The sequence below is a fragment of the Sphingomonas faeni genome (assembly GCF_003053745.1).
In the GTDB taxonomy this organism is placed as follows: Bacteria; Pseudomonadota; Alphaproteobacteria; order Sphingomonadales; family Sphingomonadaceae; genus Sphingomonas; species Sphingomonas faeni.
The window spans coordinates 168,902-283,738 of sequence record NZ_QAYE01000003.1 but is presented as its reverse complement, the minus strand read 5'-3'; the positions used below and the strand labels follow the sequence as shown (position 1 = coordinate 283,738).

The window sequence follows — 114,837 nt, the reverse complement described above, 5'->3', positions numbered from 1 at the left end:
TATTTCCCGTCATGCTCAATGCCCTCGGGTTGCTGAAGCAACGTCGCTTCCTGCCCCTGTTCACCACGCAGTTTCTCGGCGCGTTCAACGATAACCTGTTCAAGACCTCGATGGTCCTGTTCGCGACCTATGCCGTCTTCAACGATCCGAAGATGGAGGCCAATTTCAACGCGCTGGCGACGGGACTCGGCATCCTGCCGTTCTTCCTGCTGTCCGCGCTCGCCGGGCAATTGGCGGACAGCCACGACAAGGCGCGGATCATCCGGATCGTGAAGACGGTCGAGATCGGCATCATGCTGCTCGGCGCGACCGGCCTGATGGTCGCGCGTGCCGGGCATCCGTCGCTGGGGATCGGGCTTATGCTCGGCGCCGTGCTGTGCCTCGGCGTGCACTCGACGTTTTTCGGGCCGATCAAATACGCGATCCTGCCGCAGCATTTGAAACCGTGCGACGTGCTCGGTGGCACTGGGCTGGTCGAGGCCGGGACGTATCTCGCGATCCTGCTCGGCACGGTGACGGCAGGCTGGATCCCGATCGAGGGCGCCGCCGCCAGCGTGCTGGTAGTTGCGGTGATCGGCTGGTTCTCCGGCCGCCAAGTGCCGCCGGCACCGCGAGAAGGCCCGCCGTTGAAGCTCGACTACAATCCGTTCACCGCCTCGTGGCGGTTGATCAGCGCGACGCTGCATATCCCCCGCCTGTTCCTCGCGATCGTCGCTATCAGCTTCTTCTGGACGATCGGCGCGGTGCTGATCATCGTCTTCCCTCCGCTGGTCAAGAACGTGCTGACCGCCGACGAGCGAGTCGCGAGCTTCGTGATCGCAGTGTTCTCGGTCGGGGTCGCGATCGGCTCCGTGGTGATCAACTCGATGCTGCGTGGGCGGATTTCCGCGAAGTTCTCGCCCGCGTCGGTGATCGCGATGGGCGGGTTCGTCGTGCTGTTCTCGTTCCTGGCACGTAACTGGACGCCCGCGGCTCCGGGACATTATTACGATTGGGCCGGATTTATCCATCAGCCAGGTGCGATCCCCGTGCTGGCGACGCTACTGGCGATCGCGATCACCGGCGGGATGTTCGTCGTGCCGCTCTATGCGTTCCTGACGACGACCGTCGAGAAGGACCAGACCGCGCGCACCGTGGCGGCAAACAACGTCGTCAATTCGGGCGCGATGACGATCGGCTCGATCCTCGTCATCGGCATCACCGCGATGGGCGTGACGCCCGAGGACATGCTGTTCCTCGTCGCGGCGATGTGCCTCGTCTCGGCATGGCTCGCGCAGAAGCTGCACCGGGCCTGCGACGACGACGCGATCGGGTGTTTGCCGACGCTTCGAGGTTGAGTATCCTTCCCCGCCAAGGGGAGGATTACGCCCGGCTCTCTCAGAAAATGAAGCTGTAGAAGCACGTGAAGAACGCGGCGAAGCTCAACAGGAACAGCTTCACGTCCTGATCGTCGTTTCTTGCGCTCGCGATCACCGGCGGCGGCAGCGAACGGCGCAGCGGGTGGCGGGCGGCTTCGTTGGTGAGGACTAGGCGTCTGGTCATGATGCAAACGTTAACGTCGCGTTTACCAATTCGACCAGTGACAAAGGTGGTTAAGGTAGCGGCGTCCGGCAATGGGACAGAAATGGACCCGCGGCGACGGTCCGAAAACTCTCCGCTGTGCCGCTATCCTTGCGTAAAAACCGGGTATAAGCTCCCGACTTTCCCCGCGATTCTGCGGGTGCGAGGACCCGAACCATCGAGCAGATCGGCGCACTTCCCTATGTGATCGACGAAGCCGGCCACGCTCGCGTGATGCTGATCACCTCGCGCGACACCGGGCGCTGGGTGATCCCCAAGGGCAATCCGATCGTGGGCCTCGCCAGCCACGAGGCCGCCGCGCAGGAGGCGTACGAAGAAGCCGGCATCCGCGGTATCCCCTGCCCGTCTCCGGTCGGTCAGTTCGCGTACCGCAAACGCCGCCGCACCGGCCGTTACCGCGACATGATCGTCACCGTGTTTCCGCTCGCATTCGTCGAGCAGGTGGAGGACTGGCCCGAGCGTCATCAACGCGACACACGCTGGTTTACGCTTGATCGCGCGGCGGAGGCTGTCAATGAGCCCGGCCTGAAGGCGCTGATCGCTGCTTTCCGTGAGCCGCCGATCCCGGCGTCGCTCGCGCAACGTATCTTACCCGTCGTACGCACGAGTGCGAAAAGGAGAATTCCGATGCTGGGCTGGTTCCAGTCGCTGATGCCGAAGCAGGGGCGGTTCTTCGAACTGTTCGACGCGCATGCCGCGACCCTGGTCGCCGGTGCCGATGCACTCGCACGGCTGCTCCACGGCGAAGGCTCGATCGAGGGTCAGATCGCCGAGATCGTCAAGCGCGAACACGAGGCAGACGATATCACGCGCGAGGTTCTCCAGGACGTCCGCCGCGTGTTCGTGACGCCGTTCGACCGCAGCGCGATCACGGATTTGATCGGCGTGATGGACGACGCGATCGACCAGATGAACGGTACCGCCAACGCGATCGCGCTGTACGAGGTCACCGAATTCTCGCCGCAGATGCGCGACATGGCCGGCATCATCGTCGAGGCCGCACGGATTACAGCCGAAGCGATCCCGCTGCTCCGCTCGCTCGGCACCAACGCGGGGCGGCTGCACGACCTTACCGCCCGGCTGATCCAGATCGAGGGGCATGCCGACGACATCCACGACACGGGTCTGCGCGCGCTGTTCCAGGCGTCGAAGATCAGTGCGGACCCGATGACGTTCATCATCAACCGCGAGATCTACAGCAGCCTGGAAAAGATCGTCGACCGCTTCGAGGACGTCGCGAACGAGATCCAGGGGCTGGTCATCGACCATGCTTGATGTGTTTCGCGGGCGTGTAGCGGATCGCGCACGCCCTTCCTGTTCCCTCGCGAACGCGGGGGCCCAGGAATCCCACCCACGACGCCTATTGGTATCCTGGGCTCCCGCCTTCGCGGGAGAACAGGCTGGGTCGGGTCTGTGTTCGGGTGAAGGCGGCCGCGCATGATCCTCTCCCTCCCCCTCCTCATCGGCCTGATCGGCATCGCGCTGCTGTTCGACTTCCTGAACGGCCTCCACGACGCGGCGAACTCGATCGCCACCGTCGTCTCCACGCGCGTGCTGAAACCCCAATACGCCGTGCTCTGGGCCGCGTTCTTCAACTTCATCGCCTTCGCGGTGTTCGGCCTCCACGTCGCGCAGACCGTCGGCACGGGTATCGTCCAAGCGCACGTCATCGACGCACAGGTGATCTTCGCCGCGTTGATGGGCGCGATCGCGTGGAACGTCATCACCTGGGTGCTCGGCATCCCGTCGAGCAGCAGCCACGCGCTGATCGGCGGGCTGCTGGGCGCCGGCATCGCCAAGATCGGCTTCGGCGCGATCGTCTGGAGCGGCGTCATCAAGACCGTCCTCGCGATCTTCGCCTCGCCCGCGATCGGCCTGATGCTCGCGCTCGTGCTCGTCCTGATCGTCGCGTGGACCAGCCTCAAGCTAACCCCGCTCGGCGTCGACAAGCGCTTCCGCAAGCTCCAGCTGATCTCGGCCGCGCTCTACTCGCTCGGCCACGGCGGCAACGATGCGCAGAAGACGATGGGGATCATCGCTGTGCTGCTCTATTCGCAGGGCCTGCTCGGCGGCGAATTCCACGTGCCGCTCTGGGTCGTGCTGTCCTGCCAGGCGGCGATGGCGCTCGGCACGCTGTCGGGTGGCTGGCGGATCGTCCACACGATGGGCTCGAAGATCACCCGTCTTACCCCGGCACAAGGGTTCTGTGCGGAGACCGGCGGCGCGATCACGCTGTTCGCAGCGACCTTTTGGGGCATCCCGGTGTCGTCGACACACACCATCACCGGCTCGATCGTCGGCGTCGGCGCAGCCCGGCGCCTTTCCGCGGTCCGCTGGAACGTCGCCAGCAACATCGTCGTCGCGTGGACGCTCACCCTGCCAGCGGCTGGGCTGATCGGCGCAGGGACGTATCTGCTCGTCGGACTGTTCGTCTAAGCCTCGAAATCATCAAGGCTGGCCGCCGCCGTCTCCGTCATATCGACGGAGCGGCGGCGTTCTTGCTCGTCCGTACGCCGCTCCACCCCGGTTGCACCACCCCGCTTACTTCGGCCCGTCGCCACGAAATGGCGCCACCGCATCCTTGCCGAACTTCATGATCAGCTCGCCGATCTCGCGCGCCTGGCTCATGCTGCGCTGGCTCTGCTCACGCAGGTAATCGCCCTGGATCTTCATCACCTGGGTCAGGTCGCTGGCGCTCGCCGCCTCGCGCATCGCCGCGAATGCCTCGCGGGCGTTCTGCTCGGCCTGGTCGATCATCGCCTTGCCGATCGTCGCGCCGCCCTCGGCGATCTTGCCGCCTGACTCCTTCATCGCCTCGCCTGCGCGCCGCGCCGGATCGACCACCTTCTCGGAGAACGCATCGCGCGCCTTCCCGGCATTCTCGCGCATCGTGTCGGCCGCGCCCTTCGCCGCATCCGCCGCGCGGTCGGTTGCCGCCTTGCTCGCGTCCGCGCCATCATCGACTGCCTGCTTGAAGTCGTCAGCCATCGTTTCTCTCCTGTTTTGCGCTGCCATTTGGTCGAGGTTTCAACCGGTATGCTCCGCTTTGGTTGCGCCCGCCAGCTTGCACCCGCGCGCATTACTCACGATAGGTCGCGCGGCTTTTACGAGGAACGTCCATGCGCATCACGATGATCGGTTCTGGCTATGTCGGCCTGGTGTCCGGCGCCTGCTTTTCGGATTTCGGCCATGACGTGATCTGCGTCGACAAGGACCAGTCGAAGATCGACGCGTTGCTCGCCGGTCGCATGCCGATCTTCGAACCCGGCCTCGACCAACTCGTCGCGTCGAACGTCGCCGCGGGCCGGCTGACCTTCACCACCGATCTCGCCAGCGCGGTCACAGGCGCCGATGCGATCTTCATCGCGGTCGGCACGCCGTCGCGGCGCGGCGATGGCCATGCCGACCTCAGCTACGTGTTCGCCGCGACCGAGGAGATCGCCGCAGCGGTCACCGGCCCGACCGTGGTCGTGACCAAGTCAACCGTCCCCGTCGGCACCGGCGACCGAGTCGAGGCGATCTTCCGCGAGAAGCGGGCGGACGTCGACGTGGCGGTCGTCTCCAACCCCGAATTCCTCCGCGAAGGTGCCGCGATCGGCGACTTCAAGCGCCCCGACCGCATCGTCATCGGCACCGAGGACGAGCGCGCCAAGCACGTCATGCGCGACGTCTATCGTCCGCTCTACCTCAACGAATCACCGATCCTGTTCGTCGGTCGCCGCACGTCCGAGCTGATCAAATACGCGGCGAACGCGTTCCTCGCGACCAAGATCACCTTCATCAACGAGATCGCCGACCTGTGCGAAGCGGTCGGCGCGGACGTGCAGGACGTGTCGCGCGGGATCGGGCTCGACAATCGGATCGGCAAGAAATTCCTCCACGCCGGGCCGGGCTATGGCGGCTCGTGCTTCCCCAAGGACACGCTGGCGCTGCTCAAGACCGCCGAGGATTACGACACGCCGGTCCACATCGTCGAAGCCGTCGTGAAGGTGAATGACAGCCGCAAGCGCGCGATGGGCCGCAAAGTCCTGCACGCACTCGGTGACAACCCCCGCGGCAAGACCGTCGCGCTGCTCGGTCTCACGTTCAAGCCCAACACCGACGACATGCGCGACGCCCCGAGTCTCGCGATCGCGACCGCACTCGCCGACGCCGGCGTAACGGTCCGCACGCACGACCCCGAGGGCATGGCGCCCGCCAAGGCGATGATGCCCGACCTCGTCTACTGCACCGACGCCTATGACGCGGCCGAGGGTGCCGACGCGGTCGTGATCGTGACCGAATGGGATGCCTATCGCGCGCTCGATCTTGCGCGGTTGAAGCGCGTGATGGCCGGGCCGGTGATGGTCGACCTGCGCAACGTCTATCAGCGCGCCGACGTCGAACAGGCCGGGTTCGCCTACACCGCGGTCGGTCGATGAGCGTCCCCGGCAACATATTCCAGTCACTGGACCTTTTGCGCGCTCTCACTATATACCGAACGGTATGAATAGGCTTTGCACGCTCACCGCCCCCAAGGGCCGCCCCCGCGAGTTCGATCTCGACGATGCGTTGGCGGGTGCGCTGCGCGTGTTCTGGCGCAACGGGTACGAGGGTGCATCGATGGCGGAACTGACCGCCGAGATGAAGATCACCAAGCCCAGCCTGTACGCCGCGTTCGGCAACAAGGAGGCGCTGTTCCACAAGGCGCTCGACCTCTACGAGCGCGAGAAGCTGGCGTATATGACGTATGCGCTGGATGCGCCGACCGCGCGTGCCGTAGCGGAAAACCTGTTGCGCGGCGCACTCCAGATGCAATCCAGCACGTGCGATCCCAAGGGCTGCCTGAGCGTCATCAGCAGCGTTGCCTGCAGCCCGGAAGCCGAGCCGATCAAGGCCGAGGTGGCGAAGCGTCGTGCGTCGTCCCAGGCCGCCTTGATCCGCAGGTTCGACGAAGCCAAGGCCGCGGGCGAATTCCCCGAGGGTCTCGAGTCGGACGCGCTGATGCGGTATCTGTTCGCGATCATGCAGGGTCTGACGATCCAGAGCGGATCGGGTGCGACCTGCGCCGAGCTGAACCAGCTCGTCGAGACCGCCATGTCGGTGTGGCCGACCAAATAGGCGAGACGCGACCGGCAAAATTGTCACGCATCACGATGCGATGAAATTTAAAATACCGGCCGGTACAAAAGTCTGTTGACTAGATGAACGCTAGGTTTATATACCGACTGGTATCGAAGCTCTCTCCTACTTCGGATGGGGCAGCCGGGGACACCAACCCATGACCACGGTTCAAACCTAAGACGGCTTCGGCCCGATTTTCGAAAATTCCAAGCGGGCAAGCGTGGCACGGTGATGTGCCGGCAACGACCGCGCACGCCCTGCGACCAGCTGACGTCGGTGGACCGTCCACCGACGAAGGCCAGCGCTTGCCCAAGATCAAAAGGGGGACAATCCCATGGCTTATCTCGACCTCGACAACATGTTCGCTTCGCCCGTCACCAGCCGCACGCAGACGGTCGCCGCCCCTGCCCCGACCGGCTTTTCGGCATTGGAATGGAGCGTCATCGCGCTCGCCAAGCGCGACACGTTGCGCAGCCTGTCCGGCCCGAGCCGCATGTCGCGCGCGATGGGCAGCCTGTTCGGCCTGAGCACCGCGTCGCGGCTCGCCGACCCCCGGCTCGAAGCGTTGCGCCGGATGGCCGTGTACGCCTGGCGCCGCGGCTTCGCACTGCCGATGGCCGAGATCCAGGGCTTCCTCGCCGCCGGCTTTGCCGAGGCACAGATCGAAACGCTCGTCGAGAGCGTGACCGGCATGCGCGTCGGCATCCAGCAGAAGCGGAGCATCGCAGCGTGAACCAATTGACCACGATCACGGCCGCGAACGACGCCGACGTCGTCGCGTCGCCGCCCGCGGACCGTCACCGACGACCCGCATGGCAGCGCGGCGCGATGGTGCTCGTGCCGATCGCGCTGCTCGGTGCGGTCGGCGTGAAGCTGTTCGACCATCCCGACGCAGCGATGGCGGCCCCACCGCCCGCCTCCGTCACGGTCGCGTCGCCGCTGGTGCGGCAGGTCAGCGAGTGGGACGATTATGTCGGTCGCTTTGCACCTAGCCGCACGGTCGAGATTCGTCCGCGCGTCGCGGGCGAAGTCACCGGGATCCACTTCCGCGACGGCGAGATCGTCAGCAAAGGGCAGCTGCTCTTCACGATCGATTCCCGCCCGTTCGCCGCCGCGCTGGCCGAGGCGCACGCCAACGTTGCTAGCGCACGAAGCGCCTTGTCGCTGGCACGTACCGACTTGGGTCGCGCGCAACGACTGGTCGCTGACGAAGCTGTTTCGGCGGGCGAAGTCGACGCCCTGCGCGGTCGGCTCGAAGCAGCGCAGGCGGCACTCGCTGCGGCGCAGGCTCGCGAACGCGCTCGCGCGCTCGACGTCGGTTTCACGCAGGTTCGCGCACCGATCGGCGGTCGCATCTCCGATCGCCGCGTCGATGCAGGCAACCAGGTCGCAGGCGGCGAGGGCACCGGCGGCACGGTGCTGACGACGATCAACGCGCTCGACCCGATCTACTTCACGTTCGACGGCTCCGAGGCCTTGTACCTCAAGACGCAGCGCGCACGGCGGCCCGGCGCGACGCCGGCGGCGGTCGAGATCCAGTTGCAGGACGAGACCGAGCATCGCTGGAAGGGCAAGCTCGACTTCACCGACAACGGCCTCGACCAGCGCTCGGGCACGATCCGCGGTCGTGCGGTGCTCGCCAACCCGGGGTATTTCCTAACGCCGGGGATGTTCGGCAACATGCGCCTCGCGAGTGCGGGAACGCGGCAGGCTCTGCTGGTGCCCGACGATGCGGTGCAGACCGATCAGGCGCGCAAGGTTCTGCTGACGATCGATGCGAAGAACGTCGTGAGCCAGAAGCCGGTCGAGCTTGGGCCGGTGATCGATGGTCTTCGGATCGTGCGCTCGGGGATCGGGCCGAACGACCGGATCATCATCCAGGGCACGCAGATGGCGATGCCGGGTGCCACGGTTGCGCCGAAGGTCGGCCGGATCGTGGTCGCCTCGGGTACGAGTGCGCCGGCGTCGGTCCAGCCGATCTCGGGCGAGGCCACGCTCGCCAAGTAAGCGTCCACCCCGGCGAAGGCCGGGGCCCAATTGGGTTAGCGTTTCGACTAAATCACTGCGGTTCGCCCAATTGGGCCCCGGCCTCCGCCGGGGTGGTGTTGGGGCGTGTCCGTCGCTCTTCTTTCGAGGACACAAACCATGCGCTTCTCGCGCTTCTTCATCACCCGGCCGATCTTCGCGGGCGTGATCGCGGTGATCATCACGATCGTCGGTGCGATCGCCTACATGACGCTGCCGGTGTCGCAATATCCCGACATCGTCCCCCCCACCGTCACGGTCAGCGCGACCTATCCCGGCGCCTCTGCCGAGACAGTCGCGGAAACCGTCGCCGCGCCGATCGAGCAGGAGATCAACGGCGTCGACAACATGCTGTACCAGTCGTCGCAATCGACCGGCGACGGCAAGGTGACGATCACCGTCACCTTCAAGATCGGCACCAACCTCGACGCAGCCCAGGTGCTCGTCCAGAACCGCGTCGCAGTCGCCGTCCCGCGCCTGCCCGAAGACGTCCAGCGTCTCGGCGTGGTGACGCGCAAGACGTCGCCCGACTTCCTGATGGTGGTGAACCTTGTCTCGCCCGACAACTCGCTCGATCGCGGCTACATCTCCAACTACGCGCTGACGCAGGTCCGCGATCGCCTCAGCCGCATCGACGGCGTCGGCGACGTGCAGCTGTTCGGCGCGCGCGATTACTCGATGCGCATCTGGATCGACCCCGGCCGCGCCGCCGCGCTCGACCTCACCGCCGGCGAAATCGTCGCCGCTCTGCGCGCGCAGAACGTCCAGGTCGCCGCGGGCACGCTCGGCCAGCCGCCGTACGACAAGGGCAACAGCGCGTTCCAGCTCAACGTCGAGACGCAGGGCCGCCTGACCGATCCCAAGCAGTTCGCCGACGTCGTCATCCGCACCGACGCGCAAGGCCGCCAGGTCCGCGTCTCGGACGTCGCGCGGGTCGAGCTCGGCGCACAGGATTACGGCGCGAATACCTATCTAAGCGGCAAGCCGACGGTCATCGCCGCGGTCTTCCAGCGCCCCGGCTCGAACGCGCTCGGCGCGGCGCAGGCCGTCACCGCCGAGATGGAAAGCATGTCGAAGCGCTTCCCCAAGGGCCTCGAATACAAGGTCATCTACAACCCGACCGAGTTCATCGCGCAGTCGATCGACGCGGTGAAGCACACGCTCTTCGAGGCGATGGTCCTCGTGGTGCTCGTCATCCTCGTCTTCCTGCAGAAGTGGCGCGCGGCGATCATCCCGATCGTTGCCATCCCTGTCTCGCTTATCGGCACGTTCGCGGTGCTCGCCGCCGCCGGGTACAGCCTCAACAACCTCTCGCTGTTCGGCCTCGTCCTCGCGATCGGCATCGTCGTCGATGATGCGATCGTCGTGGTCGAGAATGTCGAGCGCAACCTCGAACACGGGCTCTCCCCGTTGGAGGCGGCGCGTACGTCGATGGACGAAGTGTCGGGCGCGCTCGTCGCGATCGTACTCGTGCTGTGCGCGGTGTTCATCCCGACCGTGTTCCTCACCGGGCTGTCCGGCGCGTTCTACCGCCAGTTCGCGGTGACGATCTCGACCGCGACGATCATCTCGCTGCTGATCTCGCTGACGCTGTCGCCGGCACTCGCCGCGATGCTTCTCAAGCCGACTGCCCCCGCCGATTCCGGCAACCGCCTGACCCGTACGGTCCGCCGCGCAGGCGATGCCTTCAACCGCGGGTTCGAGCGGATGAGCGACAGCTATGCCCGCCTCACCGCGCGTCTAGTCACCGCGCCGCGCCGGATGATGATCGCCTATGCCGCACTGATCGCGGTTACCGTTGGGGTGTTCACGATTACGCCGTCGGGCTTCGTCCCCGCGCAGGACCAGGGCTACTTCCTGACCGTCATCCAGCTTCCGCCCGGCTCATCGGTCGAGCGTACCGATGCCGTCATGCAGAAGGTCGCGAAACGCATCCTCCCGCTCGCCGGCGTCAAGGGCGCGGTGATGCTCGCGGGCTTCGACGGCCCGTCGCAGACGCTCGCCCCCAACTCGGCCGCCGCCTACATCCCGCTCAAGAGCTTCGAGGAACGCAAGAAGCTCGGCGTGACGCTCGCGAGCATCATGGCGGAGTCGCAGAAGGCGACCGGCGACATCACCGAAGCGCGTCTGCTGATCGTCCCGCCACCGCTGATCCAGGGTATCGGCTCGGCCGGCGGCTATCGCCTGATGGTGCAGGACCAGGGCGGCCACGGTTACGCCGACCTCGGCAAGACGAGCTACGCGCTGATCGGCCAGGCGAACCAGACCAAGGGTCTCGCCCAGATCTACACGTTCTTCGACACCGCCACGCCGCGCATCTTCGCCGACGTCGATCGCGCCAAGGCCAACCTCCTCGGCGTTCCCCCCGAGCGCGTGTTCGAGGCGTTGCAGGTCTATCTCGGCTCGGCGTTCGTCAACGACTTCAACCTGCTGGGCCGCACCTACCGCGTCACCGCGCAGGCCGACGCACCGTTCCGCAACACCACCGCGGACATCGCCAATCTGAAGACGCGCTCCAACTCGGGCCAGATGGTCCCGGTCGGCTCGGTCTCGACGTTCAAGGACAAGACCGGACCGTACCGCGTGGTCCGCTACAACCTCTTCCCCGCGGTCGAGGTCGATGGCGACACCGCCAAGGGCTATTCGTCGGGCCAGTCGCTGGTCGCAATGGAGAAGCTCGCCGATGCGTCGCTCCCGGCGGGCTACGCGCATGAATGGACCGGCATCGCTTATCAGCAGAAGGCCGCCGGCAGCACCGCCGCGCTCGTCTTCGGCATGGCGGTAGTGTTCGTCTTCCTCGTCCTCGCCGCACAATATGAGAGCCTGACGCTACCGCTCGCGATCATCCTGATCGTGCCGATGTGCCTGTTGGCCGCGATGACCGGCGTGAACCTGCGGGGCATGGACAACAACGTCCTCACGCAGATCGGCCTGGTCGTGCTGATTGCGCTCGCCGCGAAGAACGCGATCCTCGTGGTCGAGTTCGCCAAACAGGCCGAGGAACAGGACGGCCTCACCCCGGTCGAGGCCGCAGTGCGCGCGGCGAAGGACCGGTTGCGGCCGATCCTGATGACGAGCTTCGCGTTCATCCTCGGCGCGGTGCCGCTGGTGATCGCGACCGGTGCCGGTGCGGAACTCCGCCAGGCACTCGGGACCGCGGTGTTCTTCGGGATGATCGGCGTGACCGGGTTCGGGCTGCTCTTCACCCCCACCTTCTACGTCGTAGCACGGGCGCTGGCGCTGCGGTTCGAACGCCGCCGTCCCGCCCCCGCCGCGACCCTTCAGCCAGCCGAATAGGACCAGCATCATGAAGTCCGCCCTCCTCGCGAGCCTCTCGGCGCTGACGCTCGCCGCCTGCGCCGCCGGCCCCGACTATGTCGCCCCGATCACCCCACCCAAGGCGGCGGCGTCGTTCGTCACCGCCAACGCAGCCACCGTCACGACTGCGCCCGACAACGACTGGTGGCGGATGTACCGCGACCCGGTCCTCGACGGCCTCGTCGCAGACGCACTCGCCGCAAACACCGACCTGCGCGTGGCAGTCGCCCGGCTAGATAGCGCCCGCGCGTCGTTGCGCGGCGCGAAAACCGACCGCGAGCCACAGGTAAACGCGGGCGCGAGCGGCAACTACGCGCGTACCTCGCAACTCCAGAACCTGCCCGGTCTCGATCGCGAGCGCGCTACCTACGACGTAGGCCTGGACGTCAGCTACGAGGTCGATCTCGCCGGCCGAGTCCGCCGCAACGTCGAAGCCGCCCGGGGTGACGTCGGCGCGGCGCAGGCCGATGCCGACGCCGTCCGCGTCTCGATCGTCGCGGCAACCACCCGCGCCTATGTCGACGCAGCGTCGTCCGCCGAACGCCTCGCGGTCGCGCGGCGGATCGTCGACCTGCTCGACAAATCGAACACGCTGACCGGCAAGCGCGTCGACGCCGGTCGTGCAGCCCGCCTCGACCAGGTCCGGATCGCAGCCCTGCGTGACCAGCGCGCCGCCAACATCCCGCAGATCGAGGCCGAGCGCCAAGCCGCGCTCTTCCGCCTCGCCACGCTCACCGGCCGCACCCCGCAGGACCTGCCCGCAACCGCCGGCGCCCGCACCACCACGCCCCGCCTCGACCAGCCTATCCCGATCGGCGACGGCGCGACCTTGCTCGCGCGCCGCCCAGACGTCCACGCCGCCGAACGCCGGCTCGCGGCCGCCACTGCCCGCATCGGCGTCCAGACCTCGCAACTCTATCCGCAGATTTCGCTCGGCGGCTCGATCGGCTCGACCGCGCTTAGCGTTGGCGACATCTTCACCGGTGGCCCGATCCGCTGGCTGCTCGGGCCGCTGCTGAACTGGTCGCTCAACCAGTCCGCCGCGCGCGCGCGCATCGCCGGCGCCGAAGCAGACTCGCGCGGCGCGCTTGCCAACTTCGACGGCAGCGTCCTCACCGCACTAGAGGAAACCGAGACCGCGCTGTCGAACTACGCCCGCGAACTCGATCGCCGCACGCAACTCCAGTCAGCACACGACAACGCCGCGACGGCCGCGCGCATCACCCGCGCCCGCCAGCGCGAAGGCCAAATCGATTTCCTCGACGTCCTCGACGCGGAACGCACGCTGGCGGACACGGATACGGACCTCGCCGCCGCCGACTCGCGGATCGCAGGGGCGCAAGTCGACCTGTTCCGTGCGTTGGGTGGTGGCTGGCAGGCGCCAAGTCGCCCCGCCGCATGAGGTAGATACATCCAGAACCGATGCGTTAACCAACATAATACTGTAAGGAGCAACTAAAGTAGATCAAGTCTGACGACGAACGGACCGCAGTATGACCGACGACATCGAACAGACGGAGACGAACGCCGCAGCGTGGCGTGATCGTGTCGCGTATCACGAAGACCGGGCCGCGCAGGAACGGGTACTTGCAGCTTCAGCGCGCTCGGACGCGGCCTATACCGCGCATCGGGTACTCAGCGAGCGACATCTTCAACTCGCGGCGACCGCCGAACTGGTCGCAAAAATGCCCGATGCCGAACCACCGCAAAGCGTGTCGCTGGAGCAGACCGGCGACCTGATCCGCAGGAGTTACGGTGATGTCGGATAGCGGCCCATCCGACCGGGGAATGTCAGGCGATGTCGGCCTTGCCGAGGTTGATCTTGTCGTAGAGCGCAAGCAACGCGGTTACTTCCTCGACGACGGTCTCCTGCTCGGCACGCCACCGCTCGGTCGCATCGTGCGACGGCACGCCGTCCTGGCCATCATGCAGGGTAAACCCTTGGTCTATCAGCCAGATCGCGTCACTCGCCCGCGAACGCTGTCGTCGCAGGTGATAGACCCATTGCTCGATTATCCCCGAAGGTACCAGTCTATCCAGATCGCCCATCACGCCGCGGTAGGGCAACGCCGACGCCAATACCAGCCTGCCGCGAATTTGCCGAGATACCCGCATGTTGCCGCAGTTGTCGGCGTTAACCGCGTCGCGAAATCCAGCGGCAACATTGCTGGCTCAACACGGTGGTGACGGACCTCATCCCCCACCCTTCCGTGATCGAACGCCGGATGGACGACCAGTCCGTGCTGGCGATGCGCGCGCCAACCCCGATGATCGCGCGGATGCATGAGGAACTGGCGCTGCTGTACCGCGAACAACTGATCGCGCTGCTCGAACGCTGATCCGAATTGGGATGCGACGACCGGCCGACCGCGGCTAGGAGCGGTGACATGACGTTTCCCGACCCCCGCCCCGATTTCGACACCGCGCGATCGCTCTGGATCGGCACCTATGCCGGCGGTGGCGGCGCGGGCGTCTATCCACTTAGCAGAACCGGCTCTGTCGGCGCTCCGTATCCGGATGCACGCAACGCATCGTTCGGCACCTATTCGTCGCGGTTCGATCTCCACTATCTGGTCGACGAGCAGGACGACGGCGCGCTCGGCGTACACCGTCGCACCGCCTCGGGCTGGGTCCGGCTAGCGCGTGTCCCAGTCGACGGGGCAGCACCGTGTCACATCGCGCTGAATCGCACGCAATCGTGCGTCGCGGTCGCGAACTATGCGAGCGGGAACGTCTCAGTGTTCCAGCTGGATCCGGCGAGCGGGCTGCCGATCGGCCAGCCGACGGTGCACGCCAATGACGGTAGCGGCCCCGATCCCGAACGCCAGCAATCGTCACACGCGCACTGGGTCGGCTTCGGCTTCGACAACCAATTCCTGTATGTCGCCGATCTGGGGACCGACGAAGTGCTGGCCTTTGCATTCGACGCGGAACGGGCAACGCTAGGAGAGCCATACACTGCGCTCAAGGCCGTGCCCGGATCGGGGCCACGACACCTGCTGTTCCATGAGCAGCACCCGCAATCGGCGTATCTAGCCTGCGAACTCGACAGCACGCTCGTCGCGCTGACCGTCGAGGGCCGCGATCTGAAGCCCCGCGCGTCTCTATCCACCCTCCCCGCAGGCTGGCACGGCGCGAACATCGTCGCACACATCGGTGCCAATACCGCGGGCGACCGGCTGTACGTCTCCAACCGCGGCCATGACAGCATCGCGGTCTTCGCGTTGAACGAACGCGGCGATCCCACACTCCTCCAGCATATCGCCAGCGGAGGCGCATCGCCGCGCTTCTTCATGGTGTTGGAAGAGGAAAACCGAATGATCGTCGTCCACGAACGCGATCAGCGCGTGACGATGCTCGATATCCTGCCGGACGGGACGCTCGCCCCGACCGACTTCGCGGTGCACGTCCCCGGCGCCGCGTATGCCTTCGTCGCTTAGCTGACGCTGGCGATCAGCAGCGTCAGCTCGGTACGGACCGGATTGTCGTCGATGCGGATCGGCTTCACCGCGCGGCGCTTGACGGGATAGGACGCGCGCACCGCATCGCACAGATCCTTGACCGAGACGCGCACGCACGCACCTTCGTCGCAGACCAGGCGCGGCGTGCTGATCGACTGGATGCAGGTCGTCGGCGTACCGGCCCAGGCTGGCGCCGCGCTCGACAAAAGGCATGCGGCTGCGATCCGCAAAACGGTGTTCTTGGTCATCATGGTAGCTGGCCCCCCACAGGCAGTTCGTATCTGGTAAAGCGACCGTTAGGGGCCAAGTGGTTGCGATAACGTTTCAATCGGCGGGCAATCGTACGACGGCCCGCCGGTGGTAAGAAAACGACAACCGGAGCGATCAATCCGCGGCGATCGGTCCTTGTGGGGGGCTCGCACGGCGCGTGAACCAGACGATGATCACCATCGCGAGGCACAGCCAGGCCGAGATACGGAACAGGTCGGTCGACGCGAGCAGATACGCCTGCGCCACCATCTGCCGTGTGATCGCGCCGGCCGCCTGCACGTCGGTCAGCCCCATCCGCGTCAGCGCACCCTGCGCCATCTGGTAGGGCGAACCGGTGCCGATCGCTTCCGACAACCGGCTCTGGTGCAGCGTCTCGCGACGATCCCAGGCGGTCGTGATGATCGACGCGGCGAAGCTGCCCGAGGTGATGCGCGCAAAGTTCGAGATGCCCGTCGCCGACGGCAGCCGCTCGGCCGGGATACGGTCGAGCGAAATCGTCAGCATCGCGAGGAAGAACGTGCTCATCGCGATCCCCTGCACCATCAGCGGCAGCATGAGGTCGTAGAAGCTCGCGCCCGTCGTGTAGCCCGAACGGAGATAATAGGAGTAGCCGAACGACGCGAACGCCACCGTGGCGAGGATACGCGCGTCGATCTTGCCGCTGAGTCGGGCCACGAACGGCGTCAGAATCACCGCCACCGCGCCCGAGGGTGCGGCGACCAGTCCCGCCCAGGTCGCGGTGTAGCCGAGCTGCGTCTGCAACCAGAGTGGCAGCAACAGCGTGTTGGCGAAGAACACCGCATAGCCGAGACAGAACGCGATCGTCCCGATCGTGAAATTGCGGCTCTTGAACAGCGACAGGTTCACCGCCGGGTTGGCGTCGGTCAGCTCCCAGATGATCCAGCCGACAAAGCCGATCGCGGCGACGACCGCGGCGATGACGATCCGGTCGGCGGCGAACCAGTCGTCGTTCTTGCCGAGATCGAGCACGATCTGCAGCGCACCGACCCAGATCACCAGCAGGATCAGCCCGACTTGGTCGATCGGCAGCTTCCGCGTCGGCGTGTCGCGCTTGCCGAGCTTGTTCCAGCACACGAACGCGCAGAACATCCCGAACGGCACGTTGATCAGGAAAATCCAGCTCCAGTGATAATTGTCGGAGATGTAGCCGCCCAGGATCGGCCCCATGATCGGCGCGACGAGCGTGGTCATCGACCAGATGCCGAGCGCGGTCGAGCGCTTGTGGACGGGGAAGATCGCGATCAGCAGCGCCTGGCTGCCGGGGATCATCGGCCCGGATACGGCACCCTGGAGAATGCGGAAGCCGATCAGCGAGGGCAGGTCCCACGCGATCCCGCACAGGAACGACGCGATCGTGAACAGGAACACGGACACGCAGAACGTTCGCACCACGCCGAACCGCCCCATCAACCACCCGGTCAGTGGCACCGCGACGCCGTTGGCGACGGCGAACGCGGTGACGATCCAGGTGGAGTTGTCGCTGGAAACGCCGAGATTGCCCGCGATGGTGGGGAGAGAAACGTTCGCGATCGTCGTGTCGAGCACCTGCATGAAGGTGCCGAGCGCGAGCGCGAATGCGGTGAGGGCTAGCGAGCCGCCGACGAGAGGGGCGGGACCGGCGCCGGAGGGGGCTGCCATCAGGTGGCACTCCGTTCGGGAAGGTGAACCTCGACCACGCCACCACCCCGGCGAAGGCCGGGGCCCAGTTGGGAAACGAGGCTAACAGAAGGCAGCGCGCCGTTACGACCACCTTTCCAACTGGGCCCCGGCCTCCGCCGGGGTGGTGCACCCTGAAACGCGGTGGACTGCCCCACGCTTGTTTCCCCGCGAAGGCGGGGACCCAGACTGGACTCCCGCCTTCGCGGGAGAACAAAGAGGAAGGGACCGGACCCTACTAGCGGCCACCGCAAAACCATCACCGGTTAGCCGCGATGATCTGGCGGATCTTCGCATCGACCGCGGCATCCCCCTGCCCGGTCGCCAACCCCTTATACGCCGCCACCGCCGGCCGCCCGACCATGGTGCCCGACTTGTCCGCGGTATCGACGATCGCGTTCACCGACAGCCCGACCCGCAACGGATTGCGCCGCAGTTCACCCTTGTCGAGCGCGATCCGCACCGGCACGCGCTGGGTGATCTTGATCCAGTTCCCGCTCGCATTCTGCGGCGGCAGCAGCGCGAACGCATTGCCGCTACCCGCGCCGAGCCCGACCACATGGCCGTGATAGACCAGGTCGTCCCCGTACATGTCGGCCGTCACCGTCGCCGCCTGCCCGATCCGCAGATCGCGCAACTGCGTCTCGCGGAAGTTCGCATCGACCCAGACCCGGTCGAGCGGCACCACGGCCATCAGCGGCATCCCCGCCGAAACCTGCTGCCCAAGCTGCACCGTACGCTGCGCGACGACGCCGTCGATCGGCGCCACCACATGCATATGGCTGCGTGTGATCGCCGCGCGACGATAGGCCGCGATCGCCGCCAGCACTGCCGGATTGTTCGATACGGTGGTGCCGACGACGCCGTTCTTCGACTGCGCCTGCTGGCTGCGCGCGAGTTGCAGCGTCGCGCTCGCCACCTTCACCTGGTCCGCCGCGTGGCTCAGCTCCTCGCCGGAGATCGCGCCTTCCGCGGCCGCCCCACGCCGGCGCGCGAGATCGTTCCGCGCGCGCGCCAGTTCGGCCTCCGCCTGCACGACCGCGGCCCCGGTCTCGTTCACCTTCGAGAAGTCCGACCGCGTCGCGCGAACCGCCCGCGCAAGCTCCGCCTCCGCCGACGCAACACCGACATCCGCGGTCGCGGCGTCGAGGTCGATCAAAGGCTGCCCCGCCTTCACGACCTGCGTGTTATCTGCATGGATCGCGGTCACCTGCCCCGGATCACGTGCGGTGATCGCTACCACGTCGCCCGCAACATAGGCATCGTCGGTCTCCTGCTCAGGCGCGGCGAGCAGGAAGTGGAACACCGCCCACACGATCGCGCCCGTCACGACGACGACGCCGAGGATCGTCAGCGCGCGCTTGCGTGCGCGCGGATTGCCGGTCGGAGCCGCGGCGGGCGCCGGCGTTTGCGTATCGGTCATCGCGTCATCCCCTGAAAATCATAACCACCACCCAGCGCCAGCACGAGCTGCACGCGCTGTTGCGCGGCATCGGCGGCGAGGTCGGCATCGGCCTGTTCGGCGGCCAGCGTGCGGACATCGTTGTCGACGAGGTCGAGCCGGCTATCGAGGCCGCTGGAAACGCGGATCGCGTTCAGCCGCCCGGTCTCGGCATAGCCGCGCACCACCTCGCGCTGTCGCTGACGGTCGGCGTCGAGCGCACCGATCCGCGCAACCGCATCGCCTGCCTCGCGCACCGCACCGATCACCCGGTCGTTGTAATCCGCGGTCGCCAGATCGAGTGCCGCGGTCGCGCCCGCAAGGTCCGCCTTCAACCGGCCATTGTCGAAGATCGGCAGATGGATCGCCGGCCCGACGCCGACCGTGCCCGCATCGAGCGAGAGCAGATTGCCGAGCCCGACCGCCTGGAACCCCGCCAGCGCCGCCAGATTGACGTTCGGATAGAACGCTTTTCGCGCAACCTGACGCCCGGCAGCCGCAGCCTCGATCCGCGCTTGCGCCGCCGCGATATCGGCACGCCGCGCCAGCAGGTCGGCCGGCACGGTCTTGGGCAACGGCAGCGCCGCATCGAGCCGCAACGCCGTCGCGCCGATCGTCGCCGGGTAATCCGCGCCACGCCCGGCCAGCGCCGCCAGTGCGTTCTTCGCGAGCACCTGCGCCGCCTGCGCACGCAGCAACGCCTGCCGCGCCTGCGCCAGCAGAGTCGTCGCAGCCTGCGCGTCGAGCTTGCTCGCCAGATTGTTGCGGTTCCGCACGTTCACCAGCCGCAGCGAATTCTGCCGCGTCGCGATCGTCCGCTGCGCGATCCCCGCCTGCGCCTCGGCGCGTTCGAGATCGATATACGTCTGCACGACCGCCCCCGACAGCGCCATCCGCGCCGCCGCCACGTCGAGCGAAGCCGCACGCACCGACGCCCGCGCCCCCTCGATCGCAGCCTTCTGACGCCCGAACAGATCGAGGTTCCAGCTGAGGTTCGCCGCGGTCGACCCGACGAACCGCGTCGACCCGGCATAGGGCGGCGGGATCGTGTAGCGCCCGCTCAGGCGCGCCAATTGCTCCTGCGCATCGAGCGTCACGTCGGGGCCATTGTCGGCCCGCCGCGTCGACAGCACCGCCTGCGCCTGCGCGACCCGTGCCAGCGCCGCATCGAGCGACGGGCTGCCTGCGACCGCATCGCGTACCAGCCGATCGAGCTGCGGATCGCCGAACGACCGCCACCAGTCGGCCGCGATCACCGGCGCGGCGTCCGGAGCCAGCCCCAGCGCGGTGGCCGATACCGGCTCCACGACAGTCTTCGACGCCGGGATCGCGCATCCCGCGAGCAGCCCCGCCACCGTGAGCGGGGCCAGGGCAGTGCCAATCTTCATGCGCGGCGTCCTTCGGTCAGAGCGTCGTCCAGCGTCGTGCGGAGTTTCTGCATCAGTTCGATCAGCTTCTCGATTTCGGCCCGGTCCCAGCCCATCAGCAGACTATTCCAGTATTCTATGATCTTATCGCGACACCGGATCGCAACCGCCTCGCCGTCGGCCGTCAGTTCGAGATTGAGTACCCGCCGGTCGTCGCTCGCCCGCGACCGCGTGACCCACCCGTTCTGCTCCATCGCGTCGACCAGCCGCGTCGTCGCACCCTTGTCGTGCGAAAGATCCCGCGCGAGGTCGGCACACGTCGCCGCCCGGCCTGCGAGGATGGACATGAGCGCCGACCACTGCGTCCCGGACAGACCCTCCGCCGCAAACACCGGCTCGATCAGGCTCTGCCCGATCTGATGGATCCGTCGCGCGAGGTAGCCGAGCGAACAATCCGGCCCGAATTCCGATTTGGTGTAGAACGCCATATCGTTGCCATGGCAACCATTGCTCAGGCAGTCAATTGCGCGTTTTGCATGTTGAGGCGATGACGGCGGACGTTCGTGGTGTGGCGGCCCAAGGTACGATAAGTCGTCCATGCGCGCTCTCCCACCCTCCGTCATCCTGACGAAAGTCAGGATCTAGGGTGACGGAGGACCGCCCTTTACGGCTCTGGATCCTGACTTTCGTCAGGATGACGGAGGGGTGAAGGGGAGGCGGCCTGGAAGCGCTCGCCCCCACCCCACCGGATCTCAACCAAGCTCGGCCGCGAATAAGAAAAAGGCCACCCGCACGAGCGGATGACCCTTTCGCTATTCCAACGATCTGGAACCGCCGCGATCAGAAGCGGATCTTGATCGAGCCCTTGTACGACTGGTTCGACACGTCCTTGCGCTCGACGGTGGTGTCCGCGCCGACCGAGATGTCGACGCTGTCGCCGACCAGCGTCAGCCCGGCGCTGATCTCGCCCCAGTTCTTGTCCTGCCCGGCCAGCGCGAACAGGGCATTCGGACCGATCCCGCCTACGAAGTTCGCACCGAACACGCCCGGCGTCGACTGGAAGTCATGGACGTAGTTCGCGGCGGCATAGGGCCGGAATGAACCACTGCCGTTGAGCACTAGCCCCGCGCGGCCCTGCAGGCTGTCGAAGCTGTCGCGATCGACGAACAGAGCTGGTCCGCCGCCATTCTCGATCGACTTGCCGAAGCCGATATGGCTTGCGCGCATCGACACGCGCGGACCGACCTTGAGCATCGACAGGTCGAACGCCTTGCCGAGCCCGACTTCGCTGACGACCGTCAACGCATTGTCGGTACCGCGCAGGCGGTAGCTGGTGCCGACGAAACCGACGGTGCGATCGGTCTTGGCGACAAACGCGCCCGCGCTGAACTGCGTATCGAGGACGATCCCCGATGCGGTCTCCAGCTTGCCGTAAAGCGTGCCCTGGAACAGCTCGCCCTTGGCGCGCTGCGCGATCCCGCCGGTCGTTCCGTCGGTGTTGGTGTACGAGAACGAGAAGCCGATCACGCCACCCTCGCCTGCCTGCTTTTCAAGACCAACAGCCGCGAAGTAACCGTCGAACTTGTCGTGCCCGCCGAACGGATTGGTCCCCGGCATCGACCGGCTCTTGCCGTCGATATAGCCGCCCGCGATGAAGCCGCTCATGTCGTCGGGCAGACGACCCTGCTGCAACACGGTGCCGCTCGAGTCGCTCATCGTGTCCTGCCCGCCCGGCAGGTCGCTCGCCATCAATGAGGCGACCTGGACCGGCTTGCCGATCAGCGCCAGCGTACCGCCGAGCCCGCCACGTGTATCGATCTGCGCGATGTGATCACGATAGAAGCGCGACATCGTGTCGATCGACGCGACGCCGAGGCTCGACTTGAGCGTCTCGGCCCGCGGTGCCAGCCCTTCCAGCGTCGAGCGGATCGTCGCCGCGTTCTGCAGGTCGAGCGAACCATAGACGTTGCTCAGCGCCGCATAGTTGGAGCGATTCTGGTCGAGCAGCCCAGCATAGGCCGACTGGACCGGCGTCGCATCGACGACGTTGCGATACTGACCCGCGAGGATCCGCACCTGCACCGCATTGGCACTGTAGACGTAGCTCGGCGTCAGGATCGCGCTGAGCGGGGTAGCCGCACCGAACGCGCCGGTGATGCCGCCCTGTGCGGTCAGGATCGTGTAGAGGTCGTTATACCGGACGGTATAGCCGGCGACCGGCGCGAACCCGACGCGACCGCTGAGGCTGACGATGCCGTTGGTCGCGGCCCCTGCCGCATTGAACGTCGTCGCAGCGAAGGCGAGCTTGTCCGACGTGCCGTTCGGGCCGAGATCGACCAGCAGGTTGGTGCTCGAGGCGAGCACGCCGTTGCCGCCGATCGTCAGCGTGCCGATCGTCCCCGTCGTGCCGGGTGCGATCATCCCGGCGACGCTGGTGAAGAACGGCGTGTTGATCCGCCCAGACCCGGTGAGCATGCCCGACAGCATGAAATAATCGCCGGGCGTCGAGATCACGCCGTCGTTCTGGACGACGCCGGTCACCTGGTTAATCGCCATCAGGCTGGTGAGCGACCCGGCCGACGTCACCGCCAGCTTCGCCGTGCTGCCCGCGACGGTGAACTTGTCGACCGTCACCGCGGAGTTCAGCGTGGTCGTGCCCGCCGCCGACAACGTGACGTCGTAATAGCGTGCGCTACGCTGTGTCGTGCGATCGGGATCGATGTTGTTCGGCACGAAATTGCTCGCGCCCGGCAAGCCGTTGGCGAGCGTCGGCGACAGGACCGCCAGTGCCACTGCATCGCCGCCAGCGCCGATGGTACCCACCTGCGCGATGCTCTCGGCGCTACCGCCAAGCGTCGCGATATCCACGCTGGTCTTCTGCGCGATCGCCTCGACGATCTTGCCTTCGCCGACCGAACCCGGTGCGCCCTTGGTGGCAACCGCGCCGCCCGCCGTCGCAGCCGTCGTCGTGGTCGCGGCATTGGTCGGAACCGACTTGCCGTCGACATAGGTGACGTTGGTCTTGATATCGAAGCAGACGTCGATGCCTTCGCCTGGCTCCTGGTCGCAGACCTGACCGAACTTGTTCGCGTCGCCGGCGATCCCTGCGCCGGTGGTGGTCGGCATGCCGTTGACCAGCTTGCCGTCGACGATGATCTGGTAGTTCGGATCGAGCGCGGTCACCCAGTGCGACGCGTCGGTCCACAGGCCGTCGCCCGTCTTGGTCTGCGCATACCGATACGGGTTGTTCGCGGCGATATAGTCCGAGAACAGATAGAGCGGCTGATAGAAGCTGGTCGTGCCATAGGCGCCGAACGGCTGCGCGTTGAAGAAGCGGTTGCCGCCCGACAGCACGCCGATGACCACTTGCTTGGCGAAGGTGCGATCGAGGATCAGCGGCCCGCCCGAATCGCCGCCGGCCGTTGTGCCTTCGTTCGGCAGCGGGGCATCCTTGAAGATGTTGAAGTCGTAAGGGCTGGCCGCCGCGGTGCCACGACGGGGATCGTCGAAGTCGAGCTGGTACAGATTCTGTGGGCGGCCGCTGGTCGAGCCGAACAGGAAGGCATCGCGGTCGTCGAACGAGCCGAGGATACCGATCGTGTTCTCGGCGATGCGGCGGCGGTAATCGATGCCGTTGGTATCGCCGACGAGCGTGCCGCCCTGGCCGCTCCGACCATAGCCGGTGATCGTGACGTGATAGCCGGTACCGCTGGTGTCGCCGATCGACGCGGGCGCGGGCAGTGCCGATAGCAGCAGCGCCCAGGTCGGCACGTTGGCGGCCGGCGTATCCAGCGTCGCGATCGCGACGTCGCCCTGCAGGAAGTTCTGCGCAAGACCCAGCTTCAGCGAGTCGGCGTTATAGACGACCTGGTTGACGTTATAGAGAAAGTTGGCGGTGTTGGTCTTGTACTGCTGCGTGTTGACCGCGCCGGTCGCGGTGGTCGGCAGGAACCAGTCGAGCAGGGCCGGACGGTTGTTCTGCTGGAAACCGAACGCGATCGGGATGCCTCCACCCTGCGCACCATAGCCCCAGGGGTTCTGCGCGCCGGTGCCGGCAGCGTTCTCGTTCACGCAGTGCGCGGCGAAGATCACGGTGCGCGGATTGATCAGCGTCCCCGTGCACAGGCCGACGCCGCCGCCGCCCGTCGAGATCGTCATCTGGCCGACGCCGTTCACGCCGCCGGCGACATCCTGCGCCGTGGTCGGCGTGCCCGGCGCCGAGATCACGATGTTCGGTTCGGAGGCGAAGTCGGCCGGGTTCAGAGCGCTTGAATAGGCGATCGATTCAGGGCGCGGCAGGCGATCCTGTGCAAACGCGATCGACGGCAGCGCCGCCGCGGCGAGCAACGCCGTCGAGGTCAGCAAGGCCGCGCGTGCAGGACGCGATCCGGTGCGAGCGCCGCGCATGCGCGAGGTAGCGATTGTCGTCACGTTCATCCCCTTGTTCGCGCCGCCCGCTGTGGGACGTGCGCCAATTCGCTGAGGGTATGCAGACCATTTTGGGAACGCAATCAATGACTACGCATCGTTCACGTTGCTGTAATATTCCGTCGCGAAACGTTGTAAAATTGTCACCGCAAGTCCGACTTGGGCCATTCGAACTTTCGCCGCGACGTCCCCTTCACTGCGCGCGCGGCAAGCACGGAGGTTGAGACTATCAGGCGCTTGCCGAGGGATTATCCGCCAGTTCGTCGAGGCAATGCGCAAGCAACGCTGCCGTCAGGTGTCGCTGCTGAGCGTCGGCGATCGCCAGAGCGTGTTCGATGGCGTCGCGAAGAGCTTGGGTGTCGTCGGTCTCGTGTCCCATACCGTCTGTTCGTGGCTGATGCGACGCCGCGCAATGTGAAAGGTTATCATGGCCGTTACCAACCTGAGTTAGTCTCGATGATGACAAGATTTTTGTTAGCGCGACGCAAGCGCGATCTGTCATGTTGGCGCATGGCAATCGACACCGACTCGGCTCGCACGGCAGCAAACCTCCTCACGGTGCGCGACATGCGCGGCGAGATATTCCCCAGCGAGATCTTCGACGAACACGCATGGAACATGCTGCTGCGGCTGTTCGTCGCCGAAGCCAGCGATGAGGCCATTACCGCACCCGACTTGATGGCGCTCACGAAGACGCCGCCGGCGGTGGGCCAGCGCTGGCTCGCCCATCTCGTCGCGGATGCGCAGATCGAGCCCTATGCGGACGGCAGTACGATAACGCTCACCCGTTCCGCGGTCGATCGCATGAACATGTTCCTGCGACGCGCGGCCGGCGTCCACGAAAGCGACGGTCCCGCCTGACGCGCCGGCGTACGCGTCCACCCGGCAACGCGAAGGCGGAATAACCGGCCCACGGCACTCCCGCGCCCTTCCCCGATGCGCTCCCCCTTGCTAAGGCCCCTCCGGTAACAGCATTTTTCGCTCGGTCCCCGACGCGCCCGCGTGGCCTATACGGCTGCTTTCCCCTCGGCGCCCGGCGGCCCGACGCCCACGGGAAGGACCCCTATGACTGCCATCGGCCAGGACACCCTCAAGACCCGCACCAGCCTCTCCACCGGCGGCAAGTCGTACGACTATTACAGCCTTGCCAAGGCGTCGGAACAGCTCGGCGACATCAGCCGCCTGCCCTTCTCGATGAAGGTGCTGCTCGAGAATTTGCTGCGCTTCGAGGACGGCGTGACTGTCACGCGCGAGGATATCCAGGCGATCGTCGACTGGCAGAAGGAACGCCGCAGCGACCGCGAGATCCAGTATCGCCCGGCGCGCGTGCTGATGCAGGACTTCACCGGCGTGCCCTGCGTGGTCGATCTCGCGGCGATGCGCGACGCGATGACCAAGCTCGGCGGCAACCCCGAGAAGATCAACCCGCAGGTCCCCGTCCATCTCGTCATCGATCACTCGGTGATGGTCGACGAGTTCGGCACGCCGCAGGCGTTCCACGACAACGTCGATCTCGAATATGAGCGCAACATCGAGCGCTACGAGTTCCTGAAGTGGGGCAGCAAGGCGCTCGACAACTTCCAGGTCGTCCCCCCCGGCACCGGCATCTGCCACCAGGTGAATCTAGAATATATCGGCCAGGCCGTCTGGTCGTCGGCATCGTCGGGTGACCACGGCGACGGCACGATGATCGCATATCCCGACACGCTGGTCGGCACCGACAGCCACACGACGATGATCAACGGCCTGGGCGTGCTCGGCTGGGGCGTCGGCGGGATCGAGGCCGAGGCCGCGATGCTCGGCCAGCCCGTGTCGATGCTGATCCCCGAAGTCGTCGGCTTCAAGCTGCTCGGCAAGCTCAACGAAGGCATCACCGCCACCGATCTCGTGCTTACCGTCACGCAGATGCTGCGCGCCAAGGGCGTGGTCGGCCGCTTCGTCGAGTTCTTCGGCCCCGGCCTGTCGTCGATGACGCTCGCCGATCGCGCGACGATCGCCAACATGGCGCCGGAATACGGCGCGACCTGCGGCTTCTTCCCGATCGACGACAAGACGCTCGATTACATGCGCCTCACCGCGCGTTCGGACGAGAATGTCGAGCTGGTCGAAGCCTATGCCAAGGCGAACGGCTTCTGGCGCGACGAGAACGCCGAGGACCCCGTCTTCACCGACACGCTCGAGCTCGACATGGGCACCGTCGTCGCGTCGCTCGCAGGCCCGAAGCGCCCGCAGGACCGTGTCAGCCTCAACAAGGTCGACGAGGTGTTCAACAGCGACCTCCACAAGCTGTACCACAAGGAGCAGCCCGCCCGCGTCGCAGTCGAAGGTCGCGAGCATGACATCGGCGACGGCGACGTCGTCATCGCCGCGATCACCAGCTGCACCAACACGTCGAACCCGTCGGTGCTGGTCGCCGCCGGTCTCGTCGCCCGCAAGGCGAACGCACTCGGTCTGAAGTCGAAGCCGTGGGTGAAGACCTCGCTCGCCCCCGGTTCGCAGGTCGTCACCGACTATCTCGACAAGGCCGGCCTCACCGCGGACCTGAACGCGCTCGGCTTCAACCTCGTCGGTTACGGCTGCACCACCTGCATCGGCAACTCGGGCCCGCTGGCGCCGGCGATCTCGGCCGCGATCAACGAGAACGACCTCGTCGCCGCGTCGGTGCTCTCGGGCAACCGCAACTTCGAGGGGCGCGTGTCGCCGGACGTCCGCGCCAACTTCCTCGCCTCGCCGCCGCTCGTCGTCGCCTATGCGATCAAGGGCACCGTCACGACCGACATGATCGAGACGCCGCTGGGCCAGGGTTCGGACGGCCAGGACGTGTATCTGCGCGACATCTGGCCGACCAACGAGGAAGTCCGCACGACGATGGACGCCAACATCGACGCCGGCATGTTCGGCGCGCGCTACGGCGACGTCTATGCGGGCGACGCCAAGTGGCGCGAGATCGACGTCACGGGCTCGGACACCTACGCATGGCGCGCAGGGTCGACCTATGTCGCCAACCCGCCGTATTTCGAGGGCCTCAGCATGACGCCGTCGCCGGTGCAGGACATCATCGACGCCAAGCCGCTCGCGATCCTCGGCGATTCGATCACCACCGATCACATCTCGCCGGCCGGTTCGATCAAGGCCGACAGCCCCGCTGGTCGCTTCCTGCAGGAGCATCAGGTCAGCAAGGCGGACTTCAACAGCTATGGCGCACGCCGCGGCAACCATGACGTGATGATGCGCGGCACGTTCGCCAACATTCGCATCAAGAACGAGATGGTCCCCGGCATCGAGGGCGGCATGTCGAAGTACGACGGCGAAGTCATGGCGATCTACGACGCCGCGATGCGCTTCAAGCAGGACGGCACGCCGCTCGTGATCGTCGCCGGCAAGGAATACGGCACCGGCTCGTCGCGCGACTGGGCAGCGAAGGGCACCAACCTGCTCGGCGTCCGCGCCGTGATCACCGAGAGCTTCGAGCGCATCCACCGCTCGAACCTGGTCGGCATGGGCGTGCTGCCGTTGCAGTTCGCCGAAGGCACCGATCGCAAGACGCTCGGCCTCGACGGCTCGGAGACGTTCACGATCCTCGACGTCGCGAGCATCCGCCCGCGCCAGGACGTCACCGTGAAGATGACCCGCGCCGACGGCACCAGCGAGACGTTCCAGACCAAGTGCCGGATCGATACGGTCAACGAGCTGGAATATTTCCTCAACGGCGGCATCCTCCACTACGTCCTGCGCAAGCTGGCCGCGTAAGACTAAAACGTCGTCCCGGAGCGATTCGGGACGATTACGCTTCAGCCCAGACAACTACCGTCATCCCAGCGAAAGCTGGGATATTCCCGTGCGGCACACGTCGCCCACCAAGAGGGATATCCCAGCGTTCGCTGGGATGACGTGTATTTGCGGATGATGAAGGACGATCTGCGCGAGTTGACGAAGGCGCGCACTCCCAACCAAAAAAAAGGCGGGGCGATCGCAAGGATCGCCCCGTAGTTCAGGGAGAAGACCGGGACAGGGGAGACCCGGTCAAATCGCCGTCCACAGGGGGAGAGGGAGCGGCGACGCACTCCCCTTCGCCCCGATATGTTGCAGGGATATGTCGAACGCGGCGAATGACGAACTTTTCACGGAGCGCGGCCCAACCTCGTTCTCCCGCGAAAGCGGGAGCCCAGGGTTCCAAGCGCTGACGCTAGCGCCCCCTGCCCTCAACCTTGCCGCCTTCGGCGTCTCCCCCTCTCCCATCGGGAGAGGGAAGGGTGAGGGTGAGGCTAAACCTCAGCCCCGAGAAAGCGCCCGCCCCGCCACGGCATCCAGCTTCGCCACCAGCGCCGGATCGCGAGCCTCCCGCGCCGTAATGATCGCGCTATCGAGGCACGTATCGATCGGCGAAGCCTCCCGCTCCACCGGCAACGCGCGCAGCAGCGCCATCACCATCGCCCGAGCCTTCCCCGCATTCGCACCAAGCCGCGCCACGACCTGCGCGACATCGACGCCCACCTCGTCCTCGCGCCAGCAATCGTAATCCGTCACCATCCCGACCAGCGCGTACGGAAGCTCCGCCTCCCGTGCGAGCTTCGCCTCGGGCATCGCGGTCATCCCGATCACGTCGCACCCCCATTGCCGGTAAAGCAGGCTTTCCGCGCGCGTCGAGAATTGCGGGCCTTCCATCGCGAGATACGTGCCGCGGTCGTCGACCTGCGCGCCCGCCTCACCCGCGGCGTCGGCGGCATAGCGCGAGAGCCGCGGACAAACCGGGTCCGCCATCGACACATGCGCGACGAGGCCCGTTCCGAAGAAGCTCGACACACGGCCCTTGGTCCGATCGATGAACTGGTCGACCACGGTGAAACTCCCCGGCGGCCGCTGCTCGACCAGCGAGCCGACCGACGACACCGCCAACACGTCCGTCACGCCAAGCCGCTTCAACGCATCGATATTCGCCCGCGCGTTCAGCTCCGAAGGCGAGATCCGGTGCCCCCGCCCATGCCGCGGCAGGAACGCGACTCCGACATGCCCAACGCGCCCGGTAAAGATCGCATCGGACGGCTCGCCCCAGGGCGTCTCCACCGTCCGCCAGCGACCGTCCTCGATCCCATCGACGGCATACAGCCCCGAGCCGCCGATGATCCCGATCGTCCAGCCGCTCATTCGGCGAGCGCTCTTGGGCGTGCGTAAACGAAGTAGATCACCAGCCCGAGCAGGTTCCACAGCCCGAAATAGAGCTGCGTCTTCGAGGGCAGGCTGAAGAAGAGATACAGGCAGCCGAGGATACCGATCGTCCCGACCAGCGTCGCAGCCGGTGCCCGGAACGTCCGCACCGCATCGGGCGCACGGCGACGCATCACCAGCATGCACGCACAGACCGCCACAAATGCGGCGAGCGTGCCCGCGTTGGCCAGCGCGGCGATCTCGGCCAGCGGCAATAGGCCTGCAATCACCGCGACGATCGCCGCGGTGATCCACGTGATCCGCACGGGAGCGCCACGCTTTGAAACCTTGGCGAGGCTCAGCGGGAGCAGGCCGTCGCGTGCCATCGTGAAGAAGATCCGGCTCTGTCCGAACAGGAACGCGAGCAGCACCGTCGGCAACGCGATCACCGCGGACGCACCAAGAAACGTCGCGAACCCCGGCCGGCCAATCTCGCGCAGGATCAGCGCGAGTGGCTCCGCGCTCCCTGCAAAACGCGTGTACGACAGCGCGCCGACGGCAGCGACCGCGACGAGGATGTAGATCGCGATGCAGGCGACCATCGACCCGACGATCCCGATCGCGAGATCGCGCCCCGGATTCTTCGTCTCCTCCGCCGCGGTTGAGATCGCGTCGAATCCGTAGAACGCAAAGAAGATAATCGCCGCCGCCGCCATGACGCCCCGCTCGGCACCATCGGGCTGAACGGCCTTTGGGAAGCCGTAGGGCATGAACGGGTGCAGGTTGGCGCTGTTGAAATAATGCAGCGCGATGAACACGAACACGGCGAGCGCGATCATCTTCACGCCGACCAGCACCGCATTCAGCGTCGCACTCTCGCGCGTGCCGAACGACAGCACGCCCGCGACGACCGCGATGATGAAGATCGCCGGCACGTTGAGAATACCGCCAAGTTCGGGGCTGAGCGTCAGCGCCTCGGGAAACCCGAACGCTCCGCGCAGCAATGGCGCGGCATAGCCCGACCAGCCGACCGCGACGGTCGACACGACGAGCGAGTATTCGAGGATCAGCGACCAGCCGATCACCCATGCGATCAGCTCACCGAGCACGACATAGCTGTAGGTGTACGCGCTGCCCGAGGCGGGGATCATCGTCGCCATCTCGGCATAGGCGAGCGCCGCGCAGGCACAGATCCCGCCGGCGATGATGAAGGACAGGATCACGGCGGGGCCCGCGAGCCCTGCGCCGACTCCGATTAGCGTCAGGATGCCGGTGCCGACGATCCCGCCGACGCCCATCGCCACGAGATGCGGCCACGACAGCGTCCGCGCGAGCTGGTGCTCGGGCGGCTGCTCGGTGACGATTTTTCGGCGGAACAGACTGGCCACGGATATCCCCTCTTCTTGCGCGGGGAGTGGCACAGGTCGTGACCGGGGGGCAAGGCCAACAGCCAACCGCTACCCGAGCGACAATATCCTCCCCGGCGGAGGCCGGGGTCCAGTTGGCAAGGTCATCGTGACGATGCGCAACACTATGTCAGCAGCCTCTCCCAACTGGGCCCCGGCCTTCGCCGGGGTGGTAGAGGGGAGACGAAATCGAACGGCAGTCCGCTCGTCCTTGTTCTCCCGCGAAGGCGGGAGCCCAGTCTGGGTCCCCGCTTTCGCGGGGACACAAGCTATCTGATGCCGGAATTCAAACGGTAAAGCTCTCGCCGCAACCGCACGCACCCTTGGCGTTGGGATTCTGGAACACGAAGCCAGCGGTGAAGTCGTCCTCGACCCAATCCATCGTCGACCCGATCAGATACAGGATCGACCCGCCATCGACGAACAAGGTCCCCCCCGGCGTATCGATCCGTTCATCGAAAGGCTTAGCCTCGGTCACGTAATCCACCGAATAGGCCAGCCCCGAACACCCACGCTTAGGCGTCGACAGCTTCACCCCGATCGCATCCTCCGGCGCCCGAGCCATCAGGTCGGCGATCCGCGCGTGCGCCGTCGCCGTGAGGTTCAGCGCCGCCGGCCGTGCTCGCAATGTCGTCGCCATGATCGTCCTTCCTTCCCCCCTCCCGTAAGCGGGAGGGGCCGGGGGTGGGCTCCCGGCAAGCCACTCATAACCGTCGTTCGCGAGGTGAGCGTGAGCCCACCCCCTGCCCCCTCCCGCAAGCGGGAGGGGAAGCAGAAGTCAGAGCATACCTAGCTCCAACTTAGCCTCGTCCGACATCTTCTGCGGATCCCAAGGCGGATCCCAGACCAGGTTCACTTCCGCAAACCCGACCCCCGGCACCGACCCGACCCGCATCTCGACCTCGGCAGGCATCGACTCCGCGACCGGACAGTTCGGCGTGGTCAGCGTCATCGCCACCACCGCATGCCCGTCCTCGGTCACCTCGACGCCGTAGATCAGCCCCAGGTCATAGATGTTCACCGGGATCTCGGGATCGTAGATCTCCTTCAGCGCATCGATGATCGCATCGTACACCGCGCCACCGGGCTCGCCGGGCGAGTCCACCTGCGGCTTCTGCGCCAGAAATCCCGCGAGATAATCGCGCTTCCGCTCGGCGTCGGAGTCCGTCTCCATGACGACGCGCGCCTTGGGGGGGGACGCCACCGCGTCGACTTCCTCGATCTCAAACCGATCGCTCATCCAAAAATCCTCGTTACTCGCTCGATACCGCGCACCAGCGCCTCGACGTCCGCCGGCCCGTTATACACGCCAAAGCTCGCGCGTGCGGTCGCCTCGACGCCCAGCGCCTCCATCAACGGCTGCGCGCAATGATGGCCGGCACGGATCGCAACGCGCTCTTCGTCCAATATGGTGCCGATGTCGTGCGGATGAACCCCCTCGATCGTGAAGCTCACGATCCCCGCCGAGTCCGCCGGGCCATAGAGGCGCACCGAATTGATCCCGGACAGCGCCTCGCGCGTGGCGGTCACCAGCGCGGTCTCATGCGCGTGGATCGCGTCGAGCCCGATGCTCTCGACATAGTCGATCGCGGCATGCAGCCCGAGCGCCCCGACGATATGCGGCGTCCCCGCCTCGAACCGTCCCGGCGGCGGCGCATAGGTGGTCTTCGCAAACGACACCTTGTCGATCATCGACCCACCGCCCTGGTACGGCGGCATCGCGTCGAGCAGTTCCGGCTTGGCCCAGAGCACGCCGATCCCCGTCGGCCCGTACAGCTTGTGCCCGGAGAACACGTAGAAATCACAGCCGATCGCCTTCACGTCGACCGTGATCCGCGGCACCGACTGGCACCCGTCGAGCAGGATCTTCGCGCCGACCGAATGCGCGATCTCGGTGGCGCGCTTGGCATCGAGCACCGAGCCAAGCACGTTCGAGACATGCCCGAGCGCGACCAGCTTGTGCGCGGGCGTGATCATCCGCTCCATAGCGTCGAGATCGATGCGGTGGTCGGGCGTCAACGGCAAAACGTCGATCGCGACGCCGCGCGCTTCCGCGATCATCTGCCACGGCACGATGTTCGAGTGATGTTCGAGCATGGAGAGCAGGATGCGGTCGCCCGCCTTCAACTGCGTCCCAGCCCAGCACTGCGCGACAAGATTAATCGCCTCGGTAGCACCGCGCACGAACACGATCTCGTCCGACGATCCCGCGCCGATGAACCGTGCCACGGCCTTACGCGCCGCTTCGTAAGCGACGGTCATGTCGGCGGACCGCTGGTACACGCCGCGGTGCACCGTCGCGTAAGTCTCGCCATACGCGCGCGTGATCGCGTCGACCACGACCTGCGGTTTCTGCGCAGTGGCAGCGGTATCGAGATACGCCCAGCCCTCGGGGATCGCCGGGAAGTCCGACAGGCGATCCAGGGGACGAACGTCGGCGATCACGCTCACAATGCCCGCTCCAGCCACGCATCGGCGTCCGCAACGAAAGCCTCGCGCACCGTCTCGTCCGCGATCTGCACGAACGCATCACCGACGAACGCGCGCGTGAGCAGCGCCTGCGCCTTGGCATGCGGGATGCCGCGGCTCTGCATGTAGAACAGCGCGCGCTGATCGAGTTCGCCGACCGTCGCGCCATGCGCGCACTTCACGTCGTCCGCGAAGATCTCCAGCTCGGGCTTCAGATTGACCGTCGCGGTCCGCTGCAACAGCAACCCGCGCAACGACTGCACGCCGTCGGTCTTCTGCGCATCGCGCGCGACCTCGACCCGCGCCGCAAGACTGGCCGTCGACTTGTCCGCAGCGACCGCACGCCAGATCTGCTTGCTCTGCCCGTTCAGCGCGGCATGCCGCACCGACACCGCGCACTCTTGCCGCTGGTCGTTCCGCGTCAGCAACGCGCCGCCATATTCTGCGAACGCATCGTCACCCGTCACCGTGATCGCCCCATCGATCCGCGTCCCGGCATCGCCCGCGCCCAACACAGTGACGATCAGGCTCGCCTCGGCACCGATCTCGACCTCGTCGCGCAAAGACACGAAACCACCGGCCTGAAGCAACCGCACCGCCCGCGTAAGTTTCGCACCCTTACCAAGCGCCATCCGCGTCGACCGGTTCGACCAGCCAGCCCCGACATAGGTCTCGACCACCGACGCTCTTGCGCCATCGGCAAGCACGATCTCGGCCGGAAGCTGGTTCTCGCCGCCGGTCGCGATGTGGACGATCTGGAGAAGCTCAACGCCGGCATTCGCCTCGACCCGGATCGACCAACCGTTGCCCGTTGTACGACGACCAAGCGCGTGCTCGCCACCATGTATCGCCGTCATCGTGACGTGGCGCAGATCGCTTCGACCCTGATCCAGCACGCCATCGACAAACAGCGCACGCGCACCCGGCAGGTCCAAAAACCACGCATCGGCGTCCAGCGCGGCGCCGCGCGGCAGTCCGGCCGCCGCCGCAATCGCCGCCGGATCACCCCAACGCCACGATTCCTCGCGCGTCGAGGGAAGGTCGAGCAGCATCGTCACGCGGCGATCCCCACATAGCCTTCGCTCTCGAGCTGCTTGGCGAGGTCCTTGCCGCCCGAGCGGACGATCTTGCCGTCCGCCAGCACGTGGACGAAGTCCGGCTCCACGTAATCGAGCAGCCGCTGGTAATGCGTGATCAGCAGCACCGCCTTGTCGGGCGCGCGCATGATGCGGTTGATGCCGTCACCGACGACGCGCAGCGCATCGATGTCGAGCCCCGAATCGGTCTCGTCGAGGATCGCGAACTTCGGGTTGACGATGCCCATCTGGACCATCTCGTTGCGCTTCTTCTCGCCACCCGAAAAGCCGACGTTCACCGGCCGCTTGAGCATGTCGTAATCCATGCCGAGCAGATCCGCCTGCCCGCGCGCGAGCTTCAGGAACTCGCCGCCGGACAGCGGCTTCTCGTCCCGCGTCGCGCGCTGCGCGTTGAGCGCCTCGCGGAGGAACTGGACGTTCGACACGCCGGGGATCTCGACCGGATACTGGAAGCCGAGGAACACGCCCGCCGCGGCGCGCTCATGCGCCTCCAGCTCGAGCAGGTCGACGCCGTCGAACGTCACCGACCCCGCGGTGACCTCATAACCGGGCCGCCCGCCGAGCACATAACCCAGCGTCGACTTGCCCGCGCCGTTCGGCCCCATGATCGCGTGCACCTCGCCCGCGTTCACTTCGAGCGACAGGCCCTTGAGGATTTCCTTGCCGTCGATCTCGGCGTGGAGGTTTTCAATTTTCAGCATCGAATGTAGCCCAATTCCAAATCTCTAAAATGCGCGGCGCCAGCTGCCCCAACCCCATCCCGTCATTCCTGCGAAGACGGGAATGACGGGAGCAAAGGGTCATCCCACGGAGCCCTCGAGCGAAATCCCCAGCAGCTTCTGCGCTTCCACCGCGAACTCCATCGGCAGTTGCTGCAGCACTTCCCGCGCAAAGCCATTCACGATCAGCGCCACCGCCGCCTCCTGGTCCAGCCCGCGCGACATTGCGTAGAACAGCTGGTCCTCGGATATCTTCGACGTCGTCGCCTCGTGCTCGATCTGCGCGGACGGGTTGCGGACCTCGATGTACGGCACGGTATGCGCGCCGCACTGGTCGCCCAGCAGCAGGCTGTCGCACTGGGTGAAATTCCGAACGCCCTCCGCCGTCGGCGCGACACGCACCAGCCCGCGGTACGTGTTGTCCGAACGCCCCGCCGAAATCCCCTTCGACACGATCGTGGACCGCGTGTTCTTGCCGAGGTGGATCATCTTCGTGCCGGTATCGGCCTGCTGGCGATTGTTCGTCACCGCGACCGAATAGAACTCGCCGACCGAGCCATCGCCGAGCAGCACGCACGACGGATATTTCCACGTGATCGCACTGCCGGTCTCGACCTGCGTCCAGCTGACCTTCGAGTTCTTGCCCTGGCATAATGCACGCTTGGTGACGAAGTTGTAGATCCCGCCGACGCCGTTCTCGTCGCCCGGATACCAGTTCTGCACGGTCGAATACTTGATCTCGGCATCGTCGAGCACGACCAGCTCGACCACCGCGGCATGCAACTGGTTCTCGTCGCGCATCGGCGCGGTGCAGCCTTCGAGATACGAGACGTACGAACCCTTGTCCGCCACGATCAGCGTGCGCTCGAACTGCCCGGTATTCTCGGCGTTGATGCGGAAATACGTCGACAGCTCCATCGGGCAGCGAACGCCCTCCGGGATGTAGACGAACGTGCCGTCGGAGAAGACCGCCGAGTTCAGCGTCGCGAAGTAGTTATCGCGCTGCGGCACGACCTTGCCGAGCCACTTGCGGACGAGATCGGGATATTCCTTGATCGCCTCGGAGATCGAGCGGAAGATCACGCCCGCGGCCTCGAGCTCCTTGCGGAACGTGGTCGCGACCGAGACGCTGTCGAACACCGCATCCACCGCGACGCGACGCTTGGGCGTGCCGTCCTCGTTCAGCGGATCCTCGACCACGCCCGCCAGCATCTTCTGCTCGCCGATCGGAATGCCGAGCTTCTCGTAGACGCGCAGGATCTCCGGATCGACCTCGTCGAGCGACCCGAGTTTCGGCTTCGCCTTGGGTTCCGCGTAATAATACGCGTCCTGGTAATCGATCGGGGGCACGTTGAGCTTCGACCAGTCGGGCGCCTCCATCGTCTGCCACAACGCGAACGCCTTCAGCCGCCAGTCGAGCATCCACTGCGGCTCGCCCTTTTTGGCGGAAATGAAGCGCACCGTGTCTTCCGACAGACCTTTGGGCGCGAATTCCTGTTCGATGTCCGAGGAGAAACCCCACTCGTACGTCTTGTTCGCGGCGGCGTATGCCTCTGCGTTCCGGGTAGCCATCATTCCATCTCCGCCGCGACGCGGCTCTCTAAAAACTCGGCGATCTCTGCGTCTCTGCGCGAACAAATACTTTTGCGCGCAGAGGCGCAAAGAGCGCGGAGGAAGGGGTAAGGCGCTGCGCGCGTCATGCGGGCACTTGTGAAAGAGGGGGGTGTAAAACCGGGGTTTGCGAAAGGCTGGCGAGCGACACGCCGGCAAGCGCACCGCGGACCGCGCCGTTGACGGCGTTCCAGTGCGGCTTCACCTTGCACGTCTGCTCGACGCAGCAATCCTGCGATGCGCCATCGACGCATGAAGTCAGCGCGATCGGTCCCTCGACCGCCTCGATTATGTCGGCGAGCGAGATCATCGCGGGCGGACGCGACAGGCGAAACCCGCCGCCGGTGCCACGCGTGCTCTCGATCAGCCCCGCGGCGGACAGCCGGCTCACCAGCTTCTGCACGGTCGGCAGCGGCACGCCGGTCTCCTCCGCGAGCAACGTCGCGTTCAGCCGCGCGATTCCGCCGCAATGACGCGCCGCGGCGCTCATCATCACGACCGCATAATCGGCTAGGCTGGAAAGACGCATGGTGGCTTAGGAGTCCAATCGGACCGATATGATCCGATTGGTCAAATGGGCGTTGTACAGTGCATCGTCAACCCGGCGAGGGGTGCTAACGACTCGCAACTGAGCGCTGGTTTTGTGTGTCGTGGATGACCCGAAAGCTTGACTTCCCCCCTCCCTGGAAGGGAGGGGTCGGGGGTGGGTCGGCTGCTGACGTCAGGGAGCACCAGCCAACGGACCACCCCGCCCCCAGCCCCTCCCTTCCAGGGAGGGGAGCAAGAATGACCCTTCCCGACCAGTGGAAGGAGCAAGGACGACGCGCATGGCCTTCTACCACCCGATCCTCTTCCGTCTCGACGCCGAGCGCGCGCATACCCTCACCATCGCCGCGCTCGGCGCATGGGGGAAGGCCGGCACGCCGCTCGCCCCCAGCGTACCGCGGCTCGCGACGACCGTGGCGGGGATCGCCTTCCCCAACCCGGTCGGCTTGGCGGCAGGCGTCGACAAGGACGGCCGTGCGATCGACGGCTTCTTCGGGTTGGGCTTCGGCAGCGTCGAGATCGGCACGCTCACACCACTCGCGCAGCCCGGCAACCCCAAACCCCGCATCTTCCGCCTCCCCGAAGACCGCGCGGTCATCAACCGGCTCGGCTTCAACAATGGCGGCCTCGATGCAGCGCTGCAAAGAGTATGTTCACCCGCGAAGGCGGGTGCCCAGTCTGGGTCCCCGCCTTCGCGGGGAAACAAAGTTTTGGGCATCAACGTCGGTGCCAACAAGGACGCGGCGGATCGCACCGCCGACTATGTCCACGGCGTTACCAGAGCCGCCCCCCACGCCGACTACATCACCATCAACATCAGTTCCCCCAACACCCCCGGCCTGCGCGACCTCCAGCACGGCGCAGCGCTCCGCGACCTCCTTGCCGCCTGCACCGCCGCCAAGGGCACCACGCCGATCTTCCTGAAGGTCGCCCCCGACCTCGAACCCGCCGACATCGACGACATCGCCTGCGCCGCACTCGACAACCGCATCGACGCGCTAATCATCAACAATACCACGATCTCCCGCCCCGCCCTGCGCTCGGCCAATGCCAAGGAAACCGGCGGCCTGTCCGGCGCGCCGCTCGTCCCGCTGGCCCGCCAACGCCTGTCGGATTTCCGCAAGGCCACCGGCGCAGCGTTCCCTCTGATCTCGGTCGGCGGCGTGGACAGCAGCGCCGAAGCCTACGCCCGCCTCCGCGCCGGTGCGAGCCTCGTCCAGCTCTACACCGCGCTGGTGTACGAAGGGCCGGGCCTCCCCGCCCGCATCCTCCGCGAACTCGACGCGCTTTTGCAGCGAGACGGCTTCGCCACGGTCGCCGACGCAGTAGGTGTCGACGCCTAACGATCCTCCCCCGCCAGGGGGAGGTGGCTGGCGCTTACCAGTCGGAGGGGGCGGAGAGAAAAAACCTCGGTTCCGTACCCTCCCCCTCCGTCGCCATCGGCGCCACCTCCCCCTTGCGGGGGAGGATCGCAAGGTTGCGAGACGGGTTGCCTCATACCCGAACCACGCTAGGCTCGCGCTCGATGAAGACCTCCCTCCTCGCGCTCGCCCTCCTCGTCCCCGCAGCCACCGTAGAGGCGCGCCAAGCCGCCCCCGCCCCGGCCAAAGACCAAGGCATGGTCAGCGCCGCCGACCCGCGCGCAGCCGCCGCCGGCGTCGAGGTCCTCCGCGCCGGCGGCAGCGCCACCGACGCCGCCATCGCCACCATGCTAGCCCTCAACGTCGTCGAACCGCAAAGCTCGGGCATCGGCGGCGGCAGCTTCTGGGTCTCCCACGCGGCCGGCGGCGCGCTCAGCACGATCGACGCGCGCGAAGAGGCGCCCGCCGCCGCCGATGCGCGCTGGTTCTACGCGCCCGACGGCACGCCGCTCAGCCACAGCGACGCAGTCCCCGGCGGCCGCAGCGTCGGCATCCCCGGCGCACTCCGCGGCATGGCGCTCGCGCACCGCGCCTCGGGCAAGCTCCCCTGGGCGCAACTGTTCGCCCCCGCGATCCGGCTCGCGACCAACGGCTTCCAGGCCACCCCCCGCCTCGTCAACGGCATGAAGGCCTATGGCGACCACATCACGCCCGAGACGCGCAAACTCTTCTCCGCGCCCGACGGCTCGCCGGTCGCGATCGGCGCGGTCATCAAGAACCCCCAGCAAGCCGCGCTCCTCCAGCGCATCGCCACCCAGGGCCCCGACAGCTTCTACGTCGGTCCGCAGGCGCAGAAGATCGTCACCGCGGTCAACACCGCCGCGCGCAATCCGTCGAAAATGACGCTCGGCGACCTCGCCAGCTACGACGCCAAGTCGCGGCCGCCGGTCTGCGTCAAATACCGCGTCTACCGAGTCTGCGGGATGGGCCCGCCCTCGTCCGGCGGCGTCACCGTGCTGATGATCCTGAAGCAGCTCGAACGCTTCGACATGGGAAAACTCGGCAAGGACAGCGCGCAGGCCTGGCACCTGTTCGCCGAATCCTCGCGCCTCGCCTATGCCGACCGCGACCTCTACGTCGGCGATCCCGATTTCGTCCGCGTGCCGGTCCAGGGCATGCTCGACACCAAGTATCTCGCATCGCGCTCGGCGCTGATCTCACCGGCGAAGACCATGGCGAACGTCATCGCCGGCTCGCCTCCCGGCGCCCCCGCACGCACCCGCGCCCCAATCAGCGAGGTCCCCGGCACGACAGCCATCGCGACGGTCGACGCGCGAGGCAACGTCGTCGAGGTGACTACCACCGTCGAAGGCTATTTCGGCTCCGGGATCACCGTCGACGGCACTGTCCTCAACAACCAGCTCACCGACTTCGACATCGTGCCCGTCAAGGACGGCGCGCTGGTCGCCAACCGGGTCGAAGGTGGCAAGCGGCCGCGCAGCTCAATGTCGCCGACGATCGTCTACGGCCCCGACGGGAAGGTCCGGCTCGCGGTCGGCGCGGCAGGCGGCTCGACGATCATCGCGCAGGTGGCCAAGGCGATCATCGGCGTGGTCGACTGGAAACTGTCAGCGCAGGACTCGATCGCACTCGGGCTGCTTTATGCGCCAGGGCATGTCGCAGCGGCCGAAAAGGGCACCGAGCGCGAGGCGATGGTCCCAGCCTTGCAGGCGCTAGGCGAGACCGTCCAGGTGGCGGCACTCGGCCTGAAAGCGAACGCGATCGAGCGCGTCGGCGGCAAGTGGGTCGGCGCCGCAGACCCTCGCAGCGAAGGCGTCGCGATCGCGGAGGACGGTACCGTCACCAAGATCCAGCGCGTCGGCGCACTCCAGCGCGCACCAGAGTAACGACAAACTCCACCTCCCCGGCGGAGGCCGGGGTCCAGTTGGGAAACCTTGCTAATTGACGTTCGCGCGTCGTTACTGCGACCTTTCCAACTGGACCCCGGCCTCCGCCGGGGGGGTGCCAAGTCCGTGGCAGCGGATGGGGTTGAGCCCCCGCCGGTTATGACGCACTAACCGACCAACGCTCAGAATCGCGTCGGACAAGGCGCAACGGCACAGCGCCCAGGGAGAGACAATGGCCCGCCAGCTCGAACGCTTCCCGAACCTCGTCACGATGTTCTTCACGCGCGCCGCCGAGAAAGGCGACGCCCCGTTCCTCTGGACGAAAACAAGCGGCACATGGGTCGCCACCAGCTGGGCCGAAGCCGCGCGCCAGGTAGCCAGCCTCGCCACCGCGCTGGCCGCGATAGGCCTGAAACGCGGCGACCGCGTCATGCTCGTCGCCGAGAACCGCCCCGAATGGTGCCTCAGCGACCTCGCGATCATGGCCGCTGGCTGCATCACGGTGCCGACCTACGTCACCAACACCGAGCGCGATCACCTCCACATCATCGAGAACGCCGGCGCCTGCGCGATCATCGTTTCGACTGCCAAGCTCGCGAAAACCCTCCTCCCCGCCGTCATCCGCTCGAACCAGGCGCAGACCGTGATCGGGTTCGAGGACATGAAGGTCCCCGCCGGGATCGACTTCCACAACTGGCACGCGCTGATCGCCGCACACCAGACCGCGCCCGAAACCGCCGCCGCCCGCGCCGACTTCGAACGCGAAGACCTCGCCTGCATCATCTACACTTCGGGCACCGGCGGTGCGCCGCGCGGGGTGATGCAGCACCACGGCGCGATCCTCCACAATTGCGCCGGCTGCGCGTCCGTCATCTCGGAAGATTTCGGCTGGGACGACGAGGTCTTCCTCTCGTTCCTCCCCTTGAGCCACGCGTACGAGCACACAGGCGGCCAGCATTTCCCGATCTCGCTCGGCGGCCAGATCTACTACGCGGAAGGCCTGGAAAAGCTCGCCGCGAACATCGAGGAAACCCGACCGACGATCATGTTCGTCGTGCCCCGCCTGTTCGAGGTCCTCCGCACGCGCATCTCGAAGACGATCGAGAAGCAGGGCGGCGCCTCGGCCTACCTCCTGCGCCAGGCGCTCAACATCGGCGGCAAGCGCTACGCCGGTCGCCTGCGCCTGATCGACCGCCCGATGCAGGCCGCCGTCGCCACGCTGTTCAAGCCCAAGATCTCGAAGAAGTTCGGCGGCCGACTTAAGGCAATGATCTCTGGCGGCGCGCCGCTCAATCCCGAGGTCGGGCTGTTCTTCGAGGCGCTCGGGCTCACCTTCCTGCAAGGCTACGGCCAGACCGAAGCCGCCCCGGTCATCTCGTGCAACCGCCCCAAGGCCGGCGTCCGCATGGACTCGGTCGGCCCCGCGCTGAACGACACCGAAGTCCGGATCGCCGAGGACGGCGAGATCCTGGTGCGCGGCGAACTCGTCATGCACGGCTATTGGCGTAACGACGCCGAGACCGCGAAGGTGCTCAAGGACGGCTGGCTCCACACCGGCGACATCGGCGAGATCGACGACCGCGGCCGCATCCGCATCACCGACCGCAAGAAAGACCTGATCATCAACGACAAGGGCGAAAACGTCGCTCCCCAGAAGGTCGAGGGCATGCTCACGCTCCAGCCCGAGATCGCGCAGGCGATGATCGCCGGCGACAAGCGCCCCTACATGGTCGCGCTGATCGTGCCCGATCCCGACTGGACACAGGAATGGTGCGCGAAGAACGGCGACGCGTGCAGCTTCACGCGGCTGGCCGAGAACAGCGAGTTCAGGACAGCGATCGGCCACGCGGTCGAGCGGGTGAACAAGGACCTGACGGTGACCGAGCGGGTGCGGCGGTTCGTGCTCGCGGATGGTCCGTTCACGATCGAGAACGAGCAGCTGACCCCCAGCCTGAAGATCCGCCGCCACGTCCTGAAACAGGCCTACGGCGAACGTCTGGACGCGCTCTACAAATAACCCTCTCCCCCACGGGGAGAGGGAGGGACCCGCACGCGCTTGCGTGTGGGAGGGTGAGGGGCGTGAGGCTCGGGACGTCTCCGCCAAAGCCCCTCACCCTTCCGTCGCCAAGCGGCTCCTCCCTCCCTCTCCCCGGTGGGGAGAGGGGACATAGAACCTTACTTCTTCGCAGGCGTCGCAGCCGGCACGACGGCCATGGTCCAGTCCTTCTCCGGTCGCAGATACTTCGCCGCGGTCGCCTGCAACTCCACCGGCGTCGTCGCCACCAAATCGCTCGCGATCCGCTGCGTTGCCGCGATCCGCCGCGGATCGAACGTCGCGCCGCCAAGCTGCTGCAACCAGAACTGGTTCCCGGTCGAGGCGCGCAAAATATACTGCCCCATCGGCTTCTTGATCCGGTCCAACTCGTCCGCCGCGATCGGCGTCGACACCAGTTCGGCCGCGATCTGACGGGCGATCTGGAAGAAGAACGACACCTTGTCCGGCGCCACCTGCCCGATCGCGACCATCCGGCCGCCGGTGTTCATGCCCACCGGCCACTGGCTCGACACGTTCGGGCTGTAGCTCGCCCCCGCCGCCTGCCGCAGCCGCTCGAACAGCCGATCGCTGAACACCTGCGCCAGCACGTCGAGACGCCGCGCCTCGACGATGTTGTCGATCCCGCCCCCCGTCGGCCATGCGATCACCGCCGCCGCCTGGTTCTCGGGCCCGGTATGCGCGCGCATCACCGGCGTCGTATTGTGCGCAGGGAAGCCGACCGGCGCGCCGACCGTCGACACCGCCGTCCGCGGCTTCATTGCCCCGAACGACTTCGCCACCGCGGCGATCGCGTCCTCGGTCTTCACGTCGCCGAAGATCGAAACCTCGATCGGCCCGGTCTTCAGGATCGGCTCCCAGAACGCGCGGAAGTCCTTCGCATTCAGCGCCTCGACGGTCGGCTTCGACGGCGTCCCCCAGCGCGGATCACCCGCGCGAAGCAGACCTTCGAGGTCCCGCGACAACACGCCATCGGGCGACGAGTCATAGCCGGCGAACCCTGCCAGCGCCGCAACCCTAGCACGTGCCACCGGTGCCGGATCCCACGCCGGGAACGCGAGCTTCGCCGCCATCAGCCGCAACTGATCGGCATAATCCGCCGGCGACGTGATCGCGCTCAGCGTGAACGCATCGTCGTCGATCCCGAAGTCGAGCCCGATCCGACGCCCCGCCGTCAACTGGTCGAGATCGCCCTGGTCGAGCTTGCCGATACCCCCTGCGACCAGTGCGAGATCGCCCGCCCATGCCGGCGTGGGCCGGTTCGACGGGATCGCGGTATAGCCGCCGCCGAACCGCACGCGCACATACACGCGCCCGGTCTCGCCCGCGTTCGGGAACAGCAGCACGCGCGTGCCGTTGGCGAAATTCACCTGCTCCATGTCGAACGCGGCGATCTTTTCGCGGCTCGCGACGACACCCGGCTTGCCGAGCGACGGTAGCTTCGAGAAGTCGACCGCCGCCTGCGCGCGCCGCTTGCCGGCAAGACCCGAAACGTCCGCCTTCAACGCCGTCGCCAGCTTGTTCGCGGCCCCGGCATCAGGCGTCTGCGTATTCACGAGCGCCCGCGTCGTTCCTTCGAAGATCGCCTTGCTCGATGCGAGTAGCGTGGCGGGCGTGAACATGCCCTTCGCCTTGGCGTCCTGCAAAATCTTGTACGACGTCTCCGGCCCCGCGACCGTCTCGCGGATGTCGAGCGCACCGACCATGTCGTCCGCCTGCTTCGACCCCGCCTCGACCTTCGCCGTCTCGACGCTGGTCCGCATGATCGTGTCGAAATCGGCGTATTCGCGGTCGACTTCGGCCTGGCTCGGCGCGTTGGTCTGCGCGTCGGCGATCACCGCGCGCACGTCCTTCAACGCCGCTTCCCAGTCGGTCCCGATCGGCACGATGTTGACGCTGGTCAGGTTCGCCGAGCGCGACACGTCGTCGATCGACACGCCCGCCTGAAGGAAACTCCCGCCAGCCCGAGCGCGCGTTTCCAGACGACGACTGATCAGCCGGGTGGCCAGCACGTCGACCAGCCGCTTCTGGTTCATGATCGCGGTGTCGTCCTTATACTCCCACGGCCGCACCACGCCGAGCGTCACCACTGCCGGAATTGCCGGCTCGGCGATCGTCGCGGAGACCGGCGCCTTCGGATTGGGCTTGCCGAAGCTGGGCGCCGGCACGAACGGCCCGATGCCCTTCCAATCCGCGAAGTTCTTGACGATCAAACGCCCGAACAGCGCCGGATCCATATCGCCCGAGATGATGACGACGGTGTTTTCCGGCCGATACCAGCGGTCGTGAAACGCCTTCACGGTCGCACCAGTGGCAGCTTCCAGCGTCTTGATGTTACCGATCGGCGAGCGATCCGCGAGGGGCTGCCCTGCGAAGAACGTCGCGCGGATCGCATCGCCGAACCGCACCTGCGGCCCCGGCTGCTCGCGCTGTTCGGCCAGCACGACCGGACGTTCGGCGGTCACGGAGGCGTCGGTGATGACCGGCTTCTCCATCATCCCCGACATGATCTTCAGGCTCTCGTCGAGGCCGGACTCGGTCGCGGACGGAAGATCGAGCTTGAACGTGGTCGAGGTCGGCGTCGTCTGAGCATTGGTATCCGAGCCGAAGGTCGCCCCGAACCGCTGCCACACCCGCTTCGCCTCGCCATCCGGCACGTATTCGGACCCACGGAACGACAGATGCTCGATGAAATGCGCGAAGCCCCGCTCGCTGTCGGTCTCGTTCAGCGACCCCGCATCGATCCGCACGCGCACCGACACCTGGCCCGGTGGCACGCCGTTCTTGCGCACCGCAAAGCGCATGCCGTTGGGCAACGTGCCGAACTTCCACTCCGGATCCCGCGTGAGATCGCTGCCCTTGTAGAGCCACGCGGTCGTATCGATTCCCGGCAGCTCGGGAAGCGTCGGCGCCTCCTTCGTGGGGGTGGATACGGCCTGCTGCGTCGCCATCTGGCCGCTCGCCGGAATGGCGAGGCCGAGGATGACGGGGAGGAGGACGGGAGCGCGGTACAAGCGCGAAAAGGACACCATGGCTCACCTGTAGCGGTCGCGGGCGTCGCTCGCCAGTGCCCTGCCTCCGCGCCGGGCGAGTGGTGCCATCATTTCGTCCAACACTGCCGGTATATCGTGTCCGAACAAGGGGATCGGCGCCGGGGCGCGCCTGGATACTAGGGTAGAAATGACGGTCGAAGCCGAACTGGGCCACGAACTGGGGCAGTGTTCATTGTGGCCGGATTCGGGCGAACCGGCAGTACGCCGCGGCGCCCGCATGCCCGATCTGAAAATCATATCCGGCGCGCCCAAACCCGGCGCGCCGATGGTGGCCGAAGCCAACCGCCCGCTGATCATCCGCGTCGGCAAGCATCTGCGTGGCGTGTTCGACCGCATGATCGCGTCGTCCTCGCTGGTCGCCAACGATCCGGTGCTCGACGTCCGCGACTTCGCCTGGACCGCAGGCCTGCGCGAGAACTGGGCCGCGATCCGCGACGAAGCCGTCCGCGTTGCGTTGCAAGGCGAAGCATCGCCCAGCCTCGCGACGATCTCGCCCGATCACCGCTCGATCGCCGAGATCGACAAGTGGCGCTCGTTCTTCCTCTATGGGTACGGCTACCCGATCGAGGAGAGCCTAGCACGCTGCCCCCACACCGCCGCCGCAGTGGCACGCATCCCCGGCCTCAACAGCGCGTTCTTCTCGATCCTGGCGCCGGGCACCCACATCCCCGAGCATCGCGGCGTGACCAAGGGCCTCATCACCTGCCACCTCGGCCTGATCGTCCCGCGCGACGGCGACGTCCGCATGCGCGTCCACGACCGCACCGTGCGTTGGGCGGAAGGCGAGACGCTCGTCTTCGACGACACCTACCAGCACGAGGTCTGGAACGACACGACCGGCACCCGCGTCGTGTTGCTGATCCAGTTCGAGCGCCCCCTGCGCAACCCCGGCAAGTGGATCGCCGACCTGTTCCTCGGCATCGTCCGCCGCTCTGCCTTCGTCCAGGACGCGGTCCGCAACATCGGCAACTGGAACGCGGCAGTGAAGCAACTCGACGTCTGAGCAATCCCACGGAAGAGGTTGCACCGATCCGGACCGATCTCCAGACGTCGTTGTGATCGTCTACTGATACGCTCAGGCTAGCAGTGGGAGAGGGCGTCGTGGACAGTGATCGTGCGAGACCGAGATACATCCTGACGATCGATGGCGGCGGGACGCGCGGGCTGATCCCCGCGCTGATCCTCGCCGAGTTGGAGCGCCGGATCGGCCGGCCGCTGCACGAGTGTTTCGATCTGATCGCCGGTACGTCGACCGGTGGGATCATCGCCGCCGGCCTCACCGCACCCAGCGAGGCGGATCCGAAACGGGCCGCCTGCACTGCGAGCGACCTCGTCGATCTGTACCGCAACGAGAGCAAGCGGATTTTCCCGCACCTCTTCGGCATACCCCTTCGCGTACCGGGCTGGCCCTATAGCGCCCGGCCGCTCGAACGGATCCTCGCGGCGCGGGTTGGCACACGCGTGACGACGCGCGATGCGCTGACGAATATCGTCATTCCGGCGTATGACCTGCTGGCGCGCAAGGCGGTGTTCATGGCCGGCGGCCCCGACTATAACCGTAAGCTCGGCATCCCCGAGCGGGTTTTCCCACTACATATCGCCGCACGCGCGACATCGGCGGCCCCGACGTTCTTCAAGCCGGCCGCGATCGACGATCCCACAAAGGTGGAGCCGGATCTGCTGATGGTCGATGGCGGCGTGTTCGCCAATGATCCGACGATCGCCGCGATCATCGAGGGACGCAAGCTCGGCTGGCATCTCGGCGACATCGAGATCCTGTCGCTGGGTACGGGCCGGTCCGATCGCCCCTATCCCTCTGCGCGGAACTGGTCGTTCCTCGGCTGGGTGAACCCGTTCCGGGGCGTGCCGATCTTCTCGATCCTGATGCAGGCCAGCTCCAGTACGATCTCCTATCAGGCCCGGCGGCTGGACATCGCCGCGTATGACCGCGCCGATTTCGCGTTGCCCTCTGGTGATGGCGGACTGGACAATTCGAGTGCTGAGTATCTCGCCGCTCTCACCACGCTGGCCCAGAACTGGATCGTCGCAAACGATGCCGTGCTTACCCGCTGGGCCGACAAGTTGCGGACCAAGCAGTCAGGTCCGCCGCTGCCGCTCGCAGCGTAAGTCCCTGACGCAATTTACACGTTTCGCATTGCCGGCCAGCCAGGGCACGGTACCGGCGCGAACGAGTTAGCCGGGATGCCCCTCACCCCCCGAAAGAAACCGTTTCCCGTTCCGCGCTTGATCCCCCGCCCCCTTCGGGCCACATGCCTCTCATGCTCATCGAAACGGAATCCACTCCCAACCCGTCGACGCTGAAGTTCCTGCCGGGACGCACCGTCATGGAAGCCGGCACGCGCGACTTCGCCACGCCTGAAGAAGCCGAGGCGAGTTCGCTCGCCGACGCGATCTTCGGGCTCGGCGACGTCACCGGCGTGTTCTTCGGCCGCGATTTCGTCTCGGTCACGGCCGCGCCCGGCACCGCCTGGTCGGACCTCAAGCCAGACGTGCTCGCGATCCTGCTCGATCATTTCTCCGCCGCGATGCCGCTGTTCAAGCCCGCGCGCGCCGGCTTCTCGGTGCCGTCGGACGAGCCCGCGCTGTCGGACGACCCCGCCGACGCCGACATCGTCGCGCAGATCCGCGAGCTGATCGACACGCGCGTCCGCCCCGCGGTGGCGAACGACGGCGGCGACATCGTCTATCGCGGTTTCGACAAGGGCAAGGTCTTCCTCCAGCTCCAGGGCGCCTGCGCCGGCTGCCCATCGTCGAGCGCGACGCTCAAGAACGGCATCGAGCAGCTGCTGAAATACTACGTCCCCGAAGTCACCGAAGTGAGGGCCGTCTGATGCGCGAGAAACTCGACGACACCGTCCTCGACGCCGTCTTCCGCGATGCCCGCAGCTACATTGGCTACACCGATCAGCCGGTCGCCGAGTCCGAGTTGCATGCGATCTGGGACCTCATGAAGTGGGGCCCGACGTCGGCCAACCAGCTCCCCGCGCGCCTGATCTGGGTGACCAGCGACGAGGCCAAGCAAAAGCTCGCCGATGCGTGCAGTGCGCAGAACCAGCCGAAGATCCTCAAGGCGCCCGTGTCGGTAATCATCGGCATGGACACCAATTTCCACGAGCATTTGCCCGAGCTGTTCCCGCACGCCGATGCGAAGTCGTGGTTCGACGGCAACGCCGAACTGCGCGAGGCCTCCGCGTTCCGCAACTCGACGTTGCAGGGTGCGTATTTCATCATCGCCGCGCGGATGCTCGGGCTCGATACCGGGCCGATGTCGGGCTTCGACGCGGGCAAGGTCGATGCGGCGTTCTTCCACGAGACGCCCGCGGTGCGGACCAATTTCATCTCGACGCTCGGCCACGGCGACCCCGCGACGATCTACGCCCGCTCGCCCCGCCCCGACTTCGCGAAATTCAACAGCATCGCTTGAGGCGGGACCTGCTCCCTCTCCCCTGCGGGGAGAGGGTCGGGGTGAGGGGCAGTTGGGGAGGACGGCGCTCGCGGCGCCCCTCACCCTGCCCTCTCCCCTGAGGGGAGAGGGTAAGAAGTAATGCGCACGTTAGTCATCGAAACATCCACCACCGCCTGCTCGGTCGCCCTGATCGAAGACGGCGCCATCATCGCCCGCGCGCACGAAGTCGTCGGCCGAGGCCATGCCGAGCGCCTGATTCCGATGATCGCCGAGCTCCCTAACGGTGGCCGAGCCGACCGCATCATCGTCGATTGCGGCCCCGGCAGCTTCACCGGCGTCCGCGTCGGGATCGCCGCCGCGCGTGGCCTCGCACTCGGTTGGAACGCGGAAATCGCAGGATTTTCCTCGCTCCCGCTGATCGCCGCCGCCGGTTTCGCCGACCGCTTAACCGACGATATTGCGGTGATCATGGAAGGCGGGCATGGCGAGGTCTTCATGCAAGCGTTCTCCGCCGATCTGTCGCCGCGATCCGACATGGTATCGCTGAAGCCCGACGCCGCGCTCGCCGCGCTGGCAGGACGGCGCGCAGTCGGCAACGGCATCCGCTGGCTCGCCGCACTCGACGACGGCTTGGACCTCACCGAAGCGCTTCCCGACGCAGCCTCCGCGATCCTGCTCCCCGCGACGCTGACCGCACTCGCGCCAAGCCCGATCTACGGCCGCGCCCCCGACGCCAAGCCCTCGGTCCCGAAATAATGGCCACCCGCCAAGTCGCAACCCGCGCGGTCACGCTCCGCACCGGCGACGCGCGCGATCTCGCAATCGTCGACGCGCTGATGACCGAGGCGTTCGACCCGAGCTACGGCGAGGCCTGGACGCGCAGCCAGTGCCTCGGCGTGCTCGCGCTGACCGGCGTCCACCTCACGATCGCGTTCGTCGACGATTTCCCCGCCGGTTTCACGATGACCCGGTCGGTCGCCGACGAAGCCGAACTGCTGCTGATCGCGGTCGCGCCAGACTATCGCCGCCGCGGCGTCGGCACTGCGCTTATCCGCGCGGCAATCGCCGATTGCTCGGTCGGTAGCATCGCCAAGCTCCATCTCGAGGTCCGCGCGGGCAACGACGCAGTCAAGATGTACGACGCGCACGGCTTCACCAAGGTCGGCGAACGCCGTGCCTACTACCGCGGCAAGACCGGCGTCGCGTATGACGCATATACATATTCGAAAGATATCAACAGCTAAGGCTTATTGCGAGTCACTATCCCTTTTCGCAACAGCGCGGAGGCCCTACATGGCACTCAACGAGGGAACGACACATGCCGCGCAAAATCGATCTGGAAGCACTCTGCAACGAGAAGGGCCTGCGCATCACCGAGCAGCGTCGCGTCATCGCGCGCGTGCTGTCCGAGGCGGACGACCATCCCGACGTCGAGAAAGTCTATGAGCGCGCGTCGCAGATCGACCCCGGCATCTCGATCGCGACGGTCTACCGCACGGTCCGGCTGTTCGAGGAAGCCGGCATCCTCGACCGCCACGATTTCGGCGACGGCCGTGCGCGTTACGAGCCTGCGCCCGAAGCGCATCACGATCATTTGATAGACGTCGAAAGCGGCAAGGTGATCGAATTCGTCGACCCCGAACTCGAGCAGTTGCAGAAGGCGATCGCGGAGAAGCTCGGCTTCCGGCTGGTCGATCACCGCATGGAACTCTACGGCGTCGCGCTCACTCGTAAGGACTGACGCGATCGGCCACATCCGCTTTGGCGCGCGGTTGGCGGCGCTGCTGGTCGCGCTGGTCCTGGCGCTGCCATGGCACGGGATGTGGCGGCTATTCGGGCGAAAGTCGCCATGGCCGCCTCGCTTTCTCGGGTTGGTCGCGCGGATCGTCGGCGCCAAGGCGCATGTCGCCGGTACCCCGCTTCGCCACGACGTGGTCTTCGTCTCGAACCATCTGAGCTGGATCGACATCCTCCTTCTGTCCGGCGCGACCGGCACCGCGTTCGTAGCAAAATCCGAACTTCGCAGCGCACCGCTGGTCGGCTGGCTCTGCACGCTCAACCACACCATCTTCGTCTCGCGTGCGGACCGCATGGCGGTGACCGCCCAGATCGCCCAGATTCGCGACACGCTCGCGGCCGATTGGCCAGTGACCCTGTTCCCCGAGGGAACGACGGGAGACGGCACCACGCTGCTACCCTTCAAGGCCGCGCTGCTAGCCGCGCTCGATCCGCCCCCGCCCGGTGTGAAGGTCCAACCGGTCCGCATCGATTACGGCGCGGCCACCGATGAACTCGCCTGGGTCGGCGACGAGCCCGGCCAACATCACGCCGCCCGCGTCCTCAAGAGCCGGGGCACATTCGTCGCGACGCTGCACTTCGCCGAACCCTTCGACCCGGCAGACTATGGCGACCGCAAAGCCATAGCCGCCGAAGCCCGCCGCCGCATGGAGGCGCTGTAACTCACAAACAAAGCTTGTTCCCCCGCGAAGGCGGGGGCCCAGACTGGACTCCCGCCTTCGCGGGAGAACAACGTAGGCACGAGTTACACCCAGAGAGGAAGGCCACCACCCCGGCGAAGGCCGGGGCCAGTTGGAAAGGTCGCTGTAACGGATGGCAGACTTTAGTCAGCAACGTCCCCCAACTGGGCCCCGGCCTCCGCCGGGGTGGCGCCCCTTTCCAGGGTTGGCGCCATGTGACAGGCAGGAGCAACGCCCCCTCCCCCCGCGCGCGGAAATTTGATATGGCGCGGCTATGTCTCCCCCCAAAACCTTCCACGTAAAATCGTTCGGCTGCCAGATGAATGTCTACGACGGCGAGCGCATGGCCGAACTGATGGCCGCCCAGGGCCTCACGCAAGCCGACGCAGTCGACGCCGACGTAGTCGTCCTGAACACCTGCCACATCCGCGAACGCGCCACCGAAAAGGTCTATTCGGACATCGGTCGCCTCCGGAAGGACCAGCGTCGCAAGTCCGGCAAGACCCCCATGATCGCCGTCGCCGGCTGCGTCGCACAGGCCGAGGGCGAGGAGATCTTCACCCGCGCGAAAGTCGACATAGTCGTAGGCCCGCAAGCCTATCACAACTTGCCCGAGCTCGTCGCGAAAGCCGCCGCCGGCACGCCCTCGCTCGACACCGATATGCCACTGCTGTCGAAGTTCGGCGCGCTCCCCTCGCGTCGGAAGGTCGCCCCCTCGGCGTTCCTCACAGTGCAGGAAGGCTGCGACAAATTCTGCACCTACTGCGTCGTCCCGTACACACGGGGCGCAGAAATCAGCCGCCCGTTCGCCGCCATCGTCGACGAGGCCAAGGCGCTGGTCGACGCCGGCGCGCGCGAGATCACGCTGCTCGGCCAGAACGTAAACGCCTGGAGCGAGAACGAGCGCGGCCTCCACGACCTGATCCGTGACCTCGACCGCATCCCTGGCCTCGCGCGCATCCGCTACACCACCAGCCACCCCAACGACATGACGCAAGGCCTGATCGACGCACACCGCGACATCGAGAGCCTGATGCCGTTCCTCCATCTCCCCGTGCAGGCCGGTAGCGACCGCGTCCTGAAGGCGATGAACCGCAGCCACACTCGCGACTCGTACCTCCGCCTGCTCGACCGCGTCCGCGCCGCCCGCCCCGACATCGCACTCTCGGGCGACTTCATCGTCGGCTTCCCGGGCGAGACCGACGCCGAGTTCGAGGACACGCTGAGCCTCGTCGACGCGGTCGGCTACGCACAGGCCTACAGCTTCAAATACAGCCCCCGCCCCGGCACCCCTGCCGCGTCGATCGTCGAGCAGGTCCCGGAATCGGTCATGGACGAACGCCTCCAGCGCCTCCAGGCCGCGCTCAACCGCGACCAGCACGCCTTCAACGCCGCCACCGTAGGCCGCACCTGCTCGGTCCTGCTCGAACGCGCGGGAAAACTCCCTGGCCAGCTGATCGGCAAGTCCCCCTGGCTGCAATCGGTCCACCTGATCGGCAACCACGCAATCGGCGACTTGGTGGAAGTCACGCTGGCGGCGGCCGGCCCGAACTCCCTCACCGGGATCGAACGGATCGCAGAAGCAGCCTGAGCCCCCTCCTAATCCTCCCCCGCCAGGGGGAGGTGGCAGGCACTTGCCTGACGGAGGGGGAGGCAAGCGCCGACGCCTGATCCGTGTCCTCCCCCTCCGTCACCTGCGGCGACACCTCCCCCTTGCAGGGGAGGATCGCAACGGCGTCCCCAAGGCGTCAGAACGATACGCGGGGCTCGCGAAACCACCCCCCGCGATTTTGCTGTCCTACACCCCGATCGCCTGTCACACTCACACCCGATGCAGCTTCGCCCACGCGACTCGAACCATCTCTCGGCCAGCGCCCCGGCGCGGCTTGAACGCGTCGCTTGGCGTGCTCATCTTCCTTTCAAAGGTTACGGTTCGACGCTTCTAGGCGTAACCTTTGACACCCTGAAAGGACCGTATGAGCCGTAAACCCGTTCCCGCCCAGTCCGGTGACCGCGCCCGAGTCGAGCTGCTGTTCGACAAACCCCAATTGCTCGTCCGGCTGTTCGGCCAGTACGATCAGAATCTGGTAGCGCTCGAAAATCGCCTCGGCGTCTACATCACCGCGCGAGGGAACAAGATCGGCCTGGAGGGCACCGCCGAACAGGTCGCGAAAGCCCGTGACGTGCTCCACGATCTCTACGCCCGCATCCAGCGCGGCGAAGACGTCGACGCCGGCCTCGTCGACGCATCGATCGCAATGGCGGACGAACCCGTGCTCGAAGGCATCATCCGCGCCGATGCCGGCGGTGGCGCCGCGCCCCCGATCATGATCCGGACGCGGAAGAAGACGATCGTCCCGCGCACGCCGGCACAGGCGCACTACATGCGCGAGCTCGCCAACAACGACATGATCTTCGCGCTCGGGCCGGCAGGCACGGGCAAGACCTATGTCGCGGTCGCGCAGGCGGTGCAGCAGCTCATCAACGGCAGCGTCCAGCGTCTCATCCTGTCACGCCCCGCGGTCGAAGCAGGCGAACGCCTCGGCTTCCTCCCCGGCGACATGAAGGAGAAGGTCGATCCGTACCTCCGCCCGCTTTACGACGCGCTCTACGACTGCCTCCCCGCCGAGCAGGTCGAACGCCGCATCGCTAGCGGCGAGATCGAGGTCGCCCCGATCGCCTTCATGCGCGGCCGCACGCTTGCGGATGCCTTCGTCATCCTCGACGAAGCGCAGAACACCACGCCTGCTCAGATGAAGATGTTCCTCACCCGCTTCGGCCAGAATAGCCGCATGGTGATCTGTGGCGATCCGAAGCAGGTCGACATCCCCGGTGGCGTCGCGGCGTCCGGCCTGGCGGATGCAGTCCGCCGCCTCGAAGGCGTCGAAAGCATCTCAATGTGCCGCTTCACCGTCGGCGACGTCGTCCGCCACCCGATCGTCGGCCGCGTCGTCGAGGCGTACGAAGGAACCGATGGTTGATGCTCGGGATATCCCGGAGTATATCCGGGATATCCCAGGAGGATGACGATGGCGTCTCTCTACATCAAGGACAACGAAACCGCCGAGCTCGCGGCTGAGCTTGCGGCGCGTCTGGGCGTCACCAAGACGGAGGTCGTTCGTGATTTGCTGCGCCGCCAGAAGGCAGAATTGACACCGTCGGTTTCGGTGCCGAGCATGCGCGAACGCCTGGACGCATGGCGCAAGGCTCACCCCCTAGGTGAGCCGACTGGCCTGAAAGCCGATAAGGCGTTTTTCGACGAATTATGGGGCGAGGAACCGGATTGACCGTGTTCGTCGATGCATCCGCGCTTGTAGCGATTATTACAGGTGAACCGGAGCGCGATGCTTTCATCACCCGTGTCGAACATGACGGAAATGCCCTGTGGTCGGCGATGTCATGCTGGGAGACGGTGTCCGCTCTTCGCAGCTCCTATCGGTTCGATATCGATGTGGCTCGCAGTGAAGTGGAAAACACCGCTCAGGTGTTGGCTCTTCGCATTATCGCAATTGGAGAGAGCGAATTATCTACGGCCCTCGACGCCTATCAAATCTACGGCAAGGGCCGCCACCCCGCGAAGCTCAACATGGGCGATTGCTTCGCGTACGCCTGCGCGAAAACCCATGGCGCGGAACTTCTCTACAAGGGTAATGATTTTGCCCTGACCGATCTCGCCTGAAGGACCTGCATGCTCGAAATCGCGCTCTCTTCCGACGCCCCCTGGCCTGAGCAGGACTGGGACGCGCTTGCCTTGCGCGCAGCAACGGCAGCGATTCAGCGGACACCGCATGGTGAACTGCTGACCAGCGCCGCGACGGTCGAGATCTCGATCCGGCTCGCGTCGGACGACGAGGTCCACACGCTCAACCAGCAGTATCGCCAGAAGGACAAGCCAACCAACGTCCTGTCCTTCCCGATGGTCCAGCCCGACCTGCTCGCCACGGTCAGCCAGAATTCGGACGACGGCGAAGTCCTGCTCGGCGATATCATCCTCGCGCACGGCGTCTGCGTCGCGGAAGCCGCCGAGCGCGGTATCTCGGTCGAGGATCATGCGATGCATCTGATGGTGCACGGCACGCTGCATCTGCTAGGTTACGACCACATAGACGACGATGAGGCCGAGGGCATGGAGCAGATCGAACGCGACGCGCTCGCCGCCTTGGGCCTCCACGACCCCTATCTGATAACAGAGGACTGACGACCACGATGGCCGATGGCCCCAATGCCGGTAACGGCGATAGTAGCGACAGTATCTGGCGCGGGCTCAAGGGCCTGATCTTCGGTGCTCAAGACGAATCCCTTCGCGACCAGCTCGAGGATGCGATCGACCGGCACGAGGGAGATCCCGCCCCCGATGCGAAGGGCGATCTCACCCCGCTCGAGCGCCAGATGGTCCGCAACCTGCTCCACTTCAGCGAACGTGATGCCGGCGACGTCGGCGTGCCCCGTGCGGACATCATCGCGGTCGAGGAGGACACGCCGTTCGCCGATCTCGTCAAGCTGTTCGCCGAAGCGGGCCATAGCCGCCTGCCGGTGTACCGCGACAACCTCGATACGATCATCGGCATGGTCCACATCAAGGACGTCTTCAACATCCTGGCCACAGGCGCCGAGCATCCGACCTCGATCGCCGGGCTGATCCGCGAGCCGCTCTACGCGCCGATGTCGCGCGGCGCGCTCGATCTGCTCGCCGACATGCGGCAGAAGCACGTCCATCTGACGATCGTGCTAGACGAATATTCGGGCACGGAGGGCCTCGTCACGTTCGAGGACCTGATCGAGGAGATCGTCGGCGAGGTCGAGGACGAGCATGACGAAGCGCCCCAAGTGCTGATGACGCCGATTGAGGGGGGGGCATGGGATGCCGACGCGCGCGCAGAATTGGAGGACGCCGCCGAGTTGATCGATCCGCGGCTGGCGGAAGTCGACGGCGATATCGACACGCTCGGCGGTCTGGCCGCGCTGCTCGCAGGGCACGTCCCGCAGATCGGCGAATGCGTCGATCATCCAAGTGGCTGGAAGCTCGAGATTATCGACGCCGACGAACGCCGTATCAATCGCCTGCGACTCCATCCGCCGAAGGTCGAATTGATCGAAGACTGATCAATCTCCTCGATCTGCAAAACCCCGTTCATTTCGATACGGCAATGATCGTCACTCTGTAGGGAGATTGACGATGCGGTACGCAATGGGTGTGGCGATGATGACGATCGCGAATGGGGTTGCGGCACAGACTGTCGACCGTCCGTTCACTGGTCCGTCGATCGGGGTCGAAGCGGGGCTGCTTGAGCATCATTTTGCGCTCGAGTTCGAAGAATATGAGAACGATACGGTCGTCTCCCGATACGACCGCTATTATCGTGCCAATGGCTTGGGAGGTGGCGTATTCGCCGGCTACGATATCGCCGCCTCGCGTAATTGGCGACTGGGCGTCGAGATTGCGGGGACCGCTGGTGGCCGCGACAACAGGGCGACGTTCGAGGGCCTCGTCTACGACCAGAAGCCGAAGTTCGGCGTCCGGGGCACCGTACGCGCCGGTTACGTTCTGACGCCGCGACTGATGGCATATGGCTCGGTCGGCTATGGCGGTAACAAATACCGCATTCGCGACCAGATCGGGATCGGCAAAGAGTTCGCGTGGGGAAGCAGCTTCGTCGTAGGCGGTGGTGCGGAGTATCGGATCGATCGCCGCTACGGGCTGCGTATGGACGTCAAGCATGTCGACAACCAGACCTGGCAGGCGTTCGTGGGCGTGCCGATCCGGTTCTGACCTCCACAAGCTGACGTGGTCGGCAATAGTCGTAGCTGAGCATTGCCGACGTGATCTATTGACGGGCGTGCGTTGGCGGAGATGCATACGCCCATGATGCGAACGAGACGTCGCGGGTGCATTTATGAAGGTCTCGAATAACGTGATCAACGCCGGCCTTTTCCCGTGCGGGGGAGGATTGCCCCGGCCCCCTCGTCCCCCTAATCTCCTCCCATGCGCAAACACATTCTCATTGTCCTAGGGCTGATCCTGCTGGTGATCGCCGCGGGCGTCACCTATCTCGCCTGGCCCGACACGGCGGAATTATCGGTCGACCAGGTCGCCGGCAAACTGCCCAAGATCACCGATCCCCGCATTCAGACGATCCCGACCGTCAAGGTTGCCAAGGTCGTCGGCTGGCAGAACGGCGCGATGCCGACGCCTGCCGCCGGACTGAAGGTCCAGCCGTTCGCGACCGGGCTCGATCACCCACGCTGGATGTACCGCCTGCCCAATGGCGACGTGCTGGTGGCCGAGACGAACTCGCCGCCACGCGAAGGCGGCGGGATCACCGGCTGGGTGATGAAGGTTCTGATGGGGCGTGCGGGTGCAGGCGTCCCCTCGGCAAATCGCATCACGCTGCTTCGTGACGCGAACGGCGACGGCGTGGCAGAGACCAAGTTGGTGTTCATGACCGGTCTCAACTCGCCGTTCGGCATGACGCTGCTCGATGGCCAGCTCTACATCGGTAACACCGACGCGCTCGTCCGCGTGCCGTACACTGATGGCGCGACCAAGATCACCGCCAAGCCCGAGCTCGTCATCAAGCTCAACCCGGGCGGCAATCACTGGGCGCGCAACGTCATTGCCGCGGCGGACGGCAAGACGCTCTACGTCGGCGTCGGCTCGTCGTCGAACATCGCCGAGAACGGCATGGACGCCGAGAAATACCGCGCCAACATCCTGCAGGTCTGGCCCAAGGACAAGAACTGGCGGATCTACGCCGCCGGCCTGCGCAACCCCAACGGCATGGCGATCAATCCCAAGTCGGGCGGGCTGTGGACCGTCGTCAACGAGCGCGACATGCTCGGCTCCGACCTCGCGCCCGATTATTTAACGCAGGTCGAGTTCGGCGATCATTTCGGCTGGCCCTGGTATTACTGGGGCGGCTATCCCGACAGCCGCGTCGAGCCGAAGAACCCCGCGCTACAGCAATACGCCAAGCGCCCCGACTACGCGCTCGGACCGCACGTCGCCGCACTTGGCCTGACCTTCTCCGCGGACGCGAAACTAGGCGCGAAATTCGCCAACGGCGCCTTCGTAGGCGAACACGGCTCGTGGAACCGCAAGCCGGTGTCAGGCTACAAGGTCGTCTACGTGCCCTTCGGCGATACCGGCTTCCCCGCGGCGAACGCGAAGCCGGTCGACGTGCTCGGCGGGTTCCTGAACAAGGACGGCGACGCGCAGGGTCGGCCAGTCGGCGTCATCACCGACAAGACCGGCGGCCTGCTGGTCGCGGACGACGTCGGCAACGCGATCTGGCGGGTCACCGCCGGGCGCTGATCTCGGCGGAGGGCGGACCACGATTCCGCCCTTTATCCGCTCGGTAGTTGGGGCACACGATCTTCTGCACGTCATCCCCGCGAAGGCGGGGATCCAGATCCCCAACGGGTATCGCGTAAATCCTGAGGTTTGCCAGTATGGATTCCCGCCTGCGCGGGAATGACGATTGTTGGGTTTAGGCAGGCGGCTTTCTATCAGCACCTGACGTACCCGCTAACCCCGCCAAAATTTCCTGAGCCTCGTCGAGATCATCCTCGTCGACCATGACCCGGACCGGGATCAGCAACCAACTCCCCTCCATGATCGACATCCCACCATCGAACGCGATCGCGGGAATGCCCTCGCTCTCCAGCCGCCCGACGATGATATGCGCCTCGTTGCGGCCGTACCGCCCGAGTTCGATTAAGCTCATACGCCGACGCGGTCCGGCAGGACGGTGCCGAGCCGAACCGGCAACCCGTCGATGCTCTCGGTCGGTCCCGCCAGTTCATCGATCCGCTGGGCCTCGGTCTGCTTCGTGTGATACTTGGACAGCGTTTGCCGTTCGCGCTCCAACGTCATGAACGGCACGCCCCAGCCGCAACTCGTCTGCACCTCATCGATGGCGATCACGAAAATCTGCCGCGTGCCCGGCAACGGCGTGAACTGCGCATAGAGTTCGGCCCAGCTTTCGTCCTGCGGCAACACCGCGCGCCCTTTGCCATAAATGCGGAAGATCAACGCGGGCTGGTCGAACGCGCAGAACATGATCGTGATGCGACCATCCGCGCCCAGATGCGCGTTCGTCTCGTTCCCCGACCCGCCGACGTCGAGATACGCGACCGTCTTCGCGTCGAGCACACGGAAACTGTCCATCCCCTTGGGACTGAGGTTGATCCGAGCGCCCTCCGCCGCGGTCGCGACGAAGAACACCGGTTGCCGCATCACGAACGCGCGATGATCGTCGGTCAATGCAGGAAAGAAGTCCATCGGTCGGCTCCGAATTGACGCGCTCCATAGACGCGCATACTCTGTGCGCATGAGACATGATCCTATTGCCACGGGCAAGCGCAAATCGGTGAACCTGTCGCTCGATACCGGTATCGTCGCGGCTGCACGCGAGGCCGGAATCAACCTCTCACAAGTCAGCGAAGTCGCAATCCGCGCGGCGGCGAAACGCGTACAGGAAGAAAAATGGCGCGAGGAGCATCGCGACTGGATCACGGCAAACAACGCCTGGGTCGAAGAGAATGGCCTACCGCTCGATCGATATCGACTGGCCTGATGGCGCGGTTCGACGTCTACCCCGCACCCGAAGGGGGGTATTGGCTCGACTGCCAATCCAATTTGCTGTCGGACCTGAACAGTCGTTTCATTGTACCGCTCAGGCTATACGCCGATATACCAGGGGGCGATCGACGGCTAAACCCGGTCTTCGCAATTCACGGCATCGAATACGTCATGCAGACGCATCTCGCAGCCGCGATCTCCGTGAAATTGTTGTCCGAGCCAATCGTCTCGCTGGTCGAGCACGAATACCGCATTGGCAGCGCGATCGACATACTAACGGGCAGCTACTGAAGCACCTTAAGCCGCCGTCCCCCCGACCGTAAGCCCATCGACCAGCAACGTCGGCTGCCCGACGCCAGCCGGCACCGACTGCCCGCCCTTGCCGCAAATCCCGATACCCTCGTCGAGCGCAAAGTCGTTGCCGATACCGCGGACCTTGGTCAGCGAACTCGGACCATCGCCGATCAACGTCGCGCCCTTGATCGGCGCGCCGAGCTTGCCGTCCTCGATCAGATACGCCTCGGTGCAGCTGAACACGAATTTTCCGGACACAATGTCGACCTGCCCGCCGCCGAACGCCTTGGCGAAAATGCCCTTCTTTACCCGGCTCAGAAGCTCGGCAGGATCGTCGTTGCCCGCCTTCATGAAGGTGTTCGTCATCCGCGGCATCGGTGCGTGGGCATAACTTTCGCGGCGGCCGTTACCGGTGGCCTCCACGCCCATCAGCCGCGCGTTGAGCCGGTCCTGCATATACCCCTTGAGGATGCCGTCCTCGATCAGCACCGTCTCACGCGTCGGCGTGCCCTCGTCGTCGATCGTCAGCGACCCGCGGCGATCCTGAAGCGAGCCGTCGTCGACCACCGTCACGCCCTCGGCCGCGACACGCTCGCCGATCCGTCCCGAGAACGCCGACGTGCCCTTGCGGTTGAAGTCGCCTTCGAGCCCGTGACCGATCGCCTCGTGCAGCAGGATGCCGGGCCAGCCGTTGCCGAGCAGCACCGTCATCTCGCCCGCGGGGGCGGCGATAGAATCGAGGTTGACCCGCGCTTGCGACAACGCCTCGTCGATCGCGCGGTTGTAAGTCTCGGGCTCGAACAGGTCGTTGTAGAGATAGCGGCCACCGATCCCGTAGCTCCCCGTCTCACGACGACCATTCTGCTCGGCGACGATCGACACGTTCAGGCGAACCAACGGCCGGACATCGGTCGCAACGAAGCCGTCCGCGCGGACGATCTCAACGACGGACCACGTTCCCGACAGGCTGACAGATACCTGCGCGACGCGAGGATCACGTGCACGCGCGACGGCGTCGATTGTCTGGCACAGGTTCACCTTGTCGGCGAACGGCACGAGGTCGAGCGGATCGGCGGCGGTGTAGCGGCGCTGGTTGGTGCCCTGCGGCGGGCCGGCCTTCGCGGCGACGCCCGGTTCGATCAGCGCCATCGTCTCGGCGGCACGACGGATCGCGGCGGGGGTCATCTCGTTCGAATGCGCGAACGCGGTCATCTCGCCCGACACCGCGCGCAGGCCGAACCCCGAGCTGGTATCGTAGGATGCGGTCTTCAGCCGACCATCGTCGAACCCGAACGCCTCGGCCTTGCGGTACTGGAGATACAGCTCGCCGTCATCGGCCTTGCCGAGCGCCTTGGCGGTCAGTGCCTGCGCCTGTTCGGGGTCCAGGGTATCGCGGTAGAGAAACGAACGGGGGTCTGCTGCTATCGTCATCCGATAGATATAAGAGGCTTAGCGCCCTGCGCCATCCCCGTGATCGCGCAAAGTCGACTGGTCCGCGCCATCGGAGGCGCCGCCGACGAGAATGAAGCGGCGGTCGCAATAGCCGCAATCGACGTATCCCGTCTCGTCGATCTGCAACCAAACGCGCGGATGGCCGAGCGCTGCGCCGCCGGGAATGTCGGTGGCGCCGTCGCAGGCGACGCGGGCGTGGGTGACACGGGTGGTTTCGAGCGGCGGATGCATGAGGTGGCGATAGCAAGCGCGCGCGGGCCGGGCAATTGGTTCTTCCACCCGCGTCCGTTGCCCTGCAACAGAAGATGTGTTCACGCGAAGGCGCAAAGGCGCGAAGATGTTGCGCTTGTCGCACGGCGACTTTTCAATCGCCTATGGCAGCGCAGTTCGTTTTGTCTGCCGACCGATCGTCTGCGCGCCGCATCCCTCGCGCCTTTGCGCCTTCGCGTGAACACATCTTCTTGCAGCATCAGGGGATGACCCGCCTTGCGGCCGCCGCTATGCCGCAGCCATGACCGAAGCCGCGATCGCCATCAAAAACCTCAGCAAGACCTACGCGCCCGTCGGCACCGCGCCGCCCAAGCGTGCGCTCGACGACGTGACGTTCGACGTGCCCCGCGGCCAGATTTTCGGGCTGCTGGGCCCCAACGGTGCGGGGAAGTCGACGCTGATCAACATCCTCGCCGGCCTCGTCAACAAGACCGACGGCGGCGCCGCGATCTGGGGCTTCGACATCGACGAGCACCCGCGCAACGCCAAGGCGTCGATCGGCATCGTCAACCAAGAGATCCTGTTCGATCCGTTCTTCTCGCCATTCGAGACGCTGGAGATTCAGGCCGGCCTCTACGGCGTCCCCAAGGCAAAGCGCCGCACGATGGAACTGCTCCGCGCGGTCCATCTCGAGGACAAGGCGCACGCTTACGCCCGCACGCTGTCCGGCGGAATGAAGCGCCGCCTGATGGTGGCGAAGGCGATGGTCCACTCGCCCCCCGTCCTCGTCCTCGACGAGCCCACTGCGGGCGTCGACATCGAACTCCGTCAGCAGCTCTGGACCTATGTCCGCAGCCTCAACCAGGCCGGCGTGACGGTGGTGCTCACCACGCACTATCTCGAGGAAGCCGAAGAACTCTGCGATCGGATCGCGATCATCAACAACGGCCGCCTGATCGCGAACGAACCGACGCGCGAGCTGGTCGGCAAGGCGCAGGAGAAGATCGTCGCCGTCACCGTCGATCGCGACGTGACCGACATCCCCGCCAACGCCTGCTTCCAGAAGATCGCGCTCAAGGGCACGCGCACCCTCGAAATCACGTACAAGAAGGACCGCGTGAACGCCGGTGAAGTCCTCGCCGCGATCCAAAGCAGCGGCTTCGGCATCGTCGACGTCTCGACCAAGGAACCCGATCTCGAGGACGTCTTCCTCAGCCTGACCCGCGCCGCCAACGCATGACGAGCGACATCCTGATCGTCGGCTCGGGCGCCGCAGGTCTTACCGCGGCGCTCAATCTTGCCGACCGCTTCAAGGTCACGGTACTCGCAAAGGGCGCGCTCAACGAAGGCTCGACCGCCTGGGCGCAGGGCGGGATCGCCGCGGTGCTCGAACCCGGCGACACGTTCGAGAATCATGTCGAGGATACGATGGTCGCCGGCGCCGGCCTTAACGACCGCGCGATCGTCGAAATGGTCGTCGAAGGCGCCCCCGCCGCAATCGAACGCCTGACGCATCTCGGCGTCCCGTTCGAGACCGAAGGCAACGCGCTCCACCTCACCCGCGAGGGCGGCCACAGCCATCGCCGCATCGTCCACGTCGCCGACGCGACCGGCTGGGCGGTGCAGGAGGCGTTGCAGAAGGCCGCCGAAGCACACCCGAACGTCACGCTGGTGCCCGATCAGATCGCGATCGACCTCGCCACCGGCCGTCACGAGGAACGTTATTCGGGCTCGGGCAACGTCTGGGGCGTCTACGCGGTCGACCGCAAGACCGAGCGCGTAGCCCTCTACACCGCGCGGGCGACGATCCTCGCGACCGGCGGCGCGGGCCGCACCTACCTGTTTTCGACCGCCCCCCGCGGTGCGACCGGCGACGGCATCGCGATGGCGTGGCGCGCGGGCGCCCGCGTCTCGAACATGGAAATGATGCAATTTCACCCGACCTGCCTCTACAATCTGGAGGTCAAGAACTTCCTGATCACGGAAGCGGTCCGCGGCGAAGGCGGGCGGTTGATCAATCCGTCGACCGGCAAGCGTTTCATGACCTATTACGACCCTGCGCGGATGGAACTTGCCCCCCGCGATATCGTCGCGCGTGCGATCGACGCTGAGATCAAGCGCTACGGACTCGACTACGTCCATCTCGACATCAGCCACATGCCGGCCGAGTTCATCCGGCATCACTTCCCCAACATCCACGAGAAGCTGCTCGGCCTCGGCATCGACATGACGACGCAGCCGATCCCGGTCGTCCCCGCGCAGCACTATACGTGCGGCGGCATCGTCATCGACGAACATGGCAAGACCGATCTTCCGGGCCTGTATGCGGCAGGCGAGTGCACCGAGTCCGGCCTGCACGGCGCCAACCGCCTGGCGTCCAATTCGCTGCTCGAATGCTTCGTGTTCGGCGAAGCGGCGGCCGACAGCATCGCCGCGGCTTGGGACGATCTCCTCCCGCCCCCGCCGATCCGGCCCTGGGACGAGAGCCGCGTAACGGACTCGGACGAAGAGGTCGTGATCAAGCAGACCTGGACTGAAATTCGCCGCTTCATGTGGAATTACGTCGGCATCGTCCGCACCACCAAGCGGCTCGAACGCGCCAAGCACCGCATCGAACTGCTCAACGACGAGGTCGCGGAATATTACCAGCATTTCCGCGTCACGCCCGACCTGATCGAGTTGCGCAACCTGCTCCAGACCGCCGAATTGATCGTGCGATCCGCGCTGCATCGGCATGAAAGCCGCGGGCTGCACTTCACGCTCGATTACCCGGAGACGCTGCCGGAGGCGGTCGATACGGTTCTCGTTCCATAGGATGACGGCGGCTCGGCGCATCGTCGGCGCGCTTCGTCGCAGCGACGTGCCGCCGCAGTTTCGCGTGGCCGATCAACGGATAAGGGTCGATGCTTCAGTGCAGGGCGTTCAATCCATCATGACATCGGCGAGTGCATTCCAGCGCCTTCTGGCAACCGCCCTGTTCGGCACGGCGCTCGCCGGATGTGGATCGGCGTCGCGACCGACCCCGCCCGCCGTCTCCCCGGTGCATCAGTCCGAGGGGGTCGTGTCGATCCCGGTGCCGCCTCCCCTGCCGCGTACGCCGCGCCCCGCGCCCGCCGGTCTCGTCAACGCGATCTCCGAACTGCAGAGCGGGTTCCAGGGCAAGGCTGGCATCGCGATACGCGCGGTCGACGATGGCTGGACGGTGGAAGCCGGCGGTCGCCAGTTGCTGCCGCAGCAATCGGTCAGCAAGCTCTGGGTCGCGATGACCGTGATGGACCTGCGCGACCAGGGCAAGATCCGCCTCGACGAGCCGATCGTCGTGCGGCCGCAGGACCTGACGCTGTTCCACCAGCCGATCGCGATGCTGGTCAAGGGTGACGGCTATCGGACGACGGTCGGCGAGCTACTGACGCGCGCGCTGACGCATAGCGACAATACCGCGAACGACCGGTTGCTCACGCGTGTCGGCGGGCCGTCCGCGGTGCGGTCGATGATCGCGCGCAAACAACTCGGCGCGATCCGGTTCGGGCCGGGCGAGCGGTTGTTGCAGAGCGGCACGGCGGGGCTGGTCTGGCAGCCGTCCTACGCAGTCAATGGTGGCTTCATGACGGCGCGCAACAGGCTATCGCCCGCGGTGCGCGAGGCTGCGCTGAACGCGTATGTCCGCAATCCGCCCGATGGTGCCGCGCCGATCGCTATCGCCGATGCGATTGCCCGACTGGCCAAGGGCGACCTGTTGTCGGAGACTTCTACAAAAATTCTCCTCGATACGATGGGTCGCTCGGTAACCGGCCGCGCTCGCCTGCGCGCCGCACTCCCCGGCGGCTGGGAGATCGCGCACAAGACCGGCACCGGCCAGGACCTCGGCCGCCGGAACGCCGGCTTCAACGACGTCGGGCTCCTCACCGCCCCCGATGGACGTCGTTATGGAATCGCAGTGATGATCGGCGACACTATCCGTCCGATGCCGGAGCGCCAGAAACTGATCCAGGCGGCAGCGGCGGCGGTGGCCAACTATGCGGGCACCACGCGCCCAAGAGGCTGAGCTTTTGCCCCCCTCCCTGAAAGGGAGGGGTAAGAAGGCGCTCTTAGTCGAACCCGTTCGCCAAAAACCGCTCCGCCACCGCACAGTGCATCGCGATCCCGTGCGCCATCACGCGTTCGTCGATCGTCATCTTCGTGTTGTGAAGCGGCGGGTTGGTCCGCGGATCGCTACCCTCGGGCGCCGCACCAATGAACGCCATCGCCCCGGGCAGCTTCTGGAGCACGTACGAGAAGTCCTCCGCGCCCATCATCGGCGGCATCACCTGATACGCGCCCTCGCCACCGATCGCGGTCGCACACGCCTTCATCAAATCGGTTGCGCGCTCGTCGTTGACCGTGACCGGATAGCCCTCCTCGATCGTCGGCGTACCAACCGCGCCGTGCGCGGCGGCGATACCCTCGACCATGCGGATGAACGCCGCACGCACCTGCTCGCGGGTGCGCTCCGACAGCGTCCGCATCGTGCCGAGCATCTCGACGGTCGACGGGATGACGTTGTGCGCGGAGCCGGCGTTGAGCTTGGTGATCGAAAGCACCGCAGGATCGGTGACGGCAACCTGCCGCGCGACATAGGTTTGTAAAGCGGTAACGATCTCGCAGGCGATCGGCAGCGGATCGAGGCAGTCGTGCGGCATCGCAGCGTGCCCCCCGCGACCTGTAATCGTCGCACGCAGCGTATCGGTCGACGCCATCAGCGTACCCGCACGGCTGACCACATGGCCCATCGGCATGTTCGGCGAGATGTGTAGCGCGAAGCCAGCCTCGGGCAGCGGCGAGTCGAGCAGGCCGTCGGCGATCATATGACGCGCGCCGTGATGGCCCTCCTCGCCGGGCTGGAACATGAAGACGACCGTGCCAGGCAGTTCGTCACGCCGGGCGCAGAGTGCCTTGGCCGCGCCAACGAGCATCGCGGTATGCGAATCATGACCGCAGGCGTGCATCGCACCGTCGACCTTGGAGGCGAACGGCAGTCCGGTCTCCTCCTGCATCGGCAGCGCGTCCATGTCGCCGCGGAGCAGTATCGTCCGCCCGTTGCCACCAGCATTGCCTGCGCGCCCGCCACGCAGGATCGCGACGAAACCGGTGGTCGAAGGGCCCTCGCGGATTTCGAGCGGGAGGCCGGCTAGGGCTGCCTTCACCTTGTCCGAGGTGCGCGGGCAATGGAGCCCGACCTCGGGATCGGCGTGGATCGCGCGCCGGAGGGTGATCGCCTCGTCGAGGCTGTCCTCGCCGATGGTGGTCCAGTCGGTCGGGGCCCAGTCGGTAGTGGATTCGAAATCGAGGGACATCGTCTGACTCCTTGAAAACTGGCTTCCACCCCGGCGAAGGCCGGGGCCCAATTGGGAAGATCGATGCAACGGAGCGCCGTCCGACGTTACCTCCGTTCCCCAATTGGGCCCCGGCCTCCGCCGGGGTGGTGTGTTTGTTTGGGGGGCGGCTCGTCCCCTGATCATGCGAGCAGTCTACCCCCGGAACAGCCCGCCTAACACCCCGCGCAGAACCGTGCCGACCAGGCCACCGCTCGACGCCGACCGGCGCGACTTCGTCCCGAACACCTGCTTGCCGATCTCGTTGGCAACCTGCCGCCCGATCGACGAACTCGCCGCGCGTGTCGCCGACGATGCCATCTTGGTCCAGGGCGAATTCGCCGCCTCGCGGTCGGCCTCGCGCTGCTGGCGATCCGCCTCGCGCTGGTCCGCAATCCGAGTCCGTTCCGCCTCTTTCGCGGCCTTCGCATCAACCTTCGCCTGCGCTGCCTCAACCTTCTCCGCCTCGGTCGTTGCCTTGGCCTCAGCCGCCGCGGCACTCGCTTCCAGCGTCTTCGCGGCCAGCAATTCCTCCGCTGACTCCCGATCGACCAGCGTGTCGTACTTCGCCCCGACCGCATCGGTCTCGATCATCACCTTGCGCTCCGCTGGCGTGATCGGCCCGACACGCGAGGCAGGCGGCTTGATCAGCGTCCGCTCGACCGGGGTCGGCGCGCCGTCCGCCTGAAGCAGCGACACCAGCGCCTCACCCACCTTCAGCTCAGTAATGATCGTCGCGACGTCGACGCCGGGATTCGCCCGGAACGTCTCCGCCGCCGACCGCACCGCAGCCTGATCGCGCGGCGTGAAAGCGCGCAACGCGTGCTGGACGCGGTTGCCGAGCTGCCCCGCCACCGTGTCGGGAACGTCGATCGGGTTCTGCGTGATGAAATACACGCCCACCCCCTTCGAGCGGATCAGCCGGACGAGCTGCTCGATCTTCTCCAACAGGGCCTTGGGCGCCTCGTCGAACAGCAGATGCGCCTCGTCGAAGAAGAAGCACAGCACGGGCTTCTCGGGATCGCCGACCTCGGGGAGCTGCTCGAACAGCTCGCTCATCAGCCACAGCAAAAACGTCGCATACAGCTTCGGCGAGGCCATCAGTCTGTCGGCGGCGAGGATGTTGACGATCCCCCGCCCCTTGTCGTCAACGCCGATGAAGTCGTTCATCTCGAGCGCGGGCTCGCCGAAGAAATTCTCCGCACCCTGCGTACGCAACTGGAGCAACGAACGCTGGATCGCGCCGATCGACTGTTTCGACACGTTGCCGTACGTCACCGTCAGCTCGTCAGCACGCCCCGCGCATTCGGTCAGCATCGCTTGCAGATCGTCGAGGTCGATCAGCAGCAGCCCCTCCTTGTCGGCGACGTGGAAGGCGATCGTCAACACGCCTTCCTGCACCTCGTTGAGGTCCATGAGGCGCGACAACAGCAGCGGCCCCATCTCGCTGATCGTGGTGCGGATCGGATGGCCCTGTTCGCCGAACAGGTCCCAGAACTGCACCGGGTTGTCGGCATAGGCCCAGCTATCGTTGCCGATTGCCTTCGCGCGTTCGGCGAAGCTCGCATGCGTCTTCGCGGCCGGCGAGCCGGCCATCGCGAGCCCGGACAGGTCACCCTTAACGTCGGCGACGAAGCACGGCACGCCGTTCGTGGAAAAGCCCTCGACGATCCCCTGCAACGTCACCGTCTTGCCGGTACCGGTCGCACCCGCGATCAGGCCGTGGCGGTTCGCGCGCTTCAGTTCGAGCGTCTGCTGCTTGCCGTCCACGCTCGCGCCGATGAAGATGCCGTCGGTCATGGGTCTCGTCCTCTGTATCCGGCGCCGACCCTAACCCCGCGCGCCGCAAAGAAAAAGGACCGCCGCTCAGGCGAGCGACGGTCCTTTCGATCGATCATGTCAGTCGGGGATTACTTGATCTTGACCGGCAGGAACTGTGCCGGGGTACGTCCACGCTTGACCTGCAACAGGACCTGCGGGCGACCGGCCGACTTAGCGACGTTGACCGCGTTCTGGACGTCGACCGCGGTACGGACGGGCGTCCCGTTGACCGAGATGATGACGTCGCCGCGCTTCAGCTTGCCGAATGCATCGCTGGTCTGCGCGACTACGGCGATCACGACACCCTGCGTTCCCGCCTCGACGCCGACCGCCTGCGCAATCGCCGGGGTGAGCGGCTGGACACCGATCCCGAGCGCTGCGCCGGCCGTCGGTGCGGCGGGGGTGGCGGAATCGTCGCCATCATCGCCGTCGTCGGTGCCAAAGCCTTGCGCATCGCCGCCGACCACTGCCGCCAGCTTGTCCGCGCTGGGCCGCGGTACGACGACCACGTTGGCAACCACCGGCTTACCGTTACGCAGAATGTCAAGACGCGCGGTCTGACCAGGCTTCACGTTAGAGACGAGGTAGGACAGCGACTGTTCGGCGGTCACCGGCGTACCGTTGACCTTGGTCACGACGTCACCGGCACGCACGCCGGCCTTCGCCGAAGGACCGCCGGCAGTCACGTCATTGATCAGCTCGCCCGAGTTCTTGGCGATACCGAGCGCTGCCGCCGTATCCTCGTCGATCGGACCGCTGCGACCCAATTGCACGCCGATGTAACCGCGTTCGATCGTCCCGCCCTTCATAAAAGTCGCGATGATCGGCTTGGCGACGGCGGCAGGGATCGCGAAGCCGATACCGATGTTGCCGCCCGACTGGCTGAAGATCTGCGAATTCACGCCGATCACGTTGCCGTTGAGATCGAACATCGGACCACCCGAGTTGCCCTGGTTGATCGATGCGTCGGTCTGGATGAAGCGGTCATACGCACCACCCTGCCCCGTGACGCGGTTGATCGCCGAGACAATGCCCGCCGTGACCGTACCGCCGAGGCCAAACGGCTCGCCGATCGCGACGACCCAATCGCCGACGCGCGCCCCGTTCGAATCACCAAACTTCACGAACGGCAGGTTGGCGGCATCGATCTTCAGCAGCGCGAGATCGGAGTCCTGGTCCTTGCCGATGACCTTGGCGACATATTCCTTCTTGTCGCTCAGCGTCACTGTGATCGAATCAACCGTCGCACCCTGCGCGCCGGGCGAGATCACGTGGTTGTTGGTGACGACATAGCCGTCCGGCGAGATCAGGAAGCCCGAACCAAGCGATGCGCCTTCGCGCTTCACCGGCGCGCCGCCCTGGCCACCGCCGCCCATGCCGCCGAACAGGTCGCCGAACGGCGTGCCCGCGAACGGATTGGCCTGCTGCTTCTGGACGATCGTCTGCTTGGTCGAAATGTTCACGACGGCAGGCTGGAGCCGCGCGACCATGTCGGCGAAGCTCATCGGCGCGCCGGGCTTCGGCGAAACCGCCTGGATCGCACCGGGTTCGTTCTGCGCGACCTGCGCACCGCTCGGCTGGAGCGCGAGCGTCGCGGTCGCACCGCCGAGGAGAAGAGCACTGGTAATGGCGTAGGCGTAACGCACTAGATGTTGTCCTCTCGTTTCATCAATCGAAACAGGTACCCCGTAGGGACACCGTCCTGAATGATGCTTGAATATGAACGGGGTTCAAAGGTTCCGCAGGCTCAACGCCCGCGGCCCTCGAATTCCCTCAGGTAACTGTTGTTCGGCGACAGAATGATCGAAGTCGATCCTTCCGGTGCCGGGCCACCGTCGGCACCGAACGTGTGCCGATACGACTGCATCGCGCGGTAGAAGTCGTAGAAATCAGCGTCCTTGCCAAAGCTCTCGGCATAGATCTTCGCGGAATCCGCATCCGCCTGCGCACGGACGATCTGCGCCTGCTTCTGACCCTCGGCACGGATCGTGATCGCCTCCTGCTGACGCGCGCTCGACATGCGCTTGAGCGCGCTTTCGAGCGGCAGGCCGACGGGAAGATTCGCCTGCTTGATACGGACGTCGACGATCTCGACGCCGTACTGGCTGGCGACGCGCTGGAGACCCTTCTGGATGTTGTCCATCAGTTCGGACCGCTCGGGGCTCAGCAACTCGACGAAGCGCCGCTTGCCAAGTTCGTTGCGCAGCGCCGAGCCGAGGATCGGGCGAAGCTGGTCGGGAATCCGGTCCTCGCTGCCGACCGCGTTACGCATCTTGCGCGGATCGACGATCCGGTAACGGGCATAGGCATCGACCTCAAGCCGTAGCTGATCGGTCGACAGCACCAGCGTGTTGTCCAGCTCCAAATCCTGCACGCGCTTGTCGATCCAGACGATGCGGTCGACGAACGGGATACGCGCGATCAGGCCGGCACCGGTCTGGCCGAATGGCGTGTTAGGCTGCCATGCGTTAACCGTACGAATCGGCTGGCCGAAGCGCAGGATCACCGCCTGCTTGGTCTCGGGCACGATCGCGAAGGTCGATGCGGCGAGAATCACCAGCAACAAAGCGATGATCCCGGCGAGGATCGGGTTGCGGAAACTCACGGCGTTCACTGGGCAGCTCCAGGCTGGGGGGCAGCCGCCGCCGCGGCAGGCGCTGGTGTCGACTGGACAGCCTCGGGGTTCGGCAGACGCTTGGCGTTGGACAGCGGCAGATACGGCACCACCCCGCCCGGCGTCTCGACGATCGTCTTGTCGCTCTTGGCGAGCACCGCCTCCATCGTCTCGTAATACATGCGGCGACGCGTCACTTCGGGCGCAAGCTTGTACTGCTCATACACCTTATCGAACGACGCGGCCTCGCCCTGCGCGCGTGCCACGACCTGCTGCGCATACGAGCGCGACTGGTTGAGGTTGGCGATCGCTTCCTGCTGTGCCGCGGTGACCGCGTTGAAGTCCTCGACGATCCGTGCGGGCGCCGCGGCCTGCTTGATCGCGACACCCTGGATGCGGACGCCCGACTTATAGTCGTTGAGGATCTGCTGCGTGAGTTCGGCGACACGCTGCTCGATCACGGTACGGCCAGTGCCGATCGCCTGATCGAGCGTCGTCGTGGCGACCACCGCGCGCATGGCGCTCTCGGCGGCGGCGCGGACGGTGTCGTTCGGCTCGGCGAGCTGGAACACGTAATCGCGCGGATCCGAGATATCCCAGCGGACCGAATACGCCAGATCGATAATGTTCTGGTCGCCGGTCAGCGTCAGGTTCTCGCCATCGCCGACGGGGAAGTTGTCGGTGCGAATCTTCTGCACGTCGACCACCGTCACGTCGGCGATTGGTGCTGGCATCGTCAGGCGAACGCCCGGATCGAGCGTGCCTGCGTATTTGCCAAAATAGGTGACGACTCCGCGCTGCTGCGGGCCGATCTGGTGGACCGAGGTGAATAGGATCCAGACGACCGCGATGATCGCGACGCCGATCGCCCAGAGTGCGCGGGCGTTAGCGCCCGAGGGCAGGCCGCCGAAGCCGCCCGTGCCGCCACCGCCGCCGCCCGAGCCGCGCGCTTTACGCAGGAACTCGTCGAGCGCGGTCGGCTTGGCGGCAGGTTTGCGGCCACCTGGAGGTTGCGCCCAGGGATTGCGCGGGCCGCTGTTACCGTCGTCGCCCGAGCCGCCCCAGGGGCCTTTCGGTGTTTCGGTGGCGAGGATATCGGGGCGCCGGAACCAGCGCGAGAAGATCGTCATACCAACCTTTATAGGTGTGCGCTGGCGGAAAAACAGTGCCAAGCGGCCTTAGCGGTCCTATCTGGCGCGGATGATCGACATCGAAGGCGTAAAGGCGGCGGTTGCTGCAGTAGCGGGCAAGCGGGCGACCGTCCGGCTCGAAGGGACCCGAGCGGGCATCATCATCGATGCGACCGGGCTCGACCCGCAAGCGCGTGATGCGCTGGAAGCGACCGTGCGGATGGCCGCGACCCAGCCCGGCGTGACCGAAGTACGGATCGCGGTCACCGCCGAACGCTCGACCCGCCGGCTGATCGCGGTTGCCAGCGGCAAGGGAGGAGTCGGCAAATCCACGCTCGCTGCCAACCTCGCCATCGCGATGTCGCGTGCGGGGCGCCGCGTCGGGCTCGTCGACGCCGATATCTACGGCCCGTCGCAGCCCCGGCTGATGAACGTCGAGGGTACGCGACCGACCGCGAAGGACAAGGTGCTCGACCCCGTCCCCACCCCGTACGGCGTACCGCTATTGTCGATGGGCCAGCTCGTCGAGCCGGGCAAGGCGATCGCCTGGCGTGGGCCGATGGCGGCGGGGGCGCTTGGCCAGCTGGTCGAGGCGGATTGGGGCGTGACCGATACGCTTGTGCTCGATCTCCCCCCCGGCACCGGCGACGTCCAGCTGACGATGGTCCAGAAATACCGGCCCGCAGGCGCGGTAATCGTCTCGACCCCGCAGGATCTCGCGCTGATCGACGCCCGCCGCGCGATCGACCTGTTCGAGAAAGCGGGCATCCCGATAATTGGTCTGGTCGAGAACATGGCGGGCTATATCTGCCCGCATTGCGGCGAGGCGTCGGACCCGTTCGGCAATGGCGGCGCGGAAACGGCGGCGCGCGAACTCGGCATCCCGTTCCTCGGCCGCGTCCCGCTGACTATCTCTATCCGCACCGCTTCCGATGCGGGAACGCCGCCGGCTGCCGATCCCAGCGATACGGTGTTCATGCCGATCGCGGCTCAGGTCGTCGCATGGCTCGGAAAACTGTGAAACCCGCAGGCCTGATCCACGTTGTGTGATTACCGGTCGTACCCGACGCGTAGAGTCGCGGTACGAGCGGACCAAGTTTCTTCTCGCAGGAGGCATCGATGCCGTTGACCGCCGATGCCGACATCAAGGCCTTGCTCGAAAGCGCCCGCACGATCGCGATGATCGGCGCCTCCGACCGCCCCGATCGCCCATCCTACGGCGTGATGGCCAAGCTTCAGGCGCACGGCTACCGCGTGATCCCGGTCAATCCGCAGATCACCGGCGAGCACGTCCACGGCGAGTTCGTCTTCCGAGACCTGTCGCAACTCGGCGACCCGATCGACATCGTCGACATCTTCCGCAACTCGGCCGCAGCCAGCGAAGCGGTCGATCAGGCGATTGCAGCAGGCGCAAAGGCCGTCTGGATGCAACTCGGCGTCGTCAACGAAGAGGCCGCGGCACGTGCCGAAGCCGCCGGCTTGCAGGTCGTGATGGACCGCTGCCCGGCGATCGACATTCCCCGACTCGGGGTCGCCAAGATCGAGCAATGACGCTTGCCCTCCCCGACGATCGCGGCCAGTCTGCGTGTCTGTCCGGGAGGCGCCGATGCTCGCGATGCTGCTGTCGATACTGATCGAAGACCCGCTGATGGCAACTGCCAGGGCCCGCATGGCTGCCGAGCAACCCTGTATCCAGAGCGCGGACGAGACCGACATTACCGTCTGCGGTATGCGCACCGCCGATCGATTCCGCGTGCCGCTCGTCCTCCATGAAGCGGGCGACCCAAAGCACGAGAGCGTCCGCAACGAGCGTACCCGCCTGCTCAATCGCACCTCCCCGCTCGCCGATCTCAGCCCGTTCCAAGTCGGCGGCGGCATGGCGGGCGTCACGATGGCGGTTGGCGGCGAAGGCGGCACGTCGTTCCGCAAGCCCGCGCCGTAAGGACCTGACTATGTTCGCCATCATCCTGTCCGCGCTGCTGCAAGCGTCTGCCACCACCGCTGCGCCTGCGGCACCGCCAGTGCCGGAGCGCTTTTCGATCCTCGTCGACCCCTGCGCGACGCAGACGCAGGACGGGAACGAGGTCGTCGTCTGCGGCAAATCCGCGACGACCACCCCACGCCTGCCGATGCGCGACGATCGCGGCCCGCCCGATCATGCCGTCGCGTCCAACCCCAACCTCACCGCCGTCCGCGCCTTGGAGTTGTCGGACACACCGTGCGCAGCTCGACAGGGAGGATGCCAGGTCGGCTTCGGCCCACCGATCGCCCCAATCGCCAAGGCCGCGGTCGGACTGATCAAAAGCGCCCTCGCTAAGAAACCCGACAAACGCGGCCGCGTGCCGATCGACCTCGACGGACCCGTCGGCTCAGTGAACTAGTCGAATGAGGCGGTGGAGTAAGGTAGCGCGGCGCATCGCTTCAGCACGACCGCCCTTCCCTTGTTTCCCGCGAAGGCGAGAACCCAGTCTGGGCTCCCGCCTGTGCGGGAAAACCAGGGGGAGGTAGCTTTGCTGCCCACCACCCCGGCGAAGGCCGGGGCCCAATTGGGGGACGGCGCTAACGAAGCGCGCGTATCGTTACTGAGACCTCTCCAATTGGGCCCCGGCCTTCGCCGGGGTGGTCGCCGATGAGCGAGGCGTACCACTAAGGTTGCCGGGCCCCGCTCAATCCCGCTCCCTCAATCCAGAATATGCATCCACATCGGCTGCCCCACGAGACTCTGCGACCCGCGAAGTTTCTCAAGCGCCTGCGCGATCGACCGCTCCGGGCTCTCATGCGTCACGATCGCCACCAGCACGCTGCCGTCCGCGATCGCCCCGCGCTGGATCAGGCTCTCGATCGACACGCCCGCATCACGCATCGCCGCCGCGATCTCCGCCAGCACACCAACCCGGTCCGCCACGGTGAAGCGCAGATACGCACGCCCCCGCCGCTCGCCGCTGTCGGCCTTGGGAGCGGCGGTAAGCGAGACCACCGGCATCGCGAACGGCGGACCGAACTCGCCGCGCGCGATGTCGATCAGGTCGGCCACTACCGCACTCGCGGTCGGGCCATCGCCCGCGCCAGCGCCTTGGAACAGCAACCGGCCAACGAAATTGCCCTCCGCCACGACCGCGTTCAGCGACCCGGTGACGTGCGCCAGCGGATGATCGATTGGCACCAGATGCGGATGGACGCGCTGGAACAGTCCGTCCGCGCCCGCTTCCGCCAGCCCGAGCAGTCGCACGCGATACCCCAGCGCCGCCGCCTCGGCGATATCCGCGCCGAGCAGATGCCGGATGCCACTGATCGCGACGTCATCGAACGCGGGCTGCGTGCCAAACGCGACTGCCGCCAGGATCGACAGCTTGTGCGCCGCATCGACGCCGTCGATGTCGAAGCTCGGATCGGACTCGGCAAACCCCAGCGCCTGCGCTTCTGCCAGCACCTCGGCAAAATCGCGGCCCTCCGATTCCATCTTCGACAGGATGAAATTGCAGGTACCGTTGAGGATCCCATAAACGCGGGCGATTTCGTTCGCCGCAGCACCTTCCCGCAGACCCTTGATGACCGGAATGCCGCCCGCGACCGCCGCCTCGAACTTCAGCGCGACGCCTGCCCCTTCGGCTGCCTGCGCGAGTTCCAGCCCGTGATGCGCGATCATCGCCTTGTTCGCGGTGACGAAACTCCGCCCCGCCCCCAGCGTGCTCCGCGCGAGCGTCAGCGCCGGTCCGTCGGATCCCCCGATCAGCTCGACCACGACATCAGCCCCCGGCTGCTTTGCCAGCGCGGTCGTATCGTCGACCCACGCAAACCGCGACAGATCGACGCCGCGATCCTTGCCGCGATCACGCGCGGAAACCGCGACGATCTCAATCTCGCGACCTGCCCGCCGTGCAATCAACTCGCGGTTCGCATCCAGCAATCGGATCACACCGCCGCCAACGGTCCCCAGGCCCGCAAGGGCCACGCGCAATGGTTCGCTCATTTTCGTCCTCCACTCGCGCGTCCGGTTACGTTTCGCGGACGTTTTGCGCAATCCTGATGACGCACGGCGTTACGCGCCCTATCTGACCGTCATGTCCGGCCGCTTCGATCATCTCCCCAACCGTCGCACGATCATCGATCGCCGCGCTGTCGCCGAAACCATCGCCGCGTTGGAGGGCGTCGACCCGACCGCGCTCCGCCGTGACGCGACCACGCTGCTGAAGGCAGCGCTGGAGAAAGGCCGGGTAGAAGTCGAACGTCGCCTCGTCGAACACCCATCCCGCGGGTTGGAAGCATCGAGTGCGCAGGCGTACCTGATCGACGCGCTGCTCCGCATCCTGTTCGATTTCACGACGCAGCGGCTCTATCCCCTGCCCAACCCCACGATCGGCGAGCGCCTAACGCTGATCGCCGTCGGCGGTTACGGCCGCGCGGAAATGGCGCCGCACTCGGACGTCGACATCGGCTTCCTCACACCCGGCAAGCAGACGCCCTGGGCCGAGCGCGTAATCGAATCGATGCTCTACGCGCTATGGGATCTCGGGCTGAAGCTCGGCCAGTCCAGCCGCTCGCTCGACGAAATGGTCCGCCAGGCCAAGAGCGACGTCACCGTCCGAACCGCGTTGCTCGAAGCGCGCTACGTGTGCGGCGATACCGAACTCTACGAACAGGCCTCGCACCGCTTCAAGACCGAAGTCCAGGCCGACACCGCGCGCACCTTCATCGCCGACAAGCTCGCCGAACGCGACGCGCGGCACCGCAAGATGGGCGACACGCGCTACGTCGTCGAACCCAACGTCAAGGAGGGCAAGGGCGGCCTGCGCGATCTCCACGCGTTGTTCTGGATCGGCAAATACATCTACGACGTCCAACGCGCCGCCGAACTGGTCGAGGTCGGGCTGTTCACCAAGGCCGAATACCGGCTGTTCCACCGCGCCGACAATTTCTTCCAGGCGGTGCGCTGCCACCTCCACAGCATCACCGGCCGCGCCGAGGATAGGCTGACGTTCGACCTGCAACGCGAGATCGCGGACCGGATGCGGTTCTCCGACCGACCGGGAAAGTCGAAGGTCGAGCGGTTCATGCAGTTCTACTTCCTGCAGGCCAAGACCGTCGGCACGCTCAGCGGCGTCTTCCTGGCGCATCTTGACGAGAAGTTCGCGGCGCGGGGCCGGCGTTTCGGGTTGCCGACGATTCGACGCTCTCCGCGGAAACTCAACGGCTTCGTGCTCGATCGCGGGCGGCTCGCACTGCCTAGCGACGACTTCTTCCGGGCCGATCCCGAACGCCTGATCGAGATCTTCCAGCTCGCCGACAAGCACGGCGTCGAGATCCACCCGCTCGCGATGCGCGCCGCTGCGCGGGATGCCAAGCTGGTCGACGACGTCCGCAACAGCCCGACGGCGAACGCGCTGTTCCTCGACGTGCTGACCTCGCCCCGCGATCCCGAACTCGTGCTGCGCTGGATGAACGAAGCGGGCGTATTCGGCCGGTTCGTGCCCGATTTCGCGCGCGTCGTCGCGCAAATGCAGTTCGACATGTATCACCACTACACCGTCGACGAACACACCATCCGCGCGATCGGCCTGCTCGCGCGGATAGAGAGCGGCACGTTGAAGGAAGATCATCCGCTTGCGACCGCGATCTTCGAGCAGATCGTGTCGCGGCGTGCGCTGTACGTTGCGGTCTTGCTTCACGACATCGCCAAGGGCCGTGGCGGCGATCATTCGATCCTCGGGGCGGGGGTGGCGCAGCGTCTCTGCCCACGCTTCGGCCTGACGCCTGCCGAGACCGAGACCGTCGCCTGGCTGGTGCGCTGGCACCTGCTGATGTCGGCGACCGCGTTCAAGCGCGACCTCAGCGACTTCAAGACGATCCTCGATTTCTGTGACATAGTGCAGAGCCCGGAGCGGCTCCGCCTGCTGCTCACGCTGACGATCGTCGACATCCGCGCCGTCGGGCCGGGCGTATGGAACGGCTGGAAACGCCAGTTGCTCGGCGACCTCTATGAATCGGCCGAGGAAGTCCTTCGGTTGGGTCACAAGCAAAAGGGTCGCGCCGAGCGGATTGCGGCCAAGCAGGCACATCTTCGCGGGGAACTCGGCTGGACCAAAGAAGTCTTCGCAACGCTCGTCCACCGGCTGCCCGAGGCATACTGGATTGCCGAACCCGAGGATGTACTCGCGCACAACGCGCGCTTCCTCGCCAATACCGGCGAAGCGCAACTGGCGATCGACGCGCATGTCTATCCGGGGCGCGGCGCGACGCTGGTGACGATCTATGCGGCCGATCATCCAGGGCTGTTCTACCGCATCGCTGGCGCGATCCACGTAGCGGGCGGCAACATCATCGATGCGCGAATTCACACCACGCGCGACGGCATGGCGGTCGACAATTTCCTCGTCCAGGATCCGTTCGGACGGCCGTTCGACGAGTCCGGCCAGCTTTCACGCCTGAAGACCGCGATTGAGGATGCGCTCGCCAACCGCGGCAAGCTCGCCGACCGGTTGGTGGCCAAGCCCCTGCCCCGCACCCGTGCCGAGGCGTTCGATATCGTCCCGAATGCGCTCGTCGACAACAAGGCGTCGAACCGCTTCACGGTGGTCGAAGTCAATGCACGCGACCGCCCGGCGCTACTCAACCAACTCGCCAACGCGCTGTTCCAGTCGAAGGTCACGATCCACTCGGCGCATGTCGCGACGTATGGCGAGCGCGCGGTCGATACGTTCTACATAACGGATCTTACAGGCGACAGGATCACTCAGCCCGCCAGGCTGAGGACGCTTGAGCGCCGGTTGCTGGCTGCGGCAGCGGGAGAAGAGATCGACCTAGCGGCGTAACATCGAGGTCGACCGCACCCTGTCATCTCCGCGCAGGCGGGAATCCATATGCTCAGCCGTTCGCGATCCCGCCGTGAAGCCTGCCAGTATGGGTTTCCGCCTTCGCGGGAATGACGGCGGTTGAAAGACACGAACAAGCCGGCCCGCAGCGAAGTGCGGACCGGCTTCTTCTTACCTTAAACCCCAATCAGAAGCGCGAGCGTAGCGTCAGGCCGTAAGTACGTGGCTCGCCCAGATACGAGGAGAAGATCTGGTTGGCCGTCGTACCGAAAGCCTGGGTCTGCGCTTGGCTGCCAGCACCCTGGAACGGTGCGCTGAACGCAACCTGCTGGTAGTTCGTGTCGAGCAGGTTCTGTGCCCACACCTCCAACGCCCATTTCTGCTGCGGCCCACGGATTCCGACGCGAGCGTTCATCAGGAAGAAGCCGTCCTGCGCCTTCTCGGGGAACAGGTCCGAGCCGGTGTTATAGTCGCTCGTCATGCGGCCATCGACATAGAACAAGGCGGTCAGGCCCGATGATCCGATATCCGGCGTCCATGCGGTCGAGGCGGTCACGGTGTGCTTTGGTGCGTTCGACAGGTTGCTGCCCGAAAGCAGGAACAGCGCAGCGTCGAGCGGCTGGCCGGTTTCACTGCCGACCAGATTGTTGCGGAAGCGCGTGTTGGTGTAGGTATAACCGAGGTTCACCGAATAGTTCGGCGCCGGGAACAGCCCTGCCTCGAGTTCGAAGCCCTGCGAGACGACGCCATATTTGGTCTTGCCGGTGCACGCCCCTGTCGCCGAACTCGCATCGCGGTCCGCGCCGTTCAGGTTCGTGTCGCAGGTGCTGATGTTCTGGACGATGAAGTTGGTGCCGTTGAAAGTGTTCAACTGGAAGTTCTTGAACTCCTGACGGAAGCCTGCGACGTTGAAGGTGAAGTCCTTCGAGGTGAACTTCAGACCGACCTCATACGCGTTCACCGTTTCCGGATCGAAGCGCAGGTTGGCGGCATCGGCGGCGGTTGGGGTCGAGAACACGTTCGCGGTCAGATCCGACCGATCGAGGTTGTAGCCGCCCGCCTTGTAGCCCCGCGAGTAGGACGCATACAGCAGCGTATCGGTACGCGGCTTGTACGAGATCACGCCCGTGCCGGTGAACTCGCCTTCCTTGAAGCTGTTCGACGGCTTGACCGCGGTCAGTGCCGAGGTCGAGTTCCCGGTGCAGGTCAGCGTGACGATACCACCGACCAGCGTCTTCACTGCGCCAGGCACCGCCGCACTGGCGAGCAGCGGACTCAGATTCGCCTGCTGGACCGGGCAGACGGTATTGTTATTGTTGAAATCGGCGTGGAAATCCTTTGCCTCATGCGTGTACCGAAGCCCGCCGGTGATCGACAGCTTGTCGGTCAGCTTGAAGATATTGTGCGTGAAGAACGCATAGTTCTCGCTGTCTTGGTAATAGGTCGAGCGCGTGTCGCCGACGTCGCTGACCGTGCTGAGACGATCGATACCGGCGAGAACCGTACCAGTCAGTGTACCGAACGCAGGCTGCGTGCCTGGGACCAAGCCGGACAGAACGGCACGACCGGTCGGGCTGAGGCAGCCCGCAGCGCGTGGTGCGCGTAGTGCGGCGGCAGGGTTGATCGTCGCGACGATGCGGCAAGCGGCAAACGCACCGTAATCCTTGCCGAACTTCAAATTGTCGGCAACGACCAGATCCTCCTTCGAATAATAGCCGCCGACCAGCCAATCGAGCTTGTCGTTGAACAACGAGCCGTTCAGGCGGACTTCCTGGCTGAAGGTGTGGAACTGGCGATAGCTGTTGCCGTCGTCGGGACGATAGCCGATGTCGAGATTGCCGTAGTCGATATCGCCTGCGCCACCCGATTTGTATTCACGGTATGCCGTGATCGAGGTGAGCGATGCACCGCCAAGGTTGACGTCGATCTGGCCCGAGCCGCCGTAATCGGTCGTGACATTGGAATAAGCCCGACCGAGCGTATTGGCGATACGGCGGTTGTATGGATCGCCCGCGCTGGGGAACACGGCACCAAGGCTCTGCATGACCTGAACGATGCGATTACCGGCCGGGTTGATCGCGAAATCACCAGGGACGCCTGGGGTCGGATCGATCTTTTCCTGAGTGTTGAGATAGACCGCGCCGCAGCACTTCTCGTCGCGATGCGTGTAGTCGCCGATCAGGCGGACAGTGACATCGGCCGATGGTTCGAACAGCAGCTGGCCACGAACGAAATAGCGATTGCGGTCGTTGTAATCCGTCTTGTTGATAACGTCGTAATAAAAGCCGTCACGCTTTCCGAAAACGCCATCGAGCCGGAAGGCGAGCTTGTCCTTGATGATCGGACCGGTCAGCCCGCCGGCAATACGGATGTTGTTATAATTGCCGTAGGTCGCCTCGGCATAGCCACCGAAATTATAAGATGGCAGCTTTGTCAGGATGTTAATGGAACCCGCGGTCGCATTGCGCCCCGACAGCGTACCCTGTGGGCCACGCAGCACTTCGATGCGATCGACCTCACCAAGATCGTTCAACCCCGAGCCGGTGCGGCTGCGATAAACGCCATCGATGAACACCGCGACCGAGCTTTCGAGGCCCGGATTGTCACCGACCGTACCGATGCCGCGAACACGCGCCGACGCGTTCGCTTCGCTGCCGGTAGAAGAGATCAAGAGCGAAGGGACGAGCTGCGTCGCCTGACGAATGTCGTTCGCGCCGGTATTCTCCAGCGCAGCCGAGCCGACCGCGGAGACAGCGATCGGCACGTTCGACAACCGCTCGGAGCGGCGCGTCGCGGTGATGACGATGTCGCTGGCGTTGCCCGAATAGGCCTGCGGTGCGGCAACCGGCGCCTGCCGTGCGTCGACCGACCCGGCGGCTGTGCCTGACGTCGTCGTCGCGGCCTGCGCTTCGGGCTGCGTGGTGGGTACGTCTTGGGCGAATGCCGGGGTGACCAAAGCGGTGGTCGCTGCAGCGGACAACAGATATGCGATCATACGCATCGGCATTCTCTCCCTAGGTGTTCGGATGTTTTCGAACTTATGGTTTGGACGTTAGGTAGAGGCGGACACGGCTTCACGTCTAGCAATTTCCGCATACGGAAACTTATTTTTGAATAACGTGTCTCCAAACCGCCACATTGCGACACACAGCAAACCCTAGTTTCAAAATGCAACTGTTTGCTGGATCATGGAGTGATGGACTCTCCAACTCCGTCTTGGGCAACGATCGGGGCAACTCGTGACACCCCATCACCATGACGCTTCTTACCGCTCGTTCGCCTCCCCGTTTAACCAGACGGGTCCAAGCAAGCGTGGCGTACAGGCGCCGTGCAAGCGCTGTGCAAGCGCGACGAACACACAGAAAAGACCGGCCAATCCCGCAGGACCGACCAGCCTTCAAATTTCAACAATAACGGCCGAAACCGCTACGCCACTTACTTCGGTGCGAGCACCATCAGCATCTGGCGGCCTTCCATGCGCGGATACGCCTCGATCTTGGCGATCTCCGCGACGTCGTCCTGTACGCGCTTCAACAGGTTCATACCGAGCTGGCCGTGGCTGAGTTCGCGACCGCGGAAGCGCAGCGTGATCTTGACCTTGTCGCCCTCGCCGATGAAGTCGTTCACCTTCTTCATCTTCGTGTCGTAGTCATGGTCGTCGATGTTAGGACGCATCTTGATCTCCTTGATCTCCTGCGTCTTCTGCGACTTGCGTGCGAGGTTCGCCTTCTTCTGCGCCTCGTACTTGAACTTGCCGACATCGAGGAACTTGGCGACGGGCGGATCGGCGTTAGGCGACACTTCGACCAGGTCGAGGCCATGCTCGGCCGCCTGCTCGATCGCTTCGCGCGTGTACATCACGCCCAGATTCTCGCCCTCGTGATCGATCACGCGGACCTTCTGGCTCTGGATGAATTCGTTGAATCGCGGGCCGTTCATTGCGGGCGTCTGCATCGGCCGGCGCATCGTGGGAGGACGTATGGGGTTTGCTCCTGAAGTTTCTGACAATATTTGGGCCGGCGTATAGCGCAGAAACTTGCGCTCGGAAAGCCGGCCCCGTTGGATCACATATCGGGTGCGCGAGCCTCGTCCGCAAGACGCGCGATCGCCTCGTCGAGCGTCAGGATGGTCTGCGCCTGGCTGCCGAGCGTGCGCAGCGCGACCTTGCCCTCCTCGGCCTCGCGCTTGCCGACGACCAGCAGGTTCGGCACCTTCGCCAGGCTGTGCTCGCGCACCTTGTAGTTGATCTTCTCGTTGCGAAGATCGGTTTCGACGCGGATCCCGGCCGCCTTCAGCTTGGCCGCAACCTCCAGCGCATAGTCGTCGGCATCCGAGACGATCGTCGCGACGACCGCCTGCACCGGCGCCAGCCAGAGCGGGAAGCGGCCGGCATGATGCTCGATCAGGATGCCGAGGAAGCGCTCGAACGTGCCGAGGATCGCGCGGTGGAGCATGACCGGGCGATGCCGCTCGCCGTCCGCGCCGACATACGACGCGTCGAGTCGCTCGGGCAGCACATAATCGAGCTGCAACGTCCCGCACTGCCACGTCCGGCCGATCGCGTCTGTCAGGTGGAATTCGAGCTTCGGACCGTAGAACGCCCCCTCACCCGGCAGCTCCTCGAACTGAAAGCGATCCTCCATCAGCCCGGCGAGCGTCAATGCCTCACGCAGATCGCCCTCGGCGCGATCCCACAGCGTGTCGTCGCCGGCGCGATTGTCGGGCCGCAACGCGAGCTTCACCATGTAGTCGGCGAAACCTAGGTCGCGGTACACCGCGTCGAGCAACTCGCAGAACGCGCGCGTCTCGGCGACGATCTGCTCGGGCGTGCAGAAGATGTGCGCATCGTCCTGCGTGAACTGGCGGACACGCATGATGCCGTGCAACGCGCCGTGCGGCTCGTTGCGGTGGCAGCAGCCGAACTCGGCAAGCCGCAGCGGCAGGTCGCGGTACGACTTGATCCCCTGGCGGAAGACCTGAACGTGCGCGGGGCAATTCATCGGCTTCAGCGCCATCAGATCACCCTTGCCGGTCAGCACGGGGGCGTTCGGATCGATCCCGGGCACCTCGTCGGGGACCACGAACATGTTCTCGCGGAACTTGCCCCAATGGCCCGACGCCTCCCACATCTTGGCGTCCATCAGCTGCGGCGTCTTGATCTCGGCATAGCCGGCCGCGTCGAGCTTGCGGCGCATATACGCCTCGAGCTGCCGCCACATCACCCAGCCCTTGGGATGCCAGAACACCGAGCCCTGCGCCTCGGACTGGAGATGGAACAGGTCCATCTCTTGCGCGATGCGGCGATGGTCGCGCTTGGCCGCCTCCTCGATCCGCAGCAGATGCGCGTCGAGCTGCTTCTTGTTGAGCCAGCCGGTGCCGTAGATACGTGACAGCATCGCGTTCTTCTGGTCGCCGCGCCAATACGCACCGCTGACGCGCGTCAGCTTGAAAGCAGCGGGGTCGAGCTTGCCGGTCGAGGCCATGTGCGGCCCGCGACACATGTCGAGCCACTCGCCCTGCCGGTAGATCGTCAGTTCCTCGCCCTCGGGGAGTTCGGCAGCCCATTCGGCCTTGAAGCTCTCGCCCTGCTGCGTCCAGCGGTCGATCAGTTGCTGGCGCGACCAGACCTCGCGCAGGAACGGCTCGTTCCGGGCGACGATCGCGCGCATCTCGGCTTCGATCGCGGGCAGGTCCTCGTCGGTGAAGGGACGGTCCTTTGGCGCGAAGTCGTAGTAGAAACCGTCGTCGGTGGCTGGGCCGAAGGTGATCTGCGTGCCGGGGAACAGGTGCTGCACCGCTTCGGCCATGACGTGTGCGAAATCGTGGCGGACGAGTTCGAGCGCGTCCGCCTCGTCACGCGCGGTCACCAGCGCGAGCGCAGTGTCGCCCTCGAATGGTCGGTTGAGATCGCGCACCTGCCCGTCGATGCGCGCGGCGAGCGCCGCCTTGGCGAGGCCCGGCCCGATCGCGGCGGCGACATCCGCGGGGGTAGTCCCGGGCGCAACCTCGCGGACGGAACCGTCGGGCAGCGTGATTCGGAACATGGCGGACATGGAGGACTTTCTGGTGTTGGAAGAGCCGCGGCTTATGCCGTCGCACACCCTATATAGGCAAGCCGGCGTCGAACGTCACGCTACCCCGAACGGGACGACATGGTTTGCCTGTGTGTGGCCGACCTCCGCGCGGCCGAGATACGGCACGCCCATGTCGCGGCTCCACCGCACCATCATGTAATCGAGCGTCTCGCCCCAGGGTGGATCATTCTCCTGGACCGCGGTCACGGCGCCGAGGCGCAGGCCGGCGATGCCCTTCAACTGCGTGGCGTTGGCGACTTTAAATAGCATGCGGTCGATCGCGTACATCGGTTCGGACACCTCTTCGACGATCAGGACGTGGTCGGTCAGGTCGGGCAGCCACGGCGTACCGATCAGCGAGGTGAGGATGCTGAGGTTGAAGGCGGCCGACGGTTGCCCGTTCAGTCCCGGCTCCAGCCCGGCCCGATCGCCGCGCACCATCCAGCCGAGTGATCGCGCGACCGTCGCTTCTCCGTCATGACGGTTGACGTCGCTGACCATCGGGCCGTGCACCGGCCGCCCGATCCGCCTGGCGTAGAGAGCGCCGAGGAGGAAGCCGACGTCGGAATAGCCGAGAAAGGTCTTGTGGCGAGCGGCGCGGCCGAGCTCGGGCATGACCATCGCCAGGATGCGGTTCGAACCATAGCCACCACGGAGGAACCAGATCGCGTCGAATGTGGGATCGTTGGCATATTCTAGGAATGCCGCCGCCCTGCGGAAATCGGAACCGGCGAAGTGGCCGTCGGTCTCCAGGCATTGCGGGTGGAAGACCAGCTCGACCTCGGGGAACGCCGTCGCCGCATACGCCGTGATCTTGGCGATCGCCGCGGGATTGGTCCGGCTCGACGCGGCGAGGACACCGATGCGCATTGTTCGTGTTCCCGACCTTGCCCCGTTACCAAACCGCCCATATCGCGGGCCGATGGATATCAGCAAACCCTGTTTCTTCGTCGGCATCGGCGGCAGCGGCATGATGCCGCTCGCGATGATCCTCGCCGGCCGTGGCGCGACCGTCGCGGGTTCGGACCGCAACCTCGACCAGGGCCGCGTTCCCGCCAAGTTCGACGACCTCGCCGCGAAGGGCGTCGCGCTGTTCCCGCAGGATGGCAGCGGGATCGTCTCGGCCGACCAGCTCGTGATCGCCTCCGCGGCGATCGAGGCGACCGTTCCCGACATGGTTGCGGCGGATGCGCTCGGCTGCACCCGCTCGACCCGCGCGGCGATGCTGGCGTCGCTGTTCAACGACAGCCGCCTGCCGATCGGTGTCGCGGGCACGAGCGGCAAGTCGACCGTTACCGGGATGATCGGGTGGATCCTGCATGCTGTCGGGCGCGATCCGACGGTGATGAACGGGGCGGTGATGAAGAACTTCGCCACGCCTGACGCCCCGTTCGCCAGCGCGCTGGTCGGAGAGGGTGAGGCTTTCGTCAGCGAAGTGGATGAGAGCGACGGGTCGATCGCCGGCTATGCGCCGAAGATCGCGGTGCTGAACAACGTCAGTCTCGACCACAAGTCGCTGGAGGAGCTACGCGTGCTGTTCGGGGACTTCGTCGCGAAGGCCGAGACGGCGGTGGTGAATGCGAACGATCCCGATGCGGCGGCGCTCGCGGCGCGGCTGCCGCGGGGTCAGATCACCACCTTTGCGATCGATGCTTCGGCCGATCTGCGGGCCGAGAATCTGAAGCCGGAGCCGTTCGCGATCCGCTTCGACATCGTCTCGCGTGGCGTTCGGACGCCGGTGAAGCTCGCCGTGCCTGGGCGGCATAACGTGTCGAACGCTCTCGCGGCGATCGGGGCGGCGATGGCGGCGGATGTGTCGCTCGCCGATGCGGCGAAGGCGATCGCCGGGTTCACAGGCCTGCGACGGCGCTTCGATCTGGTCGGCGAGGCCGGCGGGGTCTCGGTGATCGACGATTTCGGGCACAACCCGGACAAGATCGCCGCGACGCTCGACACGCTTCACGCCTTTCCCGGTCGGCTGCTGCTGCTCTTCCAGCCGCATGGCTATGGCCCGTTGAAGGTGATGGGCCGCGAACTCGTCGCGACGTTCGTCGGGCGGATGGCGGAGGACGACGTGCTCGTCCTGCCAGATCCCGCCTATTATGGTGGGACGGTCGCGCGGGAGGTCACTAGCGCGGACATCGTCGGGCAGATCGTCGAGGGTGGTCGGGACGCGCGGCATGTCGCCGACCGTGCCGAGGCCGCCGCGGCGCTGGTCGCGGAGGCAAGGCCGGGCGACCGGATCGTGGTGATGGGCGCGCGCGATGACACGCTGAGCGTGCTGGCGGCGGGAATGGTCGACGCCTTGGCCGCTACCTGATACAGAGCAGGACAGGAGACCGCCATGTTCCGCCGCTTGTTCCTCGACCACCCTGCCACCGTCGGGGAGAGCTATGTCGAGCATTTCGGCGTCGCCGGACGCTTCGGCGTGACGATGATCAAGGGCGGCCTCGGCGCGCTGGTCCATGCGTTCGTGCCGGCGCTGTGCAAGACACGAGGGAGCGACACGGTCGCCGAACTGCACCGCCAGATGGTGCTGAAGCGCGGCGCGGTCGCGGCCGATCAGACGCAGATGAAGACGGTCGAATTCATCATCTGACGATGCTTCGGAAGCCCGCCGGCTCCAAAGGTTAGGATAAAGTCACGCCCAGGACGCGTTCGCGGCCGGGTTGAGGCCGCGTGCCCCTGCGCCGGCTGGGCGCTCCCCTACCGACGATTAGGCAAGCTTGTGTAAAGCGACATTGACTCGCTTATTATGGCATGACAAGTTTCCTTTACCGATTCGAAAGGACACTTGACCATGCATAAGAGTCCCGCTCTCCGCCGTTACAATTACACTGTGTTGGGCCTCAGCCTCGCTTACATCGGCGCGCTGTTTGGCATCGTTGCTCTGTTCAGGACCCGTCCGCCCCACGGGGCCCTCGCGTATGCCGCCGCCATCCTGCCGGCGCTGCCACTGGTCGGAATTTTTCTGGCCTGGGGTCGCTATCTCACTGACGAGCCAGACGAATATGTCCGAATGCTCACGATCCGACAGACGCTGATAGCGACTGGCTTCATGCTTTCGGCGACGACGATCTGGGGATTTCTAGAAAGCTTCGGCTTGGCTGTGCACATTCCCGCCTATGCAGCCGGTATCCTGTGGTTTGCCGGACTAATGCTGGGCGGTTGTGTCAATATCTTCGCGGTGCGGACCGGTCGCTCATGAAGAACCGCCTCAAGGTGCTGCGCGCCGAGCGGGACTGGAGCCAGGGTGACCTTGCCGATCGCCTCGAAGTCTCGCGGCAGAGCGTCAATGCGATCGAGACGGGGCGGTATGATCCGTCGCTCCCGCTCGCGTTCAAGATCGCCGAACTGTTCGAGATTGCGATCGAAGACATCTTCACCAGCTCCTCCAAGACGGTCTAAAGCCGGGGCATGACCGACGCCATCGCCGCCACGCCGCCCGCCAGAGAGCGCCCTCGCCTCGCCTATCATCATACACCGGGTACCGGTCCGACGATCGTGTTCCTGTCGGGCTATGCGTCCGACATGATGGGGACCAAGGCGGTAACGCTGGAAGCGTGGGCGAAGTCCGAAGGGCGGGCGTTCCTGCGGTTTGACTATGGCGGGTGCGGGCAGAGCGAAGGCGCGTTCGAGGACCAGACCCTGGTCGACTGGCGCGACGACGTGCTGGCGATGATCGATGCGCTGGCGGAGGATTCGGCGATCCTCGTCGGATCGTCGATGGGCGGCTGGCTGATGCTGCTGGCGGCGAAGATGCGGCCCGATCTGGTGAAGGGGCTGGTCGGCATCGCACCGGCACCCGACTTCACCGACTGGGGCTTCACCACCGACGAGAAGATGGCGCTGCTCAGCAACGGCCGGATCGAGCGCAAGAACCCCTATGGTCCCGAGCCGACCGTCTATACGCGCCCCTTCTGGTCGTCGGGCGAGGCCAACCGGCTGATGTTCGGCGAGATCGCGTTCGACGGCCCGGTGCGGCTGGTACAAGGGCAGCGCGATCCGGACGTGCCGTGGCACCGCACCGCACGCCTCGCCGAGCTGTTGCGTTCAGCCGACGTGCAGACGTGGCTGGTCAAGGACGGCGACCACCGCCTGTCGCGTGACAGCGACATCTCCCTCATCATCCGGGCGGTGGAGGATGTGATCGCCGCCTTATGATCCTGATAGTGTTGCTTGCCGCTGCGCAGGCCGCCGCCCCCAGTCCAGCCACCGCCCCTGCTGCCGACCCTGTCGATGCGCAGGGTGGTCGGTTCGCTCACTGCGCCGGCCTGACGCAAAGCGACCCCGCCGCTGCACGCGCCGAGGCGGGCCGCTGGCGGATCAGCGGGGGACGGTATTTCGCGCGGCAATGCGCCGGGCTCGCCTTCGCCGCCGAAAAGAACTGGCCGTCGGCGGCAGCCGAATTCGAGGAAGCGGCGCGGGAGGCTCAGATCGCGAAGGACACGCGCGCCGCAAATTATTGGGCACAGGCGGGCAATGCATGGCTCGCCTCGGGGCAGCCCGCCAAGGCGCGTGTCGCGCTCGATTCCGCGCTTACCGCGGGGTCGCTGACCGGACTGCCGCTCGGTGAAGCGCAACTGGATCATGCGCGCGCGCTGGTCGCGGCGGGCGAGCTTGATGCGGCGCGGAGCGATCTCGATCTTGCGCTGACGACCGCCGGCGCCGACCCGCTCGCGTGGCTGTTGTCGGCGACGCTAGCCCGTCGGATGAGCAACATTCCGCGCGCCAAAGCAGATATCGCACAGGCCTTGAAGCGCTCGGCCGACGATGCGTCGGTTCAGTTGGAAGCGGGGAACATCGCGGCGTCGGCTGGCGACGAAGCGGCTGCGCGGGAGGCATGGGGAACGGCTGCGAAATTGTCGCCGACGACCGATGTCGGACGCAACGCGGTCATGGCGCTCAAGCAGTTCGACGCTGCGAAATAATCTGGACTGTTGGGCCAGTCACTCGGGACCGGCCCGGCATTCTGATCAGCGGCGGACCATCGTGCTGCGTGCGATCTTACTCACCAGACCGGGCAGACCGGGATAGCTCGCCTTGTGATACGGCGAGAGCGCGTCGAGTTCGACGGTGATCCGCCGGTGAGCCTCGCCCAGTGCGTGGTAGGGTAGACCCGGCAACAGGTGATGCAGCGCGTGGTAGCGCAGACCCACAGGTGCCCAAAGCGCGGGCAGCAACGCCGGCGGCGGGACGTTGACCGTGTCGAGATACTGCGCGGTCACCGTCATCGGCTCGCCGTCATTCTCCCACAGATGCGCGACCAGCGTGCGGACTTGGTTAAGCACCGCGAACGCCGATGCGACCGCGAAGATCGTCACGAACGCACGGAGCGGCAGCACGCCAGTCACGGTGATCGCGATCAGCGTGATCGCCCACAGGCTCGCGGCAATCTCGAGTCGATCCCAATAGGCCTTCGCTTCGCCTTCGGGCGCGCGGCGGCGGAACTGCGGGTTGATCGCGAGCGCCGAATAGCGTTCCACGATCATCGTCCGCAGCTTGGGCGACAGTAGCGAGATCGGCGACAGGATCGCGAACCGGATCAGCAGCGCGATCGGCGCGAGCGCCGATACGACGATGAACAGCGGCAGTGTCCACGGCTTCATCAGCGCGAGCGGAAGATATTCGGGATCCTCGACCGTGCCGTACCGCGTCTTGGCGTGATGGAGGTTGTGGACGCCCTCGTACATGAAGGACGGGGTCAACAGCGGAATGCCGACCAGCACGTTCCAGCCGAGCCGGAAGTTCGGGACGGACGCATGCTTCATGTGGCTGACTTCGTGAATGAAGCTCAGACCGCGGTAGAGCCCCAGCATCGCCACGATGCCGGCAACGATCACCACCGGCGTCGACGTCGAGATGGCCGCCACCGCCAGTGCACCATAGCCGACAACCATCGATGCGATCAGGTCGGCCCAGTAGATTGCCGGGCGCGGCTTCACCAGATCGCGCGTCAGGTCTGCGGCTGCACGCAGCATCGCCTTGTCGTCGGCAACGCGCTCAATCCCTCCGACACGGGACGAACCCGCGGGAATGGAAGCTGGAGCGGCCGTGCCGCGAGCGAGGCTGAGCGATGTGTCCATGGGCATATCCATTGCCCGAAGATAGTGGCGGTACCGTGGCATTTACAGGCCGCGCGGATGCCGCCGTGCCGGAGGAAACCCGATCACTCTGACAGGGTCTTGCGATGACGCACGTGTCACTCGCCTTTATTCGCTTCGCTGGGTAGACACGCGCAACAGCGTATTCGGGAACACGACATGGCCAAGCTCATCATTCGACCGGTCGAGACCAAGAAGGACCGCAAGATCTTCATCGATCTGCCGTTCCGTCTCTATGCCGACGATCCCAATTGGGTGCCGCCTTTGAAGTCGGAAGCGCTGGGACTGATCACGCCCGAGAAGAACGGCTGGTTCAGCCATGCCAAGGCGCAGTTGTTCCTGGCCGAGGAGGACGGCCGCGTGGTCGGGCGCATTTCGGCGCATATCGATACGCTCGCGCTGACGATGCCGCCCGAGCAGGGGTTCGGGCCCGGCGTCGGCCAATGGGGGCTGATGGAAGCGGAGCGGCAAGACGTGTTCCAGGCGCTGCTGGAGCGCGCCGAGGCGTGGCTGCGCGAGCAGGGCATGACGCGCGCGCTCGGGCCGATCAGCATGTCGATCTGGGAGGAGCCGGGCCTGCTGATCGACGGTTACGATCATCCGCCGACGATCATGATGGGGCACGCCAAGCGGGAATATCGCGGCTGGATCGAGTGGGCGCAGTATCGCCCGATCAAGCAGCTGATGACCTATGAGGTCGACGTCACCAAGCAGTTCCCGCCGATCGTCCAGCGGATTATCAAGTCGGGCGAGAAGAACCCGCGGATCAGCGTCCGTAACGTCGACAAGACCAAGTTCGAAGAGGAGGCGGCGATCATCCTGTCGATCCTCAACGACGCGTGGCGCGACAATTGGGGGTTCGTGCCGCTGACCCCGCCGGAGATCAAGGACGTCGGCGTGAAGCTGAAGCCGATCGTCTTCAACGACCTGATCCGGATTGCCGAGCTGGACGGGAAGCCGGTTGCGTTCATGATCACGCTGCCGGACCTGAACGAGGCGATCAAGCCGCTGAACGGCAGCCTGTTGCCGTTCGGTTGGGCGAAGCTGTTGTGGTGGTTGCGCAAACCCAAGGTGCGGACGGTGCGCGTGCCGTTGATGGGGGTGGTGAAGGAGCTGCAGGCGTCGCGTATGGCAAGCCAGCTGGCCTTCATGATGATCGAATATATCCGTCGTGCCTCGGTCGAGAATTACGGCGCGCAGCGTGCGGAGATCGGCTGGATCCTGGATGACAACCAGGGGATGCGGTCGATCGCCGAGACGATCGAGAGCCGGGTGAACAAGGTGTACCAGGTGTACGAGCGGGTGCTTTAGGTAAGAGCGGGAAGCGTTCTCGGCCTGAGATAGCGTGTTCCCCTTCGCGGGAGAACAAGGAGGCGAGGACTGCTCGGCATTGTCGCGCCGCCCTACTCCCGCTTCTCCTTACCGAAGGGCATCTTGAGCGTCACCGCGGCCCCCTGCCCGCTTGCGCCGGGTAGCTGCGTTCGGATCGCGTGGACGTTCCCCTTGCCGCCACCCGGCAGCCGGAACGACAGCGGATCACCCCTCGGCGGTTGGACTGGCGCCGATAGCGTCGCCAACCTTTGGTCGATCGAACGAGCACAGACGATAATTTCGCCATCGGGGTCGGTCTGGACCGGACACGGCATCGTCGACCTAACAGGCCGCTTGCGCAATTCGGGTGGAAGCGGCGGCCCGGCTACCGCTTGCAGCAGGAGCAAGCCGGCCAGCATCTAGAACCGCCGGGATATGCCGGCGTAGACCCGCGCATCCGGGGTGTTCGCGTTCAACCCCGCCGCACCGAATATGTCGAACTGGAGATTGTCGTTCGCCATCCAGGCCAGCGACAACGCCGCGACGGCCTGCGTCTCATGCTCCTGGGGATCGTCATCGCGGAGCGCCTGCATCTCGCCGGTCAGCGTGAAGGCCTTGTCGAGTTTCACCGCCAGGCCAGCGGTCGAACTGTACGCGAGATGCCGGCCATTGCCGTCTTGGTCGACCGCCGCATCGATTTCCGGCGTGAGGTCGAGCGAGACCGTGTCGGAGATTTCGTAGGTCACGGGAACGAGGAACCCTGCGCCCCAATCGCCGGCGCCGATCGACGAGCGGCCAACCGGCAGCGTCACGAACGGCAGCACCGATACCGACAAGCCGGCGCCGTCGGGATTATGGAGGTTCGCCTTCATCCCGAGCGACACGTCGCCGACACCGTTCACCGTATCGACCCCGGTCGAATCGCGCATCCGGTCGTGCCCAAACGGCGTCCAGCCAACCCGCGCCTCGATCGAGTCGCTGACGCCGACGCGAACCAGCGTATCGCCGAACAGGATATTATCCTCGCGCGAGCCCGGCTGATCGTCGCGCGTCCAGTCCGCAATCGACGTCTCGACCGAAATCTTGCCCGGCGCGATCGTGCAGGCGGGCGTATCGATGCCAGGACGATCGGGGCAATATTCGCGGTCTTGCGCCATCGCAGCACCGGACAGGCTCGCCAGGGCGATACCGAGAAGCAGCCGCCTCATCGCAGGCGAACCCAGGTCGGCGCGTGGTCGCTGGCCTTTTCGCGACCGCGATAGGCCTTGTCGACGCCGGCATCGATCATCCGGTCGGCGGCCTGCGGGCTCAGCAGCAGGTGATCGATCCGGAACCCGGCGTCGCGCTGCCAGGCACCTGCCTGGTAATCCCAGAACGTCCAGACGCCGCCCTTGGGGAATTGCGTACGCAGCGCGTCGGTCCAGCCTTGTGCGACGAGCGCGCGGTAATGCTCGCGGCTCTCGGGCTGCATCAGCGCGTCGTCCTGCATCGTGCGGACCGAGAAGGTGTCGTCGTCGTTGGCGATGACGTTGTAGTCGCCGGCGAGGATGGCCGGCTTTTCCTCCGCGAGCAGGACGCGCGCGCGGGCCGCGAGGCGGTCCATCCAGCGGAGCTTGTAGTCGAATTTGGGGCCGGGCTGCGGGTTGCCGTTGGGGAGGTAGAGAGCGGCGACGATCAGTCCGTCGATCTCCGCCTCGATATAGCGGCTGTGCTCGTCCTCTGGTTCGCCTTCGAGACCGCGCTGGCGCACGACGGGCGTGTCGCTCTTCGCGAGGATCGCGACGCCGTTCCAGGCCTTCTGTCCGTGCCAGACCGCGCCGTAGCCGGCGGCTTCGATGTCGGCGATCGGGAAGGTGTCGTCGCTCGACTTCAGTTCCTGGAGACAGACGATGTCGGGCTGGTCTTCGGTGAGATACTCGATAAGCCGCGGCAACCGCGCCTTGATGCCGTTGACGTTGTACGTGACGATTTTCATGGCAGTCTCAGACCGAGAAGCTGGAGCCGCAGCCGCAACCCGACGCGGCGTTGGGGTTCTCGACCTTGAATGCCGCACCGGCGAGCGACTCGACGTAATCGACCGCGCAGCCACGGACGAGATCGATGCTGACGCTGTCGACGACGAGCTTCACGCCATCATGCTCGGCGATCACGTCATCGGACTCGACCGAATCGGCGAACCCGAACTTGTACTGGAACCCGGAACAACCGCCGCCGTCGACAGAGAGTCGCAGGATCGCCGGCTTCCCCTGCTTGACGGCGATCGCCGCGACGCGCGCCGCGGCGGAGGGGGTGAGGATGATGTCTTGGACCAGCGTTGCCATGCGCTGGAGATAGGAGGTTGCGCTATCCGCGGCAACCTTGGGGTTGATCAGTCCTGCGCGGCGGGGCCGCTGGTGGAGACGGGGATCGCGTTTACCGAGCGGTCCTGTGCGGCGAGGAGATAATCGGCGGTGGTCAGGAACGGCACCGGGTTGACCGCGTGGCCATCGATGCGGACTTCGTAATGGAGATGCGAGCCGGTCGAGCGGCCGGTCGAACCCATCAGCGCGATCAGCTGGCCACGAACGACGCGAGCGTTGTCGCCGACGAGGATCTTCGAGAGATGGCCGTAGCGCGTCGCGATGCCCTTGCCGTGGCTGATCTCGACCATGTTGCCGTAGCCGCCCTGGCGACCGGCGTGCGCGATGATGCCGTCGGCTGTGGCGTAGATCGGCGTGCCGATCGGACCGGGAATATCGACGCCGGCATGCATCGCCGCGGTGCCGCGGAACGGATCGGAGCGGATGCCGAAATTGCTGGTGAACGAGAGCGAGTGGACCGGCTGGACCGACGGGATCGCGATCACGCCCTGTTGTGTCGCATCGAGCTTCTTCCAGGTCTGGAACAGCGTGCGGAACTGCGCGTCGGCGCGGAGATCGGCGGTGGCTTCCTCGGCATTCGCGGCGATCATCGGACCACCGGTTGCAGCAACGTTATGCGCTATTTTGGAAGCGACGACCTGGGCCTCGGCAGTCGCGCCGACCGTGGTCATCCCCATCACTGTTGCGGCGATCGCCAGTCGGCGAAACGTGAACGACTTGGACACCATCGACACGGCCTTGAGGCGCGTCACGATGGCTGCTGCGGTAAATTCGACCATTGGTCCCCGACACAAAAATGCAGGGCCGTTCGCTTCAAGGCGGACGGCTCCGAAACTCTGTCCTGACTCGCAGCCCCTCCGCGCACCAGACAGTCTGGGTTAGGCCGGATACCGCCGTTCCGGGCAATAGCCCCGCGCGGTCGGCGCGGCGGAGCGGCAGGTTGCTGCGGCGAGTTGATGCGAATTGGGACGATTGCGAGGGAACAGTAAGCCGCCGACGACATCGGACGCGAAATGTCGGCGAATCTCCGAACGTTACTGCGGGCTGTTCAGAGCGCCTTGGCGGCGGCCAGAACCGTCTCGGCATGCCCCGCCACGCGGACCTTGTGCCACGCCTTGGCCAGCGTGCCGTCGGCGCCGAACAGGAACGTCGCGCGCTCGATGCCCATGTACTTGCGGCCGTACATCGCCTTCTCGACCCACACGCCGAAAGCCTCGCAGGCAACACCTTCGACATCGCTGGCAAGCCGGACCGCAAGTCCATGTTTTGCCGTGAATTTTACGTGCGATGCGGCACTGTCCTTCGACACGCCGACGACGGTTACGCCCGCGGCTGCGAACGCGTCGGAAAGCGCGGAAAAGTCCTTCGCTTCGGTGGTGCAACCTGCCGTGTCGTCCTTCGGGTAGAAATACACCACCAGCGGCGCGCCGAGGCTTGCCAGCGAAACCACGGCGTCATCGATCGTCACCGATACGTCGGGGATCATCGAACCTTCATCCATCCTGCTCTCCCGTCACCTGCGCCCAAAACCAGCGCACCTCCTGCCGCGTCGTTTCGAGCGTGGCAACCACCGCTGCCCAGTCCGTCACGCCGATCGCGCGGGCGATGAGATCCTCCGTGGCATGCCCTGGCGGCGCGGCATCGGGTGCGACGAGCCGCAACGTCACGAGCAAACGCGTGAGGACGTCGTGCGCCGGGCGGAGCGACGGCGGGACAAGGTCCAATCGGATCAACGCGTCGATCGCGGTGCCGAGATTGGGATCGAAGCCGGCCCTGTTCACGAGCTGAACGACGTGGGTCGCGAATTCGAGATCGACGAGGCCACCGGGAAGCAGCTTGGCATCGAGTGCGCCCTTGGGCGGCTTGTGCGCGGCCATGTCGCTGCGCATCGTTCGCGCGTCGGCGATCACGTCACGCGCCGGTCGATCGCCTTCGAGCACGTCGCGGACGATCGCCGCCACCGCATCCCGAGCTACGGCCGATCCGAATACCGGGCGGGCGCGGGTGAGCGCCATGTGCTCCCAGGTCCAGGCATCCTCGCGCTGGTAGCGGGAGAAGCTGTCGAGCGTGACGACCAGCGGCCCCTGCCCGCCCGATGGCCGCAACCGGGTGTCGATCTGATACAGCGGGCCCGCCGCCGTCGCGACCGACAGCGCGCCGGTCAGCCGCTGGGCGAGACGGTTGTAGTAGAGCGTTGCGCCGAGCGGTTTCGGACCATCGGACTCTGCGGCGAAATCGCCCGTAAACAGATAGATGAGGTCGAGATCGGACGCGTGCGTGAGCATCGCGCCGCCCATCCGACCGAGCGCCAGCACCACGAGTTCGCTGTCCGGCACGCGGCCATGGACCTTGGCGAACTCGTCGATCGTCGCGGTTGCGAGGACGCCGATCGCCGCCTCAGCGACCCGTGCATAGCCCGCCGCGACATCGAGCGGATCGGACGCACCGGCGACAATCTGTGCCCCGAGCGCGAATCGCAGCTCGCCGACGACGCGCCGGACATGGTCGAGCCGGGACTGATAGTCGCCGCCCGCCTCACCCGCGCGCATGATCGCTTCGAGCGCCGCGACGTCGCCGACCGGCTCGAACGCGGTCGCATCGATCAGTCCGTCGAGCAGATCGGGGCGACGCCCGAGATCGTCCGCGAGCGTGGGCGCATGGCTGAGGATCGCGGCAAGCAACGTCGCCAGGCCCGGACGTGCCTCCAGCAAGCGGAAGATGTTGATCGCGCTCGGCAGGCGTTCGAGCAACGCGTCGAGGCGAAGTAGCGCCGCTTGCGGGACAGGGGCAACCGCGAGCGCGGGGACGAGCGTGGGCAATACCGCCTCCAGTGCCTCGCGTGCGGCCGGACTGCGCAGTGCGGGATAGGCGCCACCGCGCCACGCCTCGATCCGCCGACGCGCCGATTCGGGCTCGTCGAACCCTGCCGCAGCTAGGTCGGCTTCCAACGTCACCGCGTCATGCGAGAAGGCGGGGCGGACGGTATCGTCGAGCGCGTCGTAGATCCGGCCGGTCACCGTGACTCGCGGTTCGAGCAGCGCCAACAACGCGCTCGAATCGTCCAGCCCGTGTAGTCTCGCCACGCGGTCGAGCGCATCGCCGGTCGGCAAGGCATGGGTCTGGCGGTCGTCGATCATCTGGACGCGGTGCTCGATCGTTCGGAGCAACGTGTAGCCGTCGATCAACGCAGTCGATTCGTCTGTGTCGATCCAGCCTGCTTCGGCTAGGCGGGTGAGTGCATCGCGGGTGGCGGGCGCGCGAAGAGCGGGATCGCGGCCGCCGTGGATCAGCTGGTGGATCTGCGCGAAGAACTCGGCCTCACGGATGCCGCCGCGCCCACGCTTGAGATCATAGCCGGGGCCGAATGCCTGGCCTTGTGAATGATGATCGCGGATCCGCGCGGAGATGCCGCGGATCTCGCCGATGGCACCGAAATCGAGCGCGCGACGCCACACGAACGGACGGATCGCGTCGAGAAATCGCTGGCCGAGCGCGATGTCACCGGCGGCGGCGCGCGCGCGAATGAAGGCGGCGCGCTCCCATGGCAGCGCTTGCGCTTCGTAATAGCCGATCGCCGCATCGACCGGCAGCGCGATGGGCGTGATCTCGGGTGATGGCCGCAGGCGGAGGTCGACGCGCAGGACATAGCCGTCGCCGTCCCGCGCCTGGAGCAATTCGACGACGCGCTTGCCGATCCGGACCGCCGCCTCTTCAGGCTCCTCGCGCGGGCGCCTTGGCAGCGTCGCCGGGTCGAACAACAGGATCGGATCGATGTCGGACGAATAATTGAGCTCGCTGCTGCCCTGCTTGCCGAGCGCGATCGCGACGAAGCCGCGTGGTTCGGCGCCGGGGGTCCGCTCCTCGATCGCGGTGCAGATCGCGGTGTCGAGCGCATAGTCGGCAAAGCGGGTCAGCGCGCCAGTTACTGCGGTAAGATCGAGAACGCCTGCCAGATCGCCGACCGCAACGTTGAGCGCCATTGCGCGCCGTTCGATCCGCAGGCGACGCGCGACCGGCATGTCGGCTTCGGCACTCGACAAGGAGAGGTCCAGCTTGCCGGCCGCCAGCGATCGCGCCAAGTCCGGCTCACGGTTGAGGACCATCGCCAGGAATGGGGACCAAAGTCTTGCGCGGTCGAGCGCGGCGTTTATCGCCAGTTCAGGTGAGACTAAAGCCATGCGCCATCGCTATAATCCGCTGCCTACGCGTGTCACGACAAAGCAACGAAAACGCTATTGGCCCGTTGTAGCGAACATGACTTACGCATTCCTCACGATCAGGCGCGAAGAGAACGGCCAGCAGGTCGTGCGCCGCCCCCAAGCGACCGACGTGATCGGTCACGTGCTACGTGGCGCGTTCGACGACACGCACTCGATGCCCGACGATATGATGATAATGTTGCGCCGCCTGGACGCGATGCCGCATCGCCTGAACTGAGCGATGCGGCCCCCGTTAATAGGGTTTAGCGACCGCGACTGAGTTCTTCGACATCGCCCATGATCGAGTCGAGTGCGGTCTTGCTCGTATCTGTCTCATGATCACGTCGCGATGGTAGCGAACCGTCGGTGAGGATCGTTTCGAGGGCAACGCGACCCCGCGCTACACGGCTCTTGATCGTCCCGACAGCTACGCTGCAGATTTCGGCGGCTTCTTCATACGCGAAGCCACCCGCGCCCACGAGGATCAAAGCCTCGCGCTGCGGCTGAGGCAAATGCATCAGTGCACGCTGCATGTCGCCTAGCTCGACGTGACGATCCTGGCTCGCAGGCGCGGCAAGGATGCGGTCGGCGACCAGATCGTCCCACTCGCCCTTGAAGCGTGCCCGGCGCATCTGTGAGAGATACAGGTTCCGGAGGATGATGAACGTCCATGCGCGCATGTTCGTCCCGGCCTGGAACCGAAGACGCGCGGCCCAAGCCTTGAGCAGCGTTTCCTGCACGAGATCGTCGGCAAGATCACGGCTACCCGACAACGAGCGACCGAACGCGCGCAAATGCGGGATTACCTGGGCAAGCTGAACCTTGAACTCGGCATCCGACAAGGAGACATGCTCGACCGGCTCGACAACATCATCCATTTCGTCGTCCACGGGCGAAGCAGGCTGGGTCATGGTAATCCGATCAATCCCGATAAAACACTGCCGTACGCGGACGACAGACATAGGCACAGGTCGCGGGAAATACCAGCGACCTGCTCATAATCCGGCTCAGCGCAGGATTATAAAGCCAAAGATAACAATGACCAAGACGAGGGAGATCGCCAGGATGTACCGGGTCATGTGCGGCGTGGAGCCAGCCCGTGCGTCCTCGGTATCGATATGGATTGGTTCGTTCGGATCAGCCATAATCACCAAACTCACGAAAAACGTTTTGGGTCCGTAACCGTCTTGCGGTCACGAACCCGATACGCGTGGCCGCCGTCAGGCGGTCGGGACGGTCGCTTGGTCGAAGAACAGCGCCTGACTGATCGCGGCCTTCACGGTCGAACGCTGGAACGGCTTGGTGATCAGGAACGTCGGCTCGGGACGCTCGCCGGTCAGCAGGCGCTCTGGGAACGCGGTGATGAAGATCACCGGGACCTCGAATTCGGCCAGGATGTCCTTGACCGCGTCGATGCCCGAGCTGTCGTCGGCGAGCTGGATGTCCGCGAGGACGAGGCCGGGACGCATTTCCATCGCCAGGGCGACGGCTTCGTCACGCGTGACCGCAACGCCGGTGACGTCGTGGCCGAGATCGCGGACGATCGTCTCGATATCCATCGCGATGATCGGCTCGTCCTCGATGATGAGAACTTTCGCGCGGGTCTGGTTTTCGATCTCGGACAAGGCATCCGCGACCAGATCGTCGACTTCGCTTGTATCGACCTCAATCAGATACGCGGCGTCCTCAGGCGTGAAGCCTTCCATCGCGGTCAGCAGCAGTGCCTGACGCGACAGCGGAGTCATCCGGGCGAGGCGAGCGCGGGCGACGGCTTCATGACCTTCGGAATCGGTGGCAGTCTCGTCGGCAACTTCGTCGAAGTTCGCCGAGTTCCAGATCGCCTGGAACATACGGTACAGTCCGAGACGGGGATCTACGTCGCGGGGAAATTCCTCGGGCGCGGCGACGATCGCCTCGAGCGTGGCGCGCACGTATTTGTCGCCGTGCATCTGGCTGCCGGTCAGGGCCCGGCCGTAGCGCCGCAAAAATGGAAGGTGCGGTGCAAGTTGCTGTCCAAGAGACATGGGTAACGAATACTCCCTGATCCTACGCGGCCCCTCATGTGTCGGGTGGCTCGCGTCATTGCAATGGTGTCGGTCGAAAATGCCCCGTGTCCACGCCATCGCCGCCAGGTATCGGCTGCGATCGAGCGGAGATGCGTATTTTTCGCTCAGGTGTGGAACCATCCAGATGCTATTTGGTTTCACGAACATCTTTCGCGAGTATGTAGTCCGGTGCCCATGGGCGCAGTTTTGCTCGTCATCACATATTGGTTTGCGTCGTGCAGGGGGAAGTTTTGAGTTTGGGCCACGACACGGAGAAGACAGTGCCTGCAACGAAACCCGCCAAGGTCCCTGATAAGGACCAACAAATGGGTTCGGCGTTGCGCTCGGTGTATCAGAAGACCGTGGACGAGACGATCCCGGACGACCTTCTCGAACTCCTCGGCAAGCTGGACTGACGGTGGGCCGCGAGCCCATAGCGACCGCTCCAGATACGACCTCCCCGGAGCCAGCGCCGCTAAACAAACGCCGCCTGCTGTCCGCGATGGGCAGTTTACCCACCGGCGCTAAACTTTTCCTGATCATTAGTGCGGCGCTCTTGCCGTTGGCCTTGATCGCTGTGTTTGCCACGTTGCAGACGACGCGACTGGCCGATGCAGAGGCGCGTGCTCGGTTGCGCGTAACGGCGGACGAAAGTGCGCGCGCCATCGCGATCGAACTCGTCGGCGACATGACCGCGCTTCGGGTTGCGGTGAACGCGCTCGGGACCGATCCTGCCGATGCCCCAAGCTGCGCACGCGCTCAGGGCGTGTTCGCCCAGCAGTCGTCGGCCGGTACGCGCTTCATCATCACCGACCGCGCCGGCCATGTACTGTGCGGCGTGCCTCTACCAAACCCAGTGACCGTGCGGCAGGACAACATGCCCGTGGCCGCAGCGATCGTCCCCGACAATGGACTGATCCTCGCGATTTCCGGTCCCAGCGGCGACACGTCCGCCCGCGCCTTCTTCCCCCGTGCCTTCCTAGAGAAGATCGGGCGCCCCTCGACGCGCGCGTCCGCGTTCAGCAGCGCGATCGTGCTCGACGAGGACGCGCTTCACCTCGAGACGATTGCCGACGAGCGCCCGCTCGATCGCATGGAGACGATGCGGACCGAACTGGGCGTCGCTGGGCTAGCGTTGCGGACGAGCATCCGCAGCGCACCCGTGACGTCGTCGCTGATCGTGGCGATGCTGTTGCCGCTGCTGATGTGGATCGCCGCGGCGAGCATCGCGTGGTTCGTGGTCGACCGGCTTCTGATCCGCCCGCTTCGTCGCCTGCGCGGTGCGGTCGCTGCCTTTACCCCCGGCGAGGAACTCGATTTCGGCACCGTCCACACCCTGCCCGCCCAGGAAATTCGCGAACTGGGAGAAACCTTCCAGTCGATCAGCCGGACGGTTGCGCTGCACGAGGCCGGCCTTGCCGAGGGGCTGGTGCGCCAGACCAAGCTTACGCGCGAGGTGCACCACCGCGTGAAGAACAACCTTCAGGTCATCTCCAGCCTGATCAACTTTCACGCCCGCAGCGCCCCCAGCCCTGACGCCACCGCTGCCTATTCGTCGATCCAGCGCCGCGTCGATGCGCTGGCCGTGGTTCACCGCAACCACTTTGCCGAGCTCGAGGAAAACCGTGGCCTGAACCTGCGGACGATGATCGGCGAGCTTTCCGCCAATATCCGCGCGACTGCGTCGGATCGCTCGCACGGCCTGGGCATCACGCTCGATATCGATCCGTATCTGGTCAACCAGGACGTCGCGGTCGCGCTGGCGTTTCTGGTGACGGAGACGATCGAACTTGCGATGAGCTGCGATCCTGCGGCGCAGATCAGGATCGTGGTGAAGCCGGCCGACAAGCTTGCCGACAAACCGGACCGGGCGGTTGTCCGCGTCGTTTCGCGCGCGTTGGTCGAGAGCGATGCATTCCGAGAGGCCTTGTCGCGCTATGGTCGCGTCATGGAAGGCCTGTCGCGCCAGTTGCGGTCGCCTCTCCACCACGATCCACTGGTCGGCGCGTACGAGATCGCCTTCGCCATTACCGGGCGCGACTAAGCGTTTTCTGCAGTGTCGGCTAATCCATATCAAAAGACGCATTTAATTGAATAGATTTGAAGAAAAGCGGGAACCGACCATCGCCGTTGCCGTTCTACACTTCGGATAGCGACTTTATGCCCCCCCGCTCTCGCTATCCAGAACACAGGCCCGGTAGCACACCCTCCCCCCCCTGGTGATGCTGCCGGGCCTTTATTCCAAAAATAGCCTTTTCCTGCCGTGCGTTGGTTCCAGCGGCGGAACGAATGGCGTCCCCGAACATTCCCCCTCCCGTGGCATTCAAGCCCTTCTTGGAGGAAGTATCATGCGTAAGTTGGTTGGACTGGCGATTGTAGCCAGCGCGTTGATGGTGTCGGCATGCAACACGGTCGAGGGCGCAGGCAAGGACGTGAGCTCGGCGGGCAAGACCGTCGCGAAGACCGCGAACAACGCCAAGTAAGCCTTTGCGCTTATCGTAATGAAACGGGGCCCGGTGCGCATGCACCGGGCCCCGTTTTCGTATCTGCCCTGCTTCTCGAATAGCCTCTGCGGCTCGGATCAACTCTCGACGATGTCGGTCGATTCACCTTCGACCGCCTTGGCCTTGGCCCGGCTACGCTCGGTGAACCAGATGCCGATCAGCGCGAGTTCGTACAGGATCACCAGAGGGATCGCCAGCAGCAGCTGCGAGCCGATATCCGGCGGTGTCAGCACCGCCGCGATCGCGAACGCCGCGACGATCGCATAGCGCCGAGCACCGATCAGTTGCTTGCGCGTGACGATCCCTGCCCGTTCCAGCAGCATCAGCAGGACCGGCAGCAGGAACGAGATACCGAAGCCGAACAGGAACTGCATCGTGAACGAGAGGTAGTTGCCGATCGCCGGCAGCGCTTCGCGGTGGATGCCACCGACCATCCCGTCGAAGCCGAGCAGGAAGTGCAGCGCCATCGGGATCGCGACGTAATAGGCCATTGCGGCGCCCGTGAGGAACAGGACCGGCGTGGCGAGGATGAACGGCAGCAGCGCGCCGCGTTCCTTCTTGTACAGGCCCGGCGCAACGAACTGCCACACCTGGTTCGCGATCACCGGGAACGACAGCATCATCGCGGCGAAGAACGCCACCTTGATCTGGACGAAGAACGCCTCGAAGATCTCGGTATAGATCACCTTGTTCTGACCCGCAGCGAGCAGCGGGTGAACCAGGAAGCCGAAGATGTTCTCGGCGAAATACATCGCCACCGCGAACGTCACGACCAGCGCGGCGATGCAATAGAGCAGCCGCCGCCGCAGCTCGATCAGATGGTCGAGCAACGGCGCCCGGCTTTCGTCGATCTCGCTCATGTCTGGCTTTCGGCGTTATGGAGGGCAGTCACGGCCGCCGCGGTCACGATGACGCCACGTCGGACTTGCCGGTCTTGTCGTCGGGATGGGGCGCGGTCGCGGCCGGCGTATCCAGCGGTCCGTCGAAGAGGTCCGGACCGCGATCCGCCAATGGCTTATGCTCCTGCTCGGCCGGTACCGGCGAAGCATGCTCCGACGCGGCAGCTACTACCGGCTTTTCGACCATCACCGGCTCATCGGTATGATCCACGGAGCGATAATCGCGACGATGCTCTTCCGTCTCCGGCGAGTGCACCACCTGCGTGGTATCGGCCGTCGAGTCCGTGCCCGTCTGCGGATGCTCGCGCATGATGCGTTCGTTCTCCGACGCCCAGCGCTTTTCCATTTCTTCGAGTTCAGCCTCGCGGACCATCGAATCGAAGCCCGAGCGAAACTGCCGCGCGACGCCACGCGCCTTGCCGACCCAATAGCCGACCACGCGCATCGCCTTGGGCAGGTCCTTCGGACCGATCACGACGAGCGCGACGAAGGCCACGAGCAAAAACTCGGAGGGCGCGATATCGAACATTCAGCCGCGCCTATCTAGGGTCGTCAACTCTGCCGGCTTCAGGCAGGACGGTCGTCGCGGACGCGATTGCCGTCGCGATCGAACGCGGGATCGGCAGTCTTCTGCGCTTCGATCCGGGCCGATGGCTTGGCCGGCGTTTCGTCGTCGTTCTCGGACATGCCCTTCTTGAAGTTCTTCACGCCCTTGGCGACGTCGCCCATCAGGTTCGAGAATCGGCCGCCGCCGAGAAGGAGGATCGCGACGACCGCGAGAACGAGCAAGTGAATCGGGCTAAAACCGCCCATGGCAATTCTCCTGGAAACTGAACCCTATCTAAGCCTCATCCTGCCGCTTTGCCAGCCACCTCGCCATCCCGACTGTCATCTTCGCCATCTTCGAGCCGATCGAAGGCGAGATCGACCGGATCGAGCAGCCCGGCGGCGCGCAAATCGTCGATTCCGGGGAGGTCGCGGCGGCTCTGGAGGCCGAAATGGACAAGGAATGCAGGCATGGTCGCGAACATCAGCGGGCGTCCCGGCACTTCGCGCCGCCCGGCCGGCTTCACCCAGCCCGCTTCCATCAGGACGTCGAGCGTCCCCTTCGAGATCTGCACGCCGCGAATCGCCTCGATTTCCGCGCGGGTGACGGGCTCGTGGTACGCTATGATCGCCAGCGTCTCGATCCCCGCGCGGCTGAGCTTGCGCGGTTCCTCGCGGTCCCGGCGGAGCATGTGCGCCATGTCGGGTGCGGTCTGGAACTGCCAGCGCTCGCCGCGCCGGACGATGGCGATGCCGCGGCCGGCATAGTCGGCGGTCAACTGGTCGAGCGCCGCTCGAACGTCGCCGGTGCCGACATGCGCGCGAATCGCGTCGAGCGTCAGCGGGGTCTCGGCCGCGAACAGCACCGCCTCGACAGCGCGCGCGAAGTCGTCGGGTGGGGTCACGCGCGGGCTCTCAGATACAGCGGCGCGAAGGGCGACGCCTGCCGCAGTTCGATCTTCCCTTGCCGCGCGAGTTCGAGCGCCGCGACGAAGCTCGACGCCAGCGCCGATCGCCGCAAACGCTCACCCGCTTTGGGGAGGAAGCTTTCGATCACGCTCCAGTCGATCCGCTCGCCAACCAGCATCGACACGCGCTCGAGCGCCGCCTCCAGCGTCATCACCTCGCGGTCGGCGACGACATGCATCACCGGCCGCGTCCGCGCGGAAATGCGACCGTACGCGGCGATCAGGTCGAATATTTCCGCCTGCCACGCGGCCTTGCGCACCGTCCGCAGCCCCTCGGGCGCGCCGCGCAGGAACACGTCGCGCCCTGTCCGATCGCGCGCCATCAGCCGGGCACCAGCCTCGCGCATCGCACTCAGGCGTTCGAGCCTCAGTTGGAGCCGCAGCGCGAGTTCCTCCGGGTCGGGCTCGGCAAGCGGGTCGCGTGGCAGGAGCAACGCCGACTTTAGATACGCCAGCCACGCCGCCATCACGAGATAGTCGGCGGCGAGTTCGAGCTTCAGCGCGCGCGCGGAATCGACGTACGCCAGATACTGCTCGACCAGTGCGAGGATTGAGATTTTTCGCAGATCGACCTTCTGCCCGCGCGCGAGCGAAAGCAGCAGGTCGAGCGGGCCCTCCCATCCGTCAAGATCCAGGGTCAGTTGCGCGTCGTCCATCGCCGGACGCTACAGCGCGCGCTGCCGAGCAGCCACCCTTCACGTTTGACGCGCAACCATATGAACCGTATACGTTTCATATGGTAAAAGTGCATGTGAGGCTTGAATGGGTATCGTGAAGATCGACGACGCGCTGCACGAAGACGCGCGGCGGGCGAGCCAGGTGCTGTGCCGGTCGATCAATGCGCAGGCGGAGTTCTGGATGAAGATCGGCATGCTCGCCGAGGCCAACCCGACGCTGTCGTTCAACGATATCGTCACCGCGCAACTCGCTGCCGCGTCGGTGCGCGTCGCCGACAAAACGGCAGCCTGAGATGGTGAAGACGCTGGCCGAACTGGCACTGATGCGCGTGTCGGGCGCGCTGCTGGCGTCGGTGTTCGGGATGCTCGACGAGCAGGGGCTGGCAGGGCTGTCGACGTTGCAGGTCAACGACATGGTCGATCGATACATCACCGAAGACCTCGCCGCCCGGCCTGCGAGCAAGGGGCAATATGGCTTCGAATATGTCCTGAACAGTTCGATCAACCATGTCGTCTGCCACGGCGTGCCGAACCCGCGCGATGTCATCCGCGACGGCGACATCGTCAATCTGGACATCACGCTGGAAAAGAACGGGTTCATCGCCGATTCGAGCAAGACGTATATGGTGGGCACCGTTCCGCCCGCCGCAAAGCGCCTCGTGCGGGTCGCGCAGGAGGCGATGTGGCAGGGTATCCGGCAGGTCCGGGCGGGCGCGCATCTCGGCGATATCGGCTTCGCGATCGAGCGGCATGCGAAGAAACACGGCTATGCGGTGGTGCGCGATTATTGCGGGCACGGCATCGGTCGCGAGATGCACGAGGAGCCGCAGGTGCTCAATTTCGGGCGCGCGGGGACCGGCATGACGCTGCGCGAGGGGATGGTGTTCACGATCGAGCCGATGATCAACCAGGGGACGCGGAAAGTGTCGACCGCGGATGACGGGTGGACCGTGGTGACCGACGACGGCAAGCTTTCGGCGCAGTTCGAGCATACGGTGGCGGTGACGCGTGGCGGGGTCGAGGTGCTGACGTTGCGCGGGGACGAGCGGGCTCGGGGGTTGGGGTGACGGGGGGAACGCGTAGCAGTTCGCATCCCCATTCCGTTCGTGCTGAGTAGCGACTGAGCAGGCTCGTCAGAGCCGTATCGAAGCGGCGTATCGAAGCACAGGTTTTACCCGCCAACCTGTCCTTCGATACGCCGCTTCGACAAGCTCAGCAGCTACTCAGGACGAACGGGGGTTCGGGCATCGGGAGTTAAGCGCTGGCAAGTAGCGCGTCTCGTGTTGCGATCAGTTCTGCAAACTCGCCTTTGCCCGTCCCGACCGACGCCATTGCTCGATCAAGCCGCGCAAGCGACGCCTCCGAGATTTCCCCCAGCCGCCCGGCGATCTCGACCATCTCGTCCATCCGCGCCCAGCAGTCGAGCACCAGATCGCACCCAGCCGCGATCGCGCCGGCCGCCTTGTCGCCGGCGGTACCGGACAGCGCCTTCATGTCGATGTCGTCGGTCATCAGCAGGCCGTCAAAGCCGATCCGCCCGCGAATGATCTCGTCGATCACGATCGGCGACAGCGTCGTAGGGCGATCGGCGTCCCACGCGTCGAAGACGATATGCGAGGTCATGCCCATCGGCGCCTGGTTGAGGGTACGGAACGGTTCGATGTCGATCTCGAGTTCGGCATCGGTCGCAGTGACGGTCGGGAGGTGGTGGTGCGTGTCGACCATCGCGCGGCCGTGGCCCGGCATGTGTTTGACGACACCGACCACACCGCCTTCGGCCAGCCCCTCCAGTGTCGCACGGCCGAGAGCCGCAACACGCATGGGATCGGAGCCGAACGTGCGCGAGGCCACGGCTTCGGTGGTGTCCGACTGCGACACGTCGAGCAGCGGCAGGCAGTCGACGGTGATCCCGACCTCGCTGAGCATCACGCCGAGCGCCTGCGCGTTGGCGCGTGCTGCCTGGATCGCGGTCATGGGCGCGCGTTCGTAGGCTGCATCGAACACCGGTCCTGCCGGGAATGCGGGCCATTCGGGCGGTCCCATTCGCGCGACGCGGCCGCCCTCCTGGTCGATCAGGATCGCGAGGTCGTCGCGTCCGGCTAGCACACGGAGCGAGTCCGTGAGCGCCCTCACCTGCGCGCGGTCGACGATGTTGCGCTTGAACAGGATGTAGCCGGCGGGTTCGCACTCGGCGAAGAACGCGCGTTCGGCGGGGGTGAGGACGGGGCCGGACAGGCCGAAGATGACGGGCTTCATGTCTCGTCTTTATCCCAGCACCGCGGAAGGATCATCCTTCAATAATCCTTCGACACGCGGACGTTGGCGCTCTGGCGGCCGAGTGTGGAGATGCTCGACAGCAATGACAGCCAGCGGGTGACCTGGAACTCGACCTGCGTGGCGGAATAGCCCTGACCGTCGGTGACGATCTCTGCATAGAGGCGCCGGGTGACGTATTTGCCCGCCGCGATCGAGGTGCCCTGCCCGGTCTGCGGATCGGCGGGGAGGATGCGGAGGCGGTCGAGTCCGGCGGCGCGGCGCACCGCGTTGATCGGGTTGAGGCCGCTGCCACCGCCCTGCAATGCCGCGACTGCCGCTGCCAGCTGCAACGCTTCGGGCGCGGACAGGTTCGTAATCGAGGTGCCGAACAGCAGCCGCGAGAGCAGTTCGTCCTCGGGCAAGGCTGGCGTGCTGGTGAATCCGATTTCGGGCTTCAGCGCGTAGCCGGTAACGCGGATCGATGCGCTGAGGCCCGTCGAGTCCGCGTTCGCCTCGATGTCCAAAGCTGGGTTCGCGGGCACCTGCCCGTCGAAGCGGATTACGCCGCGCGCCAACTCGAACTGGCGGCCCGCAAACTCATAGTCGCCGCGGATCAGCGTCGCGCGGCCGGTGATCGCCGGGTTCTCGGGCTGGCCGGCGATCTGGAGGTTGGCGGACCATTCGCTGGTGAGACCGAGCCCGCTGACCATCACCTGGTTCGGCGCGCGCGCCTTGATCGCGAGCGTCCAGGGCTTGGTCGGCGTCGCGACTTCCTCGCCGCCGTCGGGCAGGTTGATCTCGCGGATGTTGAGTTGGGGAACGGCGCTCGCAGCGGTGGCCTGGCCGAGGCGATAGCGGCTCTTGTCGAGCACGACGTCGCCGGCGATCGTGCCGCCCGAGCCGTTCGACTTGAACGTCAGCGGCCCGGACACGGTCGCGCCGATGTCGTCGCGGTTGATCATCACCGCCTTGTCGGCCTGCAGCGCGAGGTCGAGGCCGATCCCGGCGGCGGCGGCGAATTCGAACTGGCCGGTGCCGGTAACGCGCCCGCCCTTGCCCGCGTCCGCGCCGAACCGGTCGATCACGAGCCGCGAACCGCCGAACCGGCCGGTCGCCTGGACGTTGGTAAGGACGGTGCCGGTGGTGGCGCTCTCGATCCGCGCGCCATTGGCCTGGACGACGCCGCGCAGGGTCGGGTTGGCGAGCGTGCCGACGACGTCCGCACCGATCGCGACCGGGCCCGAGAGGTCGAACAGTTCGACGCCGGTGAGGCGCCAGAGCGTGTCGGCCGGGCCGCTGTAGCGGAGTTGTCCGAACAGGCGTGCGTTGCTGATCCGGGCGGCGAGGTCTCCCTGCCCCAGCGGCGCGAGTTGGGCCTGGGCGCGGCCGATCGTCTTGCCGGCGGACGCGATCACCGCGCGCAGGCCGAGCTTGTCGGGGGAGAGCACCGCCGCGACGCCGACGTCGATCGGGCGCGACGAGAGGACGAGGCCGGCGCGGCTGAGCCCGCGGATCGTCACGTTCGCCTTGCCGGTCGGGGCTGCACCATTAGCGGTCGCGATCGTGAAGCTTCCCGAGGCGCTGCCACTGAGACCGAGCCCGGGATAGGCGATGTCGAGGATCGCGAGCGGCATGCGCGTCAGGCTGGCATCAATCGCGGTGCTGGCGGCAGTGAAGCGACCGCCGACCTGGGCCTCGCCGCCCGAGAAGCTGAGCCTGGTCGGCGCGAGGTGCCAGCCATCGTCTTCCTGAGTCAAAACCGCCGGCGTGAGCAGTTTCAGCGGGCGGCCGTCGAGCGTGCCTTGCGCGGAGATCGCGTAGCTCGTGGCGGTCACCTGCGTGACGCTCTGGATATCGAACGCGCGGCCGCGGGAGCCGGCGATCGATGCCTTGATCGTGCCGACGCCGCCGCGCAGCGACGCGGAACCGTTGAACCGCGCGAGGCTGAACGTGCCGCGACGCAGGCCGAGGCCGGTCGCGGTCGCCTCGATCGAGGTTCCGGCGGGATCGAGCAACGTGACGAAATCGAGCTTGCCCTGGCGGAGCGCGATGCCGTCGAGCGTCGCGGCCTTCGCGGCGAGATGCCCTTCGACGCGCTGGATCTGGCCGACCGGGCGGAACAGGAGTTCGCCCGAGATACCACCGCCCGCAACCGCGAGTGCGCCGTTAAAGCCGCCATCGACGACCGCGATGTTCCCGCTCGCCTTGGTGCCGGCAACGTTCAGCGCGGCGATGGCGATCGTCGCATCCGCACCGGGTGGCAACAGGATCGCGCCGTTGGTGGTGAACGGCCCGAGCCGCGATCCGCCCGCCGCGGTGAAGGCAAACCCCTGCGGCGTCGGATCGAGATGCGCGCGGACGTTCGACAGGCCGAGCGTCGCGTTCGGGCTGGCGAAGACGAGGTCGAGCGTCGGCTTTTCGATCTGGCCGTCGAGTTTCAGCGTCACCGGGCCGTAAGTCTGCTGGCGCCCGCCGCCCTCGAAATGGAAGGTGCCGTCGCGCCTGCGATAGCCGTTGCCGATCAGCCGGATCTGCGGCGCGGTGAGCACGAGGTTGGTGAAGTGCAGCACGCCGTCGGTGGTGCGTTCGAGGTTGGTGGTGATCCGCGGCAACCCGCCTGAGAGGCTGCGGAAGAACGCGTTGTCGAGCCGCACCATCTGCGCGCTGCCCTGCCCGATCACGCGCGTGCCCTTGCGGTTCGGGCCGGGGACGACACGCAGGGTCGATTTCACATCGACGATGCCGAGACCGGGGATCAGATAGCGGGCGAGCCCGCCGTTGATGCCGACCTCGAACTGGCCGTTGCGCAGGTCGACCGCGAGATTGATGCTGCCGGTAAGCTTGTCCGACCGGAGCTTGAGCGCGTCGCCGGTGAGCAGCGTCGGGGTCACGCGGAGCAGTCCGTCGACCGACAGGTTGCGCAGGATCCCGCCCGCGACGGTGCCGACCCCGGTGACGCGCGCGGCGGTGAAGCGGATGGGGACGGTTACGGGTGCCGCGGACAGGCGGCCCTTGCCGGCGGCGTGGGCGTTCTCGAATCCGGTCTGGTCGAACGCGAAGCGGCTGGCGTTGAGGCGATAGTCGAACGCCGCGGTCGCGAACGGGCCGTCGAGGATCGCGCGCAATTCCACCATGTTGCCCGTCATGTTGTCGAACAGCGCGGGCGGCCGGAGCAACCGTGCCTTGATCCGCACGTCGCGATAGGCGTTGGCGGCGAGATCGATGATCCCGGTCGTGTCGATCGCCAGCGCGGGCGTGCGGAGTGAAAGCTGGCCGTCGAGCCGTCGGTTGGCGAACTCCGCACTGCCGTTGACGAGGATGCGCGGTGCCGTCAGCCGTTGCAGCCGCCCCTTGAGCAGCGACGACGGCGCGAGCGTGCCCGACAGCGTGTAGCGCCCGGCGACCTGCGCGAGCGCGAGATCGACGACGCGCGTCGTGCCGACGATGCCGTTCGCGCGGCCGTTCCACTTCGCCCAACTGCCGTCGCCGGTGACCGCGAGCGCGACCGGGCCCTTCGCCTTCACCATCCGCGCGAGCACGCCGCCTGCGGCCCCCTTCGCGGCGACGTCGAGGTCGAAGCGGTCGCGTGCGGGCTCGGCGTCGATCCGGAGCTTCAGATCGTCGCTGCCGGCGACGCGTGCCTTGAGGTCGACGAGTGCACGGCCGGAGCGAATGTCGGCGCGGCCTTCGAGCGTCCCGATCCGCTCGGTCCCGAGCACGCGCTTCGCCAGCGTGAGGCGGCCGACCGAGAGCTTGCCGATATGGATGTCGAAGTCGGGGAGGATCGGGCCACGGCTCTTCGACGGGCGCGTGCGCGGAGTGTGCGTCAGGATCGCGCGATCGACGATCAGGCGGCGTATCTCGAGGCGGTTCGAGAACCAGTCGAACGGGGACCAGTCGAGCGTGACGTTGGGCGCCTGGAAGACCAGCCCTTCGAGATCGTACACGCGCAGATCGACCAGCCGCGTGTCGCCGTATAGCGAGCCGTCGATCCGACCGACCGTGAAGCGCAGGCCGTTGGCGGTCTTGATCGCCGCGATCCGGTCCGCGACGAAACGATGGCCGATATCGGTGTCGACGATCAGCAACGCCGCGCCGACGATCGCGAGCAGCGCCATGACCGCGCTTGCGATCCACCGCCACCAGGCGATCCGGCGCTTTGGAAGAGTGACCTCTTCGGTCAAAATGCCTGCCCCAGCGAGACGTAGACGGCGATGCGGCTGTCGCCGGGCTGCGGGTTGATCGGGGTCCCGACGTCGAGGCGGATCGGGCCGAAGTTCGAATAATAGCGCACGCCGATGCCGGTGCCGTATTGCAGCCCGGTGAATTTCGGCAGCGGCGAGGTGTAGATATTGCCCGCGTCGAGGAACGGCACGATCCCGAAACTGCCGAGGACGCGGACGCGTGCCTCGATCGAGAATTCGGTCAGGCTGCGGCCGCCGATCGGGTCGTTGTTGGGATCGCGCGGGCCGATCGACTGATAGCCGTAACCGCGCACCGACGCGCCGCCGCCGGCGTAGAAGCGGCGTGACGGCGCGACTTGGTCACGCGGCGCGCCGACGATGGTACCGAGCCGGGTGCGCGCGGCGAGCACCACCCGATCGCCGAACGGTTGGTACACGCTGCCGTCGAACTGCGTGCGCGCATAGCCGAACACCGAGCCCTGCAACGAGACTTCGGGGCTGACCCG

General features: G+C 65.7%; 105 protein-coding genes and 1 pseudogene (1 of these 106 running past the window's edge). 56 read left to right on the top strand and 50 right to left on the bottom strand.

Annotated features, from left to right (window positions below; all coding sequences use genetic code 11):
- Positions 1-11: 11 nt before the first annotated feature.
- The gene (locus C8J25_RS07880; RefSeq protein ID WP_107953868.1) at positions 12-1,337 is read left to right on the top strand and encodes an MFS transporter; all 1,326 of its coding nucleotides are present in this window, start codon (positions 12-14) and stop codon (positions 1,335-1,337) included.
- A gap of 40 nt (positions 1,338-1,377) precedes the next feature.
- Here C8J25_RS07880 and C8J25_RS20690 read toward each other — a convergent pair whose 3' ends face one another.
- On the bottom strand, positions 1,378-1,542 hold the full coding sequence (locus C8J25_RS20690) for a hypothetical protein (protein WP_165895438.1): 165 nt from the start codon (positions 1,540-1,542) through the stop codon (positions 1,378-1,380).
- 195 nt (positions 1,543-1,737) lie between these two features.
- On the opposite strand from C8J25_RS20690, the gene C8J25_RS07875 reads away from it, so the two are divergent.
- Together C8J25_RS07875 and C8J25_RS07870 are read left to right on the top strand one after the other, a co-directional pair.
- On the top strand, positions 1,738-2,856 hold the full coding sequence (locus C8J25_RS07875) for a DUF47 family protein (RefSeq protein ID WP_056057730.1): 1,119 nt from the start codon (positions 1,738-1,740) through the stop codon (positions 2,854-2,856).
- Positions 2,857-3,018: 162 nt separating this feature from the next.
- Positions 3,019-4,017 carry an inorganic phosphate transporter gene (locus C8J25_RS07870; protein WP_107953866.1) on the top strand — a complete coding sequence of 333 codons (999 nt, stop codon included), beginning with the start codon at positions 3,019-3,021 and terminating at the stop codon, positions 4,015-4,017.
- A 105-nt stretch (positions 4,018-4,122) separates the two neighbouring features.
- On the opposite strand, the gene C8J25_RS07865 is transcribed toward C8J25_RS07870, so the two are convergent.
- A complete protein-coding gene (locus C8J25_RS07865) occupies positions 4,123-4,569 on the bottom strand; it encodes a phasin family protein (protein ID WP_341871528.1) in 447 nt (148 codons plus the stop codon).
- Positions 4,570-4,700: 131 nt separating this feature from the next.
- Here C8J25_RS07865 and C8J25_RS07860 point away from each other — a divergent pair, with 131 nt between their 5' ends.
- The 7 genes from C8J25_RS07860 (at position 4,701) to C8J25_RS07830 (ending at position 13,796) form a co-directional block, all read left to right on the top strand.
- On the top strand, positions 4,701-6,002 hold the full coding sequence (locus C8J25_RS07860; RefSeq protein ID WP_107953864.1) for a UDP-glucose dehydrogenase family protein: 1,302 nt from the start codon (positions 4,701-4,703) through the stop codon (positions 6,000-6,002).
- Positions 6,003-6,066: 64 nt separating this feature from the next.
- Positions 6,067-6,681, top strand: coding sequence for a TetR/AcrR family transcriptional regulator (locus tag C8J25_RS07855; RefSeq protein WP_107953862.1), 615 nt, complete (start codon positions 6,067-6,069; stop codon positions 6,679-6,681).
- Positions 6,682-7,018: 337 nt separating this feature from the next.
- Entirely contained in the window at positions 7,019-7,417 is a 399-nt protein-coding gene (locus tag C8J25_RS07850; protein WP_107953860.1) for a hypothetical protein, read from the top strand.
- The gene (locus C8J25_RS07845) at positions 7,414-8,691 is read left to right on the top strand and encodes an efflux RND transporter periplasmic adaptor subunit (RefSeq protein WP_425275457.1); all 1,278 of its coding nucleotides are present in this window, start codon (positions 7,414-7,416) and stop codon (positions 8,689-8,691) included. The genes C8J25_RS07850 and C8J25_RS07845 overlap by 4 nt, the downstream gene beginning before the upstream one ends.
- Before the next feature lie 138 nt (positions 8,692-8,829).
- The gene (locus C8J25_RS07840) at positions 8,830-12,006 is read left to right on the top strand and encodes an efflux RND transporter permease subunit (protein ID WP_107953858.1); all 3,177 of its coding nucleotides are present in this window, start codon (positions 8,830-8,832) and stop codon (positions 12,004-12,006) included.
- 10 nt (positions 12,007-12,016) lie between these two features.
- Positions 12,017-13,429 (top strand): efflux transporter outer membrane subunit, encoded by a 1,413-nt coding sequence (locus C8J25_RS07835; RefSeq protein ID WP_107953855.1) that lies wholly within the window; start codon positions 12,017-12,019, stop codon positions 13,427-13,429.
- Between the two features lie 91 nt (positions 13,430-13,520).
- Entirely contained in the window at positions 13,521-13,796 is a 276-nt protein-coding gene (locus C8J25_RS07830) for a hypothetical protein (protein WP_107953854.1), read from the top strand.
- Positions 13,797-13,818: 22 nt separating this feature from the next.
- On the opposite strand, the gene C8J25_RS07825 is transcribed toward C8J25_RS07830, so the two are convergent.
- On the bottom strand, positions 13,819-14,076 hold the full coding sequence (locus tag C8J25_RS07825) for a hypothetical protein (protein ID WP_107954011.1): 258 nt from the start codon (positions 14,074-14,076) through the stop codon (positions 13,819-13,821).
- Positions 14,077-14,414: 338 nt separating this feature from the next.
- Between C8J25_RS07825 and C8J25_RS07820 the strand changes: the two genes are divergently transcribed.
- Positions 14,415-15,467, top strand: a complete 1,053-nt coding sequence (locus tag C8J25_RS07820; RefSeq protein ID WP_107954010.1) for a lactonase family protein — start codon at positions 14,415-14,417, stop codon at positions 15,465-15,467.
- Here the strand turns inward: C8J25_RS07820 and C8J25_RS07815 are convergent.
- The 6 genes from C8J25_RS07815 to C8J25_RS07790 all read right to left on the bottom strand — a co-directional run bounded on the left by C8J25_RS07815 (position 15,464) and on the right by C8J25_RS07790 (position 24,674).
- On the bottom strand, positions 15,464-15,736 hold the full coding sequence (locus C8J25_RS07815; RefSeq protein ID WP_208622550.1) for a hypothetical protein: 273 nt from the start codon (positions 15,734-15,736) through the stop codon (positions 15,464-15,466). The genes C8J25_RS07820 and C8J25_RS07815 overlap by 4 nt on opposite strands.
- A gap of 136 nt (positions 15,737-15,872) precedes the next feature.
- Positions 15,873-17,417, bottom strand: coding sequence for a DHA2 family efflux MFS transporter permease subunit (locus tag C8J25_RS07810; RefSeq protein ID WP_107953850.1), 1,545 nt, complete (start codon positions 17,415-17,417; stop codon positions 15,873-15,875).
- Positions 17,418-17,694: 277 nt separating this feature from the next.
- Positions 17,695-18,858 (bottom strand): HlyD/EmrA/EmrK family protein, encoded by a 1,164-nt coding sequence (locus C8J25_RS07805; protein ID WP_107953848.1) that lies wholly within the window; start codon positions 18,856-18,858, stop codon positions 17,695-17,697.
- Positions 18,855-20,264, bottom strand: coding sequence for an efflux transporter outer membrane subunit (locus C8J25_RS07800; protein WP_107953846.1), 1,410 nt, complete (start codon positions 20,262-20,264; stop codon positions 18,855-18,857). The genes C8J25_RS07805 and C8J25_RS07800 overlap by 4 nt, the downstream gene beginning before the upstream one ends.
- Entirely contained in the window at positions 20,261-20,731 is a 471-nt protein-coding gene (locus C8J25_RS07795) for a MarR family winged helix-turn-helix transcriptional regulator (RefSeq protein ID WP_107953844.1), read from the bottom strand. The genes C8J25_RS07800 and C8J25_RS07795 overlap by 4 nt, the downstream gene beginning before the upstream one ends.
- Before the next feature lie 352 nt (positions 20,732-21,083).
- Positions 21,084-24,674, bottom strand: coding sequence for an autotransporter outer membrane beta-barrel domain-containing protein (locus C8J25_RS07790; protein WP_244186884.1), 3,591 nt, complete (start codon positions 24,672-24,674; stop codon positions 21,084-21,086).
- A 268-nt stretch (positions 24,675-24,942) separates the two neighbouring features.
- Here C8J25_RS07790 and C8J25_RS20685 point away from each other — a divergent pair, with 268 nt between their 5' ends.
- The 3 genes from C8J25_RS20685 to acnA all read left to right on the top strand — a co-directional run bounded on the left by C8J25_RS20685 (position 24,943) and on the right by acnA (position 28,421).
- Positions 24,943-25,089: a hypothetical protein gene (locus tag C8J25_RS20685; RefSeq protein WP_167397685.1), complete on the top strand. Its 147-nt coding sequence runs from the start codon at positions 24,943-24,945 to the stop codon at positions 25,087-25,089.
- Positions 25,090-25,181: 92 nt separating this feature from the next.
- The gene (locus tag C8J25_RS07785; protein WP_107953841.1) at positions 25,182-25,532 is read left to right on the top strand and encodes a hypothetical protein; all 351 of its coding nucleotides are present in this window, start codon (positions 25,182-25,184) and stop codon (positions 25,530-25,532) included.
- 204 nt (positions 25,533-25,736) lie between these two features.
- Positions 25,737-28,421, top strand: a complete 2,685-nt coding sequence (gene acnA, locus C8J25_RS07780; protein WP_060526615.1) for an aconitate hydratase AcnA — start codon at positions 25,737-25,739, stop codon at positions 28,419-28,421.
- Positions 28,422-28,943: 522 nt separating this feature from the next.
- Here acnA and C8J25_RS07775 read toward each other — a convergent pair.
- The 9 genes from C8J25_RS07775 to C8J25_RS07735 all read right to left on the bottom strand — a co-directional run bounded on the left by C8J25_RS07775 (position 28,944) and on the right by C8J25_RS07735 (position 37,647).
- Complete coding sequence (locus C8J25_RS07775) at positions 28,944-29,816, bottom strand: S-methyl-5'-thioadenosine phosphorylase (protein WP_107953840.1); 873 nt, start codon at positions 29,814-29,816, stop codon at positions 28,944-28,946.
- Positions 29,813-31,204, bottom strand: coding sequence for an amino acid permease (locus C8J25_RS07770; protein WP_107953838.1), 1,392 nt, complete (start codon positions 31,202-31,204; stop codon positions 29,813-29,815). Before C8J25_RS07770 ends, C8J25_RS07775 begins: the two co-directional genes overlap by 4 nt.
- Before the next feature lie 304 nt (positions 31,205-31,508).
- The gene (locus tag C8J25_RS07765; RefSeq protein WP_056057673.1) at positions 31,509-31,862 is read right to left on the bottom strand and encodes a HesB/IscA family protein; all 354 of its coding nucleotides are present in this window, start codon (positions 31,860-31,862) and stop codon (positions 31,509-31,511) included.
- 138 nt (positions 31,863-32,000) lie between these two features.
- Positions 32,001-32,462, bottom strand: a complete 462-nt coding sequence (locus C8J25_RS07760) for an SUF system Fe-S cluster assembly protein (protein ID WP_056057670.1) — start codon at positions 32,460-32,462, stop codon at positions 32,001-32,003.
- Entirely contained in the window at positions 32,459-33,673 is a 1,215-nt protein-coding gene (locus tag C8J25_RS07755; RefSeq protein ID WP_107953836.1) for a cysteine desulfurase, read from the bottom strand. The genes C8J25_RS07760 and C8J25_RS07755 overlap by 4 nt, the downstream gene beginning before the upstream one ends.
- Positions 33,670-34,743 carry a SufD family Fe-S cluster assembly protein gene (locus C8J25_RS07750; protein ID WP_107953834.1) on the bottom strand — a complete coding sequence of 358 codons (1,074 nt, stop codon included), beginning with the start codon at positions 34,741-34,743 and terminating at the stop codon, positions 33,670-33,672. Before C8J25_RS07750 ends, C8J25_RS07755 begins: the two co-directional genes overlap by 4 nt.
- Before the next feature lie 2 nt (positions 34,744-34,745).
- Positions 34,746-35,489 (bottom strand): Fe-S cluster assembly ATPase SufC, encoded by a 744-nt coding sequence (gene sufC, locus C8J25_RS07745; RefSeq protein WP_056489234.1) that lies wholly within the window; start codon positions 35,487-35,489, stop codon positions 34,746-34,748.
- A 99-nt stretch (positions 35,490-35,588) separates the two neighbouring features.
- A complete protein-coding gene (sufB, locus tag C8J25_RS07740; protein WP_056057660.1) occupies positions 35,589-37,079 on the bottom strand; it encodes a Fe-S cluster assembly protein SufB in 1,491 nt (496 codons plus the stop codon).
- Positions 37,080-37,203: 124 nt separating this feature from the next.
- On the bottom strand, positions 37,204-37,647 hold the full coding sequence (locus C8J25_RS07735) for an SUF system Fe-S cluster assembly regulator (RefSeq protein ID WP_056047140.1): 444 nt from the start codon (positions 37,645-37,647) through the stop codon (positions 37,204-37,206).
- A 298-nt stretch (positions 37,648-37,945) separates the two neighbouring features.
- Here C8J25_RS07735 and C8J25_RS07730 point away from each other — a divergent pair, with 298 nt between their 5' ends.
- The 3 genes from C8J25_RS07730 to C8J25_RS07720 all read left to right on the top strand — a co-directional run bounded on the left by C8J25_RS07730 (position 37,946) and on the right by C8J25_RS07720 (position 42,949).
- Positions 37,946-39,007: a quinone-dependent dihydroorotate dehydrogenase gene (locus C8J25_RS07730; RefSeq protein ID WP_107953831.1), complete on the top strand. Its 1,062-nt coding sequence runs from the start codon at positions 37,946-37,948 to the stop codon at positions 39,005-39,007.
- A 182-nt stretch (positions 39,008-39,189) separates the two neighbouring features.
- Positions 39,190-40,932, top strand: coding sequence for a gamma-glutamyltransferase (gene ggt, locus C8J25_RS07725; RefSeq protein ID WP_107953829.1), 1,743 nt, complete (start codon positions 39,190-39,192; stop codon positions 40,930-40,932).
- 232 nt (positions 40,933-41,164) lie between these two features.
- Entirely contained in the window at positions 41,165-42,949 is a 1,785-nt protein-coding gene (locus C8J25_RS07720; RefSeq protein ID WP_107953827.1) for an AMP-dependent synthetase/ligase, read from the top strand.
- A gap of 158 nt (positions 42,950-43,107) precedes the next feature.
- On the opposite strand, the gene C8J25_RS07715 is transcribed toward C8J25_RS07720, so the two are convergent.
- Complete coding sequence (locus C8J25_RS07715) at positions 43,108-46,017, bottom strand: M16 family metallopeptidase (protein ID WP_107953825.1); 2,910 nt, start codon at positions 46,015-46,017, stop codon at positions 43,108-43,110.
- A 148-nt stretch (positions 46,018-46,165) separates the two neighbouring features.
- On the opposite strand from C8J25_RS07715, the gene C8J25_RS07710 reads away from it, so the two are divergent.
- From C8J25_RS07710 to C8J25_RS07635, 16 genes are all read left to right on the top strand, one after another.
- Positions 46,166-47,041: an aspartyl/asparaginyl beta-hydroxylase domain-containing protein gene (locus C8J25_RS07710; protein ID WP_244186882.1), complete on the top strand. Its 876-nt coding sequence runs from the start codon at positions 46,166-46,168 to the stop codon at positions 47,039-47,041.
- Positions 47,042-47,139: 98 nt separating this feature from the next.
- Positions 47,140-48,165 (top strand): patatin-like phospholipase family protein, encoded by a 1,026-nt coding sequence (locus C8J25_RS07705; protein ID WP_167397684.1) that lies wholly within the window; start codon positions 47,140-47,142, stop codon positions 48,163-48,165.
- Between the two features lie 152 nt (positions 48,166-48,317).
- Positions 48,318-48,890: a NifU family protein gene (locus tag C8J25_RS07700; RefSeq protein ID WP_107953821.1), complete on the top strand. Its 573-nt coding sequence runs from the start codon at positions 48,318-48,320 to the stop codon at positions 48,888-48,890.
- Positions 48,890-49,483 carry a malonic semialdehyde reductase gene (locus C8J25_RS07695; protein WP_107953819.1) on the top strand — a complete coding sequence of 198 codons (594 nt, stop codon included), beginning with the start codon at positions 48,890-48,892 and terminating at the stop codon, positions 49,481-49,483. Before C8J25_RS07700 ends, C8J25_RS07695 begins: the two co-directional genes overlap by 1 nt.
- A 120-nt stretch (positions 49,484-49,603) precedes the next feature.
- Entirely contained in the window at positions 49,604-50,221 is a 618-nt protein-coding gene (gene tsaB / locus C8J25_RS07690; protein ID WP_107953816.1) for a tRNA (adenosine(37)-N6)-threonylcarbamoyltransferase complex dimerization subunit type 1 TsaB, read from the top strand.
- Entirely contained in the window at positions 50,221-50,709 is a 489-nt protein-coding gene (locus C8J25_RS07685; RefSeq protein ID WP_107953814.1) for a GNAT family N-acetyltransferase, read from the top strand. Before tsaB ends, C8J25_RS07685 begins: the two co-directional genes overlap by 1 nt.
- A 74-nt stretch (positions 50,710-50,783) precedes the next feature.
- Entirely contained in the window at positions 50,784-51,206 is a 423-nt protein-coding gene (locus C8J25_RS07680; protein ID WP_056047123.1) for a Fur family transcriptional regulator, read from the top strand.
- A gap of 31 nt (positions 51,207-51,237) precedes the next feature.
- Positions 51,238-51,924, top strand: coding sequence for a lysophospholipid acyltransferase family protein (locus tag C8J25_RS07675; protein WP_244186881.1), 687 nt, complete (start codon positions 51,238-51,240; stop codon positions 51,922-51,924).
- Positions 51,925-52,216: 292 nt separating this feature from the next.
- Complete coding sequence (gene miaB / locus C8J25_RS07670; protein ID WP_107953812.1) at positions 52,217-53,533, top strand: tRNA (N6-isopentenyl adenosine(37)-C2)-methylthiotransferase MiaB; 1,317 nt, start codon at positions 52,217-52,219, stop codon at positions 53,531-53,533.
- A 385-nt stretch (positions 53,534-53,918) separates the two neighbouring features.
- Entirely contained in the window at positions 53,919-54,923 is a 1,005-nt protein-coding gene (locus C8J25_RS07665; RefSeq protein WP_093398834.1) for a PhoH family protein, read from the top strand.
- Between the two features lie 48 nt (positions 54,924-54,971).
- Positions 54,972-55,229: a type II toxin-antitoxin system VapB family antitoxin gene (locus tag C8J25_RS07660; RefSeq protein ID WP_107954006.1), complete on the top strand. Its 258-nt coding sequence runs from the start codon at positions 54,972-54,974 to the stop codon at positions 55,227-55,229.
- A 2-nt stretch (positions 55,230-55,231) separates the two neighbouring features.
- On the top strand, positions 55,232-55,621 hold the full coding sequence (locus tag C8J25_RS07655) for a type II toxin-antitoxin system VapC family toxin (RefSeq protein WP_244186898.1): 390 nt from the start codon (positions 55,232-55,234) through the stop codon (positions 55,619-55,621).
- Between the two features lie 9 nt (positions 55,622-55,630).
- Positions 55,631-56,140, top strand: coding sequence for an rRNA maturation RNase YbeY (ybeY, locus tag C8J25_RS07650; RefSeq protein WP_107953808.1), 510 nt, complete (start codon positions 55,631-55,633; stop codon positions 56,138-56,140).
- 8 nt (positions 56,141-56,148) lie between these two features.
- Positions 56,149-57,045, top strand: a complete 897-nt coding sequence (locus C8J25_RS07645) for a hemolysin family protein (RefSeq protein ID WP_107953806.1) — start codon at positions 56,149-56,151, stop codon at positions 57,043-57,045.
- Positions 57,046-57,118: 73 nt separating this feature from the next.
- A complete protein-coding gene (locus tag C8J25_RS07640) occupies positions 57,119-57,712 on the top strand; it encodes an outer membrane protein (protein WP_107953804.1) in 594 nt (197 codons plus the stop codon).
- A 213-nt stretch (positions 57,713-57,925) separates the two neighbouring features.
- On the top strand, positions 57,926-59,254 hold the full coding sequence (locus tag C8J25_RS07635; protein ID WP_107953802.1) for a PQQ-dependent sugar dehydrogenase: 1,329 nt from the start codon (positions 57,926-57,928) through the stop codon (positions 59,252-59,254).
- Between the two features lie 175 nt (positions 59,255-59,429).
- On the opposite strand, the gene C8J25_RS07630 is transcribed toward C8J25_RS07635, so the two are convergent.
- Together C8J25_RS07630 and C8J25_RS07625 are read right to left on the bottom strand one after the other, a co-directional pair.
- Complete coding sequence (locus C8J25_RS07630; RefSeq protein ID WP_107953800.1) at positions 59,430-59,666, bottom strand: putative signal transducing protein; 237 nt, start codon at positions 59,664-59,666, stop codon at positions 59,430-59,432.
- Positions 59,663-60,223, bottom strand: coding sequence for a pyridoxamine 5'-phosphate oxidase family protein (locus C8J25_RS07625; RefSeq protein ID WP_107953798.1), 561 nt, complete (start codon positions 60,221-60,223; stop codon positions 59,663-59,665). The genes C8J25_RS07630 and C8J25_RS07625 overlap by 4 nt, the downstream gene beginning before the upstream one ends.
- A 49-nt stretch (positions 60,224-60,272) precedes the next feature.
- Here C8J25_RS07625 and C8J25_RS07620 point away from each other — a divergent pair, with 49 nt between their 5' ends.
- Entirely contained in the window at positions 60,273-60,518 is a 246-nt protein-coding gene (locus C8J25_RS07620; protein ID WP_107953796.1) for a type II toxin-antitoxin system CcdA family antitoxin, read from the top strand.
- On the top strand, positions 60,518-60,814 hold the full coding sequence (locus C8J25_RS07615; protein ID WP_107953794.1) for a CcdB family protein: 297 nt from the start codon (positions 60,518-60,520) through the stop codon (positions 60,812-60,814). The genes C8J25_RS07620 and C8J25_RS07615 overlap by 1 nt, the downstream gene beginning before the upstream one ends.
- A gap of 6 nt (positions 60,815-60,820) precedes the next feature.
- Here the strand turns inward: C8J25_RS07615 and tldD are convergent, their stop codons facing one another.
- The gene (tldD, locus tag C8J25_RS07610) at positions 60,821-62,248 is read right to left on the bottom strand and encodes a metalloprotease TldD (protein ID WP_107953792.1); all 1,428 of its coding nucleotides are present in this window, start codon (positions 62,246-62,248) and stop codon (positions 60,821-60,823) included.
- 18 nt (positions 62,249-62,266) lie between these two features.
- Entirely contained in the window at positions 62,267-62,500 is a 234-nt protein-coding gene (locus C8J25_RS07605) for a zinc-finger domain-containing protein (protein WP_107953790.1), read from the bottom strand.
- A 280-nt stretch (positions 62,501-62,780) separates the two neighbouring features.
- Between C8J25_RS07605 and C8J25_RS07600 the strand changes: the two genes are divergently transcribed.
- The 3 genes from C8J25_RS07600 to C8J25_RS07590 all read left to right on the top strand — a co-directional run bounded on the left by C8J25_RS07600 (position 62,781) and on the right by C8J25_RS07590 (position 66,524).
- Positions 62,781-63,719, top strand: coding sequence for an ABC transporter ATP-binding protein (locus C8J25_RS07600; protein WP_107953788.1), 939 nt, complete (start codon positions 62,781-62,783; stop codon positions 63,717-63,719).
- Positions 63,716-65,293 carry an L-aspartate oxidase gene (nadB, locus tag C8J25_RS07595; RefSeq protein ID WP_107953786.1) on the top strand — a complete coding sequence of 526 codons (1,578 nt, stop codon included), beginning with the start codon at positions 63,716-63,718 and terminating at the stop codon, positions 65,291-65,293. The genes C8J25_RS07600 and nadB overlap by 4 nt, the downstream gene beginning before the upstream one ends.
- 118 nt (positions 65,294-65,411) lie before the next feature.
- Positions 65,412-66,524, top strand: a complete 1,113-nt coding sequence (locus C8J25_RS07590; RefSeq protein WP_107954005.1) for a serine hydrolase — start codon at positions 65,412-65,414, stop codon at positions 66,522-66,524.
- A 43-nt stretch (positions 66,525-66,567) separates the two neighbouring features.
- Here the strand turns inward: C8J25_RS07590 and C8J25_RS07585 are convergent, their stop codons facing one another.
- The 5 genes from C8J25_RS07585 to hflK all read right to left on the bottom strand — a co-directional run bounded on the left by C8J25_RS07585 (position 66,568) and on the right by hflK (position 73,395).
- Complete coding sequence (locus tag C8J25_RS07585) at positions 66,568-67,812, bottom strand: M20 metallopeptidase family protein (protein WP_107953783.1); 1,245 nt, start codon at positions 67,810-67,812, stop codon at positions 66,568-66,570.
- A 174-nt stretch (positions 67,813-67,986) separates the two neighbouring features.
- Complete coding sequence (locus C8J25_RS07580) at positions 67,987-69,630, bottom strand: helicase HerA-like domain-containing protein (RefSeq protein ID WP_107953781.1); 1,644 nt, start codon at positions 69,628-69,630, stop codon at positions 67,987-67,989.
- Positions 69,631-69,740: 110 nt separating this feature from the next.
- Positions 69,741-71,297 (bottom strand): Do family serine endopeptidase, encoded by a 1,557-nt coding sequence (locus C8J25_RS07575; protein ID WP_107953779.1) that lies wholly within the window; start codon positions 71,295-71,297, stop codon positions 69,741-69,743.
- A gap of 101 nt (positions 71,298-71,398) precedes the next feature.
- A complete protein-coding gene (hflC, locus tag C8J25_RS07570; RefSeq protein WP_244186879.1) occupies positions 71,399-72,265 on the bottom strand; it encodes a protease modulator HflC in 867 nt (288 codons plus the stop codon).
- The gene (gene hflK, locus C8J25_RS07565) at positions 72,262-73,395 is read right to left on the bottom strand and encodes a protease modulator HflK (protein ID WP_056057565.1); all 1,134 of its coding nucleotides are present in this window, start codon (positions 73,393-73,395) and stop codon (positions 72,262-72,264) included. Before hflK ends, hflC begins: the two co-directional genes overlap by 4 nt.
- Positions 73,396-73,465: 70 nt before the next feature.
- Between hflK and C8J25_RS07560 the strand changes: the two genes are divergently transcribed.
- The 4 genes from C8J25_RS07560 to C8J25_RS07545 all read left to right on the top strand — a co-directional run bounded on the left by C8J25_RS07560 (position 73,466) and on the right by C8J25_RS07545 (position 75,776).
- Complete coding sequence (locus tag C8J25_RS07560; protein ID WP_107953775.1) at positions 73,466-74,416, top strand: Mrp/NBP35 family ATP-binding protein; 951 nt, start codon at positions 73,466-73,468, stop codon at positions 74,414-74,416.
- 98 nt (positions 74,417-74,514) lie between these two features.
- Complete coding sequence (locus tag C8J25_RS07555; RefSeq protein WP_107953773.1) at positions 74,515-74,946, top strand: CoA-binding protein; 432 nt, start codon at positions 74,515-74,517, stop codon at positions 74,944-74,946.
- Positions 74,947-75,001: 55 nt separating this feature from the next.
- Positions 75,002-75,337, top strand: coding sequence for a hypothetical protein (locus C8J25_RS07550; protein ID WP_107953770.1), 336 nt, complete (start codon positions 75,002-75,004; stop codon positions 75,335-75,337).
- Between the two features lie 10 nt (positions 75,338-75,347).
- Positions 75,348-75,776, top strand: coding sequence for a hypothetical protein (locus C8J25_RS07545; protein ID WP_107953768.1), 429 nt, complete (start codon positions 75,348-75,350; stop codon positions 75,774-75,776).
- Positions 75,777-76,075: 299 nt separating this feature from the next.
- Here C8J25_RS07545 and C8J25_RS07540 read toward each other — a convergent pair whose 3' ends face one another.
- The gene (locus C8J25_RS07540; protein ID WP_056489170.1) at positions 76,076-77,365 is read right to left on the bottom strand and encodes a homoserine dehydrogenase; all 1,290 of its coding nucleotides are present in this window, start codon (positions 77,363-77,365) and stop codon (positions 76,076-76,078) included.
- A 91-nt stretch (positions 77,366-77,456) separates the two neighbouring features.
- Between C8J25_RS07540 and C8J25_RS07535 the strand changes: the two genes are divergently transcribed.
- Positions 77,457-80,204, top strand: coding sequence for a [protein-PII] uridylyltransferase (locus C8J25_RS07535; RefSeq protein ID WP_107954004.1), 2,748 nt, complete (start codon positions 77,457-77,459; stop codon positions 80,202-80,204).
- A gap of 187 nt (positions 80,205-80,391) precedes the next feature.
- On the opposite strand, the gene C8J25_RS07525 is transcribed toward C8J25_RS07535, so the two are convergent.
- The 4 genes from C8J25_RS07525 to C8J25_RS07510 form a co-directional block, all read right to left on the bottom strand.
- A complete protein-coding gene (locus C8J25_RS07525) occupies positions 80,392-83,205 on the bottom strand; it encodes a TonB-dependent receptor (protein WP_107954003.1) in 2,814 nt (937 codons plus the stop codon).
- Positions 83,206-83,639: 434 nt separating this feature from the next.
- Entirely contained in the window at positions 83,640-84,170 is a 531-nt protein-coding gene (gene infC, locus C8J25_RS07520; RefSeq protein ID WP_031396176.1) for a translation initiation factor IF-3, read from the bottom strand.
- Between the two features lie 98 nt (positions 84,171-84,268).
- A complete protein-coding gene (thrS, locus tag C8J25_RS07515; RefSeq protein WP_107953765.1) occupies positions 84,269-86,257 on the bottom strand; it encodes a threonine--tRNA ligase in 1,989 nt (662 codons plus the stop codon).
- Positions 86,258-86,332: 75 nt separating this feature from the next.
- The gene (locus C8J25_RS07510; RefSeq protein WP_107953763.1) at positions 86,333-87,148 is read right to left on the bottom strand and encodes an LD-carboxypeptidase; all 816 of its coding nucleotides are present in this window, start codon (positions 87,146-87,148) and stop codon (positions 86,333-86,335) included.
- Between the two features lie 52 nt (positions 87,149-87,200).
- Here C8J25_RS07510 and C8J25_RS07505 point away from each other — a divergent pair, with 52 nt between their 5' ends.
- The 6 genes from C8J25_RS07505 (at position 87,201) to C8J25_RS07480 (ending at position 91,209) form a co-directional block, all read left to right on the top strand.
- Complete coding sequence (locus C8J25_RS07505) at positions 87,201-88,598, top strand: glutamate ligase domain-containing protein (RefSeq protein ID WP_107953761.1); 1,398 nt, start codon at positions 87,201-87,203, stop codon at positions 88,596-88,598.
- A gap of 24 nt (positions 88,599-88,622) precedes the next feature.
- Positions 88,623-88,877 carry a DUF6356 family protein gene (locus C8J25_RS07500; protein WP_107953758.1) on the top strand — a complete coding sequence of 85 codons (255 nt, stop codon included), beginning with the start codon at positions 88,623-88,625 and terminating at the stop codon, positions 88,875-88,877.
- Between the two features lie 201 nt (positions 88,878-89,078).
- Positions 89,079-89,486 carry a hypothetical protein gene (locus C8J25_RS07495; protein ID WP_107953755.1) on the top strand — a complete coding sequence of 136 codons (408 nt, stop codon included), beginning with the start codon at positions 89,079-89,081 and terminating at the stop codon, positions 89,484-89,486.
- Positions 89,483-89,686 carry a helix-turn-helix transcriptional regulator gene (locus tag C8J25_RS07490; RefSeq protein ID WP_107953753.1) on the top strand — a complete coding sequence of 68 codons (204 nt, stop codon included), beginning with the start codon at positions 89,483-89,485 and terminating at the stop codon, positions 89,684-89,686. Before C8J25_RS07495 ends, C8J25_RS07490 begins: the two co-directional genes overlap by 4 nt.
- 9 nt (positions 89,687-89,695) lie before the next feature.
- The gene (locus C8J25_RS07485; RefSeq protein WP_107953750.1) at positions 89,696-90,442 is read left to right on the top strand and encodes an alpha/beta fold hydrolase; all 747 of its coding nucleotides are present in this window, start codon (positions 89,696-89,698) and stop codon (positions 90,440-90,442) included.
- Positions 90,439-91,209: a tetratricopeptide repeat protein gene (locus C8J25_RS07480; protein WP_107953748.1), complete on the top strand. Its 771-nt coding sequence runs from the start codon at positions 90,439-90,441 to the stop codon at positions 91,207-91,209. The genes C8J25_RS07485 and C8J25_RS07480 overlap by 4 nt, the downstream gene beginning before the upstream one ends.
- A 45-nt stretch (positions 91,210-91,254) precedes the next feature.
- Here the strand turns inward: C8J25_RS07480 and C8J25_RS07475 are convergent, their stop codons facing one another.
- Entirely contained in the window at positions 91,255-92,364 is a 1,110-nt protein-coding gene (locus C8J25_RS07475; protein ID WP_107953746.1) for a fatty acid desaturase family protein, read from the bottom strand.
- 177 nt (positions 92,365-92,541) lie between these two features.
- On the opposite strand from C8J25_RS07475, the gene C8J25_RS07470 reads away from it, so the two are divergent.
- Positions 92,542-93,693, top strand: a complete 1,152-nt coding sequence (locus C8J25_RS07470; protein WP_056057518.1) for an N-acetyltransferase — start codon at positions 92,542-92,544, stop codon at positions 93,691-93,693.
- 419 nt (positions 93,694-94,112) lie between these two features.
- On the opposite strand, the gene C8J25_RS07460 is transcribed toward C8J25_RS07470, so the two are convergent.
- From C8J25_RS07460 to C8J25_RS07435, 6 genes and pseudogenes are all read right to left on the bottom strand, one after another.
- Positions 94,113-94,901 (bottom strand): transporter, encoded by a 789-nt coding sequence (locus C8J25_RS07460; protein ID WP_107953742.1) that lies wholly within the window; start codon positions 94,899-94,901, stop codon positions 94,113-94,115.
- Positions 94,898-95,668 carry an exodeoxyribonuclease III gene (gene xth, locus C8J25_RS07455; protein ID WP_107953740.1) on the bottom strand — a complete coding sequence of 257 codons (771 nt, stop codon included), beginning with the start codon at positions 95,666-95,668 and terminating at the stop codon, positions 94,898-94,900. Before xth ends, C8J25_RS07460 begins: the two co-directional genes overlap by 4 nt.
- A 7-nt stretch (positions 95,669-95,675) precedes the next feature.
- Positions 95,676-96,014, bottom strand: a complete 339-nt coding sequence (gene erpA / locus C8J25_RS07450) for an iron-sulfur cluster insertion protein ErpA (protein WP_056057508.1) — start codon at positions 96,012-96,014, stop codon at positions 95,676-95,678.
- A gap of 47 nt (positions 96,015-96,061) precedes the next feature.
- Positions 96,062-96,658: pseudogene (locus tag C8J25_RS07445) on the bottom strand (M23 family metallopeptidase); the annotation flags it as partial.
- A gap of 443 nt (positions 96,659-97,101) precedes the next feature.
- Positions 97,102-97,554 carry a peroxiredoxin gene (locus tag C8J25_RS07440; RefSeq protein ID WP_107953738.1) on the bottom strand — a complete coding sequence of 151 codons (453 nt, stop codon included), beginning with the start codon at positions 97,552-97,554 and terminating at the stop codon, positions 97,102-97,104.
- Positions 97,547-100,231: a bifunctional [glutamine synthetase] adenylyltransferase/[glutamine synthetase]-adenylyl-L-tyrosine phosphorylase gene (locus tag C8J25_RS07435; RefSeq protein WP_244186873.1), complete on the bottom strand. Its 2,685-nt coding sequence runs from the start codon at positions 100,229-100,231 to the stop codon at positions 97,547-97,549. Before C8J25_RS07435 ends, C8J25_RS07440 begins: the two co-directional genes overlap by 8 nt.
- A gap of 76 nt (positions 100,232-100,307) precedes the next feature.
- Here C8J25_RS07435 and C8J25_RS07430 point away from each other — a divergent pair, with 76 nt between their 5' ends.
- On the top strand, positions 100,308-100,490 hold the full coding sequence (locus tag C8J25_RS07430) for a hypothetical protein (RefSeq protein WP_107954001.1): 183 nt from the start codon (positions 100,308-100,310) through the stop codon (positions 100,488-100,490).
- A gap of 25 nt (positions 100,491-100,515) precedes the next feature.
- Here C8J25_RS07430 and C8J25_RS07425 read toward each other — a convergent pair whose 3' ends face one another.
- On the bottom strand, positions 100,516-101,130 hold the full coding sequence (locus C8J25_RS07425) for a sigma-70 family RNA polymerase sigma factor (protein ID WP_244186871.1): 615 nt from the start codon (positions 101,128-101,130) through the stop codon (positions 100,516-100,518).
- Between the two features lie 342 nt (positions 101,131-101,472).
- On the bottom strand, positions 101,473-102,276 hold the full coding sequence (locus tag C8J25_RS07420) for a response regulator (protein WP_107953735.1): 804 nt from the start codon (positions 102,274-102,276) through the stop codon (positions 101,473-101,475).
- A 347-nt stretch (positions 102,277-102,623) separates the two neighbouring features.
- Between C8J25_RS07420 and C8J25_RS21295 the strand changes: the two genes are divergently transcribed.
- The 3 genes from C8J25_RS21295 (at position 102,624) to C8J25_RS07405 (ending at position 104,780) form a co-directional block, all read left to right on the top strand.
- Complete coding sequence (locus C8J25_RS21295) at positions 102,624-102,713, top strand: NepR family anti-sigma factor (protein WP_162236688.1); 90 nt, start codon at positions 102,624-102,626, stop codon at positions 102,711-102,713.
- Between the two features lie 86 nt (positions 102,714-102,799).
- Positions 102,800-104,341: a sensor histidine kinase gene (locus C8J25_RS07410; protein ID WP_107953733.1), complete on the top strand. Its 1,542-nt coding sequence runs from the start codon at positions 102,800-102,802 to the stop codon at positions 104,339-104,341.
- 304 nt (positions 104,342-104,645) lie between these two features.
- On the top strand, positions 104,646-104,780 hold the full coding sequence (locus tag C8J25_RS07405; RefSeq protein WP_056057480.1) for an entericidin A/B family lipoprotein: 135 nt from the start codon (positions 104,646-104,648) through the stop codon (positions 104,778-104,780).
- 98 nt (positions 104,781-104,878) lie between these two features.
- On the opposite strand, the gene tatC is transcribed toward C8J25_RS07405, so the two are convergent.
- The 5 genes from tatC to C8J25_RS07380 are packed head-to-tail and all read right to left on the bottom strand — an operon-like array spanning position 104,879 to position 107,870.
- Positions 104,879-105,661: a twin-arginine translocase subunit TatC gene (gene tatC / locus C8J25_RS07400; protein WP_107953731.1), complete on the bottom strand. Its 783-nt coding sequence runs from the start codon at positions 105,659-105,661 to the stop codon at positions 104,879-104,881.
- 43 nt (positions 105,662-105,704) lie between these two features.
- Positions 105,705-106,229 carry a Sec-independent protein translocase protein TatB gene (tatB, locus tag C8J25_RS07395; RefSeq protein WP_107953729.1) on the bottom strand — a complete coding sequence of 175 codons (525 nt, stop codon included), beginning with the start codon at positions 106,227-106,229 and terminating at the stop codon, positions 105,705-105,707.
- A 38-nt stretch (positions 106,230-106,267) separates the two neighbouring features.
- On the bottom strand, positions 106,268-106,513 hold the full coding sequence (locus C8J25_RS07390; protein ID WP_056055794.1) for a Sec-independent protein translocase subunit TatA: 246 nt from the start codon (positions 106,511-106,513) through the stop codon (positions 106,268-106,270).
- Positions 106,514-106,548: 35 nt separating this feature from the next.
- On the bottom strand, positions 106,549-107,151 hold the full coding sequence (gene scpB, locus C8J25_RS07385; RefSeq protein ID WP_107953727.1) for an SMC-Scp complex subunit ScpB: 603 nt from the start codon (positions 107,149-107,151) through the stop codon (positions 106,549-106,551).
- Complete coding sequence (locus tag C8J25_RS07380; protein WP_107953725.1) at positions 107,148-107,870, bottom strand: segregation and condensation protein A; 723 nt, start codon at positions 107,868-107,870, stop codon at positions 107,148-107,150. The genes scpB and C8J25_RS07380 overlap by 4 nt, the downstream gene beginning before the upstream one ends.
- Positions 107,871-107,976: 106 nt before the next feature.
- Between C8J25_RS07380 and C8J25_RS07375 the strand changes: the two genes are divergently transcribed.
- Positions 107,977-108,183 carry a ParD-like family protein gene (locus C8J25_RS07375; protein ID WP_056055789.1) on the top strand — a complete coding sequence of 69 codons (207 nt, stop codon included), beginning with the start codon at positions 107,977-107,979 and terminating at the stop codon, positions 108,181-108,183.
- A gap of 1 nt (position 108,184) precedes the next feature.
- Positions 108,185-108,958 (top strand): type I methionyl aminopeptidase, encoded by a 774-nt coding sequence (map, locus tag C8J25_RS07370; RefSeq protein ID WP_107953723.1) that lies wholly within the window; start codon positions 108,185-108,187, stop codon positions 108,956-108,958.
- A gap of 187 nt (positions 108,959-109,145) precedes the next feature.
- Here map and C8J25_RS07365 read toward each other — a convergent pair whose 3' ends face one another.
- The 3 genes from C8J25_RS07365 to C8J25_RS07355 all read right to left on the bottom strand — a co-directional run.
- The gene (locus C8J25_RS07365) at positions 109,146-110,147 is read right to left on the bottom strand and encodes a glycoside hydrolase family 3 N-terminal domain-containing protein (protein WP_107953720.1); all 1,002 of its coding nucleotides are present in this window, start codon (positions 110,145-110,147) and stop codon (positions 109,146-109,148) included.
- A gap of 38 nt (positions 110,148-110,185) precedes the next feature.
- Positions 110,186-114,265, bottom strand: coding sequence for a translocation/assembly module TamB domain-containing protein (locus tag C8J25_RS07360; protein ID WP_107954000.1), 4,080 nt, complete (start codon positions 114,263-114,265; stop codon positions 110,186-110,188).
- A gap of 62 nt (positions 114,266-114,327) precedes the next feature.
- On the bottom strand, positions 114,328-114,837 hold the 3' portion of the coding sequence (locus C8J25_RS07355; RefSeq protein ID WP_107953718.1) for an autotransporter assembly complex protein TamA. Its footprint extends 1,485 nt past the window's final position; only the last 510 of its 1,995 coding nucleotides appear in the window; its start codon lies off the right edge, out of view; it ends in the stop codon at positions 114,328-114,330.

Coding starts and splice junctions, on each gene's coding strand:
- C8J25_RS07660 (WP_107954006.1), top strand. CDS start 54,972: ATGGCGTCTCTCTACATCAAGGACAACGAAACCGCCGAGCTCGCGGCT.
- C8J25_RS07880 (WP_107953868.1), top strand. CDS start 12: ATGCTCAATGCCCTCGGGTTGCTGAAGCAACGTCGCTTCCTGCCCCTG.
- C8J25_RS07820 (WP_107954010.1), top strand. CDS start 14,415: ATGACGTTTCCCGACCCCCGCCCCGATTTCGACACCGCGCGATCGCTC.
- ggt (WP_107953829.1), top strand. CDS start 39,190: ATGAAGACCTCCCTCCTCGCGCTCGCCCTCCTCGTCCCCGCAGCCACC.
- C8J25_RS07505 (WP_107953761.1), top strand. CDS start 87,201: ATGGATATCAGCAAACCCTGTTTCTTCGTCGGCATCGGCGGCAGCGGC.
- C8J25_RS07485 (WP_107953750.1), top strand. CDS start 89,696: ATGACCGACGCCATCGCCGCCACGCCGCCCGCCAGAGAGCGCCCTCGC.
- C8J25_RS21295 (WP_162236688.1), top strand. CDS start 102,624: ATGGGTTCGGCGTTGCGCTCGGTGTATCAGAAGACCGTGGACGAGACG.
- C8J25_RS07475 (WP_107953746.1), bottom strand. CDS start 92,364: ATGGACACATCGCTCAGCCTCGCTCGCGGCACGGCCGCTCCAGCTTCC.
- C8J25_RS07630 (WP_107953800.1), bottom strand. CDS start 59,666: ATGAGCTTAATCGAACTCGGGCGGTACGGCCGCAACGAGGCGCATATC.
- C8J25_RS07800 (WP_107953846.1), bottom strand. CDS start 20,264: ATGAAGATTGGCACTGCCCTGGCCCCGCTCACGGTGGCGGGGCTGCTC.
- C8J25_RS07640 (WP_107953804.1), top strand. CDS start 57,119: ATGCGGTACGCAATGGGTGTGGCGATGATGACGATCGCGAATGGGGTT.
- C8J25_RS07545 (WP_107953768.1), top strand. CDS start 75,348: ATGTTCGCCATCATCCTGTCCGCGCTGCTGCAAGCGTCTGCCACCACC.
- C8J25_RS07855 (WP_107953862.1), top strand. CDS start 6,067: ATGAATAGGCTTTGCACGCTCACCGCCCCCAAGGGCCGCCCCCGCGAG.
- sufC (WP_056489234.1), bottom strand. CDS start 35,489: ATGCTGAAAATTGAAAACCTCCACGCCGAGATCGACGGCAAGGAAATC.
- tldD (WP_107953792.1), bottom strand. CDS start 62,248: ATGACGATAGCAGCAGACCCCCGTTCGTTTCTCTACCGCGATACCCTG.
- C8J25_RS07590 (WP_107954005.1), top strand. CDS start 65,412: ATGACATCGGCGAGTGCATTCCAGCGCCTTCTGGCAACCGCCCTGTTC.
- C8J25_RS07760 (WP_056057670.1), bottom strand. CDS start 32,462: ATGAGCGATCGGTTTGAGATCGAGGAAGTCGACGCGGTGGCGTCCCCC.
- C8J25_RS07490 (WP_107953753.1), top strand. CDS start 89,483: ATGAAGAACCGCCTCAAGGTGCTGCGCGCCGAGCGGGACTGGAGCCAG.
- C8J25_RS07860 (WP_107953864.1), top strand. CDS start 4,701: ATGCGCATCACGATGATCGGTTCTGGCTATGTCGGCCTGGTGTCCGGC.
- C8J25_RS07540 (WP_056489170.1), bottom strand. CDS start 77,365: ATGAGCGAACCATTGCGCGTGGCCCTTGCGGGCCTGGGGACCGTTGGC.
- C8J25_RS07605 (WP_107953790.1), bottom strand. CDS start 62,500: ATGCATCCGCCGCTCGAAACCACCCGTGTCACCCACGCCCGCGTCGCC.
- C8J25_RS07835 (WP_107953855.1), top strand. CDS start 12,017: ATGAAGTCCGCCCTCCTCGCGAGCCTCTCGGCGCTGACGCTCGCCGCC.
- C8J25_RS07535 (WP_107954004.1), top strand. CDS start 77,457: ATGTCCGGCCGCTTCGATCATCTCCCCAACCGTCGCACGATCATCGAT.
- C8J25_RS07645 (WP_107953806.1), top strand. CDS start 56,149: ATGGCCGATGGCCCCAATGCCGGTAACGGCGATAGTAGCGACAGTATC.
- C8J25_RS07425 (WP_244186871.1), bottom strand. CDS start 101,130: ATGGATGATGTTGTCGAGCCGGTCGAGCATGTCTCCTTGTCGGATGCC.
- C8J25_RS07405 (WP_056057480.1), top strand. CDS start 104,646: ATGCGTAAGTTGGTTGGACTGGCGATTGTAGCCAGCGCGTTGATGGTG.
- C8J25_RS07360 (WP_107954000.1), bottom strand. CDS start 114,265: ATGGCGCTGCTCGCGATCGTCGGCGCGGCGTTGCTGATCGTCGACACC.
- C8J25_RS07815 (WP_208622550.1), bottom strand. CDS start 15,736: ATGACCAAGAACACCGTTTTGCGGATCGCAGCCGCATGCCTTTTGTCG.
- C8J25_RS07440 (WP_107953738.1), bottom strand. CDS start 97,554: ATGGATGAAGGTTCGATGATCCCCGACGTATCGGTGACGATCGATGAC.
- C8J25_RS07510 (WP_107953763.1), bottom strand. CDS start 87,148: ATGCGCATCGGTGTCCTCGCCGCGTCGAGCCGGACCAATCCCGCGGCG.
- acnA (WP_060526615.1), top strand. CDS start 25,737: ATGACTGCCATCGGCCAGGACACCCTCAAGACCCGCACCAGCCTCTCC.
- C8J25_RS07765 (WP_056057673.1), bottom strand. CDS start 31,862: ATGGCGACGACATTGCGAGCACGGCCGGCGGCGCTGAACCTCACGGCG.
- erpA (WP_056057508.1), bottom strand. CDS start 96,014: ATGGCAACGCTGGTCCAAGACATCATCCTCACCCCCTCCGCCGCGGCG.
- map (WP_107953723.1), top strand. CDS start 108,185: ATGGTGAAGACGCTGGCCGAACTGGCACTGATGCGCGTGTCGGGCGCG.
- C8J25_RS07665 (WP_093398834.1), top strand. CDS start 53,919: ATGAGCCGTAAACCCGTTCCCGCCCAGTCCGGTGACCGCGCCCGAGTC.
- C8J25_RS07685 (WP_107953814.1), top strand. CDS start 50,221: ATGGCCACCCGCCAAGTCGCAACCCGCGCGGTCACGCTCCGCACCGGC.
- C8J25_RS07460 (WP_107953742.1), bottom strand. CDS start 94,901: ATGAGGCGGCTGCTTCTCGGTATCGCCCTGGCGAGCCTGTCCGGTGCT.
- C8J25_RS07700 (WP_107953821.1), top strand. CDS start 48,318: ATGCTCATCGAAACGGAATCCACTCCCAACCCGTCGACGCTGAAGTTC.
- C8J25_RS07680 (WP_056047123.1), top strand. CDS start 50,784: ATGCCGCGCAAAATCGATCTGGAAGCACTCTGCAACGAGAAGGGCCTG.
- C8J25_RS07870 (WP_107953866.1), top strand. CDS start 3,019: ATGATCCTCTCCCTCCCCCTCCTCATCGGCCTGATCGGCATCGCGCTG.
- C8J25_RS07810 (WP_107953850.1), bottom strand. CDS start 17,417: ATGGCAGCCCCCTCCGGCGCCGGTCCCGCCCCTCTCGTCGGCGGCTCG.
- C8J25_RS07720 (WP_107953827.1), top strand. CDS start 41,165: ATGGCCCGCCAGCTCGAACGCTTCCCGAACCTCGTCACGATGTTCTTC.
- C8J25_RS07560 (WP_107953775.1), top strand. CDS start 73,466: ATGATCGACATCGAAGGCGTAAAGGCGGCGGTTGCTGCAGTAGCGGGC.
- C8J25_RS20690 (WP_165895438.1), bottom strand. CDS start 1,542: ATGACCAGACGCCTAGTCCTCACCAACGAAGCCGCCCGCCACCCGCTG.
- C8J25_RS07795 (WP_107953844.1), bottom strand. CDS start 20,731: ATGGCGTTCTACACCAAATCGGAATTCGGGCCGGATTGTTCGCTCGGC.
- C8J25_RS07580 (WP_107953781.1), bottom strand. CDS start 69,630: ATGACCGACGGCATCTTCATCGGCGCGAGCGTGGACGGCAAGCAGCAG.
- C8J25_RS07550 (WP_107953770.1), top strand. CDS start 75,002: ATGCTCGCGATGCTGCTGTCGATACTGATCGAAGACCCGCTGATGGCA.
- C8J25_RS07735 (WP_056047140.1), bottom strand. CDS start 37,647: ATGCGTCTTTCCAGCCTAGCCGATTATGCGGTCGTGATGATGAGCGCC.
- C8J25_RS07750 (WP_107953834.1), bottom strand. CDS start 34,743: ATGCTGCTCGACCTTCCCTCGACGCGCGAGGAATCGTGGCGTTGGGGT.
- C8J25_RS07710 (WP_244186882.1), top strand. CDS start 46,166: ATGACGGTCGAAGCCGAACTGGGCCACGAACTGGGGCAGTGTTCATTG.
- hflK (WP_056057565.1), bottom strand. CDS start 73,395: ATGACGATCTTCTCGCGCTGGTTCCGGCGCCCCGATATCCTCGCCACC.
- C8J25_RS07775 (WP_107953840.1), bottom strand. CDS start 29,816: ATGAGCGGCTGGACGATCGGGATCATCGGCGGCTCGGGGCTGTATGCC.
- C8J25_RS07615 (WP_107953794.1), top strand. CDS start 60,518: ATGGCGCGGTTCGACGTCTACCCCGCACCCGAAGGGGGGTATTGGCTC.
- tatB (WP_107953729.1), bottom strand. CDS start 106,229: ATGTTCGATATCGCGCCCTCCGAGTTTTTGCTCGTGGCCTTCGTCGCG.
- C8J25_RS20685 (WP_167397685.1), top strand. CDS start 24,943: ATGCGCAAGCAACGCTGCCGTCAGGTGTCGCTGCTGAGCGTCGGCGAT.
- C8J25_RS07420 (WP_107953735.1), bottom strand. CDS start 102,276: ATGTCTCTTGGACAGCAACTTGCACCGCACCTTCCATTTTTGCGGCGC.
- C8J25_RS07785 (WP_107953841.1), top strand. CDS start 25,182: ATGGCAATCGACACCGACTCGGCTCGCACGGCAGCAAACCTCCTCACG.
- C8J25_RS07850 (WP_107953860.1), top strand. CDS start 7,019: ATGGCTTATCTCGACCTCGACAACATGTTCGCTTCGCCCGTCACCAGC.
- tsaB (WP_107953816.1), top strand. CDS start 49,604: ATGCGCACGTTAGTCATCGAAACATCCACCACCGCCTGCTCGGTCGCC.
- sufB (WP_056057660.1), bottom strand. CDS start 37,079: ATGGCTACCCGGAACGCAGAGGCATACGCCGCCGCGAACAAGACGTAC.
- xth (WP_107953740.1), bottom strand. CDS start 95,668: ATGAAAATCGTCACGTACAACGTCAACGGCATCAAGGCGCGGTTGCCG.
- C8J25_RS07865 (WP_341871528.1), bottom strand. CDS start 4,569: ATGGCTGACGACTTCAAGCAGGCAGTCGATGATGGCGCGGACGCGAGC.
- C8J25_RS07430 (WP_107954001.1), top strand. CDS start 100,308: ATGACTTACGCATTCCTCACGATCAGGCGCGAAGAGAACGGCCAGCAG.
- C8J25_RS07500 (WP_107953758.1), top strand. CDS start 88,623: ATGTTCCGCCGCTTGTTCCTCGACCACCCTGCCACCGTCGGGGAGAGC.
- C8J25_RS07470 (WP_056057518.1), top strand. CDS start 92,542: ATGGCCAAGCTCATCATTCGACCGGTCGAGACCAAGAAGGACCGCAAG.
- tatC (WP_107953731.1), bottom strand. CDS start 105,661: ATGAGCGAGATCGACGAAAGCCGGGCGCCGTTGCTCGACCATCTGATC.
- C8J25_RS07825 (WP_107954011.1), bottom strand. CDS start 14,076: ATGGGCGATCTGGATAGACTGGTACCTTCGGGGATAATCGAGCAATGG.
- C8J25_RS07600 (WP_107953788.1), top strand. CDS start 62,781: ATGACCGAAGCCGCGATCGCCATCAAAAACCTCAGCAAGACCTACGCG.
- miaB (WP_107953812.1), top strand. CDS start 52,217: ATGTCTCCCCCCAAAACCTTCCACGTAAAATCGTTCGGCTGCCAGATG.
- C8J25_RS07805 (WP_107953848.1), bottom strand. CDS start 18,858: ATGACCGATACGCAAACGCCGGCGCCCGCCGCGGCTCCGACCGGCAAT.
- C8J25_RS07695 (WP_107953819.1), top strand. CDS start 48,890: ATGCGCGAGAAACTCGACGACACCGTCCTCGACGCCGTCTTCCGCGAT.
- C8J25_RS07525 (WP_107954003.1), bottom strand. CDS start 83,205: ATGCGTATGATCGCATATCTGTTGTCCGCTGCAGCGACCACCGCTTTG.
- infC (WP_031396176.1), bottom strand. CDS start 84,170: ATGCGCCGGCCGATGCAGACGCCCGCAATGAACGGCCCGCGATTCAAC.
- C8J25_RS07555 (WP_107953773.1), top strand. CDS start 74,515: ATGCCGTTGACCGCCGATGCCGACATCAAGGCCTTGCTCGAAAGCGCC.
- C8J25_RS07480 (WP_107953748.1), top strand. CDS start 90,439: ATGATCCTGATAGTGTTGCTTGCCGCTGCGCAGGCCGCCGCCCCCAGT.
- C8J25_RS07495 (WP_107953755.1), top strand. CDS start 89,079: ATGCATAAGAGTCCCGCTCTCCGCCGTTACAATTACACTGTGTTGGGC.
- C8J25_RS07410 (WP_107953733.1), top strand. CDS start 102,800: ATGGGCAGTTTACCCACCGGCGCTAAACTTTTCCTGATCATTAGTGCG.
- C8J25_RS07435 (WP_244186873.1), bottom strand. CDS start 100,231: ATGGCTTTAGTCTCACCTGAACTGGCGATAAACGCCGCGCTCGACCGC.
- C8J25_RS07620 (WP_107953796.1), top strand. CDS start 60,273: ATGAGACATGATCCTATTGCCACGGGCAAGCGCAAATCGGTGAACCTG.
- C8J25_RS07375 (WP_056055789.1), top strand. CDS start 107,977: ATGGGTATCGTGAAGATCGACGACGCGCTGCACGAAGACGCGCGGCGG.
- C8J25_RS07730 (WP_107953831.1), top strand. CDS start 37,946: ATGGCCTTCTACCACCCGATCCTCTTCCGTCTCGACGCCGAGCGCGCG.
- C8J25_RS07390 (WP_056055794.1), bottom strand. CDS start 106,513: ATGGGCGGTTTTAGCCCGATTCACTTGCTCGTTCTCGCGGTCGTCGCG.
- ybeY (WP_107953808.1), top strand. CDS start 55,631: ATGCTCGAAATCGCGCTCTCTTCCGACGCCCCCTGGCCTGAGCAGGAC.
- C8J25_RS07715 (WP_107953825.1), bottom strand. CDS start 46,017: ATGGTGTCCTTTTCGCGCTTGTACCGCGCTCCCGTCCTCCTCCCCGTC.
- C8J25_RS07585 (WP_107953783.1), bottom strand. CDS start 67,812: ATGTCCCTCGATTTCGAATCCACTACCGACTGGGCCCCGACCGACTGG.
- C8J25_RS07840 (WP_107953858.1), top strand. CDS start 8,830: ATGCGCTTCTCGCGCTTCTTCATCACCCGGCCGATCTTCGCGGGCGTG.
- C8J25_RS07380 (WP_107953725.1), bottom strand. CDS start 107,870: ATGGACGACGCGCAACTGACCCTGGATCTTGACGGATGGGAGGGCCCG.
- thrS (WP_107953765.1), bottom strand. CDS start 86,257: ATGTCCGCCATGTTCCGAATCACGCTGCCCGACGGTTCCGTCCGCGAG.
- C8J25_RS07625 (WP_107953798.1), bottom strand. CDS start 60,223: ATGGACTTCTTTCCTGCATTGACCGACGATCATCGCGCGTTCGTGATG.
- C8J25_RS07830 (WP_107953854.1), top strand. CDS start 13,521: ATGACCGACGACATCGAACAGACGGAGACGAACGCCGCAGCGTGGCGT.
- C8J25_RS07365 (WP_107953720.1), bottom strand. CDS start 110,147: ATGAAGCCCGTCATCTTCGGCCTGTCCGGCCCCGTCCTCACCCCCGCC.
- nadB (WP_107953786.1), top strand. CDS start 63,716: ATGACGAGCGACATCCTGATCGTCGGCTCGGGCGCCGCAGGTCTTACC.
- C8J25_RS07635 (WP_107953802.1), top strand. CDS start 57,926: ATGCGCAAACACATTCTCATTGTCCTAGGGCTGATCCTGCTGGTGATC.